Here is a 115,343-nt window from a genome sequence, read left to right on the forward strand (position 1 = left end):
GCCAGGGAGCGTGAACCGTGGAATTCGATGACGAAGCCACGCATTGCTGATTCGCCGTCTCGCTAAAAAGGAATGCGATCGATTGGCATAGTCAGCGTCAGCGAAAGCCATTACGGAGATGTTTCGCAGCCCTTAAGTAGCTGTTTCTAGCTGATGTGAAAGGGCGCTTACCTGAAACAAAAAAAGCCGCCGCACAAGTCGTGTGCGCCGGCTTTTCGAGAATTGTCGCAAGGTGGCTGCGCGGGCCGCGCCGAAGGCTCCCGCCCGGGCTCGTCGCGTGACGCTCGCAGCCGTCCGACCTGCGAGTCCCTCGCAGATCCTTCCTGTAGGAAGAATCTTGGAGGTGCGGCGCGTACGCTGTCAAGCCCGGCCTATAACTGGGCCACCACATCGAACTCCAGCCCTTGTGCCTCGGCCAGGTAGATGCGCTGGCGCATGTGCCGGCGCCGCATTCGCAGCAACCCGCGCGGGCCTTCGTAGGAGACCGTGTCGGCGTGGCCCACGATCGTCCGCACGTCCAGCGTTCCGGCCTGCTCGATGAGCGCCGCCAGCAGGAGTACTCCTTCGTAGCAGGACTCGCCGAGACTGCCCAGCGGCGGCGCGTCCACCCCGAACCTGCGCGCGTACCGCCCGTGAAAATCCAGGTTCTCCGAAGTCGTCAGGGAGGCGAAGAAGCCGGCGGTGCTGTACAGCCCGTTGGTCGCCGAGGGGCCGCTGGCCAGCAGCATGCTCTCGTCCATCAGCGTGCTCAGCCGCAGGCACCGCTGGTCCAGCCCGCTGCGGGCGAACGCCCGGTTGAAACGCACCGCGTCGCTGCCGACCAGCAGCATCAGCACCGCGTCGCCCTCGCTCCGCTCGATGTGCCGCAGGACCTCGCCGAAATCCTGGGTGCCCAGCGGCAGGTAGGACTCGCCGCAGATGACCGCCCCGCACTCCGCCGCGTACCGGCGGGCGGCCCGCGCGGTACCGCGCGGCCAGACGTAGTCGTTGCCCACCACGAACCAGCGCCGCAGCCCCCGTTCCCGTCCCAGCAGCCGCATGGCCGGGGACAACTGGTCGAGCGGGGTCTCGCTGGTCATGAACACGCCGTCGGTACGCTCGCCGCCTTCGTACAGCGCCGTGTAGACGTACGGCACCCGGTGGGCGACGCGCGGAGCGAGGGCCTGGCGTACCGAGGAGATGTGCCAGCCGGTGACCCCCTGCACCGCGCCCAGCGACACCAGCGCCTCCACCTCGGCCGCCACCCGGTCCGGCGGGGCGCCCCCGTCGACCGGCACCAGATGGAGCTCGCGCCCCAGTACGCCCCCGGCCCGGTTCACCTCGTCGGTGGCCAACTCCGCGCACAGTTCGCAGGCCGGCCCGAACATCCCGGAGGGGCCCCGCATCGGCACCACCAGCGCCACGTTCACCGTCTCGCCGCTCAGGTCGACGCCATCGGCGAGACCACGCGGCGACGGGTCCGGCGATCCAGGGAACTGCCTGTCAAACCGCGGCATGACGCCATGCTTCCTGGTCAAGGGCATGATTTCCACACCATTCCGGAAGCTGCAACCGGTCTGTAGCATGAGACACCTTCCCCGATCAAGGAGGGTCATGGCTGTTCCGGGTACGCATCAGCCGCCGGATCTGTTCCACCTGCTGACGCGAGCCGAACGGCTACTCGGCCGGCGCCTCGCCGTCATCCTCAACGCCGAGGGCTACTCGCTGGACGCCTGGCGGGTGATCACCCTGCTCGCCGACGGCACCGGCCACCACATGACCGAGGTCGCCGAGCACGCCTTCCTCCCGCCGGGCACCCTCACCAAGCTCATGGACCAGCTCGTCGACGACGGTCTGGTCTATCGCCGGGTCGACGACATCGACCGGCGTCGCATTCGCGCCTACCTCACCCCGCGTGGCCGCAGACTCCACCGGCAGCTCAGCAGGCAGGTGGAGGCCGGCGTGCCCCGGCTACTCGCTGCGAGCGCCGAACAGGACCTGCTCAGGGACCTGCTGGCGCGCCTTGTCGACTCCCTCGCCCATCCGCCGGCCGCCCGATCGGAATCCGCCGCGGTTGACGGCCGTATATGACCTCATTGGCCGGGCGTTAGCGCGTCGACGGAATTCATGACCTCCTCGAAGTCGAGCGATGTACTCTAATCCGGATTTGTGGCGGGCCGTTGCATGTGCGCAGCTCGGCGTTTTCGGTTCCTCTGGGGGATGTCATAGAGAATGGCGGGTTTCCTGCTGTCTTACGGAGTCTTCTCGCGGCGGTGGAGGACCGCCCAGACGACGTGCCTCTCCGCATTCATGTCGCGGACCTGCTCGTCGATCAGGGGGATTCGGCGGCCGCGCTCGCGCACTGCTCCGCCGCTCTGGAACGTGATCCCGGCAACGCCGAGGCGCTTGCCGTCCTTTCCCGGGCGGCGGATCGTCTGCGTCCGGATGACGGGGGCGAGCGTCCTGACGTGACCTTGTCGGATGTCGGCGGGCTGGAGGAAGTGAAACGGCGCCTGGAGGCGTCCTTCCTCGTCCCTATGCGTAATCCGGAAATGCGTCGTCTTTACGGCCGTAGCCTTCCTGGTGGCCTCCTGCTGTACGGACCTCCGGGATGCGGCAAGACCTTTCTCGCGCGCGCCATCGCCGGGGAACTGGGGGCCGGCTTCTACACGGTCTCGCTGTCCGACGTCCTGGACATGTGGGTCGGTTCGAGCGAACGCAACCTGCATGGAATGTCCTGAGCTACTTGCGAGTGTTCGAAGCCGCCGCCGAACGCTGGACGCCGGATCTCCGTGATCGTTCGGCCTGCCCGCAGCTTGGCGAACAGTTGAGCAGGCCCGGACATGGAGGCCTCCAGCAGGATCGCACCGACGTTCATGCGGCGCTCGGGCGACGGATCTCCGATCTGCCGAGGGGCGGCGTCGCACTTCGGCTCTACGATGGCGCAGACGACAGCCCCGATCATGGAGAGCCTGAAATGAACGAGCTGATCGCCTTTCTCCGCGCCAGGCTCCACGAGGACGAGCGGGGAGCGCGTGCCGCATCGCCGGTGTCGTGGCCGTCGAACGCCGAAGAGGACGAGGGCGCAGCTTCGAGCGGCGATCAGGCGCGCGCCACTGCCGCCTATCTGGCCCGCTACGCTCCGGCCCGCGTGCTGCAGGAGATCGAGGCCAAACGGCGGATCCTGGATGAGCTGGTGGGGTTCGTCGCCGAGGCCGAGTTCCTGCCCGTGGATGAGGGCAACACGACCAAGGCGATGGCGGTCGGGGTCGTTCGCCTCCTCGCCCTCCCGTACGCCGGCCACGCGGCATACCTGGAGAAGTGGCGGCCGTGAGCAGAGTTCCCGGCACCCCGCGTCAACATGTGCGCCCCACGGGGACCAAGCCTGGAGGAGACTGCGACGGACGAACCGATGTACTTCTGGAGCGAACATGACCTGGAAAGACCACGACTTACCCGTACTCACGGCGATCGTCCAGATGGCGGATGAGGGCGCGGCGCTGATCCAGCCGCACCAGATCGTCGAACGGCTCCGCATGGACCCGGAGCAGGTGCGGCGGGCGCTCGCCGCTCTCGCCGGTGAACGGCCGCCGTTCTTCCGGTTCACCGATGTCACGGGCGCCGATTCGGCCGGGCGGGAGATCGACGGCATCCACAGCCCGACCGGTGAGGCCCGGCGGGTCGTGGGAGGGGGGCCGGCCGAACTGCTCGCCAGGCAGATCATCGCCGGTCTCGAAGCCGCCGCCGAGGGGGAGCCTGACGAGGAGAAGCGCGGCAGGCTTCGGCAGACGGCGCAGTTCCTCGGAACCGCTGGATGGGGGGTCCTGCTCGGCGTGGTGGGGAACGCCGCTGCCGCGGCCGGCGAGGCTTGAGGTCGCCGGCAGTCCCCTGAACGCGGGCTCCGGGAGAGTCCCGATAATCAGGTGTGGCGCGTCGCGTTGATCAGTAACGTGGGAACCAGTTCATCGGGTCTGGTGCCGGCACGGGTCGAAGCCCGTCGGTTATCCACTTCCAATGGGGTTGTCGCGGGTTCGAATCCCGTCACAGGCTTCGGTCTGTGTAGCTCAGCTGGCCAGAGCACCGAACGCCGGTGGGCATCCCCACATCCGTGCCGGTTCCAGGCCTGACGAGCAAGGGGAGCGGGTGGTCATCACCACATCCGCTCCCCTTTCGCATATCCGCTCTCGGGCGGGTCGAACGGAAGGAGCGCACCATGGCACGTGATCCCCTCGCCGCGGTCTCCGCGATCGCCACTCCGCAGACGCAGCGGGTTCCCGGCCGCACCGACCAGGTGCAGAACGCCGCCGGCGGCTACGTCTTCGACAAGGACCTGTGGAACAAGCTGGAGGATTTCCTCATCCTCGGCACCACGGGCGGCACCTACTACGTGAGCGAGGACAAGCTGACGGCGGAGAACGCCGACGTGCTGTTCCAGGCGATCGCCGAGGACGGCCCGCGCGTCGTCGCCCTGCTCACCGCGATCTCGACGGCTCGGCCGCCGCGTGCTCCGAAGCAGCGGCCCGCCCTGTTCGCTCTGGCCGCCGCGTACGCGAAGGGCGACGCCGGCACCAGGCAGGCGGCGAAGGCGGCGCTGGCGAAGGTCGCGCGCACGACCGATCAGCTGGCCCAGTTCTTCGGCTACCACAAGAACCTGGGCGGCAAGGTGACCGGTCGCGGGACCTCGCCCGTGGTGGGCCGGTCGCTGCGGACCGCGCTCGGCTCCTGGTTCCTCACCGGGAGCGCGGACGACGTCGCGTTCAAGGCATGCAAGGCCGCTCAGCGCAGGACGCCGCAGGGCGAGGCGTTCAGCCTGCGGGACGTGCTGCGGGTCGCCCATCCGGTCGCCGACGACGAGCAGCGCAGGACACTGTTCGGCTGGATCGCCGGGAACGTCACGGACGAGCGGGCCCGCGAGGTGCTGCCGGCCGTGGACCGGTTCCTCACGGCGAAGGCGGTCACCGGCGTCGACGAGGCGATCCGGGTCGTGAACGAGTCGCGGGTGCCCTGGGAGTTCCTCCCGGACGCGATGCTGCGCGAGCCGAAGGTGTGGGACGCCCTGGTCGACACGGTCGGTATGACCGCGCTCATCCGCAACCTGGCCCGCATGACCCGGCTCGGCACACTGACGCCGCTCGGCGACGCCACCCGGCGCGCCGTGGCCCGGCTGACCGATCGGGGCGCGCTGCTGCGTGCCCGCGTCCATCCGATGGACGCCTGGCTCGCGATGCGCGTCTACGCCTCCGGCCGGGCCCAGCCGAACCCGCGCGCCGACGCTCACACGTGGGCGCCGGTCCCGGCGATCCTGGACGCGTTGGAGGAGACGTACGAGTTGTCCTTCGGCAATGTCGAGCCGACCGGGAAGCGGTTACTCGTCGCCGTGGATTCGTCCGGGTCGATGAGCGGCCAGTGGTCTGACGGTGTCAGGGTGGGTGGGTCGCCGGTCGGCAGTCCGTACGAGGTCGGCTGCGCCATGGCCGTCATGCTCGCCCGCATCGAGGAGAACGTGCACGTCATCGACGTGGACACCGCCGTGCACGCCTCCAAGGTGACGCCGCGTACCAACCTGCGGGAGATCGCCGAGTGGGAGCCTTCGGGCGGGGGCACGGACCTGTCGTTGCCGTTCACCTGGGCGGCCAAGGAGCGGATGACCGTGGACGGGATCGTCGTCCTGACCGACAACGAGACGTGGGCCGGCCGCTCCCACGCGAGCCAGGCGCTCGACGGTTACCGCCGACGGGTCAACCGGGACGCCCGCGTGGTGGTCGCGGCGATGACCGCCGCCGGCTACTCGATCGCGGACCCGAAAGACGCGGGTGTGCTCAACGTCGTCGGGTTGGACGCCTCTCTCCCGCTGATCGTCAACGGGTTCGTGCGCTGACCGGATCCCGACGATGAGATCAGAAGCGCCGCTCCGGCTCGCGGTCCGAGCGGTCCGAGTGGTCGGTGGGTTCGCTTCTGGGCGGTGGCGGCGGGCAGTGCGAGGCGGCGGGGTCCGCCGGCAGGCGGACGGTGAACACCGCTCCGGCGCCCGGCCGCCCGTCCGCCGTGATCGTCCCGCCGTGCCCGTCCACCACTTCCCGTACGAGGGCCAGCCCCAGCCCGAAGCCCTGGCCCACGAACCGGGCGAACAGCCGCTCGGAGTCGTCCGGATCCAGGCCCACGCCGTCGTCGCGCACCTTGAGCTCCACCACCTCCGAGCCGCCGGAGACCGTCACCCAGATATGACCCCCCATGCTCGTATGGCCGAGCGCGTTGTCGAGGAGCGCGGCGATCACCCGGCGCAGCGCCGACTGGGCCCCGCGCACGATGTGGTCGTCGAGCCCCTGGCGGCGTACCTCGATCGTCACGCCGTGCGCCGCGGCGCGCGCCGCCTCGGCCACGGCCTGCTCCTCGGCCAGCGCGGCCAGGTCGACCGGGACGAACGGCCGGCGCAGCTGCTTGAACTGGGCCGACACCAGCAGATCCTCGACCACCTCGCCCAGCTGCCGGGAGCCGGTGACCAGCTGGTCGACCTCGTCGATGACCAGGATCTGGTCGGTTCCGCGCCGCAGCTGGCGGGCGACGAGCTGGGCGCGGGTGTGCAGGCGGGTCAGCGGGGTGCGCAGCTCGTGGCTGACGTCGGCGGCGAACCTGCGCTGGCGGGCCAGGGCCTCGCCCAGCGGCGCGATCGCCCGGCGGGCGAGGACCTGGCCGATCAGCAGCGCGGCCAGCAGCGCGGCGAGTTCGGCGGCGCCGAGCGTGCGGAGCAGCCGATGCCGTTCGGCGGCCTGGTAGCGAAGGTCCATCACCGCCTGGGTCGCCACGTCACCGTGCCGCTCGGTGCGCACGAGATAGCTCTGCCCGGCCAGCTCGACCTGGTCGACCTGCGGCGCGCTACCTGCGGCCAGGTACAGGGCGCCGTCCAGGGGCAGCGCCTCCGGTGCCCCTGGAGAGCTCCGCAGGGTGCCGTCGCGCAGCTCGAACAGCCAGACGCAGGGGGGCGGGTGGGTGACGGAGCCGTGGCTCGTCGCGGCGGCCAGGTCACGCCGCGCGGAGTCGTGCTGGTCGTTCAGGGTGACGCCGAAGACCACCGCTCCGAAGAGGGCGAGCACCAACGAGATCGCGCCCGCCACCTGTACGGTGATCCGGCGGCGGGCCCCGGTCAGCAGCCGCCGCTCCGGATCGGCCGCCTCCCGCCCCCTCACAGCTCACCCAGGCGGTAGCCCACACCTCGTACGGTGCTGACGATGCCCGGTCCCAGCTTGCCGCGCAGATAGTAGACGTAGGTGTCCACGATCGCGTCGGTGCTGGCGCCGTCGAACACCCGCTCCCGCAGCGAGGCCCGCGTGTGCACCTGACGCGGCCGGGTCGCCAGCGCGTGCAGCAGCCGGCACTCCTGGCCGGACAGCGTGACCTCCTCGCCGGTCGGCAGTCGTACGGTGTGCGCCGCCGGATCCAGCCGGCCCGCGCCGACGGGCAGCAGCCCGGCCTGGTCCAGGTTCCTGCGGTGCAGCGCCCGCACTCTGGCCAGCAGCTCGTCGATCTCGAACGGCTTGACCAGGTAGTCCTCGGCGCCCGCGTCCAGCCCGGCGACCCGGTCGGCGACCGTGCCGAAGGCGGTCAGCAGGAGCACCGGCACGGTGACGGCCTGCCGGCGCAGCCGCCGCAGCAGGTCGATGCCGTCGACCACCGGCAGGCCCCGGTCGACGATCATGGCGTCGTAGGCGCGGCTCAGCCCCAGGTGCAGGCCGCGCTGCCCCTCCAGAGCCAGGTCGACCGTGTATCCCTCGTCGGTGAACAGGTCTACCAACATGCCCCCGAGCTCACGGTCGTCTTCGACGAGTAACAGCCGACGGGAGGGTGAGCCGGCTGTACCCGATGTCCCAGCCACGGACCCACCGTGGCATCACTGCCGCGGAATTACCAGGGTCCCGACAGGCATTGACATTTCGTGAAATGAAGATCAAGCCGAGGTTGCCTCCTCCAAGGGGCGGGGCTCTTCGGGTTCGGTTCTCCTGGCCTGTTCGAGGCGTTCCGGCAGCGCCAGCTTGTACAGCGGCAGAGCCCCCGCGGTCGTGATCACGGCCACGAGCACCAGCATGGCGAACAGCTCCTGCGTGATCATGCCCTGTGCCAGGCCGATGTTGATGAAGATGAGGATCATCAGCCCCCGCGCGTTCATGAGCGCGCCCACCGCGTACGACTCGCGCCAGCCGAATCCCATTCCCCTCATCGCCAGCGAGCAGCCGAAGTACTTCCCGCTGAAGCCGGCCGCCAGGATCAGCGCGAACGCCAGCAGCATGGCGCCACCGGCGATGCCGTTGAGATGGGTGTTCAGCCCCGAGAAGGTGAAGAACACCGGCAGCAGCAGCGTCGAGACGACGTCCATCATGCGGCCGTGCAGCACCTTGCGGAAGGCCGGATCGCGGGGCATGGTCAGCCCGGCGACGAAGCCGCCGAAGACGGCGTACACGCCGATCCAGTCGGTGAGCCAGCCGGCGGTGAGCGGCACGAGGATGACGACGTACATGGCGCCGGGGCCGAGCCGGCCGGTTCGCACGAAGCTCGTGCCCAGGGGCCGCAGCAGCGGGCGGACCACCGCCAGCATCACCACCGCGAACAGCGCGGCCAGGCCGATGGTGCGCAGCGCGCCGCCGGAGCCCGAGCCGAGGTGGATCGCCGACAGCAGAGCGAGGATGCACCAGGCCAGGGCGTCGTCGATGGCGGCCGCGATCAGCGTGAGCCGGCCGAGCGGGGAGTTCTCCAGCCTCCGCTCGTACAGGATCCTGGCCAGCATGGGGAAGGCGGTCAGCGACAGCGCGCCGCCGAGGAACAGGGCGAACTCCCACCGGCTGACGTCCGGGCGGGAGAGCAGGTCGTACAGGACCAGGCCGCTGCAGAAGCCCAGGGCCAGGGAGGGGATGATGCCCGAGCCGGCCAGGACCGAACCCCGGCGGACCTCGCCGGGTGATCGCGCGCTGTGGTCCAGCCCGGCGCCGACCAGGAACATGTACAGGGTCAGGCCGATGGTGCTCAGCACGTACAGGACCGGCCTGACCTCCTTGGGGAACAGGGCGGCCTGGGCCTCCGGGAACAGCCAGCCGAACAGCGTCGGGCCGAGCAGGACGCCGGCCACCATCTCGCCGAGCACCCGCGGCTGCATCACCATCAGCGCCAGCCGGCCGCAGAGGCCGGCGACCAGCAGGATGACGACCAGGGCGGGCAGCACCTTGAGGATCAGTTCGAGGTTCGGGTCACCGGCGGCGACCAGGGCCATCGTGGGCATACCATTTCTCCGCTCGTAATCCGGACGATCAGTGAGAGACCGGCTGGCCGTCATCCGCGAAATAGCGCTCGCACAGCCGCTGCCTGCGCGCGTCCCAGACCATGTAGCTGCCGAGGACGAGCTGGACGAGGCTGCGCCAGACGTCCTCCCACCGGTCGCGGAAGCGTACGAACAGCAGCAGCGGCCGGTGGGCGGCACTCCTGGGGGCGTACCGCGGGGTGAGCAGGCACGGGCCCCGGTTGGGCAGGGACCGGGTGTGGGCGGCGGTGGAGTCCAGGGCGTACAGGCGCAGGATTTCCTCCGCCGCGACCCGCATGGCGATCGGCGCCAGCCGCCAGGCCGGGCAGGGCCGGTTGGCGGCGATGCCGAACGGGATGTGGTTGAGCTCCCGGGCCGAGGCGTGGTCGGGATGGCTGCGTTCATGGTCGAATCGGCCCGGGTCGAAGCGGCCGGGGTCGGTGAAGCCCGCGCGGTGGAACTCGGGGTAGTTGAAGCACAGCACCGAGCCGGCCGGGATCGCCGTTTGCTCGTCGAGCGGGATCTCGCCGGTGGTGACGCGGTGGGCGACGCCGAAGAGCGGGTAGAGCCGGAGCGTCTCCGAGATCACCTGGTCGAGGTAGCGGGGGCCGCTCGCCAGCGCCCTGGCCTGTACGTCCGGGTGCTGGGCGAGGACCATCAGCAGGTGGGCCATGGCCTCCGACAACTGGACGACCGCCGTGTTGAAGAAGGCTCCCTGCAGGTACAGCGCCTGCTCCCTGGCCGACAAGCCCTCGGGAAGCGGGTGCCGCACCCGCGGCAACTGGTCCACCAGATAGCGGGTCAGCCGGTCGCGCCGGTCCATGTGCCGCAGCCCGCAGCCCTTGAGCGCGGTGACGACGTCGTTCGCGTTGCCGATGATCAGGTCGCGGGCCACCCGCGGGCACCGCCTGCCGAAGACGAGCTCGTAGGAGAACTCCGCCCAGAGCGGCATCATCAGGTCGCGCAGCCGGACCAGCCCGCGCGCGTCCCGCAGCGTCCGCGCGACGCAGCGGCGGGTCAGCTCCTCCGCTTCCGTACGCGGTACGGACATAAAGCCGCGCGTGGCCCGGGCGACGGCGTCATACCGTTCCCCCGCCTCCAGGTGCTCCTGGTGCATCTCGGGGCCGGGCGCCAGCCAGTACCAGAACAGGTCCGACAGGGCGGCGCCCTTGCTCCGGCCACCGGCCGCCGGGTGGGAGTAGACCTCCCTGAACCGCTCGACGCCGACCAGGTCGCCGGGCACGGGGATGCCCTCGTCCCCGTTGACCCGGTTGAACAGGCGTACCCGTAGCGCCACGACCCGGCCGGGCAGCCACCACGGCAGGCTCAGCACGGCGATGACGGCGAGCGCCCCAGCCACCACGGTCAGCATGCGCGTCGCACCATCCCCGGTTCGAGCTCGTCGATCGACGCGCAGCCGCACAGGGTGAGTGCCCGCTCCACCTCCGAGCGCAGCAGGCTGAGCACGCGGCCCGCGCCCCGCTCGCCGTCCGCCGCCAGGCCCCAGATCACCGGACGGCCGACCGCGACCGCCGCGGCGCCCAGCGCCAGCGCTTTCAGCACGTCGGTGCCCCGCCGGACACCGCCGTCCAGCAGCACGGGGATGGCTCCGCCGACGGCGCTCACGATGTCCGGCAGCAGGTCGATGGCCGCCGGGACCGTGTCGAGCTGCCGGCCGCCGTGGTTGGAGACCAGCAGCGCGGAGACGCCGTGGTCGAGCGCCAGGTGCGCGTCGGCGGGATGCGCGACGCCCTTGAGCGCGATCGGCAGCCCCGTCATCTCCCTGAGCTGGTCGATGTGCGCCCAGGAGAGCTCCGGTGACATGACGATCGGCCGCACCCGCGCGCCGTCGCGCAGGTTCTCGCAGCACATGCCCTCGGGCAGGTCGTGGAAGCCGTTGCGCCGGTCCCGGGCCCGCGCCCCCAGGGTGGGGGAGTCCACCGTGACGACCAGCGCCTTGCAGCCGGCCGCCTCGGCCCGCCGGACGAGCGTCTCGGTGAAGGCCGCGTCCGGCTGGAGGTAGAGCTGGAACCAGAGCTCGGCCCCGGGCGCCGCCGCGGCCACGTCCTCGACGGCGACCGTGGACGCCATGCTGACGATCATGATCGTCTCGGCGGTCCTGGCCGCCCGCGCCGTGGCCCGCTCGCCCTCGGGGTCGGCGAGCCGGTGGAAGGCGGTCGGCGCCACCAGCACGGGCATGGCCGCGTGGCTGCCCAGCAGGGTGACGTCGAGCTGGAGCTTCCCGGCGCCGCGCAGCACCCGCGGCAGCAGCGCGAGCCGGTCGAAGGCCGCCTCGTTGGCCCGCAGCGTGACCTCGTCACCGGCCCCGCCGGCGAAGTAGTCGTAGTACGCGGGATCGAGGCGAGAGCGGGCCGCGGCCTCGAACTCGTCCAAGGTCTCCATCACGCCGGTACCGAGGCGACCTGGCGGGCGAAGAAGGCCCGGAGCGGCTCCAGGTGCACCTCGGGGGAGGTCCACTCGTTCTCCAGGTTCTCGGTGATGTGGTGGACGGCGGGCGGCGTGCCGGGCCGGTGATGCCGCACCACCGGGTGCAGGTAGTGGCCCTCGTGGGCGCGGGCGGAGTCGCTCTGCCGGATCCGGCCGACCGCGATGTCGAAGGGGTCCACCTTGTCGTGTTCCGGGCCGTACTCCAGCGTGATCGCGTAGTGGCCGCCGTCGCCGATCGGCGGGCCCTCCAGATCGACCGGCAGCTCCTCCAGGTAGCGCGCCCCGCCCCGGCCGTCGGGGACGATGACGTCGGCCATCAGGCCGAACTGCTGCCACAGCGCCGAGGAGCGGTTGACCCGTTCGAGCACCGCCGCCGCCATGGCCTCCGGGGTGGCCGCGAGCTCGCGGGCCGGCCACGGGACGCCGTGGTACCTGTTCTCCAGGATGCGGTGCAGCGAGCGCGTGCCGTAGCGGAAGCCGTGGATGAAGCCGCTGGTGCCGCGCTTGAAGTCGCGGGACTGCGTCAGCGTCCCGGCGAAGTGGAGGCCGGGTACGCTGACCGACTCGTAGGCGGGGGTGAGCGCCGGGAACCTGTCCTGGATCATCAGCTCCGGGCGGCACCCGTCATCGAAGATCGAGGCGTCGAACCGGAAGCCGGTGCAGACGATCACCCGGTCGTACGGGATGTCCTTGGTGACCTCGTCGGCGCGGGCGAAGCTCACCGTCACCAGGTACGAGCCGTCGGCCTGCTGCTCGATCCGCCTGACCGAGCCGTCCAGCACCGCGTTCTGGGACTTGAGCTGGTAGGTGTCGAGGAAGTTGTTGTTGACCGCGCGCAGGTGCCCGACGAAGTGGGTGCGCCACGCCATCCGTACGGAGTTCGGCCCCGCGACGTGGATCACCGCGGCGGTCTCCACCAGGTTGTCGGCCGTCTCGAAGGCCGAGTTGCCCTTGCCGATGACGAGCACCCGCTGGTTGACGTAGCCGGACGGGTCGGTGGCGGCGATGCCGTAGGGCTCGGCCGTCTCGATGCCCGGTATCTCCGGGATGTTGGGCCGGGTGACCCCCGCCGCGACGATCAGGCGCTTCGCCTCGTACGTCCGGCCGCGCTCGTCGCTCACCTGGAAGGGCCCCTCGCCGGGCGCGCGGGTGATGTGGGCGGCGCGGGCGTCGTAGACGATCCGCAGGCCCCAGGCGGCGGCGAAGTCGGCGAGGTAGCGGACCATGTCGTCGGCGGCGGGGAAGTACCGGTCGCTGTAGCGGGTGAAGAGCAGGTCCTGGTCATCCGACAGCAGGGAGTTCCAGTCCATCCGGAGGTTGAGCTCCGGGTCGGAGGATCCGGTGTGCTTCTTGTTGATCGAGATGAGCGTGCGATGGCGGGGGAAGGTCCGGAAGAACATGCCCGGCGTGGGACCGGCTTCGAGGATCAGGTACGACCGCCCCGCCTTCTCCAGGAAATATCCCAGCTGCAGTCCCGCCGGGCCGGCGCCGATCACCAGATAGTCGAGGGCGTTGTCCGGCACGGATGCCTCCGTCACAGCGATGTGGTTGAACGGACAACAGCAGTGTTGGCTGGCAATTCTCAGAAAATGCTCAGAACATCCGCCCGCCGTGCCGGTCCAGCAGGGCACGCTTGTCCGGTTTGCCGCTCGCGGCGACCGGGACGGCGGACACCACCGTGATCGTCCGGGGGACGCTGTCCGCGCCGAGCTCGGCGCGTACCAGGGCGGTCAGCGCGTCGTGGTCCGGGTCCCGCCCGGCGGCCGGCACCACGAACGCGTGGACGGCCTCCCCCGTCAGTTCGTCCGGCGCCCCGGCCACGTACGCCTCGTCCACGTCGGGATGACCGGTCAGCACCTGCTCGATCGGCCCCGCGTACACCACCATCGCGTTGACCATGATCACATCGCGGGTCCGGCCGACCAGGTACAGGTAGCCCTCCTCGTCCACGTGGCCGAGGTCGCGGGTGCGCAGCCAGCCGTCCCGCAGCGTGTCGCGGGTCTCCTCCGGCTGCCCCCAGTAGCCGGACATCAGGTACGGGCTGCGTACGAAGATCTCGCCGGTCCCGCCCGCGGCCACCTCCCGGTCCGCCTCGTCCCGGACGCTGATCTCGACCCCCGGATGCGGCCGGCCGACCGAGGCCAGCAGGCGGGCCGGGCCGTGGGCGATGTCGTCGGGTGTGAGCATCGCGATGTTGCCCGCCTCGGTCTGGCCGTACCCCTGGTAGATCACGGGACCGAGCCGCTTCGCCGCGGCCGCCAGCCGGGACGGGCTGATCGGCGACCCGGAGACCATCAGTGCGCGCAGGCTGCCGACGTCCACCGCCTCATCGCGCAGCAGGCCGAGCATCTGGTACAGCCGGGGCACGGTGATGATGGAGCCGGTGATCCGGTAGCGCTCGATCGCGTACGGGAAGACGGGCCGCCCGTCGTCCTCGGGGATCACCGCAGTGCCGCCGCCCAGCAGGCACGGCGCCAGGAACTCCAGGACGACCATGCTGGCCAGCGTGCCGAACAGCAGGTAGCGCTCGAAGGCGGCGGCGAGTTCGGCCGCGACCGGGCCCCAGACGCGGGGCTGCCACGCCCAGTGCCCGCTCAGTGCGCGGTAGGTGATCGCACAGCCCTTGGGCCGCCCGGTGCTGCCGCTGGTGAAGGTCAGGGCGGCCACGTCGTCCGGGCGGGCCGTGACGGTGAGGGGCCGGCCGTCGTCGGGGCGGGCCAGCAACTCCGCCAACGGCAGCACGGGCAGCGGCCCGGCGGCCGTGAGCAGTCCGGGCGTCGCGGTCGACCCGTCGACCAGGAGGGCGTCGATCTCCATGCCGAGCACGTGGGCGAGCTGCCCGGCCGGGTATCCGGGCCGGACCCCCACGACACGGCAGCCGAGCGCGTGCGCGGCCAGGTGCGCGGCGAACGCCTCCGGCGAGACGCCGGTCCGGACGGCGACGCCCCGGCCGGGCCCCAGCCCGGCCGCGGCCAGCGCGCCCGCCAGCCGCCGGATCAGCGCCAGCAGCTCACCGCGCGACACGGTCCGGGAACCGTGCTCGAAGGCCGGGCTCCCGGGCGAGTCCCGCAGCGCGTCGAGCAGAGGATGCGGGAACAACATGATCGGCTCCTCACCCTTGCAGTGATCGTTTATTGGTCATATAACCGGCTTGTCGTCCCACCGAGACGTTAGGCAGCGCACATCAGAGACCGATCAGAGACGGGAGCGCGATGTGAAGGTGATCGGTGCGGGTTTCGGCAGGACGGGCACGGCGTCGCTGAAGGCGGCGCTGGACATGCTGGGCTACGGCCCCTGTTACCACATGTCCGTGGTCATCGCGGAGCCGTTCCGGGTCCGCCAGTGGCTCGACGTTGGCGAGGGCCGTGCCCATGACTGGGACGAGATGTTCGCCGGCTTCCAGTCGGCGGTGGACTGGCCCGCCGCCTCCTACTGGCGGGAGCTGGCCGAGCACTATCCCGAGGCGAAGGTCATCCTCACCGTCCGCGACCCGAAGCGGTGGTACGACAGCGTCAGCGACACCATCTTCGCCAGCGCCCTGGCCGAACGCCGCCCGCTGCCGGTGCGCCGCCGGATCATCCGGTGGCTGGTGGCGCGCCGGGTGCCGGATTTCGCCCTCTACCCGCGCATGGCCAGGGCGACCGTCATGGACCGGATCTTCGACGGCCGCATCGACGATCCGGCGTACATCGTGGAGGTCTTCGAACGGCACGTCGCGGAGGTGCGGGCGGCGATCCCGGCCGGGCGGCTGCTGGTCTTCGACGTCCGGGAGGGCTGGGGGCCGCTGTGCGCCTTCCTCGGGGTCCCCGTGCCGGACGAGCCCTTTCCCCAGGTCAACGAGCGGGTGGCGTTCCGCCGCAAGTGGCCGCGCCGGCAGTTCCAGCTGATATTCCGCGGGCGCTGAAGGTCCTCGGGAGCAGGCAGAATGAGAGGCGTGCCCCGACGTGACGCGAAACCCGCCTCCGCCCCGTGCCCGTGCGGCCTGCCGGCGACCTACCAGGAGTGCTGCGGGCGGCTGCACCGCGGCCTGGCCGCCGCGCCCACGGCCGAGGCGCTCATGCGGTCGCGCTTCAGCGCCTTCAGCGTCGGCGATGCCGGATATCTCCTGCGCACCTGGCATCCGGCGGCCCGCCCGCCGCGCCTCGACCTGGACCGGGCGACGCGCTGGACCCGCCTGGAGATACTCGAGACCACCGGGGGCACCGTCTTCCACACCGAGGGCACCGTCCGCTTCCGTGCCCACTACACCGACGCCGGCGAGCCGGGAAGCATGGAAGAGCACAGCCGCTTCGTCCGGCACGAGGGTGGCTGGACCTACACCGGGGCCGAGCGTTGACCGATCTGTTGTCCTGGCTCCGCGCCACGATCGAGGCCGACAGCACGACCGCCGGGGCGGCGACTCCCGGCCCGTGGTCCTACGACCCCGTCAGGGAGTGGTACGACGGCGAGGACTTCGTCACCATGACCAACGGGCAGGAGTTCGTCGGCTTCGGTGACCCGTCGGCCTTCCGCGGCGCGGTCTGCATCACCGGCGACGCCGGTGACGGCCCGTCCATGAGGGACGCCGTGCACATCGCCCGCCACGATCCCCGTGACGTGCTGGCCCGCTGTGAGGCCGAGCTGCGGCTGCTCGCCGAGCACGGCCATGGCGAGAGCTGTGACAGGGGGCCGGCCTGCGACGTTCTCCAGCTCCTCGCGTACGGCTACCGCCACCGGCCCGGCTGGCTGCCCGAATGGGCGCCGCGCTGAGTTCGGCGGGCGCGCCTGCGGGTACTGGCCGCGCACAACCAGGAGGGGTGCATGGGATTACTGGCGAGGCTCAACAGCAGGTTCGGGCGGCGGGGACGGCGGCTGCGGGCGACGGCCCGGCAGACGTTCGACTGGCAGGACCTGCGGCCGGGCCAGCAGGAGGCGATGGAACACCTGCTCGACGGACGTGACGTGCTGCTGGTCATGCCGACCGGCGCCGGCAAGTCGGCGGTCTACCAGGTGCCCGCGCAACTGCGCGACGGCCCGACCGTGGTCGTCTCGCCGCTCATCGCGCTGCAGCGGGACCAGGTGATGGGCCTGCAGAAGGCCGACGCGGGCGGCGCCGTGGCGGTCAACTCCACCTCCTCGGTCAAGGCGGGGCTGGAGAAGGTCACGGCGGGGGAGGCGGAGTTCGTGTTCCTGTCGCCCGAGCAACTCGCCAAGCCCGATGTCGTCGCCCAGCTCGCCAAGGCGAAGCCGTCGCTCATCGCGGTCGACGAGGCGCACTGCGTCTCCTCGTGGGGGCATGACTTCCGCCCCGACTACCTGCGGCTGGGCAAGGTCATCGAGCGCCTGGGGCACCCGCCGGTGGTGGCGATGACCGCCACGGCGGCGCCGAACGTCCGGGAGGAGATCGTCCGCTCCCTCGGCCTGAAGGACCCGGTGCAGATCGTGCGGGGGTTCGACCGGCCCAACATCCGGCTGGAGGTGCGCCGGTTCGTCACCGACGACGACAAGAGCCAGGCCCTGGCCGAGCACGCCGCGTCCCTCGACGGGCTCGGCCTGGTCTACGTCGCCACCCGGCGCGAGGCCGAGGAGTACGCCGCGCTGCTGACCGGGCTGGGCCGCCACGCCGAGCCGTACCACGCCGGGATGCGGACGGCCGAGCGGACCCGCGTCCACGGGCTCTTCACGGCGGGCGCGGTGGACACCGTGGTGGCCACGTCGGCGTTCGGAATGGGCATCGACCGGCCCGATGTCCGCTACGTGCTGCACGCGTCGCCGCCCGAGTCGCCCGACGCCTACTACCAGGAGATCGGCCGGGCGGGCCGGGACGGCAAGCCCGCTTCGGCCGTGCTGTTCTACCGCTCGGAGGATCTCGGCCTGCGCCGCTTCTTCGCCAGCGGCCGGGCCGACGCGGAGGCGTTGTCCCGGGTGGCGACCCTGGTGAAGGAGCACGGCGGCACCGTACCCGCCACCGAGCTGCGCGCCCTGCTGGGAGTGAGCGCCTCGCAACTGACGAGCCTGGTCAACCTGCTGGAACAGGCCGAGGCGGTGACGGTCACCGACTCCGGCGACCTGCGTTACGCGCGCGGCGGCCCGCCGCCGCAGCGGGCCGCCGCGCGGGCGGTGGAGCTCGACGACATCCGCCATCGCGTCGACGACTCGCGGATCGACATGATGCGCGGCTACGCGGAGACGACCGGGTGCCGCCGCCGCTTCCTGCTGGAGTACTTCGGCGAACCGTACGACGCGGCCTGCGGCACCTGCGACACCTGCCAGGACGGCGCGGAGCCCCTCGCGACCGGGGACGGGCCGTTCCCGCTGCACGCGAAGGTCGAGCACAACGCGTGGGGGCGCGGGACGGTCATGCGCCGCGAGCCGGACCGGATCACGGTCCTGTTCGACTCGGTGGGCTACAAGACGCTCTCCCTGGCCGCGGTGGAGGGCGTCCTGCGCCTGGCCTAGCCGCGTCAGGCTCCCTCGCTGTCAGGCTCCCTCGCCGAGCTTGGCGAGCAGGGTCTGGGCCTGGGCGGCGAAGCCTTCGTCGCCCGATTCGACCGCTCGCCGCAGATGCTTCCTGGCCAGGTCCAGGTCGCCGTCGCCGTGCTTGATCTCGCCCAGCCGGTAGGCGGCCTCGCCCACCAGGTCGGGCTGCCGCGTGTCGGTGGCCAGGGTGAGCTCGTAGTAGCGCACCGCCGAGCCGCGGTCGCCCAGCCAGTACGCCAGCTCGCCCAGGTGCGCGGCCGCCAGCGGCGCCTGGTTCTCGTCGCCCGAGTCGATCACCTGCTGGTACCAGCGCAGCGCCTCGGGCCAGTCACGCTCCCGCTTGGCCAGCGACCCCAGGTACATCTTGGCGACCACCGTCGCCAACCCGCCGGCCTCACCCGCCATCTCCACGACGCGCTGGTACAGCTCGCGGGCCCGGCCCGCGTCCTCGTCGTGATAGGTCTGGCCGAGCAGGACCAGGGCGCGGCGGCCGAGCCTGCTGTCCGCTTCGGAGACGCGGCCCAGCACCTCTCGGGCCTCCGCCACCTCACCCGCGTCCACCAGCGCCTGCCCCAGCGTGACCAGGGCGGCTGGTTCGCCGCTCGCCGCGGCCTGGCGCAACGTGCGCAGCGCGCCCTCACTGTCGCCGTGCTCGTTCTGCATCAGGCCCAGCACGCTCGCCAGCAGGGCCTGCGCGCCCGGGTCCAGGTCGGTTTCGGCGGCGTCGTCCGTCAGGCGCTGGGTGACGTCCGCCAAGCCGGCGGCGTCTCCCGCCACGCGCAGCAACGGGACCAGCCGGCCACTGGCGACCAGCCGTACATGGGCGTCGGGGTGGTCGGCCAGCCGCTCGTACCTGGCCCGCGCCTCGGCGATCTCGCCGGCGGCGGCGTACAGATCGGCCAGCTGGATCTCCAGGTCGGGGTCGGGATCGGGCAGGAAGCCCACGGCGCTCTCGATGTACAGCACCGCGCTCGCGCGGTCGCCCGCCTCGGCCAGCTCGGTGGCGCGCTTCCCGGCCACCTTGAGCGCCTCCTGCGCCTCGCCCGCCCGGGCGGCCAGCGCCAGCGCGCGGACCGCCACCTGGTGGTCGCCCTCGGTGAAGGCCCGGTTGGCGACCACGATCACATTGTCGGCGGCCATCTCGACCAGCTCCGACAGCAGGTCGGGGTCGTCCGGGCCCACCTCGATGGCGGCCACCCGGCCGAACGCCTCCGCCGAGGCCGCCAGGTCGCCGTCCTCGAACGCCCACTTGCCGAGCAGGTTGCCCGCCTGCGCGCGTACATCCGTGTCGCCGCTGTCAGCCGCGCCGCCGAGCTCGGCGCGGGCCGCCTCACCCTCGCCACGGTCGCGCAGCGTACGGGCCAGGTCGACGCGGATACGCGGGGTGAGCTCCGCGGACCCCAGGTTGACGGCCTGCCGGTACAGCCGTACGGCGGCGTCGGTGTCGCCGCGGTGCCGGCGGGCGTCGCCCCACATCCAGTAACCGGCGGCCATCGTCTCCATGTCGCCGCTGGTCACCGCGCGCTGGGCGGTCGCCGCGACGCCGTCGAAGTCCTTCACCTGCAACTGCGCCAGCATCAGGCTGCGCAGCGGGGTCAGCGCGGCCGGATGATCGACCTCGGAGCCCTTCCGGTAGGCGGCGACGGCGGCTTCCATGTCGTCGTCGTGATACCAGGCGATGTCGCCGAGGTCGTCGTAGGCGGTGGCCACCTCTTCCGGATCGCCGTACTCGACGACCAGCTCCAGCATCGCGCGCGCCTCGGCGGAGTCGTCCGCGACGCTCTCGCGGGCGGCCCGGATGACCTGCCGTCCCGCGGCGCCCGCGGTGGGGGTGCCGGACTGGTTGCGCATCAGCCAGCTCAGGGAGTCGAGCGTGCCCGGGCCTTCCTCGTCGCCGTACGTCTCAAGGATGGAGAACAGCTCGGCCCGCCGGCGCTCGTCCCCTTCGTCATCCTCGTCCTCTTCCGTGCTGCCCGGCAGTCCGGCGGGGACGACGATGTCCTGTTCGTCCAGTGGGGGCTGGGGGGTTGGGTGGCCGGCGGCGCGGGCGGCGAGTTCCAGGGCCAGGTACTCCTCGCCCATCTCCTTGAGCAGGGGCAGCAGTTGCGTGGTCGCCGCCAGCCGTACGCGCGGGTCGTCCGCGGTGGTGAGGGGCTCCAGCAGCGCGCGGGCCTCGGCCGGGGAGCCGTGCTCGGTGAGGAGTTCGGCGAGCTTGATCAGCAGGCGCGGGTCGCCGTCCGGGGGGAAGGCGGCGGCGCCTTTGTAGTACGTGCGGACGGCGTCCAGGTCGCCTCGCTCGGTGGCGGCCGACGCGTGCTCCTTGGCCAACTCCACGGCGTCGCCGTGCGCCCCGCCCGCGGCCCCCAGGTGCAGTGCGCGGACGGCCACGGTGTGGTCGCCCGCCTCGGCGGCCTCGTAGGCGACGGCGGCCAGGTTGTTCAGGGCCATCCCGTGGTACTCGCGGTCGTGTTCTCCCGGGGCTGGATGGCGGAGACCGGCGGCCGCGGCGGCGCCGAACGCCTCGGCAGCGCCGGCCAGCCGCCCGTCCTCGGCCAGCCAGGCGCCCAGGTGGATGCCCGCGAGCAGTACTTGGCCGGGGTTGTCGCAGGTCAGCACCGCTTCCATCTCGCGGTGGGCGGCCGTCGTGTCGCCGAGCTGGTGGAGTGTCTGGCCGAGTTCGACCCGGATGTAGGGGACGGTGTCCGGGTCGGCGCCCTCGATCGCCTCGCGATAGCCCGCCGCCGCCCCCGCGAGGTCGCCGCGGGCCTTGGCCACGTCGCCCAGCGTCCAGACGCCCAGCGTGACCGTCTCGGCGTCGCCGCTGCCGACCGCGCGCCGCGCGGCCGCCTCCAGGACGTCGACGTCCCCGCGCAGCGCCAGGACGCCGAGCAGGCGGCGCAGGCAGGTCAGCGCGGCCGGATGATCGACGGCCGCGCCCAGCGTGAGCGTCTCGGCGGCGGCGTCGGTGTCTCCGGCCAGGTCGTAGGCGAGGCCGAAGTTGTCGCAGGCGATGGCCACCTGCTCGGGCGTACCGAACTCCAGCACCAGCTCGTACAGCTCGCGTGCGCCGTCCGCGTCGGCGCGCAGCCGCTTCAGCGCGGCGCCGAGGACGAGGTCGGCCGCCTCTGCCCGCTCAGCGGTCGTCGCGCGCTCCAGCAGGGGCCGGACCTCCGCGAGGTCGCCTTCGTACAGGGTGATGTGCAGCTCGGCGATCGCCGGTGAGCCGTACGCCTGGGTGAAGAGCTCCAGCGCTCCCGCCCGGTCGTTCTCGTGCAGCCGGAGCATGGCCAGTTCGTCCGGGCTCGCGGTGCCGAGGCGCTCCTTGGCGGGCAGCCGGATGGAGGGGTCGCCCGCGGTGGCGGCCCGCTCGTACGCCGTACGCGCGCCCTCCGCGTCTCCGGCTTCGGTCAGGTAGCCGCCGAGTTCGTACGCGATGAGCGGGATGTTCTCCCCGGAGGACGCGTCACCCGCCGCGGCGAGCCGTTCGAAGGAGGCGATGGCACGTGCGGCGGCCTCGGCGGCCCGCCCCGCCTCGCCCCGGCGGCCGAGCAGCCTGGCCAGCATGACCCCCGCCGTGGCGGCGACCTCGATGTCCGGCTCAGAGCCGGGCTCGCCGTCGATCGCCTGCCGGTACTGTGCGGCGGCCGCGTCGAGCTCGCCGGCCTCTTCGAGCGCGGCGCCGATGACCAGATGCACGTGCGGCCCGTCGCCGGTCGCGGACACCTGGAGGTCCCGGGCCTCGGCCACCTGGCCCGCGGCCACGAGTACCCCGGTCAGGACGTCCAGGAGCCGGACGTAGTCGTCGTCGTCCGGGTCCAGGGCGTCCAGGGCCCGCCGGTAGGCCGTGGCGGCGCCGACCAGGTCGCCGAGTGAGGCCAGCGCCTCACCGAGGCTCTTCGCGCCCACCATCGCCTGGTGCTCGTTGTCCCCGTCGGCGGCGACGGTCCACGCCGCGGCGGCGCCGGCGAGGTCGCCCCCGTCGTTGCGCAGCGCGCCGAGATACAGCGCGGCCTCCTGGACGCGCTCCGGATGGCCGCAGGCGATCGCCAGGGACAGCGCGGCGTCGGCGGCCGCCACGTCCCCGGCGCGCTGCCAGGCGTGGGCGGCCTCCAGCGCGAGCCAGGTGTTCATGAACGAGCGGTGGTCGTCACCGCGCTCCCCGATGGCGGCCAGCACGGCCGAGGCGCCCGCGAAGTCGTGGCCGAGCAGCCCGCGCGCGAACACGCCGTCCTCGCCGAGCTCCGGATGGTCCGCGCCGACCTGGTCGAACGCGTGGCGCGCGGCCTCGAAGTCGTCCATGCGGACCCGCGTGAACCCGAGCAGCCAGGCGCTGCGCGGTGCCCGGAGCCGGTCGCCGCGGGCCATGATCCGCTCGTGTACGGCCGCAACGCCGGGCAGGTCGCGACGGGTCTCCAGGATGTGCAGCAGCTTCGCCTCGGCCTCGGCACCCAGGCCCGGATGCTCGCGGACGGACGCGTAGGCGGCCAGGGCTCCGTCGGCGTCGTCCTGACCTTCGAGCGCCGCGCCCAGCGCGTGGGCCACCCACGGCGCCAGCGCCGGATGGCCGTGCGCGTGGGCGCGGCGCAGCAGCTCGACGAGCTCTTCGTCCTCGTCGCCGTCGCGGATGATCGAGGAGATGACGGCGGCGTGCGAGAGCGCCAGCGGATCGCCGGCCGCGGCGGCCTCGCCGAGCAGCTCGATCCCCTGCGAACGCGGCACCCCGAGTGACACGTACACCTGCGCGAGCATGCTCTTGGCCAGCGCGGACACGGCCGGGTCCGGATGCCCGGCGCACTCCTGATAGGCCGCGATCCCCGCCTCACGGCCGAGCCGCTGGTAACCGACCAGGGCGGCGAGCATCGGATGCGGCGCCCCGCCGCCGGTGGCGGACGTCGGGCGTGGCGCGCCGCTCTCGGTGGTGAGCGCCGAGTCTGGCGCGCCGCTCTCGGTGGTGAGCGACGGATGCGCCCCGCCGATCTCGGCGATGAGGTGACGGTTCACGGCGGCGGCGAAGCCGTTGACGTAGTCGTCGCCGTCCGCGACGTACTCGAGCAGCTCGTACGCCTGCTCCACGTCGCCCTCGCCGTACTCCAGGGTGGCCAGCATGGCGCAGGCACGCGCGGACTGGAGCGGGACATCCGCGTCGATCACCCGGCGCAGCAGCACGCGGGCCTGGGCGAGGTCGTCCGCGCGGATCAGTTCCAGTGCGGCGTCGCAGTCGTCGACGGCCTGCTCCAGCGCCTCGTCCGGGCCGCGTACGGCGCCCTCGGCGTACGCGAGCGTCATCCGCGCCTGGAAGGCCACGTCGGCGTCGTCGAGCTCGGCCGCCTGCCCGAGCAGCGCGACGACCTCCGCCCGCCGCGGGTCGTCCCCGGCCAGCCCGTGCAGCAGCAGGCCCAGGCAAGCCACGGCGCCCTGGTGGAAGTCCGAGTCGCCGCCGAGCACCACCCGCCAGCAGGCGAGCGCCTCGTCCACCTCCCCGGCCTCGGAGTACACCTGGCCCAGGCAGGCCCGCGCCTCCAGCGCGAACCGCGGGTGCCCCGACTCGACCACCCGCCACAGGACGGCCCGGGCGCCTTCCTCGTCGCCGAGCTCGCGGGTGAACTTCGACTCCTGGATGAGCGCGTCGAGCCGGATCTCCGGCCGGTGATCCTCGGCCGCGCGCCGGTAGGCGTCCCGGGCCTCGACGAGCTCGCCCAGGTCGAACAGGACCGCGCCGAGCAGCTTCTCGGCCAGGCCGCGCTCGGCCGGATCGCCGACCGCGATCGCGTGCTCCATGACGCGGCGGCAGTCCTCGAACTCCGCCCGGTCGGCGTAGATCGAGTACAGCCGGAACGCCGCCTGGGAGCAGAGCTCGGGCATCCCGTGGGCGAGCATGCGGTTCAGGCCGGTCAGGATGATCTCGTCGTTCGAGCCGTCGTCCTCGTCGAGCAGCCCGGTGATGGCCTCGAACGCGTCCCAGGCCTCGCGCTCACGCTCGCCGCCGTCGTCCGGCCACCGCGTGTCCTCCAGGCCCTCCGTGAGCTCGGCGACCCCGGGGTGGTCGCCGCGTCTGGCCCGCGCCAGCGCCTCCGCGGCGCCGTCCAGGTCGCCGAGCCGCTGTAGCACGCGTACGAGGGCGACGTCGGCCATCACCGAGAGGTCGGCGTCGGCACCCGAGGCGGCGAGCCGCAACGGGCGGCAGGCCAGCGCCCACTGCTCGGCGTCGACCAGCATGAGGCCGAGGGAGATCGCGGAGCGCTGCGCGAACACCGGATGCCCCGAGGCGATCACCGAACGGTGCGCCGCCCCCGCGCCTTCCAGATCACCTCTGTCCTGCAGGAGGCGGCCGAGCAGATGTGAGGCCTCAAGGGCGACTGTCGCGTCGCCGGAGACCACGACCTCCCGCACCACCGCCGCCGCGCCGTCCAGGTCACCCTGCCGCCACATGCCGATCGCCGTTTCGAGCCGCTCGGGCCACGAAGACATGCTTTAACCCCTACTGCCGGAATGTGATCACTGCCGTGCAAACGATGGAACGTACACGATCAGACTCCGGAGTTTCTGTGGTTTCGTATCATTCGCCGTTTTTTGGCCAGTTCTCCAGGCCACTCGCGGACAGGGGCAGCGCGGCGGAGAGCACCTCGATGCCGTCCGCCGTCACGAGCAGGTCGTCCTCGATGCGCACGCCGATCCCGCGCAGCTCGGGCGGCACGGTCTGATCGTGGGCGTGGAAGTACAGGCCGGGCTCGACGGTGAACACCATGCCCGGCTCGATGAGCGCCCCGTGGTACGCCTCGGGTGCGGCCTTGGCGCAGTCGTGTACGTCCAGCCCGAGATGATGGCCGATGCCGCAGATGAGGTAGCGGCGGTGGTGCTGGCTGTGCTCAGACAGCGCCTCGTCCACCGAGACGGGCAGCATGCCCCAGTCGTCCAGCCCGTGGGCGATGACCTCCATGGCGGCGTGGTGGAAGTCGGTGAACCGGTGGCCGGGGCCGGCCTGCGCGAGTCCCGCCCGGTGTGCCCGTTCGACCAGGTCGTGCACCTGGCGCTGGGCGGGGGAGAAGGTGCCGGAGGCGGGGAAGGTGCGGGTGACGTCCGCGGTGTAGTGGCTGCGTACCTCCACGCCCATGTCCAGCAGCAGCAGCTCCTCCGGCAGCACCGGGCCGTCGCAGCGCACCCAGTGCAGGGTCGGGGCGTGCGGGCCGCTGCCCACGATCGTCGCGTAGCCGGGGCCGTTGCCGTACGCCCTGGCGTACCGGTCGAACGTGCCCTGCAGCCAGCGCTCGCCCGCCCCGGCGATCGCGGCCGGGATCTCGGCGAGCACGGCGGCGAAGCCCTCGACCGTCCTGTCCACGGCCTCCCGGAGCTGGCCGATCTCCCAGTCGTCCTTGATCATGCGCAGCTCGGCCAGCGTCCTGGCGACGTCCTCATCGGTGGAGACCGTGCCGTCGAAGTCCGCCAGCGGCCTGACCTGGACGCCCAGCGCCGCCGACCACTCGCCCAGACCGGGGGCCGCGCCCACCCACAGCTCGCCGCGGGCGGCGTCGGCGAAGAACCCCGTCTCGCCGGGATAGGCGGGGACGGGCAGGTACACGACCGTGTCGCCGTCCCTGACCACCGCCACAGCCTCCTCGGCCACGCAGCCGGTGAGCCAGTAGAAGTCGCTGCCGGGGCGGAAGTCGTAGGAGGTGTCGTTGCTGCGTACCGGGGCCCGGCCCGCGGCCACCACGACGGTCCGGCCGGGGAGCGCGGCGGCGAGCCGTAACCGGTGGGCGGCGGCGGCCTCGGCGGCGCCGGGGACGACGGTCGGGGTGCGGTCGGGGATGTCCCAGCCCTTGCCGATGTAGTCGGTGAACGCCGGGATATCGATAAGTTTCGGCGGCTTATGGTCGTCAGTCACCTGTGATGCCTCCTCCGAGGTCCCGCACCAGTCCGGTCAGCCGGGCGAAGACGCGGTCCTCGCCCAGGCCGTCGTGTTCGTACTCGTTGGTGACCCACGCCTGGGCGTTGCCGATCCGGGCGGCGGTGTCCAGTTGCAGGCCGGAATCCACGTACATGTCGTCGTAGTAGACGGCGGCGGACAGCGGCACCTCGTTGGCGGCCAGTCGTACCGGGTCATAGAGCGGCGGCCAGTCCGTCCGCGAGGCCAGCAGCTCCACGGCCGCGCGGAACGGGCGCAGCGCGCGGATCTCCTCGAACATCCAGGGGTGCATCATCTCCCCGGTGAACAGCAGTGGTCTAGCCGACTCCGCGAAGGCTGGGTGGCGGGCGCGCTCGCGCTCGGCGGCCCAGCCGGTGGCGCCCCGGGCCGAGCCGTAGATGCTCTCCTGGAGCGCGGCGAACAGCGGGTTGTCGCTGTAGGAAGAGCGGGCCAGCACCTGGTGCAGGAAGGTCTCCGTCGGGTGCTCGCCGTCGAGCGCCTCGTCGAGCAGCCAGTGCATGCGCTCGTACCCCGGCTTCATGCCGAAGTCGATGCCGAGCGACTGCAGCCGCCGCACCGTGAGCACGTCGCCGTCCGGCAGCAGGACGTCCTCGGCCGACAGCCGGTCGGCGAGGCGGGCCACGGTCTCGCGGTGGTGCGGGTAGCGGCGGTAGAACTCGGCGTTCTTGGCCGCGACGCGGGGATAGGTGCGCCGGTAGACCTCGGCGGCGTCCGGCTCCAGGGCGGGCAGGCCGCCGGTGACGTAGCAGGCGCTCAGCCCCTGCGGCGCCCGCGACAGGTAGGTCAGCGTGATGAACCCGCCGTAGCTCTGGCCCAGCGTCTCCCAGCGACGGCCGCCGAAGAGGGCCGTCCGCAGGTGCTCGGCGTCGGCGACGATCGAGTCGGCCCGGAAATGGGCGAGATACAGGGCGGCCTCCCACGCGCTCTCGAACGCGCTGATGACCCGCCCGTCGATCCTGGAGCTGCGGCCGGTGCCGCGCTGGTCGAGCAGGATCACCCGGTGCGTCTTGAGGGCCTGGCCGAGCCAGCCGTTCGTGCCGATCGGGCGCGGGCCCTTACCGCCGGGACCGCCCTGCAGGTACAGCAGGCACGGCAGGTCCTCGGCGGCCCGCACCGGATCGGCCAGCTCCCGGGCGAAGACCGTGATCGTGTCCCCATCGGGGTCCGACCAGTCGAGGGGCACCGGCACCACGTGGTCGCGCACGCGCATCCCGGGGATCGTGTACGTGGTCAACGGAGGCTCCCTTCACGGCGCCTGCGGTCCCATTCGGGATTGATGCGGGGGATGGCGGCCAGCAGCGTGCGGGTGTACGGGTCCTGAGGGTCGCCGAACACCTGGGCGGACGGGCCCTGCTCGACGATCCTGCCCTCGCTCATGACCGCCACCCGGTGCGCGATCTGCCGGACGACCGCCAGGTCGTGGGCGATGAAGACATAGCTGAAGCCGCTCTCCGCCTGCAGCCGCCGCAGCAGCTCGATGACCTGGGCCTGCACGGAGACGTCCAGGGCGGACACCGCCTCGTCGCAGATCACCAGCTTGGGGTTCACGGCCAGCGCGCGGGCGATGCCGATCCGCTGGGCCTGACCGCCGGAGAACTGCGCGGGGTAGCGCTGCGAGTGGTCCGGGTCGAGCCCGACCCGCTCCATCAGCTCACGGGCGTGCGCCCGCTTCCCGCCGGTCGGCGGGATCCCCTGGTAGACCAGCGGCGCCATCAGAATGCGCTCGACCGTGTGGCGGGGGTTCAGCGAGGAGTAAGGGTCCTGGAAGACGACCTGCACGTTGGCGCGGTAGCGGGCCAGCGCGGGCCCCTTGGCGGCGGTGACGTCCTCGCCCTCGAACGTAAGGGTGCCCGCGCTCGGCTCCATCAGCCGGGCCACCATGCGGGCGGTCGTCGACTTGCCGCTGCCCGACTCGCCCACCACGGCCAGCGTCTCGCCGAGCCGGACGTCGAAGCTGACCCGGTCGACCGCGGTGAAGGCGGTCCTGCGGCCCAGCGGCCCGCGGGTGACGAACCGCTTGGTCAGCTCGCTCGCCCTCAGCAAGGGCTCACTCATGACATCACCTCGTCGTTGGGGGAGTCGTTGGGGGAGTCGTCGATGCGGGGGACGCTCTCCAGCAGCATGCGCGTGTACGTGTGCCGCGGCTCTGCGAAGACCTGCTCGGCGGTGCCGTACTCGACCTGCTCGCCCCGGCGCATCACCAGGACGCGGGTGGCGATCGAGCTGATCACCGCGAGGTCGTGCGTGATGAACACCATCCCCGTGCCGCTCCGCCGCCGCAGGTCGGCGAGCAGGCGCAGGATCTGCGCCTGCACGGTCACGTCGAGCGCGGTGGTCGGCTCGTCGGCGATGAGCAGGGCGGGGGAGCAGACCAGCGCCATCGCGATCATGACGCGCTGCCGCTGCCCGCCGGAGAACTGGTGCGGGTAGTAGTCCACCCGCCGCTCCGGATCGGGCAGGCCCACCTGCTCCAGCGCCTCGATCGCGACCTTGCGCGCCGCCTTGCGCGAGCGCCCCCGGTGGGCCCGGTAGACCTCCTCGATCTGGAGGCCCACGGTGTAGTACGGGTTCAGCGACGACAGGGGGTCCTGGAAGACCATCGAGACCCGGTCACCCCTGATCCGGCGCATGTCCCTGTCGGCCCGGCCGAGCAGCTCGGTGCCGTCCAGCCGGATGCTGCCCCGGGTCACGGCGCCCCGGGGCAGCAGCCCCATGATCGCGAGGCTGGTCATCGACTTGCCGGAACCGGACTCGCCGACGATGCCGACGGTCTCGTCGCCGGCGACGGTGAAGGAGACGTCCTTGACCACGTCCACCGGTCCCCGCGTGGTGGGGAAGGTGACGGTGAGGTCCTCCACGACAAGCAGGTCGCTCATTTCGCGGTGATCCTCACTCTCGGGTCCAGCCTGGTGTAAACGAGATCCACCACCACGTTGCCCACCACCACGAAGAACGCGGCGAGCAGCGTCACCGCCATGATCACCGGCTGGTCGTTCTTGGCGATCGAGTCGGCGGCCATCTTGCCGACCCCGTTGAGGCCGAAGACCGTCTCGGTGATGAGGGCGCCGCCCAGCAGAGCGGCGAAGTCCATGCCGAAGATGGTGGCGATCGGGGTGAGCGCGGGCCGCAGCGCGTGCCGCCGCAGGGTGAGCGCGGGGGACAGCCCCTTGGCCCGCGCCGTGCGCATGAAGTTCTCGGCCAGCGTGTCGATCACGTTGGCCCTGGTCAGCCGGGCGTACAGACAGGCGTAGCCGGTGGCCAGCACGACCCACGGCATCAGATACGACTGGAACCAGAGCAGCGGGCCGTCGGAGAAGGCGACCGCCGACGGGAAGGGCAGGATCTGCAGCCACACCACCAGCACGTACTGCAGCGCCAGCGCCAGCACGTAGTTGGGGATGCTCGACCCGCCGAGCGCCAGCCCCATCGCGGCGCGATCCCACCAGGTGCCCTCCTTGACCGCGCTGACCAGCCCGGCCACGATGCCGACCAGCAGCCAGAGCACCGCGGCGCCGATCGCGACGGTGGCGCTGACCGGCAGCCGGTCCACGACCATCTCCCAGACCGACTGATTGGTCTGGAAGCTGTAGCCCAGGCAGGGGGCCGCGCAGTGGACGAGGTTGGCTCCCGAGCCGTAGTCCCGCCCGGCGAAGATGCCTATCAGGAACGTCCAGAACTGGGCGAAGAACGGCCGGTCGAGCCCGAGCACCTCGTGGATCTGGTCGATCCGCTCGGGCGTGCACGTCTTCCCGCAGATCATCACCGCCGGATCCGGCTGCAGCGTGAAGAAGATGACGAAGGTGAACAGGCAGACCAGGAACAGGATCAGCACGATCCCGGCGACCCGCCCGGCCAGATAACGGGCCATCAGGAGGCCTCCCCGGCGTCGAAGGCGGCACGCAGGCGGTCCCCGAGCACGGTCAGGGACAGCACGGTGCAGAACAGGAAGGCGCCGGGCACCGCGAAGTACATCGGGTCCACGGCGTACCAGCCCACCGAGCTGGAGATCATCTGCCCCCATGACGGGGTCGGCGGGGTGACGCCGACGCCCAGGAACGACAGCCCCGCCTCGGTGCCGACGTAGCCGGGCACGGACAGCGTCGTCATCACGATCAGTGAGCTGCGCAGGTTCGGCAGGATCTCCTTGAACACCAGGGCCCCCGTGGAGGCGCCCGAGGCCCTGGCGGCCTCGACGAACTCCCTGTTCACCAGCGTCAGCGTCTGTCCGCGCACCACCCGGGCCAGGTAGGGCCAGCCGAAGACGCTGATCACCACGACCAGCAGCACCGGCCGGTTCCCCGACGGCAGCGAGGACAGGATCGCGATCATGAAGATCAGCGCGGGGAAGGCCATCAGGAAGTCCATGATCCGGCAGATCACCTGGTCGACCCAGCCCTGGTAGAAGCCGGCCAGCATGCCCAGCACCACCCCGAGCAGGGTGGTGAGCACGGTGGCCGCGGCCGCGATCAGCAGCGAGACGCGCGCGCCGTAGGCGATGCGGGCCAGGATGTCGCGGCCGTTCTGCGGCTCGACGCCGAGCGGGTGGCCGGCGCTGATCCCGCCCAGCGAGCCGCGCGGCAGCCCGCCGAGGTCGGTATCGATGGCGGCGCTGTCGAAGTCGTTCGGCCCGTGACCGGTGATCGCGGAGATCAGCGGCGCGCAGATCGCCATCAGCAGGATCAGCACGAGGAAGGCGCTGGAGAGCACGGCGGCCCAGTCGTGCAGCAGCGCGCCCGCGACCCGCCGGCCCGAGGTGGCGGGCGCCACGGGGGCGCCCGCCGGGGGGAGAGTGGTGGTGGTCATGGTCGGCTACTTGCTCGGCTTGGCCAGTCCGACGGAGACCAGATCGATGCCGCCGGAGAACGCCGCGGACTGGTACGCGCCGGCGATGTTGGCGCCCGCGACGATGACGTACTTCTCGTAGGCAAGGGGCACGATCGGCGCCAGCTTCATGATCTGCTTGTCCAGCTCGCCGTAGGCGGCGTTCGCGGCCGTGACGTCGGGCATCGCGGCGATCTCGTCGATGCGCGCGTTGACCGCCTTGTCGTTGATCTGGGCGAGGTTCGCGTTGCCCTTGGCAGTGATGTTCCGGCCGTCGAACAGCGGCGGCAGGAACGTCGCGCCGGACGCCCAGTCGGGGCACCAGCCGGTGACGGCGGCGTCGTGCTGCTGCGCGGGTGTGCCGATCACCTCGTAGTAGGTGGAGGTGTCGATGTTGTTGATCTTGACGTCGATCTTCACCGCCTTGAGCGCCTCCTGGATGGCCACGGCGACCGCCGACATCTTCGGGTCCGGACGGGTGTCGAGGGTGAGGGTGAAGCCGTTCGCCTGGCCCGCCTCGGCGAGCAGCTTGCGGGCGGCTTCGACGTCGGTGGGATAGGGGTCGTACTCCACCCGGCCGGCGACCGTCGGCGGCTGGATGGAGGTGCCCTTGGCCGCCAGGTTCGTACCGCCCATCCCGGCCACCACGGTGTCCTTGTTGATGGCGTAGTTGATCGCCTGGCGCACCCGTACGTCGTCCAGCGGCTTCTTGGTGGTGTTCAGGCCCATGTAGGTGGTGCAGCCGTTGAGCCCGCTCAGCGTGCGCGACTTGAGCTGCGGAGTCTGCACCCGCGCCACGGTCGCCGCCTGGATCGTGCCCGCGACGGCGTCGGCGTCGGCGCCCTGCCCGGCCAGCATGCGCTCGTCGATGGTGGCCGGGTCCAGCCCGAACGTCCACTCCCAGGCGTCCGGCTTGGCCGCCCTGACATTGTCGGTGGCGGCCTTCCACTGCGGGTTGCGCACCAGCTTGAGCGAGGAGCCGCGCTGGTAGCTCGCCAGCTTGTACGGCCCCGACGCGATCGGCTTGGTGTCGAACGCGGCCGCCGCGCCGGTCCCCTTGGGGAAGGGGGTGAAGTTGGCCATGGCCAGCGCGCTGGGGAAGTCGGCGAAGGGCTTCTTGAGGTGGAAGACGATCGTCTTGGCGTCCGGGGTCTCGATCGTGTCGAGGTCGCCGGACAGGTACGGCCCCTTGTAGTCCTTGGGCGCGTCCAGGAGCAGCTTGGCGTACGGGGAGCCGATCCCGGCCTCGGGGTCGAAGCCGCGCGATGCGCCGAACTTCACCGCCTCGCTGTTGATCGGCGTGCCGTCCTCGAAGAACAGGTCGTCCTTGAGGGTGAAGGTCCAGGTCTTGGCGCCGTCGGACGGCTTGCCCGTGTCGGTGGCGAGATCGGGCACGATCTTCGTGCTCTCCGCGCCGGGGCCCGCGCCGAACGTGGTCAGACCCCGGTAGATGAGCCGGAAGAAGTTGTTGACGCCGCCGTCCCAGCCGCGCGCGGGGTCCAGGTGGGAGAAGTCCGCCTTGACCAGGAAGTGCACGGTGCCGCCCGTGGCGGCCGCCTTCGCCGACGACCCGGACCCCGGGGTGGTCGTGGCGCCGCCGCCTCCGCCACAGGCCGCGAGCGCCAGCACGGCGGTCACCGCGACGCTCGAAAGCGCAGCCGATCTCCTCATATCGCCTTCTTTCTGAAGATCCCTCGACGCCCAGCCACCATGGATTCGTCAGTAATGTGTGGCATTGCACTGAACCATAGGTGTCTGCTGGGTTGACTGCCAAGGGTTACGGCGAGGAAATCATTGACCGTAACAAGACCGTAAACCGGGAAACGGTCAACCCAAGAGGTGGCCCGCGATCCGTACCAGGTCCGCGGGATGCGGCGCGGCGACCGTGCGGCCCGCGAACGTGGCGCGCGCCACCACCGCCGATTCCAGCCACCCGTTAACGCCCTTCACCAGCAGGTCGCCGAGCTCGCCGTCGGCCAGGCGGAGCACCGCAGCCCCGCCCCGCGCGGCCACGACCTCGACGTCCCCGAGCGGGGTCCGTACGCCGACCGGGCCGTCGTTGTCATCCTGGACGAGCACGGTGAGGTAGTGGACGTCCCGGTCCGGGTGGCTGCGCAGGAACGCGTCCGCCCGGCCGTTCAGGATGGACAGTGGGCCGGGTGTGGCGGGCAGCGGCTCGGAGGGGCGGAAGAGCGAGCAGGGCTCCATGTTCTCGTCGAGGGTGGGCACCGGGCCGTCCACCAGCACCCGGCCGCCGCGGGCGAGGTGGCCGGCCAGCAGTCGCTGCACGTGACGGTGCATGAAGGGCCCGCCGGGCACGGTCACCGTCGCGAAGGCGGCCAGCCGGTCCGGCGTGACCGTCTCCAGGTCGAGCAGCGCGTAGTCGCGGCACCGCGCCCGCATCCGGTCGTGGAAGGCGCGCAGCGTCCGGCCGCACTGCGGGCCGTCGGCGCCCGACAGGGCGGCGATCCCGGCATAGGGCAGGTACAGCCCGAAAGCCTCCGACGTCACCGGGACGCACTCCAGGAACTCGGCCCCGTGGCGGGCGAAGAAGCCCGCCAGCGCGTGGACCACGGGCGCCTTCTCCGAGGGCGAGCCGTCCGCCGCGATCGGCGCGCAGTCGGGATAGCTGCCGGTGTGGGCGGAGTCCAGGTCGGGCAGCCAGCCGGAGGTGGACACACCGGTGTAGAGGTTGACGCCGGTGGCCCCGGCGGCCAGGGCGAGCAGACTCTGGTGGAAGCTGGTCGCCGCGTCGACGTAGGCGGGGTCGTAGAGCTGGGAGAAGCCCCAGTTCTCCTCCATGTTGGGGCCGGGGGCGCGCTTGGCCGCGATCACGTAACGGGCCTGCGCGTCGGGGTCGGCCGAGACGACGCCCATCCAGTTGGTGAAGCCGTAGGAGATGCCGCCCCACAGCTCGGGGCGGACGCGGGCCAGCCAGTCGTCCAGCTCCGCCACGGTCGGCGGGTTGAGGTTGACCACCACGGGCAGCTCCGAGCCGACGGCCCGCACCGAGACCTGGTAGACCGCCGCCAGGTATTCGGCGTGGCAGCGGCCCCAGTCGGCCTTCGCCCGCGCACCGGACCCTTCCCGGCGCGGTGGCTCGATCTCCGTCCACCCGCCGAACGACGTCTGATGGGCGCGGTTGTAGGCATCGAGCGTGCCGTACCAGGCACGCAGCCGGTCACGGAAGAAGGCCAGCCCGGACGGGCTGTAGTCGTAGGCGGTCAGCGGCAGCGCGCCGTTGGTGTAGATGCCTTCGTTCGCGATCTGCAGCGCGACGATCGGGCCGCCGTCCAAGATCACCTCCTTGCCGACCGCCGACAGCCACTCGCCGGCCCTGGCCAGGAAGGCGGCGCCCAGCGGCGCGGGCAGCGGGCGCCCGGGGCGGTGCGCGGGGGAGTCCGACCAGCGGGAGGGGGCGCCCGACGCGTCGAGCAGCGCCTCGATCGCCGGGTCCGCGTCGGGGCAGACCCAGTCGGGCAGCCCGCCGTAGGTGACCTCGGCGTGGATGAACGGGCCCGGCTTGGCCACCACCTTCAGCCCGAGGTCCCGGCAGAGCGCCAGGAAGCCGATGACGTCCCTGGACGGATGGGTCGCGCCGGTGAAGTCGGGCGCCGTGCCCGGCTCGGGCTGGTGGTGGCGCCAGGGCAGGTAACAGGTGATCACCTCGATGCCCAGTTCGTCGCGTACGGCCCGCAGCCGGTCCGCCCAGACGGCGGGGTCGTCGCGGTAGTAGGGGTAGTCGGCGGTGAGGAGCACCCGCGGCTCGCCGTCGACCACGGCGACCCCGTCACGGAACTCGATGGACACGTTCACACTCCTCATGCCTTGAGCCCGGTGAAGGCGATGCCCTGCAGAATGCGGCGCTGGAAGACCAGCAGCACCCCGATCACCGGGATGACGGCGAGCGTGGCGCCCGCCATGATGTAGTACGCCCGGCCGCCGTCGGGGCTGGCCACGAGCTGCTGCAACGCCAGCGGCAGCGTGTAGAGGTCCGGGTCGTTGAGCACGACGAGCGGCCAGACCAGGTCGTTCCAGTGGAACAGGAAGCTGGTGATCGTCACGACGGCCAGCACCGGCTTCGACAGCGGCAGCACGATCCGCCAGAAGATCTGCATCCGGCTCGCGCCGTCGATCAGCGCCGCCTCCTCCAGCTCGGACGGGAGCGACAGGAAGAACTGCCGCAGCAGGAAGATGTCGAGCACCGAGGCGATGTTGGGCACGATGAGCCCCCACCCGGAGTCGAACATGCCGAGCGCCTGGGTGACGTGGAGCCGTGGCACCAGCAGCGTGATCGTCGGCACCATCATGCCGCCGAGCAGCACCACGAACAGCTTGTCGCGGCCCGGGAACGGGATCCTGGCGAAGGAGTAGGCGGCCAGCGCGTCGATGAGCAGCTTGGCGGGCACCAGGACCAGGCAGACCCACACGCTGTTGACGAAGGCCCGGCCGAGGCCGCCGACGTTCAGGACGTAGTCGTAGTTCTCCAGCGTCGCCGCCCACTCGCCGGTCTTGCGGTCCACGGGCAGCAGGTTCGGCACCTTGGTGTAGATGTCGTGACCGTGCTTGAAGGAGGTGGCCAGCATCCACAGGAACGGCACCACCGACACGGCCGCCAGCAGCACGAGGGCGACATAGATCGACGCCTTGCGGGCCCTGGTCATGACGCCTCCTGCTTGACGAACCTGAACTGCAGAGCGGTGATGATCATGATGAAGGCGAGCAGGATGAACGACATCGCGCAGGCGGCGCCCATGGCGTCGTACCGGAAGGCGAAGAGGTACAGATGGAGCACGTAGCTGAGCCCTGACTGCTCGGGCCCGCCGGTGACGCTCCGCCCCGACCCGGAGAAGATCACGTACACCAGCCCGAACACCTGCAGCGCCGCGATCACGCCCGTCACCAGCAGGTAGAACGTGGTCGGGCGGAGCATGGGCACGATCACCCGCCAGAACCGCTGCCACGGCCCCGCCCCGTCGATGATCGCCGCCTCGCGGATGGTCCCCGGAATGCCCTTCAGTCCCGCCAGATAGATGATCATCGAAATGCCGCACTGCCAGGCGGAGATGAAGGCCAGGGCGGGGATGACCAGCTCGGGGGTGTTCAGCCAGTTCTGGCCGGGGATGCCGACCAGGCCGAGCACCGAGTTGATCAGGCCGTACTGCGGGTCGTACAGCCAGCGCCAGATCGCGCCCACCGCGGCCTCGGCCGTCACCACCGGCAGGAACAGCAGCAGCCGGAACAGGTTCGCCCCGCGCCGGATCGCGTTCACCAGCAGCGCCTGCACCAGTGCCGCCACCATCGTCAGCGGCACGGCGATCAGCGTGTACTGCAGGGTGACCTGCACGGACTTCCAGAAGTGCGGGTACTTGACGTCGTCGAACATCAGGTCCGCGTAGTTGGCGAGCCCCACCCAGGAGGCCGCCGAGCGCAGGTTCCAGTCCGTGAAGCTGTAGTACAGCGCCGACAGGGCCGGATACAGCAGGAAGACCACGAAGTAGCCGACCGCGGGGGTGACCAGGAGCCACCCCACCAGACGGTCGTTGGAGCGGCCGCGCGGACGCCTCCTGGGATGGGCCGCCACCTCCTTCCGGCCCTCCAGTACGGGTGCCGTCACCTCAGCCGGTCCAGCCCAGGAGGGACCGGGTCTTGCCCGCCGCGTCCGTCAGCGCCTGCTGGGCGGTGGCCTTGCCGGTCAGCGCCGACTCCAGGGCCGGGGCGATGATCTCGTCGTTGACCTGGATCCACTGCGGCACGGCCGGTCTGGCGTGCGCCACCTTGAGCTGCTCCAGAAACGCCGCCTGCTCGGGCCCGGCGGCGACGACCTGCGCCTTGAGGTTGACCGGGAAGCCGCCGAACGCGTCGGCGATGACGCCGTTGTTCTGGGCGTCGGTCAGGAACGCCAGCCACTTCCAGGCCAGGTCGGCGTTCTTGCTGGTGGAGAAGACCACGGAGTCCTCGCCGCCGATGTTGCCCGCCGGCTCGCTCTTGTACGGCAGGGGCGCAACGCCGAAGTCCAGGTCGGGGAACTGCTCGTGAATCGTCGGCACGTCCCACGGCCCGGAGATCGTCATGGCGGCCAGGCCGTTCTCGAAGGGTTTGTCCGAGTCGGTGATCTTGCGCGGCGACGACTTCAGCAGATCCACCCAGAGCTGCAGCGCCTCGACCGCCGGCGGCTGGTCGAACAGCACCTTCTTGCCCGCGTCGTCGACCATCTGGCCGCCCGCGCCGTGCACGACGCCGGGGAACATCCAGGCGCCGTAGCCGTCGCCCTTGGGCACGTTCATCCCGGCGACGTTCGCGTCGGCCTGGTGCACCCGGGCGGCCGTCGCCTTCATCTCGTCCCAGGTCTTGGGCGGCGTCGGGACCAGCTTCTTGTTGTAGAACAGCGCCACGCAGGTCTGGTCGGCGGGCAGGCCGTAGAGCTTGCCGCCGGCCCGGTTGGTGTCGAGCGCGCCCTTGTAGAAGGCGCTCTCGTCGATCAGCCCGGCGGGCACCTCCTTGATCGTGCCGTCCAGCGCGTACTTGGAGACCAGGGGCTGGTCGAGTATCCCGGCGTCGGGCGCGCTCTTGCCGGCCACGGCGCCGCCCAGCTTGGTGTTGTAGTCGTCCTTGGGGATCTTGACGAGTTTGACCGTGACGCCGGGATTGGCCTTCTCGAAGTCCTTGCGGACCTTCTCGATGACCTGACCGGCCTGCGGTGTGCGGTCCTGGTACATCCAGAAGGTGAGTGTCTTCTCATTGCCCGACCCCTGGCCGCCGCCACAGGCGGCGAGCCCGGCCACGAGTACCGCCACCGCGGCTCCTCGGACGACTGCTCGGCTCATTGTCTACTCCTCATCGGGGGGATGGGCAGACCATAATCTAAGTCTTGAATAAAGTCAGGAGCACCGAAGAAACACTTCGGTAACACCAGGCTTCGCGCTTTGAACTAACATGACGGGGCACTCGGGAGAGGACGGGACGATGGGCACGCCACAGCGCAGGACGGTGCGGGACCTCCGCAGGGGAAACCGCGCGATGCTGCTGCGGGCGCTGTACTTCGGCGGCCCGGCCAGCCGCAACGACCTGTGCGGGGTGACCGGGCTGAGCGCGGCGACGGTCAGCACCATGACGGGCGACCTGCTCGCCGACAACGTCGTGGTCGAGGCGGGTCAGGTCGACTCCGACGGTGGCCGCCCCCGCGTGCTGCTCCGCGTCAACCCCGTCTACGGCTACGCGATCGGCGTGGACGTGGGGGAGACGCAGGTCCGGGTCGAGCTGTTCGACCTGGAGATGAAGGAACGCGCCAGGGCGCACTACGCGGTGCGCTCGGCCAGGCACGACCCCGAGCTGGTCGCCCGCCACATCCTCACCGGCGTCGACGCGGTGATCGCCGAGGGCGGGATCCCCGCCGGCCAGGTGCTGGGCGTCGGCGTCGGGGTGCCGGGCATCGTCGAGCCGGGCCCCGACGCGCTGGTGCGCGCCAAGACGTTCGGCTGGGAGGCCGTGCCGCTCGGCGCGCTGCTGCGGGCGGGCACCTCGCTGCCGCTGTATGTGGACAACGGCGCCAAGACGATGGGCCAGGCCGAGCTCTGGTTCGGCTCGGGACGCGGCACCCGTGACGCGATCATGATGCTGATGGGCTCCGGCGTGGGCGGCATGATCGTCGCGGACGGGAGCATCTACCGGGGCGCGGGCAAGGCCGCCGGCGAGGTCGGCCACCTCAAGGTCGTCGCGGGCGGCCGGCCCTGCCGCTGCGGCGCGCGCGGCTGCCTGGAGGCGTACGTGGGGGCCGAGGCCATCCTGGAGCGGGCGGGCGTCGTCGCCGACTCGGCCGACGAGGAGTCGGCGCTGGCCGGGGTGCTGGAGTCGGGGTCGCCGGTGGTCAGCGAGACCGTCGAGATGCTCGGGGCCGGCCTGTCGAGCCTGGTCCACCTGTTCAACCCGGAACGCATCGTGATCGGCGGCTGGGCGGGCCTGATGCTCGGCGGGCGGCTGCTCGAGGAGATCCGCGCCGCGACCGCCGCCAACACGCTGGCCCAGCCGTTCAGCGGCGACTCGATCGTGCTCGGCCGCCTCGGCGCGGACGCCGTGGCGCTGGGCGCCGCCACACTCGTCATCGAGGCGTTCTTCCGGGAGGCCGCCTTCCGGCAATCCGTCACGACTATTGCCTAAGTATTAAATAAAGTCGTTCTACCGCAGGCGTACGCAGTCGGGGTCGAGCCCCCCACCCCGCCCACACCCAGCAGTTGCAGCGTGCGGACCAGCTCGGCGCGGAGCAGGGCCAGCACCCGGTCCACGCCCGCCTCACCGCCCGCCATCAGCCCGTACAGGTAGGCCCGGCCGACGAAACAGGCCCGCGCGCCCAGCGCCACCGCGATCGCGATGTCCGCGCCGCTGCGCACCCCGCCGTCCAGGAACACCTCCGTGCGGTCGCCGACCGCGGCCACCACCTCGGGCAGCAGTTCCAGCGGGGTCGGAGCGCGGTCCAGCTGGCGCCCGCCGTGGTTGGAGACGACCAGCCCGTCCACCCCCACCGCCGCCAGGTCCTTGGCGTCGTCCACCCGCTGCACCCCCTTGACCAGCAGCGGGCCCGGCCAGACCGACCGGATCCACTCCAGGTCGCGCAGCGTCACCGTCGGATCGAACATCAGGTTCGTGATCCCCGCCAGGTCGTCCGGCGCGCCGTCTACGGTGGCGAAGCGGAGCGGCTCGCTGGTGAGGAAGTCGAACCACCAGGCCGGACGGCCCAGCGCCTGCAGGACGCCGCGCCAACGCAGGGCGGGCGGCATCGTCATGCCGTGCCGCACGTCACGCAGCCGCGCCCCCGCCACCGGCACGTCCACGGTGACGACCAGCACCTCCATGCCCGCCTCGCGGGCCCGGTCGAGCGTCTCGCGGCTGCGCCCGCGATCGCGCACGACATAGAGCTGGAACCAGTTCCAGCCGTCCGGCGCCGCCGCCACCACGTCCTCGGGCGTCGTGGTCCCCATCGTGGACAGCGTGTACGGCACGGCCGCCCGGGCCGCCGCCCTGGCCACGGCCCGCTCGCCGTCGCGGTGCATCATCCGGGTGAACCCGGTGGGCGCGAGCACGACCGGCATCGCGATCCGTTTGCCGAGCACCTCCACCGCCGTGGGCGCCTCGGACACGTCCCGCAGCACCCGCGGCCGCAGCTCGGCCCGCGCGAACGCCGCCACCGACCTGTCCAGCGACCGCTCCGCCTCGGCCGCACCGTCGACGTAGTCGAACACCACCCGCGGAGCCCGCCGCCACGCCAGCCGCCGCACGTCCGCCAGATCAGCCGCCGCGGCGAGCCGCCGCTCCATCGACGGGAACGGCCGCGGCCTGGGCGGCAGCACGGCACGCAACTCCCGCCAGCGCGGCATGCGCCGGGGATCCCTCGCGCTCGGCCCCATGCCCAGAACGCTATCAAGGCGGTAGATCTCGGTACACAGCCCTCACTCACGCCCGCCGACTTCACGCCCGTCGTCCGGATACGCCCGCCGTCCGGATACGCCCGCCGTCCGGACACGCTCGCGCCCGCCGCGCCCGCTCACCGCGCCCCGTGTCCACTGCCCGTGTCCGCTTCGCCCGTCCACGCGCTTGGGACGTGCGCTGCACTGCGGGGTGTGTCGCGCCTGTTGGTCGCACCGTCCAGGGGTTCGCCCACTGCCTGGGTCTCCCGCGCCGCTGGTGCCTCGCCGCCCGCGCTGCGCGTGCCGCCCGTGCTGGTGAGTCGGTGGGTGGGGTGATCTACCGTGGGTCTCATGCGCGACGACTGGCTCACCCTGGTGGCGGACTCGCCGGCGGCCAGGGCCACCGGTGCCGAGCTGGTCGCCCGGTGGGCCGAGCCGCACCGCCGCTATCACACGCTCGACCACCTCGCCGCCGTGCTCGGCGCGATCGACCGGCTGGCGGACGCCGCCGACGACCCCGTCGCGGTGCGGCTGGCCGCCTGGTTCCACGACGCCGTCTACGACGGGCGGCCGGGCTGGGACGAGGAGCGCAGCGCCCAGCTGGCCCAGGCGCGGCTGCCCCGCTGCGGCGTGCCCGCCGAAAGGGTCGCCGAGGTGGCCAGGCTGGTACGGCTCACAGCCGCGCACGACACGCTGGCCGAGGACGACCGAGACGGCGCCGTCCTGTGCGACGCCGACCTGGCGGTCCTGGGCGGTCCCGGCTACGAGAGCTACACGGGCCAGATCCGCCAGGAGTACGCGCACGTGCCCGACGAGCTGTTCCGCCAGGGCCGGGCCGGGGTGCTGCGCAGGCTCCTGGCCGTACCCAGGCTCTATCGGACCGACGAAGCGCACCAGCTGTGGGAGGAGCGCGCGCGGGCCAACATGAGCCAAGAGCTAGCGGCGCTTGCGGCGGCGCAGCCCGCCGGCGATGAGGCGGCGCAGTAGCTCACGCGAGCTGACCGCCTCCGCGCCCAGCTCCACGGCCCTGGCGTGCACGGTCTCCGGCACGTCGTAGTGGTCGCGGTCGAACGCCCGCTCGGGCACGCCGAGCCGTACCGCGAAGGCGTGCAGTTCTTCCAGGGAGCTGTCGCTGACCAGATGCGACCACATGAGGCCGCGCGGCCCCGGCCAGGCGGGGGGATCGATGAGCACCGTCACGAGGTCAAGGGTAGGACCCTGCCCCGCACGGCCAGCTCCACGAGGTCCTTCACCACCACGTCGGCGCCCTGGGCGCTCAGCTCGGCGGTCTCGCCGTGCCGGTCGACCGCGATGACGAGCCCGAAGCCGCCCTTGCGGCCCGCCTCGATCCCCGGCAGCGCCGCCTCGATCAGGCCCGCCTTGGCCGCGGGCAGGTCCAGGCGGCGGACCGCCTCCAGGAACAGCGCGGGGTCCGGCTTGCCCGGCAGGTTCATCAGGGCCGCGTCGTTGCCGTCGACCAGCAGGTCGAACAGGTGCAGCACGCCCGCCGAGCCGACCAGCTTGCGGCCGTGCAGGCTGGCGGAGACGGCCGCGGTGCGCGCCCCCCTGCGGCGCAGCTCGTGCAGCAGCGCCACGGTCGAGGGGAAGGCGGCCACCCCGTACTTGTCCACCTGCGCCATGAACAGCCGGTCCTTGGCCAGGCCGAGCCCGTGCACGGTGGGCGCCCCCGCCTCGTCGTCGGGGGCGCCCTCCGGCAGCGTGATGCCGCGGGAGGCCAGGAACGTACGGACGCCGTCGAGCCGCGGACGGCCGTCGACGTGCCGCAGGTAGTCGTCACGGATGTCGAAGGGCGCCGAGCGTCCGCGCAGGAACGCGTCGAAGACATGCTTCCAGGCGGCCGCGTGCCCCCGAGCGGTGTCGGTGACCACGCCGTCGGTGTCGAAGACGACGGCGCTGATCGCGGTCAGGTCGATGACAGGCTCGTTCACACCTGTGAACGTAACCGCTCTACCACGCTACGGGTAGCTTCTCCACGCCATAGACGATGGCAAGCTTTCTGAACGGCACCTCACCCGCCACGTGGAGCCCCGGGAAGCGGCGCAGCAGCGCGGGGAAGGCGATGCGCATCTCCATCTGGGCCAGGGGCGCCCCGATGCAGCGGTGGATGCCGTGGCCGAAGGCCAGGTGCGAGCCCGCCGTCGCCCGCTCCGGCCGGACCTGCTCGATCCCCTCGCCGAGGTGGGGGTCGCGGTTGGCCGCCGTGAGCGAGCAGAGCACCATCTCGCCCTTCTTGACCGGGTGGCCGAGCAGGTCCAGGTCCTCGCGGGCGAAGCGGGGGAAGGCCACCTGCACCACGGTCATGTACCGCAGCAGCTCCTCGACCACCTGCTCGATGTAGTCGTCGTCCTCGCGTACCCGGGCGGCCTGCTCGGGGTTCTCCAGCAGCCAGAGCGTGCCGAGCGCGAGCATGCTCGTGCTGGTGTCGTGGCCGCCGGTGAGCAGGCCGTCGGCCATGCTGGCCAGCGTCCGGTCGTCGAGGTCGTCACCGTGGTCGCGCAGCAGTTGCCCGAGCAGGCCGTCGCCGGGGTTCTGCCGCTCGCGGGCGACCAGGTCCGTCAGGTACGCCATCGCGTCGTTGACCGCCTGAAGCGACGCCTCGGGCCCGGCGGTGAGGTCGAAGCGGTTCGTGCTGATCTTCAGGAAATCGGACCGTTCCTCGTACGGCACACCCAGCAGCTCGCACACGACCAGAGAGGGGATCGGCAGCGCGAACGACTCCACCAGATCGGCGGACGAGCCCTTGGCCGCCATCCGGTCCAGGTACTCCTCGACCATGGCCTCGATGCGCGGCACCAGCCTGCGCAGGCGGCGCATGGTGAACTCCGGCGTCAGGTACTTGCGCAGCCTGGTGTGCTCGGGCGGATCCCGGAAGCCCAGGCCGCCCGGGTCCTCCTGGCTGGTGCCCAGGCCGATCACGTTGCCGAAGTCGTTGCTGAACCGTTCGTGGTCGGCCAGCACGCTTCGCACGTCCTCGTACCGGGTGACCAGATACACCGTCTGGTCACCCGGGATCCGCATCGGGAACACCGGCTGCTCCGTACGGATGCGGGCGAGCTCGGCGACGGGATCGAAGCCCTCGCGCATGAACTGGACGAGGGGGAAGTCGTCTGTGTCTGACATCGAAATCCGTCCTGCTGGGGATACATCACACGATGTTGGGATAAATCCCTACATAGATGGTCCCATCTGGCAGGACGCGATCTGGCCAGGGTCAGTCGAGCGCCAGCACCCTGGTGACCTCGTCCGGCGGTGGGACCGACCGGTCGTGCGCCCACAACGGCGGCTCGGGCAGCGGGGCCTCCGCCACCAGGGACGGCGGCGCCGGTTTGGGCCGGCGCGGCTCGCGGACCCCGCCCCGCCCTCCGCCCGGTTCGTCGAAGGGAAAGTCGTCGTCGTCCGGGCCGTGCGGCTCGCCCGGCCCGAAGCCGGGCAGCCAGCTCGGAGCCCCACTGGGGAGAACACGGCGTCTGCGGGATCGCTTGCTCACGAAGCCCTCCTCGGCCTCCTTCGCCAACCCGCTCCATTGTGCGTCACCACCTTCAGGAACGCGAGATCTCCTGCGATGGGGGATGTTTGTGGTAAACGTGGGCAAAGCGGGGCAGCAGAGGCCGTTTGGCGTACAGGTACGCCGTGTTCTGCGATGATCTCGCTATAAGCGGAGTTTGAGCCTCACGGATAGTGACTGATGCCCACATTCGAGGAAATTGCTGCCTTCGTCGCCGAAAAGCCGTTCGCCACCGCGGTCATCGCGCTGCTGGGCCTGGCCGGGCTGGTGCTCGCCTACCTGATACTCAGGGTCACCTGGCGGGCCCTGTCCTGGCTGGTCTCGCGCTATATCGCCCCCCGTCCCATCGAGGACGTCCTGACCGTCGTGGCCGCGTCCATCGCGACCGGTGTCTCCGCCCAGGGCATGTGGCGCTTCTCCGGTGACGTGCTCGGCCTCGACGGGCCGCTGCGGCTGCTGCTGTTCGCGTTCATCGAGGTCGCGATCATCACTTCGGCCGTGCGGGCCCGCCGCAACATGCGCGAGAACTTCTCCGCCGGGATCGACGGCATCGCGGTGTGGGCACTGACCTGCCTGACCGCCGTACTGTCCAGCATGGACGCGCGCAGCCTGCCCGAGGCCGTCTTCCGGCTCGCCGCGCCGCTGGTCGCCGCCTGGCTGTGGGAGCGCGGCATGGCCATCGAGCGCCACCGCATCAGGGGCACGGGCCGCATCAACTGGCGGCTCACCCCCGAACGGCTGCTGGTCAGGGTGGGCCTGGCCGAGGTGAGCGACCGCACCGCGAGCGAGGTCGACGCGCACCGCAGGCTCACCCGCGTCGCGCTGGCCGCCAAGCGGGCCAAGGCGCTGCGCGAGAGCGGCGGCTCCGAACGCAAGATGCGCGCCGCGCTGGCCAAGCTCGACAAGGCCATGGACCAGGCCGTCGAGCACACCGGGCTGGCCGTCGACCAGGGTCGCCAGGAGGCGCTGCTCGCCCAGATCGCCGCCCTGTACAACACCTCCGCCCTCATCGACGCCGACCCGCGGGTGCCCTGGGAGCCCGAGGCCGACCACCACCCCGTCCCCGCCCGCCCCGCCCTGCCGCCCGCGCTGGTCGAGCTCGTACAGGACGACGACGAGGACATCCAGGTCTTCGACACCACGCCGCAGGTCGTCGACACCGCCCAGCGGGCCGCGCTGATGCGCTCCGCCCGCGACTACTGGGACCGGCAGATCGCCAAGGGCATCGTGCCGCGTACGGTCGACATCGCGCAGGAGATCGGCCTCTCACTGCCCGCCGCCCGCCAGTATCGTGCCCTGTGGAAGCTGGAGCCCGAGGCGCACGCGCTCATCGAGGCTCTGTACCAGCAGCATGGCATCGTGGACACCGGCGCCTTCCCGGCCATCGCCGACGACGGGCGGATGCTGACCACGAAGTTCTAGAGCACGTTCGGGGGAGCGGGTTGAGGGAGCGCACGCTCGAACGGGTCAGGAAGCTCCTGGCCAAGGCCGAACGCACCGACAACGAGCACGAGCGGGCCACGTTCATGGCGGCGGCGGCCTCGCTCATGGCCAAGTACGGCATCGACTCCCTCGACCCCGCCGACGCCCGCCAGACGCCGGGCGACCGGATCGTCACCCTGCCCAACCCCTGGGCCAGGGAGAAGGCGCGGCTGGTCAGCCTGGTCGCGCAGGCCCTGCGCTGCCGCCCCCTGCTCATCGGGCGCGGCGACGGCGGGCAGCGGGTGCACGTCTTCGGCTTCGCCGCCGACCTGGAGCGGGCCGACGTGCTGGCCACCTCGCTGCTGCTGCAGATGGCCACGGGCCTGGCCAGGGTACGGCCGCCCGACACCGCGATGCGCGCCTACCGGCGGTCGTGGCTGCTCGGGTTCACCGACGAGGTGTACCGGCTGCTGCGCGAGGCCGAGACGCGGGCCGAGGAGCGGGCGCCCGCCGCGAGCACCGCGCTCGTCCTGGCGGACCGGCGGGCGGAGGTGGAGCGGGTGGTGGCGGCGCACTACCCGCGCATCCGGCTCACCGTGCCGCGCACCAGCGGCACCGGCTACCGCGCCGGCGTCGAAGCGGGCCGCCGCGCCGACCTGGGCCGCACCCGCGTGGACGCCCAGTCCGGCCGCGAACTGACCTGACCCCGGCCGCCATCTGGCCTCAGCCCAGGGTGGCGGAGACCAGGGAGCGGGCCGCCTCCTGGACCTCAGCCAGGTGGTCAGGCCCCTTGAACGACTCGGCGTAGATCTTGTAGACGTCCTCGGTCCCCGACGGCCGGGCGGCGAACCAGGCGCTCTCCGTCGACACCTTCACCCCGCCCAGCGGCGCCCCGTTGCCCGGCGCCGCCGTCAGCACCGAGGTGATCGGCTCGCCGGCCAGCGACGTCGCCGTGACCTGGTCGGCCGACAGCTTGCCCAGCACCGCCTTCTCCTCCCGTGTCGCCGGCGCGTCCACCCGGGCGTACGCCGGCTCGCCGTAGCGGGCGGTGAGGTCCCGGTAGTGCTCGCTCGGCGAGCGCCCCGTGACCGCGAGGATCTCCGACGCCAGCAGCGCCATGATCACGCCGTCCTTGTCCGTCGTCCACACCGAGCCGTCGCGGCGCAGGAACGACGCCCCCGCGCTCTCCTCGCCGCCGAACCCGAGTGAGCCGTCCAGCAGCCCCGGCACGAACCACTTGAAGCCCACGGGCACCTCGTACAGCCGCCGCCCGAGCGAGTCCGCCACGCGGTCGATGACCCCGCTGCTGACCATCGTCTTGCCCACCCCGGCACTCGCGGGCCAGCCGTCGCGGTGCGCGTAGAGGTAGGAGATCGCCACGGCCAGGTAGTGGTTGGGGTTCATCAGCCCGCCGTCGGGCGTGACGACGCCGTGCCGGTCGGCGTCGGCGTCGTTCCCGGTGGAGATCTGGTACGTGTCGCGACTGGCGATCAGCGAGGCCATGGCGTACGGCGACGAGCAGTCCATCCGGATCTTCCCGTCCCAGTCGAGCGTCATGAACCGCCATGTCGGGTCCACCAGCGGGTTGACCACGGTCAGGTCGAGCCGGTGCCGCTCGGCGATCTCCCCCCAGTAGGCCACGCTGGCCCCGCCGAGCGGGTCCGCGCCGATCCGTACCCCCGCCGACCTGATCGCGTCGAGGTCGAGGACCGAGGGCAGGTCGGCCACGTACGCGCCGACGAAGTCGTAACGCCCGGTCGTGTCCGCCCGCAGAGCCTTCGTGTACGGGATGCGGAGGATGTTCTTCATACCGCCGGCCAGCAGGCGGTTGGCCCGGTCCTGGATCCAGGTCGTGGCGTCGGTGTCGGCCGGACCGCCGTGCGGCGGGTTGTACTTGAAGCCGCCGTCGGCCGGCGGGTTGTGCGACGGCGTGATCACCACCCCGTCCGCCAGCCCGGTGGACCGGCCCCGGTTGTGGGTGAGGATCGCGTGGGAGACGGCGGGCGTCGGCGTGTAGCCGTCACGGCTGTCGATGAGCACCCGCACCTCGTTGGCCGCGAACACCTCCAGCGCCGACACCCTCGCCGGCTCCGACAGCGCGTGGGAGTCGATGCCGAGGAACAACGGCCCGTCGGTGCCCTGGGCGTGGCGGTACTCGCAGATCGCCTGGCTGGTGGCGAGGATGTGATCCTCGTTGAACGCCGTGTTCAGCGACGAGCCACGATGCCCGGAGGTGCCGAACGCCACCCGTTGCGCCACCTCATCGGGATCGGGGTGGAGGGCGTAGTAGGCGGTGACCAGCTTGGCGACGTCGACCAGGTCGGCGGGCTGGGCGGGTTGTCCGGCGCGTTCGTGGCTCATGGGGCCACTTTACGAGTGGCAGTAGGGAGACCGTCGGCTAGACTCGCGTCAGTCACTAGAATGGAGTTCTGTTGCCATGCGTATCGGGCTGCTCCTGAATGAATCCAAGGACCCGGACCCGCTGGGCGGGCTCCGCGACAGCCTCGCCCAGGCGGCCGACGACGGCTTCGCCTCCGCCTGGCTGTCGCACATCTTCGGCCTCGACGCCCTCACCGCGCTGGCCGTGGCGGGCAGCCAGGTGCCCGGCATCGAGCTCGGCACCGCCGTGGTGCCGACCTACCCGCGCCACCCTCTCGCGCTCGCCCAGCAGGCCATGACGGTCAACGCGGCGGTCCGCGGGCGGCTGTCGCTGGGCATCGGCCTGTCGCACCAGATCGTCATCGAGAACATGTTCGGCTACAGCTTCGAACGGCCCGCCAGCCACATGAAGGAGTACCTGAACATCCTGATGCCGGCCACCCGCGGCGAGCAGGTCGACTACGACGGCGAGACCCTCAGGGGTCACGCCCGGCTCACCACGCCCGGAGCAGGGGTGCGGGTGCTGATCGCGGCCCTGGGCCCGCGCATGCTCAAGCTGGCCGGCACCGTCGCCGACGGCACCGTGCTCTGGATGACCGGCCCCAGGACCGTCGCCGAGCACGTCACGCCCGTCATCACCGCCGCCGCGAGCGAGGCCGGGCGGCCCGCGCCGCGCGTGGTCTGCTCGCTGCCGATCTGCGTGACCGACGACGCCGACGCCGCCAGGGCTCGCGCCAACGAGGTCTTCTCCATCTACGGCCAACTGCCCTCCTACCGGGCCATGCTCGACCGGGAAGGCGCGGCCGGACCGGGCGACGTGGCGATCGTCGGCGACGAGGACAGCGTGGGCGCCCAGATCGACGCGCTGGCCAAGGCCGGGGTGACGGAGTTCGTGGCCTCCGAGTTCGCCAAGCGGGAACGTACCAGGGCATTCCTCAAGACGCTTCTCTGATCGGCGCGTCGGCCCAGGGACCGGGAGGCATCCGAATAAACTCCCGCAAGGTGAAGCGCGAGCTGCATGGCATAGACGTGTCCAACTGGCAGGGCTCCGTCGACTGGACCGACCACGCGGGAGCGGGGGTCAGCTTCGCCTTCGCCAAGGCCACCGAGGGCGGCGACTACACCGACCAGTACTTCGCCCGCAACTGGCAGGGCATGCGGGAGAGCTGGATCGTCTGCGGCGCCTACCACTTCGCGCGTCCGAAGGGCGACGCGGCCGAGCACGCGCGCCACTTCCTGCGCGCGATCACGGCGGCGGGCGGGCTGCGCCGTGGCGACCTGGTCGCGCTCGACCTGGAGAACAACGACGGGCTCCGGCCCGAGCAGGTCGCCCACCACGCCCGCCGCTGGTGCCACTACGTCGAGCGGCACGGCGGCGTGCGCCCGTTCGTCTACACCTTCCAGTCGTTCGCCCGCGCGGGCAACTGCGCGGGCCTCGGCGACTATCCGCTGTGGATCGCCAGCCCGGAGAAACCCCGCGGCGAGCCGCTGGTGCCCAGCCCCTGGCGGGACTGGACGATTCATCAGTATGCGAACAGTCCGCTCGACCGCAACGTCTTCCACGGAAGCCGGGAAGACCTGACAAGGCTGGGGTTTCACCCGCGATAGCATCGGTGTTCACCACGACAGTGCTATCCAAGGGAGTCACCGTGTCAGCCGAGCTACGCATCACCCTCGCCGGAGCCGAGCGTGTGGTCGCGGCCGGCACGACGGCCGGTGACGCGCTGGAGGCCGACGGCCGCACCGTCATCGCCGCCAGGGTCAACGGAGAGGCCCGCGACCTGGCCCACCAGGTCGCCGAGGGCGACGTCGTCGAGCCGATCGAGGTCGCGAGCGACGAGGGCCGGGCCATCGTCCGCCACTCCACCGCCCACGTCATGGCACAGGCGGTGCAGGAGCTGTTCCCCGGGGCCAGGCTCGGCATCGGGCCGCCCGTCGAGAACGGCTTCTATTACGACTTCGACGTCGAGCAGGCCTTCCACCCCGACGATCTCAAGCGCGTCGAGAAGCGCATGCGCGAGATCGTCAAGCAGGGCCAGCTGTTCTCCCGCCGGGCCGTCTCCGACGACGAGGCCCGCGAGGAGCTGGCCGCCGAGCCGTACAAACTCGAGCTCATCGGGCTCAAGGGCGGCGCCGACTCCGACGAGCACGCCGGCGTCGAGGTCGGCGCCGGGCAGCTGACCATCTACGACAACCTCGACCCGAAGACCGGCGAGCTGTGCTGGAAGGACCTGTGCCGCGGCCCGCACGTGCCCACCACCAGGTCCATCCCGGCGTTCAAGCTGATGCGCTCCGGCGGCGCCTACTGGCGCGGCAGCGAGAAGAACCCGCAGCTGCAGCGCATCTACGGCACCGCGTGGGAGTCGCGGGACAAGCAGGACGCATACCTCAAGCTCCTTGAAGAGGCCGAAAAGCGCGACCATCGCAAGCTGGGCGTGGAGCTCGACCTGTTCAGTTTCCCGCCGGAGCTGGGCAGCGGCCTGCCGATCTTCCATCCCAAGGGCGGGATCATCCGCAAGGAGATGGAAGACTACATGCGCAGGCGGCAGGCCGAGGCGGGCTACGAGTTCGTCAACACCCCGCACATCACCAAGTCGTCGCTGTTCGAGACCTCGGGCCACCTGCCCTGGTATGCCGACGACATGTTCCCGGCCTTCGAGCTGGAGGGCATCGAATACCGCGTCAAGCCGATGAACTGCCCGATGCACAACCTGATCTTCAGGGCGCGCGGGCGGTCCTACCGGGAGCTGCCGCTGCGGCTGTGCGAGTTCGGCTCGGTCTACCGCTACGAGAAGTCGGGCGTGGTCCACGGGCTGACCCGGGTGCGCGGCATGACGCAGGACGACGCGCACATCTACACCACCAGAGAGCAGATGGCCGACGAGATCAAGTCGCTGCTGAGGTTCGTGCTCAGCGTGCTGCGTGATTTCGGCCTGGTCGACTTCTACCTGGAGCTGTCCACCCGCGACGACTCCGACAAGTTCATCGGTGACCCCGCCGAGTGGGAGGAGGCGACGCAGGCGCTGCGCCAGGTCGCCACCGAGTCCGGGCTGGAGCTGGTGGACGACCCGGGCGGCGCGGCCTTCTACGGGCCGAAGATCTCCGTTCAGGCCAAGGACGCCATCGGCCGCACCTGGCAGTTGTCCACGATCCAGCTCGACCTCAACCAGCCCAAGCGCTTCGGTCTCGAATACCAGGCGGCCGACGGCAGCCGGCAGACCCCCGTAATGATCCACCGCGCGCTGTTCGGCTCCGTCGAGCGCTTCCTCGGCGTGCTGACCGAGCACTACGCGGGCGCTTTCCCCGCCTGGCTGGCTCCGGTGCAGGTGGTCGGCATCCCGATCGCCGATGCCCATGTGGCCTATCTGCAGGATGTCGCCAAGAAGCTGCGTGAGCGCGGGATCCGGGTCGAGGTCGACGCGGCCGACGACCGCATGCAGAAGAAGATCCGCAACGCGCAGAAGTCGAAGGTCCCCTACATGCTGCTCGCGGGCGACGACGACCTCGCCAACGGCGCGGTGTCCTTCCGCTACCGCAGCGGCGAGCAGAAGAACGGCATCCCGGTGGACGAGGCGATCGCTGAGATCATCAACGCCGTGGAGCGCCGCGTCCAGGTCTGACGTTCGGTTGTCGAAGGGGTACGGCGGGCGTCCGCCGTACCCCTTCGTGCGTCGTTACTTGGCCAGGGGCTGGCCCTGCTTGTCGGTGAACTTCCCGATGAGGATCATGATGAAGTCGATCAGCACCCAGACACCCAGACCGCCGAGGGTGATGAGCTGGAGGATGCCGGTGCCGATCTTGCCGACGTAGAAGCGGTGGACGCCGAGCGCGCCCAGGAAGAAGCAGAGCAGGACAGCGACGATCCATGACTTGGCCATGAAAGAGTCCCTTTCGATTGGGGAGTTGGGCCGGGCGCTGAGGGCATGGTGAGCCCGGTCGGTGTTCATCCGCGGGAGTGATCACCGCGGTGCACGAACGCTAGCAACAGGAGCCCCGGGCCACCAGTGCTTCGGCGCTTTGTCAGCCGACGCGCTCCATATGCGGAAATATCCTCTCATCTCGGTAAATATCCGCTATGGCGGGATGAAAAGGTTGGTGGGCTCGGGCATGCGGTACGCTGACCGTACTCCGAAGATCACGCTTCCCAGAGAGATGCCGCAGAGCGGAAGCAGGCCCGCACATCGCGTGTGAGGACCCGGAGGGGCGGTGCGACTGTTCGCATGCCCTTTCGAAGGAGTGTTCTCCCGATGAACGTAGGTCTCGGCCTTCCCATCAACGACCCCGCGCAGCTGCTGACCTGGGCCCGCCGCGCCGACGCCGGCCCCTTCAGCGCGCTCGGCCTGCTCGACCGGCTCGTCTACGACAACCCCGAGCCGCTGGTCACCCTCGCCGTCCTGGCCGGCGCCACCTCGCGCGTCCGCCTCCAGACCGAGGTACTGATCGCGCCCCTCCACAACACCGCTGTCCTGGCCAAGCAGGCCGCCACGCTCGACCGCCTGTCCGGTGGCCGGTTCACGCTCGGCATCGGCACGGCCGGGCGCGAGGACGACTACCTGGCGGCCGGCGCCGACGTCCACCGGCGGGGGCGCCGCCTGGACGAGCAGCTCGCCCTCCTGCGCCGCGCCTGGTCCGGCGAGCCGTACGGCGCCAGCGCCAGCGCCAGCAACGGCGATGGCGACGGCGCCAGCGCCAGCGCCAGCGCCAGCGATGGCGACGGCGGCGGCCGCGGCGGAGCCGGAGCTGGAGTCGGAGTCGGTCCGATCGGTCCCGCGCCCGCCCGTCCAGGCGGCCCCGAGGTGCTGTTCGGCGGCTTCGTCCCGGCCGTCTTCGAGCGTGTCGCCCGATGGGGTGACGGCTTCCTCGGCGCGGGCCTGGGGCCCGGGTGGATGGACACGGCCTTCCGCGACGTGGAACAGCGCTGGGCGCTCGCCGGCCGCGAGGGCCGTCCCCGGCTGGTCGCCCAGGTCAACGTCGCCCTCGGCCCGGACGCGGTGGTCGCGGAGGCCCGGAAGGAGATGGGCGGCTATTACGCGTTCACCGGCCGTGCCGAGCACATGCTGGACGGCCTGCTCACCACACCCGCCCGGATCCGGGACGCCGTCACGGCGTTCACCGGCATCGGCGCCGACGAGCTGATGCTCTACTGCTGGGCTTCCGACCCGGACCAGATCCACCGCCTGGCCGACACCCTGTCCTGACACATCCCAGCGACACCCTGCCGCCACGCTCGGGACCAGACCTCTGACGGCGAAGGCGGTCGGCCCGTTGGGCCACCACCCCGACCCCGCCCTGCCCGTTGGCCCGCCGCCCCGGCCCGACCGGTGTTCGGACCCCTGGCTTCGGGTCGGTGCTCTGGCGTCGCGTCCGGGGCCCGGGGGCTTGCGTGGGTTTCCTCTCCGTTCAGAAGGGGTCTGGTTCCGGGGGGTCTGCGGTGGGTTGGGGTTCGCCCGGGAGGCGGACGTCGTCGACCGTGACGTTCACCTCGGTTACCCGCAGGCCGAGCATGCGGCTGACACTGCGGGCCACGTTGGTCTTGACGGCGGTGGCGACCTCCATCACCACGTGGCCGTACTCGACCACGATCGTCAGGCTCACCGCCACCTGGCGGTCCTGGATCTGGGCGTTGATGCCCTGGGTGCCGCGCCGGGAGCCGATGCCGATGCGGTCGCGGACCGACTCGAAGGCTCGGGCGAGGTCGCCGCCCAGGTCCGCCACGCCCGGCACCTCCATCACCGCGAGGAAGGTCACCTTCTCCACCACCTCGTCCGCGACCTTGATCCGGCCCTTCACCACGGCTGCGGCAGCAGACGGCTGCTCTCCAGCGAACGCCGGCGCGGCCGCCTCTCCGTACGGAGCGGTACCGGAGTAGGGGGCGGCACCGGTGTACGGCGAGGCGCCGGATCCGACGGCGGTGGACGCGGCGGTGCCGGGCGCAGCGGCGCCGCCAAGCCCAGCGGGCCCGAGTCCAGTAGGCCCGGAGCCAGCGGCCTCAGAGCCAAGAGCCCCAGAGCCAGCGGCCGCAGATGCATTGGGCCCAGGGTCAGAGAGGCCAGATCCAGTGGGTCCAGAGCTGGCGGCTGCAGATGCATTAGGTCCAGGGTCGGAAAGGCCGAGTCCAGTGGGCCCAGGGTCGGAAAGGCCGAGTCCAGTGGGCCCAGGCCCGGTGAGGTCAGGTCCGAAGGCGGGGCCGGATCTGGCGGCCTCAGATCCGGCGGAGCCAGATACAGCAGCTACATGGCCAGCGAGACCAGATTCGGTGGTGCCAGATCCGGAGAGGTCAGTTCTAGCGGCGCCAGTTGCAGAGAGGCCAGGTCCGCTGGGGCTGGGCTCTGCGGTGCCGGCGCCGATGTCGGGGACTCCGGCGCCGATTCCGCGGACGCTGGCGCCGCTGGAGTCGGCGCTGACACCGCGAACCCCGCGGCCGGAGCGACCGAAGCCGCCCGAGCCGGCGGCGCGGACCGGGCCGACGCCGTACGTGTCGGGGCCTCGTTCTGCGGTGTCGGTCCCGGTGTCGCTGTATCCCGTGGCGCTGGATCCGGTGTCGCCGTATCCCGTGGAGTTGGCTTCTGTGGCGCCGTATCCCGTGCTGCTGGATTCTGTGGTGCCCGGTTTGGGGGTGTCGTCGGCTAACGCGTCGGTCATCGCGGCCTCCTCTGAGCGGTGTTCAGCGCGATCTGTCGTGGAACAGCGGGCGTTCACGCTCGGGAGGAAACGATAGCGCGGGAGGCCCGTCAAGGGCCGAGCGGTGCGGTGACGGCGACTTACGGGGGTGGCGGCGGGTAGTGCACCAGCAGGTGCACGTGATCAGGCTCGCCGTCGAACTCGCCCAGCGGTTGTGCCGGCGATGGATGCCTCGAGTTTCCTCCGGGACGCTGTTCAGGGACGGGCCAGGCGGCGGCCAACGGACAGAACGAACGACTCTGGGAGGCGCTGAGAGAAGACCCGGGCGAGCAGCGCGTTGCGGCCGCCGTCCACGACGGACGACTTGCGGGTGGCCAGCGTTCGGAACGCGGTGGCGACGACCTGCTCGGGAGCGCGCTTCTTGCCGGCGCCGGCAATATTCGGCCCCGCGGTCATGGGCGTGTCGGTCAGGCCGGGGCAGAGGGCCAGGATGCGTACGCCGGTGCCCGCGTTCTCGGCGCTGACCGCCTGCGTGAAGGAGCGGACGAACGCCTTGCTGGCGGCGTAGGCGGCCAAATAGGGGATGGGCATGAAGGCCGAGGTGCTGGCCACGTTGACGATCACGCCGCGGCCCCGGGCCCGCATCCCCGGCAGGAAGCGCAGTGTGGTGCCCATGACGGCCTGGACGTTGAGGTCCACCAGCGCCGCGAGCCGCCCGGGGTCGGCCTCGGCGGCGTCGCCCCGGTGCGAGACCCCCGCGTTGTTCACCAGGAAGTCGATGTCCTGGCCGCCGGTTTGTTCGTAGAGCCGGGCGGAGGCGTGCGGATCGGACAGGTCGAGCGGCACGGCCGTGACCCGCACGCCGTACGAGGCCGTCAGGGACTCGGCCATGACCTTCAACGTGGCGTCTGAGCGCGCCACGAGGACAAGGTCGGCGCCGCGTCGCGCCAGCTCCCGGGCGAACGCCGCGCCGATGCCGGTGGAGGCGCCGGTGACCAGGGCCGTCCGGCCGGTGAGGTGGGACAGGTCATGCATGATCAGTTTTCCTTCCATGAGAAACTCATTGAGATATTCAAGCATACGCTTGAGGTGCTCAACGACTTTCTCAAGGAACACCGCCTACCATGGAGCCATGGAACCGGCCCTTCCCGAACTACTCACTCAACTCTTCGACGTCGCCGACACGGCCAGGGCGGAGGCGACCGCGACGCTGGCGGAGTTCGAGCTGAGCGGCTCCCAGGCCGGCATGCTGTGGGCGCTGAACCCGGCCCTGCCACCCGTGCCCATGCGCGAACTCGCCCGCCGCCTCCTGTGCGACCCGTCGAACGTCACGCTCATGAGTGCCAAGCTGGAGAAGGCGGGCCTGGTCGAACGACGCCCACACCCCTCCGACGGCCGGGTCCGGGTGCTGGCCCTCACCGAACGCGGCGTCGAGGTCTGGCACAAGCTCATGGACCGGATCACGGCCACCTCGCCGGTGCTCCGCCTCAGCTCCGCCGAGCGTCGGCGGCTGGCCGAACTGCTCACCAAGATCCAGAACTCGGCAGACAGCCCGAGGCCCTGAACGCGTTCCCTCAGGGAAAAACGTGACGCCAAGGGGGTTCGGCGGGCAACCTAGCGGGATGACCACGAACGTTGGCCGGGTTTGGTCGCGCGGCTTTGTGGCGGGGTCGACCCCAACGATGCTGGACGGCCTCCCGCCCACCGAGGGTCCAAGCAGGTCAGCCCGATCTCGTTGAAGGCATGGATCACATCCCGCACGGTGTCTTCATGCGCCGCGACCAGCCGTGCGATCGTCGGAGTGGGCGTCCCGGACGCCGACGCCATGATGATCATCGCCCGGCGTACCCGGATCGATGTGACCGATCAACTCGACACCGCGCATCCCAGGATCGCCACCTCACTCGACCCGGTGAACGTTCGTGGTCATCCCACTAGGTGGTCTGGACGGAAGAGGCCACACCACAGCCAGTGGTGCCCTACCTCCAAGCCCGGTCCTTCAGGGCCGGGTCAAGTTGACGATTGTGCCGGAAGCCTGGGCCGTTTGTCCCCGGACCTGGGGCCCTATGCTGCTAGATATGCACGATCAGGCAGGGGCCGGGGCACCCGATAACTTCCAGCGTCTGTGGACTCCGCATCGCATGGCCTACATCAAGGGTGAGGGCAAGCCGACCGGGACGGGCGCCGAGGACGGGTGTCCGTTTGACGCCATTCCCAAGATGAGCGACGAGGATGGGCTGGTCGTGGCCAGGGGCGAGGTCGTGTACGCGGTGCTCAACCTCTACCCCTACAACTCCGGCCACCTCATGATCGTGCCCTATCGGCACGTACCAGACTACGACTGTCTCGATGGCGCGGAGTTGCTGGAGCTGGCGGAGTTCACGCAGCGGGCGGTGCGCGCGCTGCGCAAGGCGAGCGGCGCCCAGGGGTTCAACGTGGGCATGAACCTCGGCCAGGTCGCGGGCGCGGGCATCGCCGCGCACCTGCACCAGCACGTGGTGCCGAGGTGGGGCGGCGACACCAACTTCATGCCGGTCGTCGCGCAGACCAAGGTGTTGCCGCAGCTACTTCGTGACACCCGCGAGTTGCTCGCCGACGCGTGGGACTGACGGCCCCGGCAGCGCGGCGATGCCCGCCGACAGCAGCAGCGGGATCGCCAGGGCCAGGGCCATCGAGAGCACGGCCGCGCCCGAGTCGTTGACCAGCATGCCGATCACGCCGCTGACGAGGGTGCCGATCAGGCCGGCCCGCAGCGCGGGGGAGTGGGTGAAGGCGGCGGGCACCACTCCGGCGGAGGCCTGTTCGGGGCGCAGGATCGCGTAGACGAGGAACGCGACGGCGGCGATCACGATCGGCATCAGGTTGGGGCTGAGCAGTGTGTGGAGCATGGCGTTGAGCTTGCGCAGGATGACGTCGAACGCCTCGCCGGTGAGCACCTGGCCGACGAACCGGCCCAGGTGGGTCTGCTTGTCGGGCGGCTGCAGGTAGTTGACGACCGCGAACGTCATCACGATCACCGCCCCCGCCACGCAGAACGCCCCCAGCTTGACGATCGACACCCGCTTGCCCGCCAGGATCAGCGCGGTCACCGCGATGCCCGGCACGAACGCGATGACGCCGCCGAAGTCGCTGCCCATGCCCGAGCCGCCGAGCACCATCGCGAACGCCCCCAGCACCGCCACCGCCGCCACGCCCACCTTGCCCGGGAAACGGTGGGCGATGGTCGTGGTGGCCAGCAGCGTGCCGGTGGCCAGCAGCGCGAACGGGATGTTGCCCAGGCCGTAGTAGCGGGCGCCCACCTCGGCGCTGTAGCCCATGATGCTGTTGAGCTGCAGGGTCGTGCCGGTCAGCAGGTCGCCGGCGAGGGTGAGCGCGGTGATGCCCGCCACGACCGCGAGCGGGCCGAGCGGTGCGCGCCGCCACGGCCCCGCGCAGGCCAGGAGGGTGATGGCCGCCACCCAGCCGAGTACGCCGCCGAGCAGGCCGAGCAGGGTGGACCAGGGCAGTAGGTTGACCAGGTAGCTGGAGACGGGCAGTGATGCCAGGGCGACCGCCGCCAGGCGTACCCACGGCAGGCCCTTGCGGCGGCGCAGCAGCAGGAACGCGATCAGGTAGAACAGGACCTGCAGCACGGCAATGACGGTGAAGTAGATGCCCTTGACCGAGCGGATCGTCTGGGCGGTGGCGTCGGCGCGGCGCAGCCGGTCGATCGTCGCGCCCTGCGCGCCCACCTGGAGCGGCACGCCCACGACCGTGTCGGGCACCGGAACGCCCGCCGTGGTCAGCGCGGTGGCGGTCAGGTCGGGCAGGATCGAGATGTCGTCGCGGTGCGTGGAGGCGGCCCCCAGCAGGTGGCCCTGGGCGCCCGGCTGGCGCAGCATCGCGACCCGCAGGTGCGGCACGGAGCCGTGGTCCGACAGGCCGGCCAGGATGACGGTCGCGTCGGCGGGCAGGGCCGCCAGCAGCGCGCCCGTCTTCGCGTCGGCCTGGCGCAGCGCGTCGCGGCGCTCGCGCGCACCGAGCTGGTCGGGCACGCGCGGCAGCGTGCCGGTGGCCAGGTAGGGGCGGATCAGGTCGTCGACCTCCACCGCCACCATCGGGCACCGCGCCAGGTCGGCGGCCGGGACCTGATCGGGAGAGGCGAGGTAGCGGGACACGGCGCCGTTGCGGTCGGCCAGCGCCAGCGCGGCGCCGGGGCCGACCGCGACCGAGCACTTGCCCGCGGCCTTCAGGGCCTCGCCGAGGGTGCCCGCGTTGCGCTGGCCCGCCACGTCGATGAGGTAGCGGTAGTCGGGGATGACGGCGCCGTCGCCGCGCGCCTCCGGCGTCGGGGGCGCGCCGCAGCTGTAGCCGGCGGCCGACCTGGTGCCCGCCGACACGGTGAGCCACCCGTCATAGGGGCAGGTCAGGCCGCCGACCGTGCGTACGGACAGTGATCCGATCGCGCTGGCACCGGCGAGCCGCCACAGGTTGGGCGTGTCGTTCGGAGTGATGTCGTTCCAGTGGAGCCCCGGCACGCCGATGAGCGCCACGCGCCCGCCGCCGTCCTCGGCCTGCCCCGCTTGGGCGAACCCCCCTACCAGCAGGAGAGTCGCCAACACGACCAGCACGCGCCTCACGGGAATGTCCCCCTACGATCTACGGCTACCGTCCGCAGCATCGTCTCACCTCGCCGTGGGTGTCGAGACCGTTCGGCACCAGCCTCTCAGACCGGGGCGACCGTCACCTTGGCGGGCTCGCTCTCGTTCTGGAGGCGGTCGAGGGAAGTCACCAGATAGGTGCCTGGGGTCTTCGTGGTGAAAGTGGGTGATGTGACGACGGCCACGAGATTGCGGGCGTCGGTGGCCTGGCAGTCCTGGCCCGACTTCGGGACCTGGTAGACCGCGTACGAGCGGGCGCCCTGACTCGCCTTCCACGAGATGACGGCGCCGGCCGCCTTGGCCCCGGCGGGCTTGGCCGGGGCGACGCCGCCGCGGTCCTTGATGAGCGGCAGCAGCGCCGGGCGGCCGTAGTGGTCGTCGGCCAGGCGGTCGATGGCGCTCAGCGGGTTGCTGAGCAGTTGGGCGGCGCTGAAGAAGACATCGCCGTCGACCTGCTTGTAGTCGCGGTTGTACGTCAGATGGGCGGCCAGCTCGCCCGGCTTGGTCCAGGCCTTGTCGTCCGTGGTGCCCACCCGGTAGAGGGCCTGGCCGATGTAGAGGTCGACGCCGGTGCCCTTGACCTCGTTGTTCCACCAGGGCACCAGGGCCCGGTAGTCGGCCAGCCGGAAGCCGCGCGACCAGTAGAGCTGCGGCATGATGTAGTCGACCGTGCCCGACTTGATCCAATGCCGCGCATCCGCATAAATCGAGTCATAGGCCGACATGCCAGAGGTGCTGGAGCCCGTCGGATCGTCCGACTTGTTGCGCCAGATGCCGAACGGGCTCACCCCGAACTTGACGTACTTCTTGGTCGCGTGCACGGCCGCGTCGACCTGGGCGATCAGCTTGTCGACGTTGCCGCGCCGCCAGTCGGCCAGCTTCGCGCCGTCGCCGTACTTTGTAAAGGCAGCCGCGTCGTGGAAAACGCCGCCCTCGCCCGGATACGGATAGAAGTAGTCGTCGAAGTGCACCCCGTCGATGTCGTAACGCCGCACCACGTCGGTGACGACCTTGGTGACGTGCTCGCGGACCTGCGGCAGGCCGGGGTTGTAGTAGAGACGGCCGTCGTACTTGACGGTCCAGCCGGGGTGCTGGCGGGCCGGGTGGCCGGCGGGCAGTTTGGCCGTGTCGGCGTCATAGGCGGCGCGATAGGGGTTGAACCAGGCGTGGAACTCCAGGCCGCGCTTGTGGGCCTCGTCGATGAGGAACGGCAGCGGGTCCCAGCCCGGGTCCTTGCCGGGTGTGCCGGTCAGATACTGCGTCCACGGCTCGATCGAGGACCTGTAGAGCGCGTCGGAGGCCGGCCGCACCTGTACGAAGACCGCGTTGAAGCGGCGCTTGACGGCGGCGTCGAGCAACTTGACGTACTCGGCCTGCTGCTTGGCCACGGGAAGGCCGGTGCGCGAGGGCCAGTCGATGTTCTTGACCGTGGCGATCCAGACGCCGCGCAACTGGCGCTTGGGGTAGCGGGCGTCGGCGGTGCAGGCGGTCTTCGCCCGCGCGGAGCTCGCCGTCTCCGTGCCGGACGAGCCGGTCGAGGCCGAGGCGGTCGCCGCGGGCGTCTCCTTGGGTCCCGGGCCGAAGAGGTAGGCGGCGCCGGCTGTGACGGTGGCGAGGGCGGCAGCGGCTATAAGAGGGCGTCCGGTTCGCATGATGCTTCAGTTTGGCATTGCCTCTGACGTGCTTAGGTCAAAAAAAAGAAATCGATTCGTGATGTTCGTGTGCTGAAAGTGACGGCTGGGCCGGGAGGGGCGGCGCTCCTCCCGGCCCGGACCGGCCGTCAGTCGCCGGTGGCGACCTTGTCGGCCACGTGCGTCGGCAGCGGCTCGTAGCGCAGGAACGAGCGCTGGAAGGTGCCGGTGCCGTGCGACATGGACCGCAGGTCGATCGCGTAGCGGGTGATCTCCAGCTCGGGCACCTCCGCCTTGACCAGGGTACGTCCCGTGCCCACCGGCTCGGTGCCGAGCACCCGGCCGCGCCGCGACGACAGATCAGACATCACCGAGCCCACGTAGTCGTCGGCCACCAGCACCGACAGCTCGTCGACCGGCTCCAGCAGCAGCGTCGACACTTTCGACGCGGCCTCCTTGAGCGCCAGCTGCCCGGCGATCTGGAAGGCCATGTCGGAGGAGTCGACCGAGTGCGCCTTGCCGTCGTACAGCGTGACGCGCACGTCCACCATCGGGTAGCCGGCGACCACGCCCCGCTCCATCTGGGCCCGCACGCCCTTCTCGACCGACGGGATGAACTGCCTGGGCACCACGCCGCCGACGATCTTGTCCACGAACTCGAAACCCCCGCCGGAGGGCAGGGGCTCCACTTCCAGATGGCAGATCGCGAACTGGCCGTGACCGCCCGTCTGCTTGACGTTGCGGCCCATCGCCTGGCACCTGCCGCCGAACGTCTCGCGCAGCGGCACCCGCAGGTCGACGCGCTCGACCTCGACGCCGTGCCGCTTGGACAGCCGGTCGAGCAGCACGTCGGTGTGGGCCTCGCCCATGCACCAGAGAACGAGCTGCCGGGTCTCGGCGTTGTTCTCCAGCCGGAGCGTCGGATCCTCGGCCACCAGGCGGCCCAGCGCCTGCGACAGCTTGTCCTCGTCGGCCTTGGACTTGGCCTGGATGGCGACGGGGAGCAGCGGCTCGGGCGTCTCCCATGCCGTCATGAGCAGGGGTCTGTCCACCTCCGACAGCGTGTCGCCCGTCTCGGCCCGGGAGAGCTTGGCCACCGCGATGATGTCGCCCGCCACGCCCTTGGCGGCGCCGCGCTGCTGCTTGCCCAGCGGGCAGGTGAGCGTCCCGATGCGCTCGTCCACGTCGTGGTCCTCGTGCCCGCGCTCGGCCAGGCCGTGCCCGGACACGTGCACGGTCATGTCGGGACGCAGGGAGCCGGAGAAGATGCGCACCAGGCTGATGCGGCCCACGTACGGGTCGCTGGTGGTCTTGACGACCTCGGCGACCAGCGGGCCGTCGGGGTCGCAGGTGATGCCCTTGACGGGTTTGCCGTCCAGGGAGGTGATCTCCGGCATCGGGTGTTCGAGCGGGGAGGGGAAGCCCTGCGTCATGAGTTCGAGCACCTCTTGGGCGCCCACGCCGATGCCGCTGCAGAGCACGGGGAAGAAGCTGCCCCGCGCGACGGCCTTCTCGAGGTCCTCGATGAGGACCTTGGTGTCGATCGGCTCGCCCTCCAGGTAGCGCTCCATGAGCGACTCGTCTTCGCTCTCCTGGATGATGCCCTCGATCAGGACACCGCGGTGCTCCTCGATCTGCGACTGGTACTCGGTACCCGGTTCCTTCTCGGTGCGCGTGCCCGTGGCGTAGTTGTAGAACTTCTGCGACAGCAGCCCGATCAGGCCGTTCACGTGCCCGTTGGTGATCACCGGCAGGTAGAGGGGGGCCACGCCGTCGCCGAAGATGTCCTGGCAGGTGGCGAGGACCTCGTCGAAGTCGGCCCGCTGGTGGTCGATCTTGGTGATCACGACGGCCCTGGGCATGCCGACCTGGCTGCACTCCTCCCACAGCATCTGGGTGAGCCCGTCGATGCCCTCCGAGGCCGACACGACGAAGAGGGCGGCGTCGGCCGCGCGCAGCCCGGCGCGCAGGTCGCCCACGAAGTCGGCGTAACCGGGGGTGTCCAGAAGATTGATTTTGATGCTGTTGTGCACCAGCGGCGCGAGCGACAGGTTCACCGAGCGCTGCTGCCGCACCTCCACCTCGTCGAAGTCGCTGACCGTGTTGCCGTCCTCCACACGGCCGGCCCGCTGGATCGTGCCGGTCGCGGCCAGCAGCTGCTCGACGAGGGTTGTCTTACCCGCTCCTGAGTGGCCGACCAGCACGACATTGCGTATCGCATCCGCCCTGTCGGCCGCTGGTGCCCTGCCCGCGGCTCCCATGGCTTGGCCAGGGTTCTTCTCTGCCACATTCGCCTCCCGCGTCGTCGGTTGAGGTTGCCAACGCCGCGCCCGAGCGAGGGGACAGAAACCGCATGGACGCGGTGTGTTCACCAAATACCCCTGTGGCGAATATCACAAGGGGGATGGGGCAAAGAAAGTCGTCGGCTCGTTAATGGCCTACGATCAGACGGCGATGCTGAAACTCCTGCGCCCGGCCATGACCCGGATACTCACCCCGCTGGGCAGGGCACTGGCCGCCCGCGGGATCGGCCCGAACGTCGTCACGGCGATCGGCACGATCGGCACCGTCGTCTGCGCCCTGCTCTTCCTGCCTCTGGGCCAGTTGTCGTGGGGTGCCCTGCTGATCACGGTGTTCGTGCTGTTCGACCTGCTCGACGGCCTGGTGGCCCGGCTCGGCGGCAAGGGGGGCAGCACCTGGGGCGCGTTCCTCGACTCGACACTCGACCGGGTGGCCGACGCCGCCATCTTCTGCGGGCTGATTCTTTACTTCATCTCGAAGCACGACACGCTGATGGCCGCGGTGACGCTGGCCGGCCTGGTCGCCGGGGCCCTGGTGTCCTACGCCAAGGCCAGGGCGGAGGGGCTCGGGCTCACCTGCGACGTGGGGCTGGCCGAGCGGCCGGAGCGCCTGGTCGTCGCGCTGGTGGCCACCTTCTTCGCCGGGCTCGGCGTGCCGTACATTCTCCCCGCCGGGATGTGGCTGCTGGCGATCGCCGGCGCGATCACGGTGGTGCAGCGAGTGGTCCACGTTCATGGGCAGACGAGGCAGGCTGGGGAGCGATGAGCCAGAAGACGTCCGTCACCGATCGCGTCGTCGCCGCGGGGTTCGCGGCCGGCTGGAAACTGGTCCCGCTGCTGCCCCAGCGCGCGACCGCGGGGGCCTTCAACCTCCTGGCCGACCGGGTGTGGCGCAGGCGCGGCCGGTCCGTACGCCGCCTGGAGTCCAACCTGGCCAGGGTGACCGGGCTCGATCCCGGCAGCCGCGAGATACGCGAGCTGAGCAGGGCGGGTATGCGCTCCTACTTCCGCTACTTCCACGAGGTGTTCCGGCTGCCGTCGATGCGCCGCGAGGACATCGTCCGCCGCACGCACGTGACCGGCGCCGAGCACATCCACGACACGGTGGCCGCCGGGCGCGGGGTGGTGCTGGCGCTGCCGCACATGGGCAACTGGGACCAGGCCGGCGCGTGGCTGGTGGGCGTGGGCCATCCGTTCGCCACCGTCGCGGAGCGGCTCAAGCCCGAGTCGCTGTTCCGCCGCTACGTCGCCTTCCGCGAGGGGCTGGGCATGGAGGTGCTGCCGCTCACGGGCGGTGACGGCCACAACTTCGGCACCCTCGCCACGCGCGTACGGCGGGGCGGCGTCGTCTGCCTGCCGGCCGAGCGCGACCTGACCAAGAGCGGCATCGAGGTGCGCTTCTTCGGCTCGGCCACCAAGGTGCCCGCGGGGCCGCCGCTGCTGGCCGTGCAGACCGGGGCGGCGCTGCTGCCCGCCACCGTCTACTTCCACGGTGACGACTGGGGGATCGACATCCACGAGGAGATCCCCGTGCCCGAGGAGGGCACCAGGCAGGAGAAGGTCGCCATCGTGGCGCAGCGCCTGACGGACGTCTTCGAGAAGGGCATCTCCGAGCACCCGGAGGACTGGCACATGCTGCAGCGGCTCTGGCTGGAGGACCTGGCCAGATGAAGGTCGGCATCGTCTGCCCCTATTCCTGGGACATGCCCGGCGGGGTCAAACAGCACATCGACGACCTGGCCCAGGCACTGATCGCGCAGGAGCACGACGTCTCGGTCATCGCGCCGGCCGCCGACGACGAGGAGCTCCCGCCGTATGTGACGGGTGCGGGCCGGGCCATCCCGGTGCCGTACAACGGGTCGGTGGCCAGGATGTCGTTCGGCTTCATCTCGGCGGCCCGGGTGCGGCGCTGGGTGCGTGACGGCGGCTTCGACGTGCTGCACATCCACGAGCCGCTGGTGCCGAGCCTGGGCGTGCTGGCCTGCTGGGCGGCCAAGGGGCCGATCGTGGCCACCTTCCACGCCTCCTGGACGCGCTCGCGGGCCATCGCGGTGGCCGAGCCGCTGCTGCGCAGCGCGCTGGAGAAGCTCAGCGGCCGCATCGCGGTCTCCGACGCGGCCCGCAAGAGCCTGGTCGAGCAGTTCGGCGGCGACACCGTGCTGATCCCCAACGGCGTCACCGTCAGCCGCTACGCGCGCGCGGAGCCGCTCGACGGGTGGGGGCCCGACGGCGCCACGCTCGGCTTCCTCGGCCGGATGGACGAGGAGCGCAAGGGCCTGCCGATCCTGCTGGACGCCTTCAAGCCGCTGGCGGCCGAACGTCCGGGGCTCAAGCTGCTCATCGCCGGGCCGGGCGACGCCAAGGACGTCTACGACCGGGTGCCCAAGGCGCTGCACGACCGGGTCACCGTGCTCGGCCAGGTGAGCGAGGCCGACAAGATCCGCGCCTACCACTCGGTCGACGTGTTCTGCGCGCCCAACACCCGGGGTGAGAGCTTCGGCATCGTGCTGGCCGAGGCGATGGCCTCCGGGGCGACCGTGCTGGCCAGCGACATCCCCGCCTTCCGCAGGGTGCTGGGCGAGGGCCAGGCGGGCGCGCTGTTCACCAACGGCGACCCCGCCTCGCTGGCCCGCGAGGCGGCCGCGCTGCTCGACGCCCCGGAGCGCCGCGCCAAGCTGGCCGAGGAGGCGCTGGTCGCGGTCGGCAAGTACGACTGGTCGACGGTCGCCCGTGACGTGGTCCGGGTCTACGAGACGGTGACGTCCAGCGGTGCGGGCGGCGTGGAGGAAGACCTGTGACCCCGACCATGATCGTGCTGATCGCGGGCCTCGTCGTGGTGCTCACGGCCGTCTACATCTCGTGGCGGGCGGGCCGGCTCGACCGGATGCACATCCGGCTGGAGCTGGCCCGCGAGGCGCTCGACGCCGCGCTCATGCGGCGCAGGGCCGTCGTGCTGGAGCTGGCCGGCTCCCGGCTGCTCGATCCGGCGACCTCGCTGGTGCTGGCCGCGGCGGCGCACGAGGCCAGGATGGCCGGGCCCGAAGATCGCGAGCACGCCGAGAGCGACCTGTCGGGCGCGCTGCGCGCCGTCGTCGACCAGGAGCGCTTCACCGAGAAGCTGTCGGAGTCGCCCGGCGGCCAGGCCCTGCTCGAAGAGCTCGGCGCGGCCGTGGCCAAGGTCGTCTACTCGCGCCGCTTCTACAACAGCGCCGTGGGAGTCACGCGTACGGCCCAGCGCCGCTGGCTCGCCAGAGTCCTTCGCCTGGCCGGGCACACCGAATACCCGCAATTCTTCGAGATTGATGACAATCCGCCCGCGACTATGGCAACTGAATGACCTGATTTGGAGAGCGCCGGTAGGCTTCTTCCGTTTCTGGGCCCATGCGGAGGAGTACACAGGTGCGGCTACCTCGGATGATTACCGTGACGCTGGCCGGGGCGGCTGTCCTGCTGCCGGTCGCGGCCTGCTCGTCGGACGAGCCCGCCGCGGGCAAGGCGCCGCAGGCGGCCACGGCTTCCCCGACCGAGGAGCCTACGGAGGAGGCGGGCAAGACCCATCCCTTCACCGGACTGCCGATGGAGGGTGGCGCCAAGCCGGTGCTCGCCGTGAAGATCGAGAACACCGCGGCCGGCAAGCCCCAGCTCGGGCTCAAGAGCGCGGACATCGTCTACGTCGAGCAGGTCGAGGCCGGTCTGACCCGACTGATGGCCGTCTTCTCCTCGAAGCTGCCGGCCAAGGTGGGGCCCGTGCGCAGCGCCCGCATCTCCGACCTGCACATCGTGCCGCAGTTCGGCAAGCCCGCGTTCGCCTACTCGGGCGTGCAGTCGCTGATGCTGCCGTTCATGGCCAAGGCCTCGCTGTACGACGTCGGCGACACCCGCAACCCGGGCGCCTTCTTCCGCCAGCCGGGCCGCTTCGCCCCGTACAACCTGTTCGCCACCACCAAGAAGCTGCTGTCGCGGGCGCCGGGCGCCGACAAGGCCAAGGACATCGGCTTCACCTTCGGCGACGCCCCGGCCGACGGCGGCGTGGACAAGAAGTCGTACACCGTCAAGTGGCCCGCCGCGCGCTTCACCTTCGGCTGGTCCGAGGCGGACAAGAAGTGGCTGATCTGGCAGGACGGCAAGAAGGACATGGCGGCGGAGGGCGGCCAGCTCGGCGCGCCCACGATCGTCGTCCAGTACACCAAGACCGAGCGCTCCCAGTTCCACGACAAGAACCAGAGCTACACGCCCCTGGTGCACAGCGTCGGCAAGGGCACGGCGGTGGTGCTGCGCGACGGCAAGGCGTACAAGGCGAAGTGGGAGCGGAAATCCGAGGAGAGCGGTACGACGTTCACCACGGAGAGTGGCGAGCCGATGAACTTCGCGCCCGGCCAGGTCTGGGTCGCGCTCGCCAGCCGCAAGCCCGTTATCCCATGAAAAGCCCACCTAGATGTACAAGAGCCTTGATAAATCCTGACATCGTGGTGTGTCAGGAGAGAGGTCTTCAGGACCTACCATGGGCTTGATAACTTACCGTTCGCCTTTGTGAGGAAGACCGTCGTGTCCAGCACGCCCGAAAACACCCCCGTCACCGGAACTGCGCGCGTCAAGCGCGGCATGGCCGAGATGCTCAAGGGCGGCGTCATCATGGACGTCGTCACCCCCGAGCAGGCGAAGATCGCCGAAGACGCCGGCGCCGTCGCCGTGATGGCCCTGGAGCGCGTGCCCGCCGACATCCGCGCGCAGGGCGGCGTTTCCCGGATGAGCGACCCCGACATGATCGACGGCATCATCGCCGCGGTGTCGATCCCGGTCATGGCCAAGGCCCGCATCGGCCACTTCACCGAGGCCCGCGTGCTGCAGGCCCTGGGCGTCGACTACGTCGACGAGTCCGAGGTCCTGACCCCGGCCGACTACGCCAACCACATCGACAAGTGGCAGTTCACCGTGCCCTTCGTGTGCGGTGCGACGAACCTGGGCGAGGCCCTGCGCCGCATCACCGAGGGCGCGGCCATGATCCGCTCCAAGGGCGAGGCCGGCACCGGCGACGTGTCCAACGCGGTCACCCACATGCGGACGATCCGCGGCGAGCTCAAGCGGCTCACCTCGCTGCCCGAGGACGAGCTGTACGTCGCCGCCAAGGAGCTGCAGGCGCCGTACGAGCTGGTCGCCGAGGTGGCCCGCAGCGGCAAGCTGCCCGTCGTGCTGTTCACCGCGGGCGGCATCGCCACCCCGGCCGACGCGGCGATGATGATGCAGCTCGGCGCCGAGGGCGTGTTCGTCGGCTCCGGCATCTTCAAGTCGGGCGACCCGGCCAAGCGCGCGGCGGCCATCGTCAAGGCCACGACGTTCTACGACGACCCCGACGTCATCGCCAAGGTCTCGCGCGGGCTGGGCGAGGCGATGGTCGGCATCAACGTCGACGACATCCCGCAGCCGCACCGCCTCGCCGAGCGCGGCTGGTAACAGGGCCTCCTGGCTCTTGGCTTGAGCGACGGCGCGCCCCTCTGACGGGGGGCGCGTCTGACGGCGCGCTGCTCTGACGGCAGGCCCCCTGAAGGGGGTGCACGTCTGGCGCGACCTTCGGGTCTCGTGCCGCAGGCGGGCACCCGCGCCTGCGGCGCCGTGCGATGCGTCCCGGTGCTCTTGCGTGCCGTAGGTGTACGGCCTCCGCCCATCTCAGGCGCGCAGATGGCGCCGCTTGCGCGCAGGCGCGCCCATGCTCTGCGTGTCGCGCGGCGCCTTTGCCTGCCGTCGCGCGATGTGTCCCTGCACCTTTTGCGTACCGCAGGTGGGCGGCGTCCGCCTGTCTGTTGCGCGCAGACGGACAGGCGCGCCCATGCCGTGCGTGTCGCGCACGGCCTTTGCCGCGGTCGCGGGCGACGCGCTCTGTGGGGTTCATGCGTCGCAAGGGGCGATATCCGTGCCTCGCGTGGAGCCATCGCGTGCGATGCGTCCCCGTGCCTTTGCGTGCCGCAGGCGGGCGGCGTCCGCCGGTGGCGCGCAGGTCCGTGGCGCGCCCGTTTCTCTTGCGCGTCGCCTGCCCTGTCTTTGGGCGGCCCGGCGCGGTCACGCCGGGCGCGTCCTCTGCGGCGACGCGCGCCTGCTCCGGCGCGTCGTCGCAGGCCGTAGGGGTGTGGGGTGAGATGATCTAGGAAGCCGGGCGCGTCGCCGGGGCGGCGGAAATTTCCGTATGGGGCGATATCCGTGAAGGATGTCGTCTTTTTCGTGTTAGGTGGTGTTCACCGGGGCGTCATGATCCTCCGTCAGGTTACGAGACGTCCCCTCGCCGACCTCCCCGGGAGCCCCCCTTGTCCAAGCTCAACCGCCGCCACTTCCTCGTCGCCGGGTTAACCGCGGGCGCCGCCGCGGCCATCCCGGCCACCACCGCGAACGCCGATCCCGTCAAGGACCCCGCCGCCGAGACCGCTCAGAGCCTGGCCTCGCGCGGCCTGACGACCGACCCGTTCACGCTCGGCGTCGCCAGCGGCGACCCGGACCACGAGGGCTTCGTGCTCTGGACCCGCCTGGCCCAGCAGCCGCTGGCCGAGGACGGTTTCGGCGGTATGCCGCAGCGGCCGTTCCCCGTGCTGTGGCAGATCTACTCCGACGAGAGGTGCCGCCGGGTGGTCCGTAGCGGCGTCGCCGTGGCCGCTCCCGAATGGGGTCACACCATCCACGTCGAGGCCGACCATCTCGGCTCCGACCGTGAGTACTGGTACCGCTTCCGCGTCGGCCCGTACATCTCGCCCGTCGGCCGGGCCAAGACCGCCCCGCACCCCCTGTCGTACGGCGGCGCCCTGTCGATGGCGTTCGTCTCCTGCGCCCAGTACGAGCACGGCTACTTCACCTCGTACCGCAGGCTGGCCGAGGAGCACCCGGACCTGATCCTTCACCTGGGCGACTACCAGTACGAATACACCAAGAACACCTACAACATCCCCGGCGGCAACGTACGTAACCACGAGGGTCCCGAGACCGTCACGCTGGCCAACTACCGCCAGCGTCACGCCCAGTACAAGGCCGACGCCGACCTGCAGGCCGCCCACGCCGCCGCCCCCTGGCTGGTCGTCTTCGACGACCACGAGGTGGACAACAACTGGGCGGACGAGATCCCGGAGCACGCCGAGGACCAGCCGACCTTCCTGCAGCGCCGCGAGGCGGCCTTCCGGGCCTACTACGAGAACATGCCGCTGCGCCGCACCTCCATCCCGCGCGGCATCGACATGCAGCTCTATCGGCGGGTGCGCTGGGGCCGGATGGCCAGCTTCCACATGCTCGACACCCGGCAGTACCGCGACGACCAGGGCTGCGGCGACGGCTACAAGGACTGCCCGGCCGCCGTCGACCCCAGCAGGTCGATCACCGGGGCCGCCCAGGAGGAATGGCTGGTCGACGGCTTCCACAAGTCGCGCGCCCAGTGGGACATCATCGGCCAGCAGGTGTTCTTCGCCCAGCGTGACAACAACGCCGGCCCGGCGAAGGTCACCAGCATGGACGCCTGGGACGGCTACGTCGCCTCGCGCCAGCGGATTACGCAGGGCTGGGTCGACGCCAAGGTGCGCAACCCGGTCGTGCTGACCGGCGACGTGCACGCGCACTGGGCCAGCGACCTCAAGCTGAACTACGACGACCCGACCGGCCCGACGGTGGGCTCCGAGCTGGTGGCCAGCTCGATCTCCACCGGCGGCGACGGCGCCGACTCCGACCCGGCCACGCACCCGTTCCTGGCCATCAACCCGCACCTGAAGTTCTACAACAACCAGCGCGGCTACGTGCTGACGAAGATCGAGCGTGACGCGATCACCGCGGACTTCAAGGTGGTGCCGCACCTGCGCGAGCCCGGCGCGGAGGCGTACACCAGGGCGACGTTCGTGGTCGAGGACGGCGTGCCCGGCGTGCAGCAGACGTACCTGCGCCCGCTCGACCCGTCCGTGCTCGCACGGCGCGTCACGGTGGACGAGACCGTCCGCCTGGAGACCGAACGCCCGTAACCCCCGCAAAGATAACGCCCGCAAAGGCGGCGTCCGTAGGGGCGCCGCCTTTTTCGCATTCGGAATATTAGCCAGACTAAGTTAGTTAGGCTAAGTATCATGAGCGACGATCCCGCCGAGCTGGCCGAACAGGTCTCCGCGGTGCTCCGCCACCTGGTCCTGCTGCTCAGGCGCACGGTGGCGGGCCAGCCGGTCACCAGCCAGCAGTACGCCGTCCTCGGCTCCCTGGAGCCCGGCCCGCGCCGGATGACGGAGCTGGCCGAGGAGCACGCCGTGCAACTGCCCACCATGACCGTGCAGATCAACCGTCTGGAGGACGCCGGGCTGGTGGCCAGGGGCTCCGACCGCGCCGACGCCCGCGTCAGGACGGTCGAGCTCACGGACGAGGGCCGCGTCCGGCTGCTGGCCGTGCGCCAGGCCAGGATCGCCCACCTCAGCCGCGAACTGGCGGCGCTCACCGATGAGGAGCGAGCCGCCCTGGCGGTCGCTTTGCCGGCACTGGCGAAGCTGGGCCGCACGTGAAAGGAGCACTATGTCGTCCGGTGGCGGAATCCTTCGTCAGCCGATGTCCGTCTGGGCCACCGCCTTCGCCGCGGTGGTCGCGTTCATGGGCATCGGCCTCGTCGACCCCATCCTGCCGTCCATCGCCCAAGGTCTGAAGGCCACGCCCAGCCAGGTGTCGCTGCTGTTCACCAGCTACTTCCTGGTGACCGCCGTCGCCATGCTGCTGACCGGCTGGGTCTCCAGCCGCATCGGCGGCAAGCGCACGCTGCTGGCCGGGCTCACCCTGGTGATCGTGTTCGCCGCGCTCTCGGGCACCTCCACCAGCGTCGCCGAGCTCGTCGGCTTCCGCGCGGGCTGGGGCCTGGGCAACGCGCTGTTCGTGGCCACCGCGCTCGCCGTCATCGTCGGCGCGGCCAGCGGCGGCGGTGCCGCGGCCATCATCCTGTACGAGGCCGCGCTCGGCCTGGGCATCTCCGCCGGACCGCTGGCCGGAGCGCTGCTCGGCGACTGGAACTGGCGAGCCCCCTTCTTCGGCACCGCCACCCTGATGGCCATCGGCTTCGTGCTGATCGCCACGCTGCTGAAGACGACGCCCAAGCCCGCCGTCAGGACCAAGCTCAGCGCGCCCATCCGGGCCCTGGCCCACGGCGGCCTGTCCACCACGGCCTTCACCGCGCTGTTCTACAACTTCGCCTTCTTCACGATCCTCGCCTTCACCCCGTTCATCCTGCACATGACCGCCTACGGCATCGGCGCGGTGTTCTTCGGCTGGGGCGTGTGCGTGGCGCTCGCCTCGGTGTTCGCCGCGCCGCCGCTGCAGCGCCGGATCGGCTCGGTGAACGTCCTGCACCTCGCGCTGGGCCTGCTGGCCGTCCTCCAGGTCGGCATCGCCGTGTCGGGACACGCCGGGATCATCGTCTGCACGATCCTGTCCGGCATCCCGATCGGTCTGAACAACACCGTCTTCACCGAGTCGGCCATGGAGGTCTCCGACGCGCCCAGGCCCGTCGCCTCCGCCGGATACAACTTCGTCCGCTGGATGGGCGGCGCGCTGGCCCCGTTCATCGCCACCAAGCTGGGCGAGGAGCTCGGCGCCCCGGTGCCGTACGCGGTCGGCGCCCTCTGCTGCCTGGTCGGCATGGGCATCCTGTACGCCCGGCGCCACCACCTCAGCGCCCTGGCCCGCGTGGACGGCATCGCCGTCCAGGAGGCCGCCGCGGTCGGCTGATCGCGCCCCGTAGGAAGATCCGAGGCCGTCCTGGTGTTGAATTGTCCGAAACCCGCATCCGGACGGAAGGATTCACCGTGCCCACGATCGGTGTACTCGCTCTCCAGGGAAGTGTGCGCGAGCATGTGCGCATGCTCCAGGAGGCCGGCGCGTCGGCCATCGCCGTGCGCCGGCCCGCCGAGCTGGACGCGGTCGACGGCCTGGTCATCCCCGGTGGTGAGTCGACCACGATGTGGAAGCTGGCCGACACCTTCGACCTGCTCGACCCGCTGCGGATGCGGATCAAGGAGGGCATGCCCGCGTACGGCTCCTGCGCCGGCATGATCATGCTGGCCGACCGGATCGAGGACGGCGTCGACGGTCAGCAGACCATCGGCGGCATCGACATGGTCGTCAGGCGCAACGCGTTCGGCCGCCAGGTCGACTCCTTCGAGGCCGATCTCGACTTCGCCGGCGAGCCGGTGCACGCCATCTTCATCCGCGCCCCATGGGTCGAATCGGTCGGCACGGACGTCGAAGTGCTGGGCATCGCCGAGCCTGGGGATAGGATCGTCGCGGTCCGCCAAGGGCCGCTGCTCGCAACCTCGTTTCACCCTGAGCTGACGGGTGACACGCGCGTGCACCGTTACTTCGTAGACATGCTGAGGGAGCTCTAGGTAATGTCCGGCCACTCCAAATGGGCGACGACGAAGCACAAGAAGGCCGCGCTCGACGCCAAGCGCGGCAAGCTGTTCGCGAAGCTCATCAAGAACATCGAGGTGGCGGCCAGGACCGGCGGCCCCGATCCGGACGCCAACCCGACGCTCTTCGACGCCATCTTCAAGGCCAAGAAGAACTCCGTGCCCAACGACAACATCGAACGGGCCCGCAAGCGCGGAGGCGGCCTGGAGGCGGGCGGCGCCGACTGGCAGACCATCATGTACGAGGGCTACGCGCCCGGCGGCGTCGCGGTGCTCATCGAGTGCCTCACCGACAACCGTAACCGCGCGGCCTCCGAGGTGCGCGTCGCGCTCACCCGTAACGGCGGCTCGCTGGCCGACCCCAACTCGGTGTCCTACATGTTCAACCGCAAGGGCGTCGTGCTCGTGCCCAAGGACGGGGTCGACGAGGACGACGTGCTGGCGGCGGTGCTGGAGGCGGGCGCCGAGGAGGTCAACGACCTGGGCGACTCCTTCGAGGTCGTGTCCGAGGCCGGCGACCTGGTGCCGGTGCGCAAGGCGCTCCAGGAGGCGGGCATCGACTACGACTCCGCCGAGTCGAGCTTCCTGCCCACGCTGAGCGTGCCGCTCGACGAGGACGGCGCCAAGAAGGTCTTCCGCCTCATCGACGCGCTCGAGGACAGCGACGACGTGCAGAACGTCTTCGCCAACTTCGACGTCTCCGACGAGATCATGGAGAAGCTGGAGGCGTGAGCGTGCACGCCTGAACGGAGTCCGCTGTAAGGTCGGGCGTCGTGACCTCCCCCCGTACCCCTACCGAGACCTCTGCCGACTTCGCGTCTCCGGCCCTGGGCTGGCTGCTTCTTCTGCCGGCGCTGCTGGGCACGCTGATCTCCTTGGTCCTGCCCACCGTCCAGACGATCCTGCTCAGCCTCCAGTCGGTCGGGATCACCGGCCCGACCAGCTACGTGGGGTTCGCCAACTTCGGCCAGGTGCTGGGCGAGGGGGCGTTCTGGAAGGCACTGGTCTTCACGCTCTCCTTGGCGGTCATGCCGCTGCTGGTGGCCGTGGTGGTGGGGCCGCTGCTCGCGCTGGCGCTCGACCGGTCGGGCGGTCTGGCCAGGCGGGCCGGGCGGATCGTGCTGTCCCTCGCCCTGGTGACGTTCTCCCCGGTGGCCGTGGCGATCTCCTGGATGAGCGGGCTGAGGTCCGACGCGTCCGGCCTGGCCGCGCTGGCCGAAGGGCTGCGCGACCCCGCCACGGCACCGTTGACGCTCCAGCTCATCACCGCCGCCGCCACCTTCGGCGTGGTCTGCGCGCTGGCGACGATGGCGTTCCTGCCCGCGCTGCGCGGCGGCACCGTCTCCGCGGCCATGCTCGCCGTGGGGGCACTCGTCGCGCTGGCGATGGTCGCCGCCGGGCTGCAGGCGTTCTCGATCGGGCTGACGATGACGCACGGCGGGCCCAACGGGTCCACGCAGACGCTGAGCCTCGTCCAGTACACCTACACGTTCATGGCGGTCAAGGTCGGGCAGGGCGCCACGGTGGCGACCGTGATCGGGGTGATCCTGGGCATCTTGGGGATCGCCGCGGTCTGCGTGGCGGCGGCGAGCGGCATGCGCATCACGGTCGTGCCCCGCGAGGATGCGCGGAATCCCGATGCGGCCCGGCCCGGCGCCGGTGCGAAGGTGATCGTCGGCGTGGTGGCGCTGGTCGTCTTCGCGGCCGTCGGGCTCGTCCTGACCTGGCCGTGGTTGTCGGCGCTGTTCGCCCCCGTCCAGGCGGGATCCGCGGCCCCGTCCGGGCTGCGTACCGTCGTCAACACCTGGGCGCCCGCCCTCATCGGCGCGCTGGTGTCGGTGGGCGTCGCCTACCTGGCCGCGCTCGGCATCGGCGGCCTGCGACCCCTGGGCCGTCGGAGCGAGTGGCTGCTGCTCGCCTTCGCCCCCTGGCTGTTCGTCGGGATCGGCCCGCTGAGCGTCGCCGACTGGCGCACCATCCGCAGCATGGGACTGATCGACTCCTTCGTCGCCCTCATCCAGCCGATCCTGGTCAGCGTGCCCGCCCTGCTGATCCTGACGCTGCTGTGCAAGGGGCTGGCCGCGCGCACCGACAAGGACTTCCTGAGCGGCGTGGTCCTGCCCTCACTGCCGATGGCCGGCATCCTCGCCCTGGCCGTCACGCTGGTGAACGGCCATGACCTCACCTGGCCCCTGCTGGTCGCCCAGGAGCCCGGCTTGGCCACCGCGCCGGTCACGCTGCTCACCCAGACGACCGGCTACACCTCGGCGGGGCCCGACGTCGGCCTGGCCACGCCGCTGGCCGTGGTCGCCGTCGCCCTGGTCGGCGTCGTGGCCGCGCAGCTGCTCTACCTCGACCGGCTCGCCATCACCGTGGGCGGTTCGCGGGAGGACGCGCTGCCTGCGTAAATTGTGGGTTCGTGGATATCCGTGATGTGACCTCCGACGACCTCGACACCGTTCTCGACCTGCGTATACGCGCCTTCGGTCCGATCCCGGCCGCCGAACGGGAGCGCTGGCGCAGGGCGGCGCTGCCCGCGCTGACCGAGGGCCGCTACGTGGGCGTCTTCGACGGCCTCAGGCTCGTCGCGGCCGCGCGGCTGCGCCCGTTCACCCAGTGGTGGCACGGCAAGCCGCAGCCCATGGCCGGAGTCGCGGCCGTCACCGTCAATCCGGAGGACCGCGGCAAGGGCGTCGGCGGCCGGCTCATGCGGGCCACCGTGGAACGGGCCGTCGCCCTCGGCGACGCCGTGTCCGCGCTCTACCCGGCGACCACGCCCCTGTACCGCTCGGCCGGCTACGAGCACGCGGGAGCGCGGCACCGCGTCAAGCTCCGGGCCGAGTCCCTGCGTACGATCCCGTCGTCCGGCGAGGTCAAGCTGCGCAGGATGGGCCCCGGCGACGCGGCGGAGCTGGTCTCCGTGCTGCGGCGGGTACACGGCGCCGCGCGCGCCTCCGGGCCCGTCTCGTGGGACGAGCGCACGTGGGTCCGCCTGCTCGAGGCGGAGGACGACTTCCTCTACCTGGCGCCGGACGGCTACGTCGTCTACCGCTGGGACGGTCAGGACATCGAGGTCGACAACCTCGTCGCCGGATCCGAGGAGACCTCCAGGGCCTTGTGGTCGCTGGTGGGTTCCGCCTCGTCGATGGCCGAGCACGTCACCGCCAGTGTCGCGCCCGACGACCCGGTGCTGTGGCTGCTGCGCGAGCGGTCGACGGAGCAGGCCGAGCTGGTGCGGTGGATGTCCCGCGTGCTCGACGTGGGGGCGGCTGTGGAGCGCAGGGGATATCCGGCCGTCGTCGCCGGCGACGCGGTCGTCGAGGTGGCCGACCGGCTGCGGCCGGGCAACATGGGGCGCTGGCGGCTGGAGTTCTCCGGCGGCGCCGGGGCCGCCACCCCGCTCGGGGACTCGGCGGAGTCCGGGCCGGTGCTGTCGATCAACGGCTTCTCCGCGCTGTACGCCGGGATCCCGGCGGCCACGCTGCGCCGCAGTGGCCTCATGTCCGGGCACGAGCGGTACGACGAGCTGCTCGACACCGCCTTCGCCGCCAAGCCGTACATGCTGGACTACTTCTGACAGACCCGCCCCCGTCCGTCGGCGCGCCCACGTTCGCCGGCCCGCTTCGTCCGCCGGCCCGCCCTCGTTCGCCGGTCCGGCAGGGCGTTTCCCGATGCGCGGGCACGTCAGCCGGGGTAGAGTCTCGTGCCGAACAGATGTTCGGCGGCGCGGGGAGGCAGGTCGGTGCGGGTGATGGGCGTCGATCCGGGGCTGACCCGGTGCGGCCTGGGCGCGGTCGAGGGGCGGCCGGGCGCGCCGCTGTCCCTGGTGGCCGTCGGAGTGGTGCGCACCGGCGCCGACGAGGAGCTGGGCGCCCGGCTGGTCGGCATCGAGGCCGGCATCGAGCAGTGGCTCGACGACGTGCGCCCCGACGCGGTGGCGGTCGAGCGGGTGTTCAGCCAGCACAACGTCCGCACGGTCATGGGCACCGCCCAGGCGGCGGGCATCGCGGTCCTGTGCGCGGCCAGGCGCGGCCTGCCCGTCGCGCTGCACACCCCGTCCGAGGTCAAGGCCGCCATCACCGGCAGCGGCACCGCCGACAAGAAGCAGATCGGCGCCATGGTGACCCGCCTGCTGCGGCTCAGCGAGATGCCCAAGCCCGCCGACGCCGCCGACGCGCTCGCCCTGGCCATCTGCCACGTGTGGCGCGGCGGGGCCCAGCACCGCCTGGCCGAGGCCATGGCCAAGGCCAAGGCTCAGGGCCGCGCCGCACAGGCCCGTACGACAAGGAAGGACGTGGCGCTGTGATCGCGTCGGTGGCCGGGCAGGTGACGGCGATCGCCCCCTACGGTGCGGTGATCGAGGTCGGCGGGGTCGGCATCCTCACCCACTGCACACCCGCCACTCTGGCCACGCTCAGGGTGGGCGAGGAGGCGCGGCTGGCCACGTCGCTGGTGGTGCGCGAGGAGTCGCTCACCCTCTTCGGCTTCGCCACCGCCGACGAGCGCACGGTCTTCGAGCTGCTCCAGACGGCCAGCGGCGTCGGCCCCAAGCTGGCGCTGGCCATGCTCGCCGTCCACTCGCCCAACGCGCTGCGCGTGGCCGTCGCCTCCGCCGACCTCAAGGCGCTCACCCAGGTGCCGGGCATCGGCCAGAAGGGCGCCCAGCGCATCGTCCTGGAGCTCAAGGACCGGCTCGGCACCCCCGACGAGGCGGTCGACGCGGCACTCAACGGCGGCCGGCGAGTGGCGGCCTGGCGCGACCAGGTCCACTCGGGGCTGGTGGGGCTGGGCTACTCCAGCAAGGACGCCGACGAGGCCATCGCCATCATCGAGCCGGAGGCCGGTGACGACCCGCAGATCGCCGTCCTGCTCAAGTCCGCCCTGCGATCGCTGAGCAGCGCGCGATGAGCGGGCCGGCCCGGTCCCCGCGGTGGGAGGTGGAGGCGTGAGCCTCGAGCGTGATCTCGTGTCACCCGACGCCGAGGGCGACGAGGTGCAGATCGAGGCGGCGCTGCGGCCCAAGCGGCTGAGCGAGTTCATCGGCCAGGCGCGGGTGCGGGAGCAGCTGTCGCTGGTGCTGGAGAGCGCCATGCGGCGCAATCGGCCGCCGGATCACGTGCTGATGAACGGTTCGCCGGGTCTGGGCAAGACGACACTGGCTATGATCATCGCAGCCGAGTTGAGCGCTCCGCTCCGCATCACGTCAGGGCCGGCCCTGGAGCGGGCCGGCGACCTCGCGGCCATCCTGTCGACGCTGGCCGAGGGCGAGGTGCTGTTCATCGACGAGATCCACCGGATGGCCCGCCCCGCCGAGGAGATGCTCTATCTCGCGATGGAGGACTTCCGCGTCGACATCATCGTCGGCAAGGGCCCGGGAGCCACCGCGATCCCGCTCGAGATCGCGCCGTTCACCCTGGTCGGCGCCACTACCAGGGCCGGGCTGCTGCCCGCGCCGCTGCGCGACCGGTTCGGCTTCACCGCGCACATGGACTTCTACGAGGTCGAGGAGCTGGAGCGGGTCCTCTACCGCTCGGCCAGGCTGCTCAACGTGCGGCTGCCGGTCGAAGGCGCGCACGAGATCGCCCGGCGCTCGCGCGGCACGCCCCGCATCGCCAACCGCCTGCTCCGCCGGGTCCGCGACTTCGCCGACGTCCGCGCGGACGGCGTCATCGACCGTGACATCGCCTCCGCGGCCCTCAATCTGTACGAAGTCGATGCCGAAGGGCTCGACCGGCTCGACCGCGCGGTGCTCGGGGTGCTGCTGCGCAAGTTCGGCGGCGGCCCCGTCGGCCTGTCCACGCTCGCCGTGGCCGTCGGCGAGGAGCCGGAGACCGTCGAAGTGGTGGCCGAACCCTTCCTCGTACGCCAAGGACTGCTGGCCAGGACCCCGCGCGGCCGGGTCGCCACCGCCGCCGCCTGGCACCACCTCGGGATGACACCGCCGCCCGACGCCTTCGGAGCGACGCTTTTCGACTGATCACAGAACGGTTGCAACCGTTTCAATATGGGAACTTCCCCGCGCGCCGAAACGCTGCCTCGTTGCCGCGTTTCGCAACAACGGCCTACACTCCGTGGCTTGGCTGGCTGTGTAGGCTGACGGGCTGAGCGGCGCGGCCCCGACGTTACGCACGGAATTTCCGGCGCGAGGCCGGTGTCAACTTCTTGTACGACAATGGAAGGTCGCTCCTTATGGACATGGGACAACTCGGAAGCATCCTGCCGCTGATCCTTCTGGTGGTGGTGTTCTACTTCTTGCTGATCCGCCCCCAGCGCAAGCGCCAGCAAGAGGCGACCGCCATGCAGAACTCACTGGCGCCGGGTGCTCGGGTCATGACGACGACTGGCCTGTTCGCCACCGTGGTCGCAGTAGAGAATGAGGATGTGGTTCTTGAGGTCGCTCCCGGGATCGAGACCCGATGGGTGAAGGCCGCCATCGGGCGCGTCGTCACTCCCGGCGACGCCCCGGCTGACGAGCCCCTCGATGACGAGCCCGTGGTGGACGCCGCCGCTGACGACACCGCCGCCCACGAGGCCAAGGTCGACGACAAGGACGACACCCCCCGCGAAGAGACCGAGCCGACCGTGGAGCGCGACGGCGGCAAGGACTCCAGCTCCAAGCAGTCCTGACCAGGCTCTGCCTCAAACCCCTATCTGAAAGACTGACGACCAGTGGCCCGACCGACCAGCCGCCACAGCCGACCGGGGCGAACGCTCCTGGTGCTGCTGGCGCTCATCATCGCCCTGGGCGGGACGATGTTCCTGCAGAAGGCGTTCACGCCGAAGCTGGGGCTCGACCTCGCCGGCGGCACGACGGTGACCCTCACACCGGTGACCCAGAACGGTGCCGCCCCGCCCGAGGAGATCCTTGACCGCGCGGTGAACATCATCCGCGACCGGGTCAACGGCACCGGCATCTCCGACGCGGAGGTCGCCAAGTCCGGCGACAACATCATCATCTCCGTTCCGGGCGCGGGTCAGGAGGAGGTCATCAAGCTGGTCGGCACCACAGCGGAGCTCCGCTTCCGCCAGGTGCTCGCCATAGCGGCCACGCAGACCCCGCAGGAGCTCGCCACCGAGGCGCCCAAGCCGGGCACTTCGCCGTCCTCCACGGCTTCCACAGCCCCGTCCTCCGCACCCACGCAGTCGGCCAAGCCGTCCACGTCCCAGTCGGCGGGGGCCCCGAAGCCCAGCACGTCGCCTACGGGCAAGGCTCTGTCGTCCGCGCTGGTCGCACCGTCGGCCACCCCGTCGGCGGCTGCCACGCCGAAGGCCAAGGAGACGCCGAAGGCGGAGAAGACCAAGGACGGCAAGGCCACTCCGGCGCCCACCCCGACGCCGAGCGGCCAGCCCACTCAGGACGGCGCGCCGGCGATCAACACCCAGGGCATCGACAAGGACGTGCTCGCGCAGTTCAACAAGCTCGACTGCAGCGACCCGAAGAACCGCGGCCAGGGCGTCCAGGACGACCCGGCCAAGCAGTTCGCCGCCTGTGAGTCCGACGGCAGCCTCAAGTACGTCCTCGACGTGGCCAAGGTCGTCGGCACCGACATCAACACGGCCAGCGCCGGCGTCCAGCAGGGCACCACCCAGTGGCTCGTCCAGCTCGACTTCAAGAGCCAGGGCGCGACCGCGTGGAGCAAGCTGACCTCCACCGCCTACAACTCGCAGGCGCCGCGCAACCAGGTCGCCGTCGTCCTCGACGGCGTCGTGATCACCGCGCCCAACATCATCGGCCCGATCCCGGGCGGCCGCGCCGAGATCACCGGTGGCTTCACCCAGCAGAGCGCCACCGAGCTGGCCGACCAGCTCAAGTACGGCGCGTTGCCGCTGAAGTTCACTCGCAGCTCGATCGACACCGTGTCCTCGACGCTCGGCCAAGACCAGCTCATGGGCGGCCTGATCTCCGGCGCCTTCGGTCTGGCCCTCGTGCTCTTCTACTGCTTGCTGTACTACCGCGGCCTCGGCATCGTCGCCGTCCTCAGCCTCGTGGTCGCCACGATCCTCACCTACACGACCGTGGTCGTGCTCGGCCACAACGCCGGGTTCCGGCTGTCGCTGCCGCACATCATCGGCCTGGTGGTCTCGATCGGCATCACCGCCGACTCCTTCATCGTGTACTTCGAACGCATACGTGATGAGATGAAGGAAGGGCGGCGGACGCTACGCGCGGCCGTCGAGGTGGCCTGGGTGCGTGCGCGCCGCACCATCCTGATCGCCGATGCCGTCATGTTCATCGCCGCGGTCGTGCTGTACGTGCTCGCCGTGGGCGGTGTGGCCGGGTTCGCCTTCGCGATGGGCCTGACCACGCTGATCGACGTCGTGGTGGTGTTCCTGTTCACGAAGCCGTTCATCGCGGTGCTGGCCAAGCTCAAGTTCTTCGCCAAGGGTCACCCGCTGTCCGGCCTCGACGCCGAGCGCATGAGGGAAGACCCTGGCCACACCACCGGCCGTACGACCACCCCGCAGGAGGCCTGACATGGGACTGGGGCGTCGCCTCTACCGCGGCGAGATCGACGTTGACTTCGTCGGCCGCTGGAAGCTCTGGTACAGCCTTTCCGGCTTCCTGCTGATCGTGTCCCTCGCCGGGCTGCTCTTCAACGGGCTCAACCTGGGCGTGGAGTTCAAGGGCGGGTCGGTCTTCTCCTTCAAAGCGCCGCAGAACAGCTCTGTGGTGCAGGTCCGCGACACCTTCCTCGAGGAGGGCGTGCACCAGCCGATCGTGCAGACGGCCGGCGACCGCTGGCGGGTCACCACCGAGACCCTCGACGAGGGTGAGGTGACCAAGGTCCAGAACGCCATTTCGAAGGACTACGGCGTCCCGGTCAAGGACGTCGACATCCAGTCGATCGGCGCGTCCTGGGGCGGCGAGGTGTCGCAGAAGGCGTGGATGGGCCTGGGCGTCTTCATGCTGGCGATCATCCTGTACCTGTCGATGGCGTTCGAGCCGAAGATGGCGCTGGCCGCGATCGTCGCGCTCATCCACGACCTCGTCATCACGGCGGGCGTCTACGCCTGGTCGGGCTTCGAGGTCACGCCCGCGACGCTGCTCGGCTTCCTGACCATCCTCGGTTACTCGCTCTACGACGCGGTCGTGGTGTTCGACATGATCAAGGAAGTCACGGCCAAGCTGGGCAGCGCGTCGAAGCAGACCTACTCGATGGCGGCCAACAACGCCCTCAACCACACACTGATCCGATCCCTGAACACCTCGCTGGTCGCGATCCTGCCGGTGGCGGCGATCCTGTTCATCGGCACCACGCTGCTCGGCGCGGGCACGCTGAAGGACCTGTCGCTGGCGCTGTTCGTCGGCATGATCGTCGGCACCTACTCCTCGCTGTGCGTGGCCACGCCGCTGCTGGTGACGCTGAAGGAGCGGGAGCCGAAATACCAGGCCATCGCCCGGCGGCTCGCCTCCACCGGCCCCAAGGCCGCCAAGGGCGGCAAGAAGGCTGCGACGGCCAAGGGCTAGCCCACACGGCCCGTACACGCACGAACGACGCCCCCGCCCACCCAGGGAGGGGGCGTCGCTCTGTGGAGGCCCTGAGGGCCCTCACAGAGACGGACATAACCGGGTGAATGCCACCCAATACCCACCCGGCGCCGGTGGTGCCCAGGATGGGCCATCATGGAGGCCGTCAGTCGTGGGAAGCAGCGACCGCCCGGCGGTCAACCGAAGGAGTGCCGTCATGAGCGACCTGAGCTCGTTGATCTGCGACCGCATCAGGGATGTGCCCGACTATCCCCAGCCGGGAGTCATGTTCAAGGACATCACCCCGCTGCTGGCCGACTCGGCGGTGTTCACGGCTGTGGTCGACGAGCTGGCCGGGGCGTACGATGTGGACAAGATCGTCGGAATCGAGGCCCGGGGCTTCATTCTGGCCGCTCCGGTGGCCTACCGGGCGGGGGCCGGATTCGTGCCCATCAGAAAGAAGGGCAAACTGCCCTCCGAAACTCTTGAAGAGTCCTACGATCTGGAGTACGGCTCCGCGACCATCGAGGTGCACCGCGACGCCTTCACCGAAGGTGACAGGGTGCTCATCGTCGACGACGTGCTCGCCACCGGCGGCACGGCGGAGGCGACCGTGGAGCTGGTGCGCAGGGCCGGAGCCGAGGTCGTCGGCGTCGCCGTGCTGATGGAGCTGGCCTTTCTCAAAGGACGCGAGCGTCTTGCGGGAGTGGATTTGCGCTCCCTTGTGATCGTCTGAGCCCGCCCCAAGACAGGCCAGGTTTCTCACCTGGATACACTGGGGGGCCTGGACTCGAAGGTAAGGAGTCTGTGTGCCCCGCGATGTGGTCGTGCCCGACGCAACTGACGCAGGGAATGCCGAGACGGCGCCCGGTGCTCCGGCTGCGCGTCGACGGAGGTTTGGGGGTGGGGCCATGAATCCGGTGCTGGAGCCGCTGTTCAGGACGGTCCGTGCCACCCATCCCAAGGCGGACCTGCGCCTGATCGAGCACGCCTACGACGTGGCCGCCTACCACCACCGCGACCAGAAGCGGAAGAGCGGCGACCCGTACATCACCCACCCGCTGGCCGTCGCGACGATCCTGGCCGAGCTCGGCACCGATGACGAGACGCTGTGCGCGGCCCTGCTGCACGACACCGTCGAGGACACCGCCTACAGCCTCGACGAGCTGCGCGGCGATTTCGGCGACACGATCGCGTCCCTGGTCGACGGCGTCACCAAGCTCGACAAGGTCAAGTTCGGCGACGCCGCGCAGGCCGAGACCGTGCGCAAGATGGTCGTGGCGATGTCGCGCGACATCCGGGTGCTGATCATCAAGCTGGCCGACCGGCTGCACAACATGCGCACGATGCGCTACCTGCCCGAGCACAAGCGTCACCAGAAGTCCCGCGAGACCCTGGAGATCTTCGCCCCGCTGGCCCACCGCCTGGGCATGAACACCATCAAGTGGGAGCTCGAGGACCTGGCCTTCGCCATGCTCTACCCCAAGCGCTACGACGAGATCGCGCGCATGGTGTCGGAGCGGGCCCCGCGCAGGGACCTGTTCCTGCAGGAGGTCATCGAGAAGGTCTCCGGCGACCTGCGCGAGGCGAAGATCCGCGCGGTGGTCAAGGGCCGGCCCAAGCACTACTACTCGGTCTACCAGAAGATGATCGCCAGGGACGTGGCCTTCGACGACATCTACGACCTGGTGGGCATCAGAGTCCTCGTCGACAGCGTGCGCGACTGCTACGCGGCCCTCGGAACGATCCACGCGCGCTGGAACCCGGTCCCCGGCCGGTTCAAGGACTACATCGCGATGCCCAAGTTCAACATGTACCAGTCGCTGCACACCACGGTGATCGGCCCCGAGGGCAAGCCCGTCGAGCTGCAGATCCGCACGCAAGGCATGCACCACCGGGCCGAATACGGCGTGGCCGCCCACTGGAAGTACAAAGAGGAGGTCGGCGCCCCCGGCCCGGCCGGCAAGGTCAAGCCGGGCAGCGACATGGCCTGGCTGCGCCAGCTCCTCGACTGGCAGAAGGAGACCTCCGACCCGGGCGAGTTCCTGGAGTCGCTCCGCTTCGACCTGTCGGTCTCCGAGGTCTACGTCTTCACCCCGCGCGGCCAGGTGGTGGCGCTGCCGGAGGGGGCCACCCCGGTCGACTTCGCCTACGCGGTCCACACCGAGGTCGGCCACCGCTGCATCGGCGCCCGCGTCAACGGCCGCCTGGTGCCGCTGGAGTCGCGGCTGGGCAACGGCGACACGGTCGAGATCTTCACCTCGAAGTCACCCGACGCCGGCCCGTCGCGCGACTGGCTCAAGTTCGTCAAGTCCGGCCGCGCCCGCAACAAGATCCGCCAGTGGTTCTCCAAGGAGCGCCGCGAGACCGCGATCGAGGCGGGCAAGGAGGCCATCGGCCGGGCCATGCGCAAGCAGGGGCTGCCGCTGCAACGCCTGATGTCCGGCGAGTCGCTGCTGGCGCTGGCCCGTGACCTACGTTATCCCGACGTCTCGGCCCTCTACGCGGCCGTGGGGGAGGGGCACGTCGCCGCCCAGACGGTCGTGCAGAAGCTTGTGGCCTCCATCGGCGGCGTCGACAGCGCCGAGGAGGACATCGCCGAGACCTCGCTCCCGACGCGTCTGCGCGGCCGTCCCAGGGGCGGTGGCGGCGCGGGCGTGGTCGTCGCGGGCGACAGCGACGTCTGGGTACGCCTGTCGAAGTGCTGCACCCCGGTGCCCGGCGACGAGATCGTCGGCTTCGTCACCCGGGGGCACGGGGTGTCCGTGCACCGCGCCGACTGCACCAACATCATGCAGCTCAAGACGCAGCCCGACCGCCTGGTGGAGGTGAGCTGGTCGCCGGGCGACGACTCGGTCTTCCTGGTGGCCATCCAGGTCGAGGCCCTCGACCGGCCCCGCCTGCTGTCCGACGTCACCAGGACCCTGTCCGACCAGCACGTCAACATCCTCAGCGCCTCGGTGACCACCTCACGAGACCGGGTGGCGATCAGCAAGTTCACCTTCGAGATGGGCGATCCCAAGCATCTCGGTCATGTGCTCAAAGCCGTCCGCAGCATTCAGGGCGTCTTCGACGTCTACCGGGTCAGCGGCGCCAGTACGTAGCCAGGTCGGGCAGGTTGACCACGATCGCGTCCTGGGTGCTGCGGGCGATGACCACCACGGCCTCCTGATCGGGGTCGGGGTTCTCCTCGCGGTGCGGCACATAGGGCGGGACGAAGATGTAGTCACCCGGCTTGGTGTCCAGCCGGGTCTCGCCCGCGCTGCCGGGGTCCAGGAACACGAACGACGGCGTGCCGCTGACCACGTAGATGGCCGTCTCCGACGCCCCGTGATGGTGATCCGCCGAGCGCGTGGAGGGGGCGACGTGGGTCTGGCCCATCCACAGCTTGCCGGACCCGGCCGTACGCCCGCTGACGGCCGCCAGGCGGTGCATGCCGGAGCTCTGGGCGGTCTCGGACGTCAGATCGCCTGAGGTGAGGTGACGCAGCCGTTGGTGGAACGGGGTCCCCGTCCGCCCGGTAGCCCTCCCACAGGCGCCCTCCGGCCCGCTCCAGCACGCTCGTGGCCGTGGCGGCCAGGCGTACCGGATCGTCGTGGGCGGAGAGCAGCTCGTCGGCGAGCGCCGCGTCGTAGGAGCGCAGCTCGCGCAGCAGCCACTTGCCCGAGCCGTGCCAGCGGCCCGCGGCCGTCAGCGCCAGCCGGGCCGACTCCTGGACGATCTGCCAGCGGACGAACGCCTGCTCGCCCGGGTCCGTCGCGCCCGCCAGGTCGTCGAGCAGGTCCGACAGGACGTAGCGGGCCCGGTCCAGCATCCCCGGCGCGGCGGGGCCGGGACCGGCGGAGAGGCGTTCGCGCATGGCCGCCTGGACCTCGGCGGCCCGTCCCGCCCGGTCGGTGAGCACCACCCCCTCCCCGCACACGCGCGGCAGGGTGGGCCGGCGGCCGGCCAGATCGCGGTCGGCGTAGGCGATCAGGCTCAGCTCGTTGTGCGCCATCAGGTCGACCGGCCACTCACGCCACCGCAGCGACTCGCGGTAGGGCACGGCCAGGCCGTCCAGCACCACGACCACGTCGAGATCGGACCGGCTCGTACGGCGGCCGGTCAGCGCGCTGCCGCCCAGAAAGGCGTAGAGAGCGTCCGGGAACCGCTCGGCGACCAGGGCGCGCGCGGCGGGCACGGGATCCATGCCTGCCACCCTAAAGCTCCCGCGCCCTCATGGGCCCGGCACCCTGGAAGCCGGGCACGCAGGCGACCCCCTTCGCCCGCGGACTGGCGCGAACCTCAGCTGAACTCGGCCAGCGTCCGCTCCGCCTCCTCCAGCCACGAACGGCGCGCCGTGATGGCCTCCTCGGCCTCCTTCACGTCCTTGGCGCGTCCGGCGGCCTGGGCCTTGGTCAGGCGCTTCTCCAGCTGCTCGATCGAGGTGCGCAGCTGGTCGACCGTGCTCTGGGCGCGGGCCCTGGCCTCGGGGTTGGACCGCTTCCACTCGGCGTCCTCGGCCTTGCGCACGGCGTCGTCCACCTTGCGCAGGCCGCCTTCGAGCCGGTCGCGCTGCTCGCGCGGCACCGGTCCGGCCGCCTCCCAGCGCTCCAGGATGTGGCGCAGCGCCGCTCTGGCCGTGCGTACGTCGGTGACCGGAAGGATCTTCTCGGCCTCCGTCAGCAGCACTTCCTTGATCTCGGCGTTGGCCGCCAGGGACGCGTCACGCTCGGCGAACACCGCCGAGCGGGCCTGGAAGAACAGGTCCTGGGCGCCCTTGAACCGCGCCCACAGCTCGTCCTCGGCCTCCCGCGACGCCCGGCCCGCGCTCTTCCAGCGCTGCATCAGGTCGCGGTAGACGGCCGCCGTCGTGGCCCAGTCGGTCGAGTCGGCGATCGCCTCGGCCTCGGCGACGATGCGCTCCTTCTCGGCGCGTACGCCCTCGCGCTGCTCGTCGAGCCCCGCGAAGTACTGCTTGCGCCGTTTGGCGAAGGCGGTGCGGGCGGCCGACAGCCGCTTCCACAGCGCCGCCTCGGTGACCCGGTCGATGCGGTCGGCCGCCTTCCACTCCTCGACCAGCTGGCGCAGCCGCTCGCCACCCGACTTCCAGTGGGTGGTCTCGTCGGCGATGCGCTCGGCCTCGGCGACGATGCGCTCCTTGACCGTCTTGGCCTCGGCGCGCGCGTGCTCGCGCGCGGCCTTGACCTCCTCGCGCCGCTGCCCGACCACCTCCGTCAGGCCGTCGAGACGGGCCGTCAGCGCGGCGAGGTCGCCGATGGCGTGGGCCTCGGCGACCGCCTCGCGGAGTTTGACGATGCTGGCCTCGGCCTGCGCCGGAGCCAGGTCGGTGCCCTTGACCCGCTGCTCGAGCAGCGTGATCTGGCCGGCCAGCTCGTCGTACTTGCGATGGAAGTAGGCCAGTGCCTCGTCCGGTTCACCGGCCTGCCAGGAACCGACGGCTCGCTCTCCCTCAGCCGTACGCACGTAGACGGTGCCGTCGTCGTCTACCCGGCCCCACGGGTCGGTGCTCACCGTGTCCTCCCGCACTATCCATCAGACCCTTCGGGACTACTGTCCCTAGTTTGTATTACGTCAGCTCTTGCCAGAGATTGTCACGTCTTTGATTACGACGGTTTCCTTAGGTGCCCCGGTGCCATCCTGTCCGCCCGCGATGACGCCCGCTTTGTTCACCTTGTCGAGGATGTCGAGACCCTTGGTGATCGTACCCACTGGCGTGTAATCCGGGGTGAGTTGCAGGTCGCCGAAGACCAGGAAGAACTGGCTTCCGGTGGTGCCCGGCGCCTGTGTCTTGGCCATCGCCATCACGCCGCGCTTGTAGGTGGCGCCCGTGAGATTCTCCTCGCCCATGACGTAGCCGGGGCCGCCCGCGCCGTCCGACTCGCCCTTGCCGTCGGCCTTGGCCTGCGGGTCTCCGCACTGCAGCATCGGGAACTGCGCGCTGCCCAGCCGGTGGCACTTGCTGCCGTCGTAGAACTTCTTCTCCGCCAGGTAGGCCAGAGAGTTGACCGTGCAGGGCGCCTTGGCGTTGTCGAGCTGCACCACGATGTCGCCCAGGTTCGTGTTGAGCGTCATCGTCTTGGTCGCCGGCTTGAGCTTCACCTTCTTCGGCGGTAGCCCGACGTCCTTGACCACACCGCCGCTCTTGTCGGCGACGTAGTCGCACGTGCCGGTCGCGGCGTTGTACGGCTTGGGGCCCGCGGCGGGCGTCGCCGAGGCCGAGGCCGAGGGCACCGCCGTGTCCGAGGGCTGCGCCGTCGCGGCGGCGTCGGTCTTGGAGTCGCCGCCGCCCAGCAACGCGACCGCGGCCACGATGCCCCCCACCACGACGATCACGCCCACCGTGGAGCCGATGATCGCCATGCGCTTGGCCCGCTGCTCGCGTTCGAGCCGGCGCGCCATCTGCCGCTCGTGGTGCTCGCGTGCCAGCTGTTTCTGCCGGTCCTTCCCCGTGGCCACCGCTTTGCCTCCCATAGTCAATCAACTGAGGTGGGCGAATCGTATCGGCCAACGGGTAATGATTCGCAGCCCGGCGACCCGCACCGGTACCCTTCGGTTACATTCCCATTGGCTTTTTTGACGAGATCAGCTGAGGCAGATGCTCATCGCAGGCTTCCCCGCAGGGGCCTTCCAGACCAATTGTTACGTCGTCGCGCCCGCAGCGGGCGAGGAGTGCGTGATCGTCGATCCAGGTCAGGACGCGGTCGACGGGGTCGACGAGCTGCTGAGAGAGCATCGGCTCAAGCCGGTGGCGGTGCTGCTCACCCACGGTCACCTCGACCACGTCTGGTCGGTGGCCCCGGTCTGCGGCGCGCGCGACGTGCCCGCCTGGATCCACCCCGACGACCGGCACCTGCTGAGCGACCCGGCCGCGGGCTGGTCGCCGACGAGCTCCTCGATGTTCGGCGGCATCACGCTGAGCGAGCCCGACGACGTACGCGAGCTGTCCGACGGGGCCGTGCTGCCGCTGGCCGGGCTGGAGATCGTGGTCGACCACACACCCGGCCATACCAGGGGGTCGGTGAGCTTCCGGTTGCCCGACGACGAGGTGATGCTCTCGGGCGACCTGCTGTTCGCCGGCTCCATCGGCCGCTCCGACCTGCCGGGCGGCGACTACCCGACGATCCTGCGCAGCCTGGCCGACAAGTGCCTGCCGCTGCCTGACGATACGGTCGTCCTGCCGGGCCACGGACCACAGACCACGATCGGCCGCGAGCGCGCCACCAATCCATATCTGAAGGAAGCCGCGCCGCACGCCGGTCCCACACGAGGCATCTAACAGGGATCTCATGAGTTTCCAAGCGCCAAAGGGCACCTTCGACTGGCTGCCGCCCCGCTCCGAGCAGGTCCTCGCCGTACGCGAAGCCCTCGTCGGCCCGGCCCGCCTGGCCGGCTACGGCTACATCGAGACGCCGGTGTTCGAGGACACGCAGCTGTTCGCCAGGGGCGTCGGCGAGTCGACTGACATCGTGTCCAAAGAGATGTACACCTTCCCCGACAAAGCGGGCCGCTCTCTGACGCTGCGGCCCGAGGGCACCGCGTCGGTCGTGCGCGCGGTCCTGCAGCACGGCCTGCACAATGGCCAACTTCCGGTCAAATTGTGGTACTCCGGCAGCCAGTTCCGCTACGAACGCTCCCAGAAGGGCCGATACCGTCACTTCTGGCAGGTCGGCGCCGAGGCGCTCGGCTCCGAGGATCCCGCGCTCGACGCCGAGCTCGTCGTGCTGGGCGCCCAGGGCTTCGCCTCGCTCGGCCTGACGGGCGTCCGGCTGCTGATCAACTCGCTGGGCGACAAGACCTGCCGGCCCACCTACCGGGCGAAGCTGCAGGAGTTCCTGCGCGGGCTCGACCTCGACGCCGACACCAGGGCCCGGATCGAGATCAACCCGCTGCGGGTGCTCGACGACAAGCGGCCCGAGGTGCAGTCGCAGCTGACCGGCGCGCCCCTGGTCATCGACCACCTGTGCGCCGCGTGCGAGTCCTACCACGAGGAGGTCCGGGCGCTGCTGAGCGCCGCGGGCGTCGCCTACGAGGACGATCCGCGGCTGGTGCGCGGGCTCGACTACTACACGCGCACCACGTTCGAGTTCGTCCACGACGGGCTCGGCTCGCAGTCCGCGGTCGGCGGCGGCGGGCGCTACGACGGGCTCAGCGAGATGCTCGGCGGGCCGCCCCTGCCCAGCGTCGGCTGGGCGCTCGGCGTCGACCGCACGGTCCTCGCCATGGAGGCCGAGGGACTGATCGGCGACACCGCACCGGGACGCGTCCAGGTGTACGGTGTCCCGCTGGGTGACGAAGCCCGCCGCCGGATGTTCCTGCTCGTGACCGAGCTGCGCCAGGCGGGCGTCAGCGCCGACCTGGCCTACGGCGGCAAGGGGCTCAAGGGCGCGATGAAGGGCGCCGACCGCTCGGGTGCCCGGTTCGCGCTGATCCTGGGCGAGCGTGACCTGGCCGCGCAGGCCGTACAACTGAAAGACCTGACCACCGCTGAGCAGACCGAGGTGCCGTTGGCCCAGGTCGTCGATGTCTTGAAGGGGAAAGTGCAGTGATGCGCACGCATACCGCCGGGTCGCTCCGCGAGGAGCACGCCGGGCAGCAGGTGACGCTCGCAGGATGGGTGGCCCGGCGCCGTGATCACGGCGGTGTGGTCTTCATCGACCTGCGCGACGCGTCCGGCTCGGCGCAGGTGGTCTTCCGCGAGGAGGACCACGCGCACGACCTGCGCGCCGAATACTGCGTGCTGGTCGTGGGCCAGGTCCGGGTCAGGCCGGAGGGCAACGAGAACCCCGAGCTGCCCACCGGCGCGATCGAGGTGGTCGCCGAGCGGGTCGAGGTGCTCAGCGAGTCCGCGCCGCTGCCCTTCCCGATCGAGGGCGGCACGGCCGTCTCGGAGGAGGCCCGCCTCAAGTACCGCTATCTCGACATCCGCCGCCCGCAGGTGGCCAACGCCCTGCGGGTCCGCTCGAAGGCCACCTACCTGGCCAACGAGGTCATGCACGAGCTCGGCTTCGTCTACGTCGAGACGCCGACGCTGACCAGGTCCACCCCCGAGGGCGCGCGCGACTTCCTGGTGCCGGTCCGGCTCCAGCCGGGCAACTGGTACGCCCTGCCGCAGTCGCCGCAGCTGTTCAAGCAGCTGCTCCAGGTGGGCGGGCTGGAGCGCTACTACCAGCTCGCCAAGTGCTACCGCGACGAGGACCTGCGGGCCGACCGGCAGCCGGAGTTCACCCAGATCGACGTCGAGATGTCGTTCGTCGACCAGGAAGACGTCATCGAGGTCGGCGAGAAGCTCATCAGCCGCGTGTGGCGCGAGACGCTCGGCTACGAGCTCCCGACGCCGCTGCCCCGCATGACCTACGCCGACGCGATGTCCCGCTACGGCTCCGACAAGCCCGACCTGCGCTTCGGCCAGGAGCTCGTCGAGATGACCGGCTACTTCGCCGGCACCTCCTTCCGCGTGTTCCAGGCCGACTACGTGGGCGCGGTCGTCATGCCGGGCGGCGCCTCGCAGACCCGCAAGGAGCTCGACGGCTGGCAGGAGTGGGCGCGCTCGCGTGGCGCCAAGGGCCTGGCGTACGTGCTCGTCCAGGAGGACGGCACGCTCGGCGGCCCGGTGGCAAAGAACCTCTCAGAAGAGGAAATTTCCGGACTTGCGGCGAAGGTCGGCGCTCAGCCGGGCGACGCGGTCTTCTTCGCGGCCGGCGCGCGCAACGCGGCACGCGACCTGCTCGGCGCGGCCCGGCTGGAGATCGGCCGCCGCTGCGGCCTCATCGACGAGTCGCTCTGGTCGTTCCTGTGGGTCGTCGACGCGCCCATGTTCGAGGAGGACGGCGAAGGCGGCTGGACGGCCGTGCACCACCCGTTCACCGGCCCCAAGCCCGAATGGGCCGACAACTTCCAGGACCACCCGGGCGAGGCCCTGGCCTACGCCTACGACATGGTCTGCAACGGCATGGAGATCGGCGGCGGCTCCATCCGTATCCACCGGGCGGAGATGCAGCAGCGCGTCTTCGACGTGCTCGGCATCTCCAAGGAGGAGGCCGAGAACAAGTTCGGCTTCCTGCTGGAGGCGTTCAAGTACGGCCCGCCCCCGCACGGAGGCATCGCCTACGGCTGGGACCGCATCTGCATGCTGCTGGCCGACGGCGAGTCGATCCGCGACGTGATCGCCTTCCCGAAGACCGCCTCCGGGTTCGACCCGCTCACCGGCGCGCCGACGCCGATCACGGGCGAGCAGCGCAAGGAGGCGGGCGTCGACGCCAAGCCCAAGACCGAGGGCTGACACAGAGCAGAGCGCCCCGCCTCTCCTGGAGAGACGGGGCGCCCTGTCGTTTACGGCTAGTCGACCGTGACCTTCTCGATGATGATCGGGTTCTTCGGGGCGGTCGAGCCGCCGTCGCCGGTGATGTCGTCCTTGCTGACGAGGACGCCGTCCTTGGCGACCTTCTCGATGATCTCCAGGCCCGAGCGGACCATGCCGAGCACCGAGTACTGGGCCTCGATCTGCGTGTTCTCATCCGACAGCGAGATGGCGAACTGGCTGCTGTTCTGGCCGGCCGCGTCCTGCGGCTGGGTGAGGAACACCACGCCGCGGGTGTACGGAATCGAGCCCACGGCCTCGTCCCCGTAGACGTAGCCCGCCGTGCCCTGGCCGTCGGTCGGGTTCTTGCCGTCGGCCTTGGCCTTGGGGTCGCCGCACTGCAGCAGGAACAGCCCCGCCGTCTCCGGCGTCACCAGGCGGTGGCACTTGGTGTTGTTGTAGAAGTTCTTTTTGGCGAGGAAGGCCATCGAGTTGACCGAACACGGCGTCGCGGCCGGGTCGACGTCGATGACGATCTTGCCGTGGTTGGTGAAGACGGTCATCGTCTTCAGCTTCATGTCCGGCTTGCTGCCGGGCATGCCCACGTACTTCATCGGCACGTCAGAGGTATCCCGCTTGTACGTGCAGGTCACCTTGCCGGCCTTCTTCGGCAGCGAGGACAGCGACGGGGTCGGCGAGGGAGCGGCGCTGGTCGAGGCCGACGGACTGCTCTCGGCCGAGACCTTCTGGGCCGGATCGTCCTTGCCGACCAGCGTGGTCGCGGCGTAGATGCCGCCCGCCACCACGACGACCGCGAGGCCCGCCCCGATGAAGATGTTGCGCCTCGCCTTGGCGGCGTCCGCGGCCGCGCGCTGTTCCTGGCGCTCCTTGTGCTCCCGAGCCAGCTGGCTCTGGCGGTCTTCGCCGCTCACCGGTATGCCCTCCACTTTTGCCTGTACATGACCAAACAACTCCGCGAATGCTACCGGCCCTTCGATGTGCCGGACGTAAGAGGAGGAAACCACTCAGAGTGACGGGATAGACGGCGAACCATATCGTGTCGCTATTCGTAGTTGAAATGAGAACTAGGAGCGCTGACATGTTCAACGAGATCTTCGGCCTGCCGGCCCATCCGCTGATCATCCACTTCGCGGTGGTGCTGACCCCCCTCCTGTCCTGCGCCTCCGTGGCGTACGCGGTGCTGAGCCGCTGGCGGCCGATGCTGGCGTGGGCGGTGGTCCTGCTCTCCGTGGGGGCGCCCGCGGCCGTCTTCGCGGCCAAGGAGAGCGGTGAGAGCCTCAAGGAGGCCCGCTTCGCCAGTGTCGACGGCACCCTGAGCCAGCGGATCTCTGCCCATGAGAGCTTCGCCAACCCGTTGCTGCTGTCGGCCGCCGGACTCGGGGTCGCCGCGCTGCTGCTCGTCTATGCCACCAGCCCGAGTCGTGGCTCGCTCGGCGACCGGTTCGGCCGTCCGGTCACGCTCGTGCTGTCCGGCGTGACGGTGCTGCTCGCCGTGGTGGTCGGTTACTTCGTCTTCCGCGCCGGTGACTCGGGCGCCAGAGCCGTCTGGGGCGCGTAGGGGGACCGCCGTACCCGGTCCACCCTGTAATCTCACGTTGTGGAGAGTCTGTTCGATTCGGCGGCTGCGGACGCCACGCCGCAACCCCTCGCGGTCCGGATGCGGCCGCGCACGCTCGACGAGGTGATCGGCCAGCGCCACCTGCTGGGCCCGGGCACCCCGCTGCGCAGGCTGGTCGAGAGCGAGGCGCCGATGTCGCTCTTCCTGTGGGGACCGCCGGGCACCGGCAAGACCACACTGGCCTACGTCGTCTCCAACGTCACCAAGCGGCGCTTCGTCGAGGTCTCCGCCGTCTCGGCCGGGGTCAAGGACGTACGCGCCGCCATCGACACCGCCAAGCGCGAGCTGGGCATGACCGGCCGGCAGACCGTGCTCTTCGTCGACGAGGTCCACCGCTTCAACAAGGCCCAGCAGGACGCCCTGCTGCCCGCCGTCGAGAACCGCTGGGTCACCTTCATCGGCGCGACCACCGAGAACCCGTTCTTCTCCGTCATCTCACCCCTGCTGTCGCGCTCGCTGCTGCTCACGCTCGAGTCCCTGAGCGACGACGACGTCCGCGTGGTCCTGGAACGCGCGGTGTCCGACGAGCGCGGTCTCGGCGGCCGCGCCACCCTCGACCCCGAGGCCCTGGAGCATCTCGTACGGCTGGCGGGCGGCGACGCCCGCCGCTCCCTGACCTACCTCGAAGCCGCCGCGCTGCTGGCCGACGACATCACGGTCGAGGTCGTGGAGAAGGCCGTCGACAAGGCGGCCGTCCGCTACGACCGGCAGGGCGACCAGCACTACGACGTCATCAGCGCGTTCATCAAGTCGATGCGCGGCTCCGACGCCGACGCCGCGCTCCACTACCTGGCCCGGATGATCGAGGCCGGCGAGGACCCGCGCTTCATCGCCCGCCGCATCGTCATCTTCGCCTCGGAGGACGTCGGCATGGCCGACCCGACCTGCCTGCAGACCGCGGTCGCCGCGGCCCAGGCGGTGCAGCTGATCGGCCTGCCGGAGGGCCAGATCAACCTGGCCCACGCGGTCATCCACTGCGCGCTGGCGCCCAAGTCCAACGCCGTCGTGAAGGCCATCGGGGCGGCGATCGGCGACGTGCGCCGCGGCTTGATCGGGCAGGTGCCCGGCCACCTGCGCGACGCCCACTACCCGGGCGCCGCCAAGCTGGGCCACGGCGACGGCTACAAGTACCCGCACGACTTCGAGCACGGGCTGGTCCGCCAGGATTACGCGCCGGAGCAGGTCCGCGGCAAGCGCTACTACGAGCCCACCAAGCACGGCGGCGAGGGGGTCCTGGCCGAGCGGTGGGCGCGGATACGTGACTTTCTGCGTGGGTCTTGAAGATCAACTACTTTTCTTTGTTACGGCACGGCCTGGTCGGTGCCAGACGCCGACCGGGGCTGAGGGCCTCCAGGGGGACGGCCTCTGACCCCGCACGGGGTTGGCCGCCGATACGACGGCTTCTTGGCCGGTGGCGTGGTTTGTCATGATCCCGTTGGCCTACGGGCGGTTGTGGTGGCAGCTCGGCTTCGCCGCCGCGCGGCGGCCACGGGCATGCCGGAGCGGCTGGTCGTGCCCGAGCCCGGCGGTGCTCGCGGGCCCGTGCGGTCGAGCGGGGAAACGGTCGCCACCGACGTGGCGGCCTGATCGAGCTCGGTGTCCCCAGTAGCCTGGGCCCTCGAACGCGATAGGGTTCTTGCCGTTCCGGCCCAGCGTACGAGGGAGATGAGCGGATGCTTACCGCTGGAGAGGTCGCCGGGCTGATCGCCGCCACCGGCTGGATCGTCCTGGTCTGCGTGCTCGTCACGGTGCTGGTCAAGCTCACCAGGCTGATCACCGAGACCGGCAGGGCGGTGGCCGACCTGAGCGCCCGCATGGCGCCGCTGCTCGACGACATGAGCCTGACGGTCAACGAGACCAACAGGCAGCTGGTGGCCGTCGAGGCCATCACCAAGGACGTCAAGCAGGTGAGCTCCCACGCCGCCAAGCTCAGCGCCGTCACCCAGACCGTGTTCACCGGACCGCTGATCAAGGTCTCGGCCATCGGCTACGGTGTGCGCAGGGCCATCGAGGTACGCAGGCCGCGCAAGGCGGGGCGGCGGCGATGATCAGACGGTTGTTCTACCTGTCGCTCGGCGCGCTGCTGACCCTCTGGGTGATGCGCAGGCTGCAGGCGCTCCACCCCAACCACGTGGCCCGCCGGACGGTCGGCGGCGCCGCGAGCATGCTCGGACGGGTGAGAGACTTTACATCTGACGCGTTCGGCGAGGCCGCGGAGCGTGAAATGGAGTTGCGGGCCCGGTTCGGGCTCGACAACCCTGACAAAAACGACTAACGCAAAGGATGGCCCCCATGGAGTCGGCAGAGATCGCCCGCCGCTTCCTGCGCTTCTTCGAGGAGCGTGGGCACAAGGTAGTGCCCTCGGCCAGCCTGATCGCTGAGGACCCGACGCTTCTCCTGGTCAACGCGGGTATGGCGCCGTTCAAGCCGTACTTCCTGGGGCAGCGCAAGCCTCCGGCGGTCCGGCTGGCCACCGCGCAGAAATGCGTGCGCACGCCCGACATCGACGAGGTCGGCAAGACCACCCGGCACGCGACGTTCTTCCAGATGCTCGGCAACTTCTCCATCGGCGACTACTTCAAGGCCGACGTGATCCCGTTCGCCTGGGAGCTGCTGACCAAGCCGGAGTCCGAGGGCGGCTTCGGCTTCCCGGCCGACCGCCTCTGGGCGACCGTCTACCTCGACGACGACGAGGCGCTCGACATCTGGCACAACAAGGTCGGCCTGCCCCTCGACCGCATCCAGCGCCGCGGCCTCGAAGACAACTACTGGCACATGGGCGTGCCCGGCCCCGGCGGCCCGTGCTCGGAGATCTACTACGACCGCGGCCCCGAATACGGTCGCGAGGGCGGCCCCATCGCCGACGAGAACCGCTACCTCGAAGTCTGGAACCTCGTCTTCATGCAGGACCAGCTGGGCGAGGTCCGCAGCAAGGTCGACTTCGACATCATCGGCGGCCTGCCCGCCAAGAACATCGACACCGGCATGGGCCTGGAGCGCATGGCGGCGATCCTGCAGGGCGTCGACAACATCTACGAGATCGACACCACCTACAAGATCCTCGACAAGGCGGCCGAGCTCACCAAGACCCGCTACGGCCGCGACCACCGCTCCGACGTCAGCCTCCGGGTGATCGCCGACCACGTGCGCACCGGCACCATGCTCGTCGCCGACGGCGTCATGCCCGGCAACGAGGGCCGCGGCTACGTGCTGCGCCGCATCCTGCGCCGCTCGGTCCGCAACCTGCGCCTGCTCGGCTCCGGCGACGAGCGCTACATGCACGAGCTGACCGCCGTCGCGATCGACGTGATGAGCGAGCAATATCCGCAGCTCAAGGCCGACGCGCCGCAGATCCACGGGGTCATCGACGCCGAGGAGGCGTCCTTCCTCGGCACGCTGCGCACCGGCACCGCCATCTTCGACGTCGCGGTGGAGGAGACCAAGCGCAAGTCCGGCACCACGCTCTCCGGCGATCAGGCGTTCCAGCTGCACGACACCTACGGCTTCCCGATCGACCTCACCCTCGAAATGGCGTCCGAGCACGGACTCCAGGTCGACGAGGAGGGCTTCCGCCGCCTGATGAAGGAGCAGCGCGACCGCGCCAAGGCCGACGCGGCGGCGAAGAAGACCGGCAACGCCGACATCTCCGTCTTCGGGCAGCTGCTGGAGAAGGCGGGCCGGGTCGAGTTCCTCGGCTACGACCAGACCGAGGCGGACACCAGCATCGTCGGCATCCTGGTCGACGGGGTCCCGGTCCCCGCGGCGGGCGCGGGCACCGACGTGGAGGTCGTGCTCGGCCGCACGCCCTTCTACGCCGAGGGCGGCGGCCAGCTGGCCGACCAGGGCGTGATCCGCACCGGCGGCGCCGAGGTCGAGATCCACGACGTGCAGACGCCGCTCGCGGGCCTCGTCATCCACCGCGGCAAGATCCGCAAGGGTGAGCTCAAGGTCGGCGACGACGCCCAGGCGGAGATCGACCTCGAGCGGCGCCGCGCGATCTCGCGCAGCCACAGCGCCACCCACCTCGTCCACCGCGGCTTCAAGAACGCGCTGGGCGAGACGGCGGCGCAGGCCGGCTCCGAAAACTCGCCCGGCCGCTTCCGCTTCGACTTCACCGCGGCGGGCGCGGTGCCGCCGAGCGTGCTGCGTGATGTCGAGGACGAGGTCAACGCGGTGCTCATCAACGACCTCAAGGTCAACGCCTTCTACACCTCCCAGTCGGAGGCCCGGGCGATGGGCGCGCTGGCGATGTTCGGCGAGAAGTACGGCGACGAGGTCCGCGTCGTGGAGATCGGCGACTACTCGCGCGAGCTCTGCGGCGGCACCCACGTTCACAGTTCCGGCCAGCTCGGCCTGGTCAAGGTGCTCGGCGAGCAGTCGGTCGGCGCCGGTGTGCGCCGTGTCGAGGCGCTCGTCGGCATCGACGCGTTCCGCTTCCTGGCCCGCGAGAGCGTCCTGGTCGCGCAGCTCACCGAGCAGCTCAAGGCACGCCGCGAGGAGCTGCCCGAGCGCGTCGAGGGCATCGTCACCCGCCTGCGCACCGCCGAGAAGGAGCTGGAGCGGCTCCGGTCCGCACAGGTGCTCCAGGTGGCGGGCGAGCTGGCGGCCCAAGCCGGCGACCTGCACGGAGTCTCCGTGGTGACGCACCGCGCGCCTGACGGCACTGGCGCGGACGATCTGCGTAAGCTCGCACTTGATGTGCGTGGCAGGTTCCCAGCTGACCGACCGGCGGTCATCGTGATCGCGGGTGTCCCCTCCGACCGGCCCGTGGTGGTTGCCGCGGTCAACGAGGCGGGACGCGAGCGCGGGCTCAAGGCCGGACGACTGGTCGGCGTCGCCGCCAAGGCACTTGGGGGTGGCGGTGGCGGCAAGGACGATGTCGCGCAAGGCGGCGGCACACGACCGGAGGCGATCGGCGACGCGCTGCGACTGGTCGAGCAGGCCATCGCGGAGCAGCTCGGCTGATATGCGGTTCGGTTCACGGATCGGCGTGGACGTCGGGTCCGTACGCATCGGCGTGGCCCGCAGCGACCCTTCGGGCCTGCTGGCCACCCCGGTGGAGACCGTCCGGCGCGGCCAGGGCGACCTCGATCGCATCGCCGCGATCGCCGACGAACACTCGGCGATCGAGGTCGTGGTCGGGCTGCCCACCTCGCTGTCGGGCCGCGAAGGGCCGGCCGCCGCGCTGGCCCGGGAGTTCGCCATTTCGCTGGCCGTTCGCCTGGCGCCCACCCCCGTCCGCCTCTTCGACGAGCGGCTGACCACGGTCGCGGCGCAGCAGGGGCTCCGGGCCAGCGGCGTGCGGGCCAAGAAGCAGCGCGCGGTCGTCGACCAGGCGGCGGCGGTCGTGCTGCTGCAGGACGCGCTCGACGTCGAGAGAGCCACGGACAGACCACCCGGCAGGCCCGTCGATCCGCCCTCCACGGCGGCCGACGGACCCGCCTCATGACCGGGCTGCCCATCGGGGACGGCGGGGATCGGCCGGGGGTGGCCGCATGAGCAACCCACCGGACGACGACGACCTGATCCCGTTCGACCGGGACCCGGACGCCGCTGTGGTGCCGGCCGTGGCGCCGGACGGCGTCGCGGTGCCGGACGACGTGGGATCTCCGGAGCACTTGACGGCTGACCCGGCAACGGACGGCCGGGAGTGCCACGCGGACGACCTCGGCCCGACCGACGGGGGCATGCTTTCTGACGGCGGTGATGGCGCGCTTGCTGACGGCGGCACGTCGGGCGGGGGCATGCGTCCTGACGGCGGTACATCCGACGGCGACGCGCTTCCTCGTGGTGTTCCGTCCGACGGCGGTGCGCCCGATGGTGGCGCGCTTGCTGACGGCGGCACGTCCGGCGGGGGCATGCGTCCTGACAGCGGCACATCCGGTGGTGGCGCGTCTGATGGCGGCGTCTCCGGTACGGATCCGGGCGACTCACTCGGCGGCGGTGACCTCACATCTGCTGCGGCAGGCGGTTACGCGTCCGCAACGGACGGTAGCGCGGCCGGGGCCGGTGACGGTGACGTGGCCAAGGGCGGGAGCGCGGCCGAGGTCGGGACTGACGGCGAGGCGAAGGGCGAGAGTTCGGCCGAGGACGCGTTCGGCGCAGATCCGGCCCAGCTCGGCCGGCAACGCCTTGCCGTACCCGCGGACGAGGCCAGGGACGCGCCCAGCGTCGGGGCCAAGGGCGGTGGTGCGTCCAGGAGTGAGGCCACAGGCGGGAGCGGGCGTGGGGCCGGGCGGCGAGGGAGGCGGGCTGCCCTGCGTAAGGCCGCGCTGCTGGGCCTCGTGGTGACGGCGTCGATCGCCGCGATCGGTGCCGGGGCGTACGGGGTGCTCAAGCCGTACCTGGCCCCCGACGACTTCAAGGGCACGGGCAGCGGGAGCGTGACCGTAAGGATCCCGCCGGGCGCCAACGCGGGGGACATCGGCGCCGTGCTGGCCGACGCGGGGGTGGTGGCCAGCGCGCGATCGTTCGTGAACGTGACCAAGGAGCGCGCCGTGGCAGGACGCCTGCATCCGGGGCACTACCGGCTGCGCAAGGGCATGGCCGCCGGCGCCGCGCTCGATCTGCTGCTCGCGCCCGCCTCAAAGGTGATCAGGCGCGTCACCGTGCCCGAGGGCATGCGGGCGGGCGAGACCCTCGTACGGGTGGCCGCCCAGTCCGGGCTGGCACTCAAGGAGCTGCAGGCGGTCGACACGGCTCTCGTCGGGCTGCCCAAGTACGCCCGGGGCCTCGAAGGGTTCCTGTTTCCCGCCACGTACGAGGTCGAGCCCGGCGACAAGGCCGTCGACCTGCTGGCCGCGATGGTGGAGCGGTTCCGCGCGGCGGCGCGGAAGGTGAAGCTGGTGGAGAAGGCGGCGCGGGTGCATCTGACCCCGCTGGAGGCCGTCACGGTGGCCAGCATGGTGCAGGCCGAGGGCGGCAGGGACGAGGACTATCCCAAGATCTCCAGAGTGATCTACAACCGGCTCCAGCGCGGCACGCCGCTCCAGATCGACAGCACCGTCCTGTACGCCCAGGGCAAGCGGACCGCGAAAGTCACCGAGAGCGACACCAAGGTCCGATCACCGTACAACACCTACGCCCACACCGGACTGCCGCCGGGCCCCATCGCCAATCCCGGGGAGAAGGCGCTGATAGCGACCCTCCATCCGGCGAAGGGTGATTGGCACTGGTTTGTGACCACGGATCCGGCGCATAGAATCACCAAATTCACCAACAAAGAGAGCGAGTTCGTGAGATACCGGGAAGAGCTGAACCGTAACCTCAGGACGAAATGATGCTTGCCGGGACCCGCCTCGTCCCGCCGGGGATCTTCGAAATCCCCGTGCGGAACCCCCGAGCAGGGGGCCGCGCGCTCTTCCCGTCCTCTAGCATGGCTACCCAGAGTGATATCCGCCGGTCGTGGGTGCACGCCCGGCGGTCCCCCCGCTCGGTGACCCCCAACGGTTCGGCAGCTCCGCTTGACGCCGGGCCGGACGTACCGGGAGATTGGCCTGCGCACCTATGAACGATCTCGACATGGATTTCCTGCTCGGCGCCGAGGACGACGAAGGCTCCTCCCGGCGCCGCGCCCGAGGTAACGGCAAGAGCGGCAGCCGCAGGCGCCGCAGGCGCCGAAACCGGGGCGGTTTCATCGCGCCGCTGCTCGCCTTCATCGTCCTGGCCGGCATCCTCGGCGGCGGCGGCTATTTCGGTTATCAGTGGATCAGTGGCGCTCTGGTGCCCGACGACTTCACCGGTGCGGGCAAGGGTGAAGTGACCGTCGAGATCAAGGACGGCCAGAGCGCCTCCGACGTGGCGGTGGAGCTGGAGCGGCAGGGGGTCGTCGCCAGCGCCAGGGCGTTCACCAACGCGATCGCCAACGCCAACAAGAGCGGCGCGCTCCAGCCGGGCCAGTACACCCTGCGCAAGGGCATGTCAGCCGCCAACGCGGTGACGATGCTCGACTCGGCCAACAAGCTGATCGTCAAGATCACGTTGGAGGAGGGGCTGCGCCTCATCGACGTCCTCGGCCGGCTCGCCCAGAAGACCGGCAAGCCGCTGAAGGAGTTCGTCGCCGCCGCCAAGGACACCGGCGACATGGAGCTGCCCCCGTATGCCAAGGGCAAGCTCGAGGGCTACGCCTTCCCCGCCACGTACGAGTTCCAGCCGAAGACCACGCCGGCCGAGATGCTGTCGCAGATGGTCGACCGCTTCAACCAGACGGCGGACAAGGCCGACCTCGTGGGTGGCGCCAAGGCCCTGCGGCGCACCCCCGCCGAGATCATCACGATCGCCAGCATCGTCCAGGCCGAGGCCGGCCGCTACGAGGACATGCCGAAGATCGCCCGCGTCATCTACAACCGGCTCGCCCACGAGCCGGAGATGCCGCTGAAGATGGACAGCACGGTGTTCTACGGGCTGGGCAAGCGCGGCACGGCCGCGACGCACGCGCAGCTGGAGAGTACCTCCAAGTACAACACCTACAAATACCTGGGCCTCCCGCCCGGCCCCATCTCCAACCCGGGCGACCACGCGATCGAGGCGGCTCTCAACCCGACGAAGGGCGACTGGCTCTACTTCGTCGCCACCGACCCGAAGAGCAAGATCACCAAGTTCGCCGTCACGGACGCGCAGTTCCAGGAATTGCTCAACGAATACCGTCAGAACGGCGGCTGACGCCTCGGGCTGAGCGGCGGAAGCCGGCCACGCCACCGGTCTCACCGTCTCGTAACGATGCCCAGCCCTGTGCGGGCTCAGCGGCCGTCTCCCTGGAGGCCCTGAGCCCTGTACGGCGACTGGGGCCTGCCGGGCATGCCGTACAAAAGAAGGCAGTAGGGCTTTGAGTAGTAAGGAGAAGCACGTGCGGGCAGGGGTGCTGGGGGCGCCGATCGGGCATTCGCTGTCGCCCTTCCTGCATCGGGCGGCCTATCGGGCGATGGGGCTCGACAGGTGGAGTTACGAGGCCCTGGAGTGCGACGAGGCCCGGCTGCCCGGCCTGCTGCCGACGCTCAGGCCGCGCCGCGGTGAGGTGCCGGGGGACGAGGGGGCCTGGGCGGGATTGTCGCTGACCATGCCGCTCAAACGGGCCGTGCTGCCGCTGCTCGACAGCGTCTCCGACCTGGCCGTGGAGGTGGGCGGCGCCAATACCGTGGTGTTCCGCGACGGCGCGAGCCATGGGGACAACACCGACGTCTACGGGATCGAACGGGCGCTGGCCGAGGCCGGGGTGCCGGCGCCGAGGTCGGCGACCGTGCTGGGCGGCGGCGCCACCGCTGCTTCGGCGCTGGCGGCGCTGCGCGGCCTGGGGCTGTACTCCGCGACCCTGCTGGTCCGTGACCCCGCCAGGGCGGGGGAGACGGCAGGGGTGGCCGAGCGGCTCGGGATGGCGCTGGCGGTGGAGACGTTCGACAAGCTCGACGTCTCGACGCGGGTGGATCTGGTGGTGTCCACACTGCCGGGCGGCGCGGCCGACGCCTTCGCGGCGCGGCTGGCGCGGGTTCCCGCGCTCTTCGACGTGGTCTACTCGCCCTGGCCGACCAGCGCGGCGGCGGCCGTCCAGGCCGCTGGCGGCACCGTGGTCGGGGGGTTCGCGATGCTGCTGCACCAGGCGGTGCGGCAGGTGGAACTGATGACGGGCCGGACGGATGTGCCGGTGGAGGCCATGCGCGCGGCCGGTGAGGCGGAGATCCTCAGACGGGCGGCCAGTCGAACGGGTTGATCAACTGGACGTCGAGGCCCACGAAGTCCTGCACATTGCGGGTGACGAGGGTCCAGTCATGCGCGCGGGCGGTGGCGGCGACGAGGCCATCGACGATCGGGAGCGGCCGCACGGCGCGCATCCGCCCCCATTCCTCGGCCACGGCGGCGGTGACGGGCAGCACCCGAGTCCTGAACTGGTGCTGGAGACGATCCAGCCAGGGCTCGTAGCCACCTGCCTGGAGTGGGTCGCGGCGGCGCAGCAACTCGACACCTTCGCGGATCTCGCCGAACACCATGACACTCACATAGAGGCTGGGCCCGCTGACGGTGTCGAGCCACCTCTGCACGCTGTCGTCTCTGACCCGCTTGGTCATTTCCGAGACGACGTTGGTGTCGAGAACGTAGCTCACTCGATGCCCTCGAAGTCGATGTCCCGCATCGCGCTGCTCTTGTCGCGGGTGAGATCGAGCGCGCTCAGGTCGGGACCTGAGAGCAGGAATTCCTTGAAGTCGGGCTGCTCGCCCTTGAGCCGGCGGTATTCCTCCATGCCCAGGATCACCGCCACATCCTGCCCGTGCCTGGTGACGATCTGCGGTCCCTCGTCATGGGCCCGGCGGACGACCTCGCTGAAGCGCTGTTTGGCCTCCTGCAGCTGCCATCTGGTCTCTTCGAGCTGCTCTACGGCCATATGCCCTCGTTCTGGCTAGTTTTCTGGACAGAATTTTAGTGCAGAGGTTCTGGTCGGTGGGGATGATTCGAGGAACTCTCGTGGTTGTGGTAACGTAGCTCTCTGATCGGTCCGGCATGCCTTGCTGGACGCGCAAGCGGAGGTCTCCCTCCCACCTGTGTCACCGAGAGGTGGCCGGGTCCAGGATCACGCCGGACTTACTCCGGGGAGCTTACGGCCACGATGCCAATGAGCTCAGTGGCCCCGCATGCGCGACGTGCGGGGCTTTTCGCGTTTGCGCGGAGTTCCTCGGCACCGAGCACGTACGGGATCGCAAACCTAGGAGGCCCCATCAGCACTGAGCCCCGCATCAACGAGCGTATCCGAGTTCCCGAGGTGCGCCTCGTGGGCCCGAACGGCGAGCAGGTAGGCATCGTCTCCATTCACGATGCCCTCAAGCTCGCTCAGGAGGCCGACCTCGACCTGGTCGAGGTCGCGGCCACGGCTCGACCGCCCGTGTGCAAGCTCATGGACTACGGCAAATTCAAGTACGAGTCCGCGATGAAGGCGCGCGAGGCGCGCAAGAATCAGGCGCACACGATCATCAAGGAGATCAAGCTCCGGCCGAAGATCGACCCGCACGACTACGAGACCAAGAAGGGTCACGTGGTGCGGTTCCTCAAGGCAGGGGACAAGGTCAAAGTCACGATTATGTTCCGTGGTCGCGAGCAGTCCCGGCCGGAACTCGGTTTCCGGCTGCTGCAGCGGCTCGCGGACGACGTCCAGGAGCTGGGATTCGTCGAGTCCCACGCCAAGCAGGACGGCCGTAACATGATCATGGTGATCGGTCCGCACAAGAAGAAGGCCGAGGCGAAGGCGGAGAAGGCCGCAGCCAAGGCCCAGCGTGGTGGCGAGGAGCCTTCCGCGGAGGAGTCTTCCGAGCAGGAAGCCTCCGTACAGGAAGCGTGACCCGCGGTTCGGGTTAGCCTTAACAGCACACCCCGAACAGCCACCCCACCAGACGAAGACGCCGCGACCGGGTCGGCCAGCACCGGCCCGGCCACCGGCACGGACGAATTGAGGAGAGACGGCGAATGCCGAAGATGAAGACGCACAGCGGTGCGAAGAAGCGGTTCCGGCTGACCGGCAGCGGCAAGCTCGTGCGTCGCCGTGCCAATCGCGCGCACTACAACGAGTGGAAGTCGTCTACTCTGACGCGCCGTCTCAAGAACGAAGTCGTCCTGTCCGACGCTGATTCCAAGAAGATCAAGAAGCTGCTCGCCAAGTAGCGCGACCCCCGGGGAGAGAGAACTATGGCACGCGTGAAGCGGGCGCTCAACGCCAAGAAGAAGCGCAAGGTCGTCCTCGAACGGGCTTCCGGTTACCGTGGCCAGCGGTCACGTCTGTACCGCAAGGCCAAGGAGCAGATGCTCCACTCGATGACGTACGCCTATCGGGACCGGAAGGACCGTAAGGGTGCCTTCCGCCGTCTGTGGATCCAGCGGATCAACGCCGCCGCCCGTCAGAACGGCATGACGTACAACCGCCTGATCCAGGGTCTGCGACTGGCCAACATCGAGGTCGACCGCAAGATCCTCGCCGATCTCGCGGTGAACGACAGCCAGACCTTCGCCACGCTCGTCGAGGCCGCCAAGAAGGCGCTGCCGGCGAACGTGAACGCCCCGGCCGTGAGCTGAGGCGATTGAGGACCGAGCCCGGCGAGGCTCCAGTCGAGGGCCCACCTGACGGTGGGCCCTTTGCTTTGTGTCCAGCCGGTACGCCCGGCCGTACAGACCATCAGGGGAGAGCATGGCCGGATCCGAGCTGACCAACGTGAAGTCGCCGCGCGTGAAGGCCGCCAGGAGGCTCGCCAAGCGCGCCTACCGGGAGCAGGACCGCAAGTTCCTGGCCGAGGGGCCGCAGGCCGTGCGTGAGGCGCTCAAGCTCGACGGGGTGACGCTGGAGCTGTTCGCCACCGCCGAGGCCGAGCTCCGCCACCCCGAGCTGATCACCGACGCGACGCTCAAGGGCATACCGATCCACCGGGCCAGCGGCGAGGTCATGTCGGAGCTCTCCCAGACCGTGACCCCGCAGGGCCTGCTGGCCGTGTGCCGGCTGGTGCACGTGCCGCTCGACGACGCCCTGTCCGGCCAGCCGCGCCTGGTCGCGGTCCTCGCGCACGTGCGCGACCCCGGCAACGCGGGCACCGTCATGCGCGCCGCCGACGCCGCGGGCGCCGACTCCGTGATCTTCACAGACGCCTCGGTCGACCCGTACAACGGCAAGTGTGTACGCGCCAGCGCGGGCAGCCTGTTCCACCTGCCCGTCACCATCGGTACACCGGTGGCCGCCGCCGTGCGTCAACTCAGAGAGCGCGGACTGCGCGTGCTGGCGGCCGACGGCGCGGGCAAGCACACGCTCGACGACGTCGACCTGTCGGGCCCCACCGCGTGGATCTTCGGAAACGAGGCGTGGGGTCTGCCCGAGGAGGTTCTCGCCGAAGCCGACGATGTGGTCAGGGTGCCCATCTACGGACAGGCCGAAAGCCTCAACCTGGCCACCGCGGCCGCGGTATGCCTTTACTCCTCCGCCAGGGCTCAGCGAGTGTCCTAGGCGGCTGGAAACCCGCTATTGTCGGCCTTGTAGGCGGAGGAGGCGAGTTCGTGCACGGCGCAGACACCGATGGTCGAGTGGTCGCCTCCGCGTGCACGATAGCCATCGACGATCTTCCAGACGGCCTCATCGTGTCCGACAGATTCGGCCGCGTGCTGGCCGTCAACCGGGCCGCCGCGCGGCTCACCGGCGTCACCGCAGAACGCGCGGTCGGCAAGGACATGAACGAGGTGTTCCCCTTCCGCGACCACGACGGCCGCGAGTGGTGGAAGGCCCTCGACCCCGAGGGCGGCCTGCGCACCCGCAGCAGGGTGCCGGAGCGGCCGCTGCACCTGCCCGGCGGGCAGGAGCTCTACGTCGCGGCCCGGCTGTCCCGCGAGCCCGAGCGGTGCGGCGACGTCGAGCGGGTGACGATCACCCTGCGTGACGGCGGCGCCCGCGCCCGGCTGGAGCGCAGCCGCGCCGACCTGGTGTCCACGGTCGCCCACGAGCTGCGCTCGCCGCTGACCAGCGTCAAGGGGTTCACCGCGACCCTGCTGGCCAAGTGGACGCGCTTCACCGACGAGCAGAAGCGGGTCATGCTCGAGACCGTCAACAACGACGCCGACCGGGTGACCAGGCTGATCACGGAGCTGCTCGACGTCTCCCGCATCGAGTCGGGCCGGCTGGAGCTGCACCGCCAGGTCGTCGACGTGCCCGCCAGAGCGCGGCGCATCATCGCCGGCCGCGCCGCGGCGGGCGAGGCCGAGGACCGCTTCCGCCTCGTCGCCGATGACGATCTCCCCGAGATGTGGCTCGACCAGGACAAGATCGACCAGATCCTCGGTAACCTGATGGAAAACGCGGTGCGCCACGGACGCGGCACCGTCACCATAGAGATCGAGTCCGTCGGATGGGGAATTGCCGTGTCGGTGCGCGACGAGGGTGAGGGCATCACGCCCGAGCTGGCTCCGCGCGTCTTCCGGCAGTTCTGGCGCGGCAACAGCCGCCGGCGCGGCGGCACCGGGCTCGGCCTGTTCATCGTGAAGGGCCTGGTCGAGGCGCACGGCGGCACGATCATCGTGCAGCGCGCGCCCGAGGGTGGGGCGGAGTTCCGATTTACCGTGCCCACCGGCACCCCTGACTTCGCCACTGTGTAGCCCCTGCGGGGGGCGGGCGTGAGTCGGCCCGGTGGGCGGATCCCACTAGACTCTGTCAAGCTCAAGCCCTGGATACGGAGCTCACTCTTGTCTGACTACGACCCCGTCGAGGTGACACCGTTGCATGCCGACGAGGTGTCCCGCATGGAGGCCGACGCCCTGGCGGCGATCAAGACGGCCGGCGACCTCGACGCACTCAAGCAGGCGCGGCTGGCCCACGCCGGTGACCGCTCGCCCATCGCGCTGGCCAACCGCGAGATCGGCGCCCTGCCCCCCAAGGCCCGCGCCGAGGCCGGCAAGCGCGTCGGCGGCGCCCGTAAGGCGATCAACGAGGCGCTCGCCGCCCGGCAGGCCGAGCTGGAGGCCGAGCGCGACGCCCGGGTCCTCGTCGAGGAGGCCGTCGACGTCACCCTGCCGTGGGACCGGCGGCCGCTCGGCGCCCGACACCCGCTGACCACCATGCAGGAGCGCATCGCCGACACGTTCGTCGCGATGGGCTACGAGGTGGCCGAGGGCCCCGAGCTCGAAGGCGAGTGGTTCAACTTCGACGCGCTCAACATCGCCAAGGACCACCCGGCCCGCTCCGACCACGACACGTTCTTCGTCGAGTCCACCGAGTCGGGCATGGTGCTGCGCACCCAGACCTCGCCGGTGCAGATCCGCGCGCTGCTGCAGCGGGGCGCGCCGTGCTACGTCATCTCGCCGGGCAAGGTGTTCCGCACCGACGAGCTCGACGCCACTCACACCCCCGTCTTCCACCAGGTCGAGGGCCTGGCGATCGACGAGGGGCTGACGATGGCCCACCTCAAGGGCACGCTCGACCGGTTCGCCGAGGTCATGTTCGGCGAGGGCATCTCCACCAGGTTCCGGCCCAACTACTTCCCGTTCACCGAGCCGTCGGCCGAGATGGACCTCAAGTGCTTCGTCTGCCGCGGCGCCTCGGCGATCCCCGGCAACCCGCCGTGCCGCACCTGCAAGTCCGAGGGCTGGATCGAGTGGGGCGGCTGCGGCATGGTCAACCCGCGCGTGCTGATCGCCTGCGGCGTCGACCCGTCCACATACTCGGGCTTCGCCTTCGGCATGGGCATCGAACGTACGCTGATGTTCCGCCACAACGCTGAGGACATGCGCGACATGGTCGAGGGAGACGTGCGCTTCACGCTTCCGTTCGGAATGGAGATCTGATGAAGGTCCCGCTCTCCTGGCTGCGGGAGTACGCCGATCTCCCGGCGGTCACCGCGCAAGAGGTGGCCGACAAGCTCACCGCGGCAGGGCTCAAGCTCGAGTCGATCAGCTCGCACGGTCACGACGTGAAGAACGTCGTGGTCGGCGAGGTGCTCGAGATCGAGGAGCTGACCGGTTTCAAGAAGCCGATCAGGCACTGCAAGGTCGAGGTGGGGGAGGCGATGCCGCGCGAGATCGTCTGCGGCGCCACCAACTTCGCCGCCGGTGACCGCGTGCCGGTCGTCCTGCCGGGCGGCGTGCTGCCGGGCGGCTTCGAGGTCGGCTCGCGCAAGACGTACGGGCGGCTGTCCGAGGGCATGATCTGCTCCGAGCGCGAGCTCGGTCTCGGCGACGACCACGGCGGCATCATGGTCCTGCCCGCCGGCACGCCGATCGGCGCCGACGTGGTCGAGCTGCTCGGGCTCCGCGACGACGTGATCGAGCTGGAGATCACCCCCGACATCGGCTACGCGCTGTCGATCAGGGGCGTGGCGCGCGAGGCCGCGACCGCGTTCGAGGTCGCCTTCCGCGACCCCGCCGACGTCGAGCTGCCCGCCGCCGACGAGCAGGCGTGGCCCGCCTCGATCGGCGACCCGGACGCCTGCGACCGGTTCGTGCTGCGCGAGGTCACCGGCTTCGACCCCGCCGCCCAGAGCCCGCTCTGGATGCGCGTACGGCTCACCCGGGCCGGGATGCGGCCGGTGTCGCTGGCCGTCGACATCACCAACTACCTGATGCTGGAGCTCGGCCAGCCGCTGCATGCCTTCGACCGGGCCAAGCTCACCGGCGAGATCGTCGTACGCAGGGCCGTCCAAGGCGAGACGCTCGAGACGCTCGACCACGTCACCCGCAAGCTCGACCCCGACGACATCCTGATCACCGACCAGTCGGGCCCGATCTCGATGGCGGGCACGATGGGCGGGCTGGAGACCGAGATCTCCGGCGAGTCGACGGACATCGTCATCGAGGCCGCGCACTTCTCGGCGACCGGCATCTCCCGCGAGTCCCGCAGGCACAACCTCGTCTCCGAGGCGTCCAAGCGGTTCGAGCGCGGCGTCGACCGCGAGCTGCCGCTGGTCGCCTCCTGGCGGGCCGTACGGCTGCTGGCCGAGCTGGGCGGCGCCACCGTACGACCGGGCGTCACGCACGCCGAGGTCGACGTCGCGCCGGCCCGCATCGCGATCCCGGCGAGCCATCCGGGCGACGTGGCCGGCGTGCCCTACTCCAAGGAGACCGTCGTACGGCGGCTGGAGCAGGTCGGCTGTGTCGTGACCGACGGCGACGACCCGGCCGTGCGCACGGGCGGCGTCGACCCGACCGGGGTCGTGACCGGCGGCGAGCTGGCGGCCAAGCTGGCCGTCACCGGCGACGACATGATCACGGTCACCCCGCCGTCCTGGCGGCCCGACCTCACCGACCCCAACGACCTGGCCGAAGAGGTCATCCGCCTCGAAGGCTACGAGCGCCTGCCCTCCATCCTGCCCAAGGCCCCGGCCGGAGCCGGGCTGACCGAGGGACAGCGGCTGCGCAGGCGGGTCGGCAGGACGCTGGCCGCCGCCGGTTACGTCGAGGTGCTCGCCTACCCGTTCATCAGTGAGGGCGACTTCGACGCCCTGCAGCTGCCCGCCGACGACCCGCGCCGCCGCGCCCTGCGGCTGGCCAACCCGCTGGCCGAAGACGAGCCGCTGATGCGCACGACGCTGCTGCCCGGGCTGCTGAAGACCCTGGTACGCAACACCGGGCGCGGCTTCTCCGACGTGGCGCTGTTCGAGTCGGGACTGGTCTTCCGGCCCCGCGAGGGAGCGCCGGCCACCGCGCCGGTGCTGCGTGTCGAGGACCGGCCGAGCGGCGACGAGCTGGCCTCGATCGCCGCGGCCCTGCCCGACCAGCCGCACCGGGTCGCGGTCGTGCTGGCCGGCGAGTTCGAGCGGTCCGGCTGGTGGGGTCGCGGGCGCCAGGAGTGCTGGGCCGACGCCGTGCAGGCGGCCCGGCTGGTGGCGGCCGAGGCGGGCGTCGAGCTGTCGGTCATCGCCGACCAGCACGAACCCTGGCACCCCGGCAGGTGCGCCGCGCTCTACGTCGGTGACACGCTCGTCGGCCACGCCGGTGAGCTGCACCCGCGCGTCGCCGAGGCCTACGGGCTGCCGCCGCGCACCTCGGCGATGGAGCTGGAGCTGTCCAGGCTGGAGTCGGCCATGCCGGGCCCGGCCGAGGCGCCGGCCGTCTCGTCCTACCCGGTCGCGACCCAGGACGTGGCGCTGATCGTGCCCGACTTCACGCCGGTCGCCGACGTGGAGGCGGCGCTGCGTGACGGGGCCGGGGAGCTGCTGGAGTCGATCCGGCTGTTCGACGTCTACGCCGGGGAGCAGGTGGGGGAGGGCCACAAGTCGCTCGCGTACACGCTGCGCTTCCGCGCGGCCGACCGCACGCTGACGGTGGAGGAGACGACGGCGGCTCGCGACGCCGCCGTGGCCATGGCCGCCGACCGCGTCGGCGCCCAGCTCCGCAGCGCCTGACCTGCCTGCTGGCACGGGCGGACGTGCCGCGGCTGACCGGTTGGTCCGGCCGCGTCCGATCGCCGATCGCTGTTCCGAGGTCCGGTACGGTCCGCCGTGCCGGGCCTCACGCTTGAAGGGCCGGAGATGAGGCATCTGCTGGTGTTCGCCGAGCGCGACGACGCCGAGGAGGTCGCGGAGGCGCTGGGCGAGCGGTTCCCCGCGCTGGGGATACCCCAGGTCGTGCGGGAGACGCTCGCGGGCGAGGACGACGCCGAGGACGCCCAGTGGCTGGTCGTCCTGGAAGGACTGGACGAGGGCGGCCTGTCGGAGGTCGACGCGCTCGTGGAACAACACGACGGCTGGCGCGAGCCGGGCTGACCCGCGTCCAGGGCTCGCTCGCCCGGCACGCGCGGCGGCGCTGAACGCGTCCGGGCCGCCATCGACGGCCCTCCCGCGCTCGCGCGGCGGCGCGGCCTCTGGCCATGGCCACCGCCGAGGGCGTCAGGCGGGGAGTTGGTCGGCTCGGCGGGCCTTCTCGGCCAGGGCGTGCTCGTCGGTGCGCGAGTCGTACCGGCGGAACTTCGGCAGCATCGCCGCCAGTCCCGCCACCGCCGCGACGCACAGCACGCCGCCCGCCCCCAGGGAGAACCGGGCGCCGCCCAGCTGCGCCATCAGCCCGGCGCGCGCGTTGCCGAGCATCGGACCGCTGGCGTAGGACAGCAGCTCGATGCCGGCCAGCCTGCCCCGCAGCTCGTTGGGGATCGTCTGGTTCCACATCGTCATGCGGAAGATACCGCTGATCATGTCGGCCGCCCCGGCCAGCGCCAGGCAGAAGAAGATCGCCCAGACGTTCGGGATCGCCGCCGCCAGTGCCATCGCGGCACCCCACAGCGTCGCCGCGATGATCACGCCCATGCCCTGCCGGTGGACGCGCGCCGTCCAGCCGCCGGTGAGCGAGGCCACCAGGGAGCCCACCGCACCCGCCGAATAGAGCAGCCCGAGTGCCTGCGGTGCGCCCAGCTCGTCGGCCAGGAACGGGAACAGCGCCGTCGACATCGCGAACAGCATCGCGGCGATGTCGACCAGGTAGGTGCCGACCAGATCACCGCGCCCGGCCGCGTAGCGCACGCCCTCGACCAGCGAGCTCAGCGACGCGGGCGCGGCGTCCTCGGCGGGTGGCACGGCCCTGATCCGCCAGAGCAGCACCAGGGACAGGACGAAGCTCACCGTGTCGACGCCATAGGCGACGGCCGTGCCGAACGCCGTCACCAGTAGCCCGCCGAGAGCCGGGGCGACGATCGCGCCGAGGTTCCAGCGCAGGCTCGCCAGCACCGCGGCCGCGCTGAGCTGGTCGTGTCTGACCACCTGCGGGATCAGCGCCTCCAGGCTGGGCCGCTGCAGGCACGCGATGCCCATCGCCAGCGCGCCGACCACGTAGAGGACCCAGATCTGCGGGTGGGGGAGCAGCGAGTTGACCATGAGCAGCCCCGAGGTCACCATCAGCCCCAGCTCGCTGAGCAGGATGACCGTGCGCCGGTCGAGCGCGTCGGCGATGGCGCCGCCCCACAGCCCGCACACCACCATCGGCACGAACTCGGCCAGGCTCACCAGGCCGACCGCCACGTAGGAGCCGGTGAGCTCCTTCATCTGGTACGGCACGGCCACCACGGTGATGAACGTGCCGAACATGGTGATGACACCCGAGGCCATGAGCAGCCGATAGTCTCGCGAGTCGCGCAACGGGCCCAGATCGGGCACCAGCCCGCGGAGCAGGCGCTTCAGTCGATCGGCCACAAGGTGTGATTCTGCGCTGCGGCCCTCGGCGCGGGCAATCGGTTTTCTTCCGGCACACGCTTGGGGCCCCCGGAGAGAACTCCGGGGGCCCCAAGGAGACATGTTCAGGCGGGCACCTTGTCCAGGAAGCCCAGGACCCGGGCGATCCTGCCGTCCGCGGCCAGCTGCACCACGTCGAACCCGACCACCACCGGCTCCTCGCCCGCCGGGCCCAGGTGCCAGCTGAACCGGGCGATGTCGTGGTGGGCGTCGTACACCTCGCCGGGGCTGAACACGAAGCCGGGGAACATGCCCTGCGCGCCCTCGATCAGCGCGGCGAGCCCGGCGTGACCGGCCACCTCGGCCAGCGGGTCGGTGTAGGTGGCGTCCTCGGTCCACAGCGCGGCCACGGCCTTGGCGCGGGCGTCGGCGTCGGTCTCGTTCCAGGCGGCGATGTAGCGGTCGACCAGCTCGTTGCTCATGATTTTCTACCTTTCAGATGATTTTTCGACTTAAAACAGGGGGCTAGCGGAGCCGGCGGAGGCCCATGATCTGCAGCTCGGCGAAGACGCCGACCACGAGGGCCTGGGCGATCGCCCACACCGCGCCGATCGTGGTGAACTCCGCCACCCCGGTGACCACGGCGAGCACGCTGCCCAGGGTCCAGACGGCGTTGAGCGCGATCACGGCCTTGGTCGCCACCGGGCTGATCGCGCGGCGGCTCGCCAGCAGGCCGACCGCCGCGCCGTACACGAGAAGGAAGACGCCGATCTCCCTGAGCAGCCCCGCGTCCGGGCCGAGCAGGTCGCTCGCGGGACCGGCGGCGGCGAGGTAGGCGAGCCCGTTGACACCGGTGACGACGGCGTCGAGAACCAGCGTCAGGCGCAGGAACCTGGCGCGGTCGGTCATGGTGAGGACGGTCATTTCGGCCCTTCCTTCCGGGAGTTCGTTCAGACATGAGAAACATGTCAGCCGGGGTGGGGGCGCCGCGATTACGCCGGAGGTAAAGCGGGCGCTTATCTCCCGCTCCACCTGGGATCCGGACCCCGAAAAAGGAAATGCAAGATCTTTGGGGATCGACGCCTCACGTCGCCCACGGGCCCGGCATAGTG

Annotated in this window: 102 protein-coding genes and 2 pseudogenes; 61 read left to right on the forward strand and 43 right to left on the reverse strand. The window is 70.7% G+C overall.

All coding sequences use genetic code 11. From position 1 onward, the window contains the following. Positions 1 to 371 precede the first annotated feature (371 nt). Positions 372 to 1,496, reverse strand: a complete 1,125-nt coding sequence (locus tag AB0B91_RS28310; protein ID WP_358325664.1) for a substrate-binding domain-containing protein — start codon at positions 1,494 to 1,496, stop codon at positions 372 to 374. A 97-nt stretch (positions 1,497 to 1,593) separates the two neighbouring features. On the opposite strand from AB0B91_RS28310, the gene AB0B91_RS28315 reads away from it, so the two are divergent. The 5 genes from AB0B91_RS28315 (at position 1,594) to AB0B91_RS28335 (ending at position 5,857) form a co-directional block, all read left to right on the forward strand. Then, positions 1,594 to 2,070, forward strand: coding sequence for a MarR family transcriptional regulator (locus AB0B91_RS28315; RefSeq protein WP_358325667.1), 477 nt, complete (start codon positions 1,594 to 1,596; stop codon positions 2,068 to 2,070). A gap of 182 nt (positions 2,071 to 2,252) precedes the next feature. Beyond that, entirely contained in the window at positions 2,253 to 2,720 is a 468-nt protein-coding gene (locus AB0B91_RS28320; RefSeq protein ID WP_358325670.1) for an ATP-binding protein, read from the forward strand. Between the two features lie 236 nt (positions 2,721 to 2,956). Then, a complete protein-coding gene (locus AB0B91_RS28325; protein ID WP_358325677.1) occupies positions 2,957 to 3,313 on the forward strand; it encodes a DUF6221 family protein in 357 nt (118 codons plus the stop codon). A 97-nt stretch (positions 3,314 to 3,410) separates the two neighbouring features. Then, on the forward strand, positions 3,411 to 3,851 hold the full coding sequence (locus AB0B91_RS28330; RefSeq protein WP_358325680.1) for a hypothetical protein: 441 nt from the start codon (positions 3,411 to 3,413) through the stop codon (positions 3,849 to 3,851). A gap of 341 nt (positions 3,852 to 4,192) precedes the next feature. Further along, positions 4,193 to 5,857, forward strand: a complete 1,665-nt coding sequence (locus tag AB0B91_RS28335; RefSeq protein WP_358325683.1) for a TROVE domain-containing protein — start codon at positions 4,193 to 4,195, stop codon at positions 5,855 to 5,857. Between the two features lie 19 nt (positions 5,858 to 5,876). Here the strand turns inward: AB0B91_RS28335 and AB0B91_RS28340 are convergent, their stop codons facing one another. The 7 genes from AB0B91_RS28340 to AB0B91_RS28370 all read right to left on the reverse strand — a co-directional run bounded on the left by AB0B91_RS28340 (position 5,877) and on the right by AB0B91_RS28370 (position 14,812). Beyond that, positions 5,877 to 7,163: a HAMP domain-containing sensor histidine kinase gene (locus tag AB0B91_RS28340; protein WP_358325686.1), complete on the reverse strand. Its 1,287-nt coding sequence runs from the start codon at positions 7,161 to 7,163 to the stop codon at positions 5,877 to 5,879. Then, on the reverse strand, positions 7,160 to 7,849 hold the full coding sequence (locus AB0B91_RS28345) for a response regulator transcription factor (protein WP_358325689.1): 690 nt from the start codon (positions 7,847 to 7,849) through the stop codon (positions 7,160 to 7,162). The genes AB0B91_RS28340 and AB0B91_RS28345 overlap by 4 nt, the downstream gene beginning before the upstream one ends. Positions 7,850 to 7,921: 72 nt before the next feature. After that, positions 7,922 to 9,244: a cation:proton antiporter gene (locus AB0B91_RS28350; RefSeq protein WP_358325691.1), complete on the reverse strand. Its 1,323-nt coding sequence runs from the start codon at positions 9,242 to 9,244 to the stop codon at positions 7,922 to 7,924. Between the two features lie 28 nt (positions 9,245 to 9,272). Continuing rightward, complete coding sequence (locus AB0B91_RS28355; RefSeq protein ID WP_358325694.1) at positions 9,273 to 10,634, reverse strand: cytochrome P450; 1,362 nt, start codon at positions 10,632 to 10,634, stop codon at positions 9,273 to 9,275. Beyond that, positions 10,628 to 11,665: an alpha-hydroxy acid oxidase gene (locus AB0B91_RS28360; RefSeq protein WP_358326034.1), complete on the reverse strand. Its 1,038-nt coding sequence runs from the start codon at positions 11,663 to 11,665 to the stop codon at positions 10,628 to 10,630. Before AB0B91_RS28360 ends, AB0B91_RS28355 begins: the two co-directional genes overlap by 7 nt. After that, a complete protein-coding gene (locus AB0B91_RS28365) occupies positions 11,665 to 13,233 on the reverse strand; it encodes an NAD(P)-binding domain-containing protein (RefSeq protein ID WP_358325697.1) in 1,569 nt (522 codons plus the stop codon). The genes AB0B91_RS28360 and AB0B91_RS28365 overlap by 1 nt, the downstream gene beginning before the upstream one ends. Before the next feature lie 70 nt (positions 13,234 to 13,303). Then, positions 13,304 to 14,812, reverse strand: a complete 1,509-nt coding sequence (locus tag AB0B91_RS28370) for an AMP-binding protein (protein WP_358325699.1) — start codon at positions 14,810 to 14,812, stop codon at positions 13,304 to 13,306. Positions 14,813 to 14,924: 112 nt separating this feature from the next. On the opposite strand from AB0B91_RS28370, the gene AB0B91_RS28375 reads away from it, so the two are divergent. Genes AB0B91_RS28375 through AB0B91_RS28390 form a run of 4 tightly spaced genes read left to right on the forward strand, consistent with a single transcriptional unit; the run spans position 14,925 to position 18,148 of the window. After that, the gene (locus tag AB0B91_RS28375) at positions 14,925 to 15,614 is read left to right on the forward strand and encodes a sulfotransferase family protein (protein ID WP_358325702.1); all 690 of its coding nucleotides are present in this window, start codon (positions 14,925 to 14,927) and stop codon (positions 15,612 to 15,614) included. A 30-nt stretch (positions 15,615 to 15,644) separates the two neighbouring features. Further along, positions 15,645 to 16,046: a YchJ family metal-binding protein gene (locus tag AB0B91_RS28380; protein ID WP_358325704.1), complete on the forward strand. Its 402-nt coding sequence runs from the start codon at positions 15,645 to 15,647 to the stop codon at positions 16,044 to 16,046. After that, complete coding sequence (locus tag AB0B91_RS28385) at positions 16,043 to 16,459, forward strand: DUF6221 family protein (protein WP_358325707.1); 417 nt, start codon at positions 16,043 to 16,045, stop codon at positions 16,457 to 16,459. The genes AB0B91_RS28380 and AB0B91_RS28385 overlap by 4 nt, the downstream gene beginning before the upstream one ends. 51 nt (positions 16,460 to 16,510) lie before the next feature. After that, a complete protein-coding gene (locus AB0B91_RS28390) occupies positions 16,511 to 18,148 on the forward strand; it encodes a RecQ family ATP-dependent DNA helicase (protein ID WP_358325710.1) in 1,638 nt (545 codons plus the stop codon). Positions 18,149 to 18,169: 21 nt separating this feature from the next. Here AB0B91_RS28390 and AB0B91_RS28395 read toward each other — a convergent pair whose 3' ends face one another. From AB0B91_RS28395 to AB0B91_RS28450, 12 genes are all read right to left on the reverse strand, one after another. Then, positions 18,170 to 24,637, reverse strand: a complete 6,468-nt coding sequence (locus tag AB0B91_RS28395) for a hypothetical protein (protein ID WP_358325713.1) — start codon at positions 24,635 to 24,637, stop codon at positions 18,170 to 18,172. A gap of 88 nt (positions 24,638 to 24,725) precedes the next feature. Continuing rightward, positions 24,726 to 26,051, reverse strand: coding sequence for an aminopeptidase P family protein (locus AB0B91_RS28400; RefSeq protein ID WP_358325716.1), 1,326 nt, complete (start codon positions 26,049 to 26,051; stop codon positions 24,726 to 24,728). Further along, entirely contained in the window at positions 26,044 to 27,327 is a 1,284-nt protein-coding gene (locus AB0B91_RS28405) for an alpha/beta fold hydrolase (protein ID WP_358325719.1), read from the reverse strand. The genes AB0B91_RS28400 and AB0B91_RS28405 overlap by 8 nt, the downstream gene beginning before the upstream one ends. Beyond that, on the reverse strand, positions 27,324 to 28,148 hold the full coding sequence (locus AB0B91_RS28410) for an ATP-binding cassette domain-containing protein (RefSeq protein WP_358325722.1): 825 nt from the start codon (positions 28,146 to 28,148) through the stop codon (positions 27,324 to 27,326). Before AB0B91_RS28410 ends, AB0B91_RS28405 begins: the two co-directional genes overlap by 4 nt. Further along, on the reverse strand, positions 28,145 to 28,969 hold the full coding sequence (locus AB0B91_RS28415) for an ABC transporter ATP-binding protein (protein WP_358325725.1): 825 nt from the start codon (positions 28,967 to 28,969) through the stop codon (positions 28,145 to 28,147). Before AB0B91_RS28415 ends, AB0B91_RS28410 begins: the two co-directional genes overlap by 4 nt. After that, on the reverse strand, positions 28,966 to 29,961 hold the full coding sequence (locus AB0B91_RS28420; RefSeq protein WP_358325727.1) for an ABC transporter permease: 996 nt from the start codon (positions 29,959 to 29,961) through the stop codon (positions 28,966 to 28,968). The genes AB0B91_RS28415 and AB0B91_RS28420 overlap by 4 nt, the downstream gene beginning before the upstream one ends. Then, positions 29,961 to 30,896 (reverse strand): ABC transporter permease, encoded by a 936-nt coding sequence (locus tag AB0B91_RS28425; RefSeq protein WP_358325730.1) that lies wholly within the window; start codon positions 30,894 to 30,896, stop codon positions 29,961 to 29,963. Before AB0B91_RS28425 ends, AB0B91_RS28420 begins: the two co-directional genes overlap by 1 nt. 6 nt (positions 30,897 to 30,902) lie before the next feature. Next, positions 30,903 to 32,585 carry an ABC transporter substrate-binding protein gene (locus AB0B91_RS28430; RefSeq protein WP_358325733.1) on the reverse strand — a complete coding sequence of 561 codons (1,683 nt, stop codon included), beginning with the start codon at positions 32,583 to 32,585 and terminating at the stop codon, positions 30,903 to 30,905. Positions 32,586 to 32,741: 156 nt separating this feature from the next. Beyond that, positions 32,742 to 34,724: a beta-galactosidase gene (locus tag AB0B91_RS28435; protein ID WP_358325736.1), complete on the reverse strand. Its 1,983-nt coding sequence runs from the start codon at positions 34,722 to 34,724 to the stop codon at positions 32,742 to 32,744. Between the two features lie 11 nt (positions 34,725 to 34,735). Continuing rightward, entirely contained in the window at positions 34,736 to 35,578 is an 843-nt protein-coding gene (locus AB0B91_RS28440; RefSeq protein ID WP_358325739.1) for a carbohydrate ABC transporter permease, read from the reverse strand. Beyond that, complete coding sequence (locus AB0B91_RS28445) at positions 35,575 to 36,531, reverse strand: sugar ABC transporter permease (protein WP_358325741.1); 957 nt, start codon at positions 36,529 to 36,531, stop codon at positions 35,575 to 35,577. The genes AB0B91_RS28440 and AB0B91_RS28445 overlap by 4 nt, the downstream gene beginning before the upstream one ends. Position 36,532: 1 nt before the next feature. Further along, complete coding sequence (locus AB0B91_RS28450; RefSeq protein ID WP_358325744.1) at positions 36,533 to 37,741, reverse strand: ABC transporter substrate-binding protein; 1,209 nt, start codon at positions 37,739 to 37,741, stop codon at positions 36,533 to 36,535. 139 nt (positions 37,742 to 37,880) lie between these two features. Between AB0B91_RS28450 and AB0B91_RS28455 the strand changes: the two genes are divergently transcribed. Beyond that, positions 37,881 to 39,071 carry an ROK family protein gene (locus AB0B91_RS28455; RefSeq protein ID WP_358325747.1) on the forward strand — a complete coding sequence of 397 codons (1,191 nt, stop codon included), beginning with the start codon at positions 37,881 to 37,883 and terminating at the stop codon, positions 39,069 to 39,071. Here the strand turns inward: AB0B91_RS28455 and AB0B91_RS28460 are convergent. Further along, a complete protein-coding gene (locus tag AB0B91_RS28460) occupies positions 39,068 to 40,315 on the reverse strand; it encodes an alpha-hydroxy acid oxidase (RefSeq protein WP_358325750.1) in 1,248 nt (415 codons plus the stop codon). The genes AB0B91_RS28455 and AB0B91_RS28460 overlap by 4 nt on opposite strands. A gap of 351 nt (positions 40,316 to 40,666) precedes the next feature. On the opposite strand from AB0B91_RS28460, the gene AB0B91_RS28465 reads away from it, so the two are divergent. Beyond that, a complete protein-coding gene (locus tag AB0B91_RS28465) occupies positions 40,667 to 41,302 on the forward strand; it encodes a metal-dependent phosphohydrolase (RefSeq protein ID WP_358325753.1) in 636 nt (211 codons plus the stop codon). Here the strand turns inward: AB0B91_RS28465 and AB0B91_RS28470 are convergent. The 4 genes from AB0B91_RS28470 to AB0B91_RS28485 form a co-directional block, all read right to left on the reverse strand. Further along, entirely contained in the window at positions 41,252 to 41,515 is a 264-nt protein-coding gene (locus tag AB0B91_RS28470; protein ID WP_358325756.1) for a DUF4031 domain-containing protein, read from the reverse strand. The two genes, AB0B91_RS28465 and AB0B91_RS28470, sit on opposite strands and share 51 nt — an antisense overlap. After that, entirely contained in the window at positions 41,512 to 42,264 is a 753-nt protein-coding gene (locus AB0B91_RS28475) for an HAD family hydrolase (RefSeq protein WP_358325759.1), read from the reverse strand. The genes AB0B91_RS28470 and AB0B91_RS28475 overlap by 4 nt, the downstream gene beginning before the upstream one ends. A 19-nt stretch (positions 42,265 to 42,283) precedes the next feature. After that, positions 42,284 to 43,456: a cytochrome P450 gene (locus tag AB0B91_RS28480; RefSeq protein ID WP_358325761.1), complete on the reverse strand. Its 1,173-nt coding sequence runs from the start codon at positions 43,454 to 43,456 to the stop codon at positions 42,284 to 42,286. Positions 43,457 to 43,547: 91 nt separating this feature from the next. Beyond that, positions 43,548 to 43,823, reverse strand: a complete 276-nt coding sequence (locus AB0B91_RS28485) for a hypothetical protein (protein WP_358325764.1) — start codon at positions 43,821 to 43,823, stop codon at positions 43,548 to 43,550. Positions 43,824 to 44,021: 198 nt separating this feature from the next. On the opposite strand from AB0B91_RS28485, the gene AB0B91_RS28490 reads away from it, so the two are divergent. Continuing rightward, positions 44,022 to 45,263 carry a hypothetical protein gene (locus AB0B91_RS28490; protein ID WP_358325767.1) on the forward strand — a complete coding sequence of 414 codons (1,242 nt, stop codon included), beginning with the start codon at positions 44,022 to 44,024 and terminating at the stop codon, positions 45,261 to 45,263. Positions 45,264 to 45,283: 20 nt separating this feature from the next. Then, positions 45,284 to 45,967, forward strand: coding sequence for a DUF2786 domain-containing protein (locus tag AB0B91_RS28495; protein WP_358325770.1), 684 nt, complete (start codon positions 45,284 to 45,286; stop codon positions 45,965 to 45,967). Between the two features lie 19 nt (positions 45,968 to 45,986). Here the strand turns inward: AB0B91_RS28495 and pgm are convergent, their stop codons facing one another. Continuing rightward, the gene (gene pgm / locus AB0B91_RS28500) at positions 45,987 to 47,624 is read right to left on the reverse strand and encodes a phosphoglucomutase (alpha-D-glucose-1,6-bisphosphate-dependent) (RefSeq protein WP_358325772.1); all 1,638 of its coding nucleotides are present in this window, start codon (positions 47,622 to 47,624) and stop codon (positions 45,987 to 45,989) included. Between the two features lie 76 nt (positions 47,625 to 47,700). Here pgm and AB0B91_RS28505 point away from each other — a divergent pair, with 76 nt between their 5' ends. The 3 genes from AB0B91_RS28505 to thrS are packed head-to-tail and all read left to right on the forward strand — an operon-like array spanning position 47,701 to position 51,262. Further along, on the forward strand, positions 47,701 to 48,594 hold the full coding sequence (locus AB0B91_RS28505) for an LLM class F420-dependent oxidoreductase (RefSeq protein WP_358325774.1): 894 nt from the start codon (positions 47,701 to 47,703) through the stop codon (positions 48,592 to 48,594). A gap of 50 nt (positions 48,595 to 48,644) precedes the next feature. Continuing rightward, entirely contained in the window at positions 48,645 to 49,250 is a 606-nt protein-coding gene (locus AB0B91_RS28510) for a glycoside hydrolase family 25 protein (RefSeq protein ID WP_358325776.1), read from the forward strand. Between the two features lie 20 nt (positions 49,251 to 49,270). Then, positions 49,271 to 51,262 carry a threonine--tRNA ligase gene (gene thrS / locus AB0B91_RS28515; RefSeq protein WP_358326037.1) on the forward strand — a complete coding sequence of 664 codons (1,992 nt, stop codon included), beginning with the start codon at positions 49,271 to 49,273 and terminating at the stop codon, positions 51,260 to 51,262. 54 nt (positions 51,263 to 51,316) lie between these two features. Here the strand turns inward: thrS and AB0B91_RS28520 are convergent, their stop codons facing one another. After that, positions 51,317 to 51,520 (reverse strand): TM2 domain-containing protein, encoded by a 204-nt coding sequence (locus tag AB0B91_RS28520; RefSeq protein ID WP_138664761.1) that lies wholly within the window; start codon positions 51,518 to 51,520, stop codon positions 51,317 to 51,319. Positions 51,521 to 51,889: 369 nt separating this feature from the next. Between AB0B91_RS28520 and AB0B91_RS28525 the strand changes: the two genes are divergently transcribed. Next, complete coding sequence (locus AB0B91_RS28525; RefSeq protein WP_358325780.1) at positions 51,890 to 52,840, forward strand: LLM class flavin-dependent oxidoreductase; 951 nt, start codon at positions 51,890 to 51,892, stop codon at positions 52,838 to 52,840. A 202-nt stretch (positions 52,841 to 53,042) separates the two neighbouring features. Here the strand turns inward: AB0B91_RS28525 and AB0B91_RS28530 are convergent, their stop codons facing one another. Together AB0B91_RS28530 and AB0B91_RS28535 are read right to left on the reverse strand one after the other, a co-directional pair. Further along, on the reverse strand, positions 53,043 to 53,432 hold the full coding sequence (locus AB0B91_RS28530; protein ID WP_358325783.1) for an Asp23/Gls24 family envelope stress response protein: 390 nt from the start codon (positions 53,430 to 53,432) through the stop codon (positions 53,043 to 53,045). 1,086 nt (positions 53,433 to 54,518) lie between these two features. Further along, on the reverse strand, positions 54,519 to 55,316 hold the full coding sequence (locus AB0B91_RS28535) for an SDR family oxidoreductase (protein ID WP_358325786.1): 798 nt from the start codon (positions 55,314 to 55,316) through the stop codon (positions 54,519 to 54,521). A 79-nt stretch (positions 55,317 to 55,395) separates the two neighbouring features. Between AB0B91_RS28535 and AB0B91_RS28540 the strand changes: the two genes are divergently transcribed. After that, positions 55,396 to 55,827: a MarR family transcriptional regulator gene (locus AB0B91_RS28540; RefSeq protein WP_358325789.1), complete on the forward strand. Its 432-nt coding sequence runs from the start codon at positions 55,396 to 55,398 to the stop codon at positions 55,825 to 55,827. Positions 55,828 to 55,949: 122 nt separating this feature from the next. Here AB0B91_RS28540 and AB0B91_RS28545 read toward each other — a convergent pair. After that, positions 55,950 to 56,120, reverse strand: a pseudogene (locus tag AB0B91_RS28545) (helix-turn-helix domain-containing protein); the annotation flags it as partial. Positions 56,121 to 56,341: 221 nt separating this feature from the next. Between AB0B91_RS28545 and AB0B91_RS28550 the strand changes: the two are divergent. Beyond that, a complete protein-coding gene (locus AB0B91_RS28550) occupies positions 56,342 to 56,872 on the forward strand; it encodes an HIT domain-containing protein (RefSeq protein WP_358325792.1) in 531 nt (176 codons plus the stop codon). Here the strand turns inward: AB0B91_RS28550 and AB0B91_RS28555 are convergent. The 3 genes from AB0B91_RS28555 to AB0B91_RS28565 form a co-directional block, all read right to left on the reverse strand. Next, complete coding sequence (locus AB0B91_RS28555) at positions 56,828 to 58,873, reverse strand: hypothetical protein (protein ID WP_358325795.1); 2,046 nt, start codon at positions 58,871 to 58,873, stop codon at positions 56,828 to 56,830. The genes AB0B91_RS28550 and AB0B91_RS28555 overlap by 45 nt on opposite strands. 95 nt (positions 58,874 to 58,968) lie before the next feature. Next, positions 58,969 to 60,555, reverse strand: a complete 1,587-nt coding sequence (locus tag AB0B91_RS28560; RefSeq protein WP_358325798.1) for a family 10 glycosylhydrolase — start codon at positions 60,553 to 60,555, stop codon at positions 58,969 to 58,971. 128 nt (positions 60,556 to 60,683) lie between these two features. Further along, positions 60,684 to 62,822: an elongation factor G-like protein EF-G2 gene (locus AB0B91_RS28565; protein ID WP_358325801.1), complete on the reverse strand. Its 2,139-nt coding sequence runs from the start codon at positions 62,820 to 62,822 to the stop codon at positions 60,684 to 60,686. 145 nt (positions 62,823 to 62,967) lie between these two features. Here AB0B91_RS28565 and pgsA point away from each other — a divergent pair, with 145 nt between their 5' ends. The 21 genes from pgsA to AB0B91_RS28670 all read left to right on the forward strand — a co-directional run bounded on the left by pgsA (position 62,968) and on the right by AB0B91_RS28670 (position 85,798). Then, positions 62,968 to 63,600: a phosphatidylinositol phosphate synthase gene (pgsA, locus tag AB0B91_RS28570; RefSeq protein ID WP_358325804.1), complete on the forward strand. Its 633-nt coding sequence runs from the start codon at positions 62,968 to 62,970 to the stop codon at positions 63,598 to 63,600. Then, positions 63,597 to 64,505, forward strand: coding sequence for a phosphatidylinositol mannoside acyltransferase (locus AB0B91_RS28575; protein WP_358325807.1), 909 nt, complete (start codon positions 63,597 to 63,599; stop codon positions 64,503 to 64,505). Before pgsA ends, AB0B91_RS28575 begins: the two co-directional genes overlap by 4 nt. Then, positions 64,502 to 65,632: a glycosyltransferase family 4 protein gene (locus tag AB0B91_RS28580; protein ID WP_358325810.1), complete on the forward strand. Its 1,131-nt coding sequence runs from the start codon at positions 64,502 to 64,504 to the stop codon at positions 65,630 to 65,632. The genes AB0B91_RS28575 and AB0B91_RS28580 overlap by 4 nt, the downstream gene beginning before the upstream one ends. Continuing rightward, positions 65,629 to 66,171, forward strand: a complete 543-nt coding sequence (locus tag AB0B91_RS28585; RefSeq protein WP_358325813.1) for a hypothetical protein — start codon at positions 65,629 to 65,631, stop codon at positions 66,169 to 66,171. Before AB0B91_RS28580 ends, AB0B91_RS28585 begins: the two co-directional genes overlap by 4 nt. A 77-nt stretch (positions 66,172 to 66,248) precedes the next feature. Next, positions 66,249 to 67,256: a DUF3048 domain-containing protein gene (locus tag AB0B91_RS28590; RefSeq protein ID WP_358325816.1), complete on the forward strand. Its 1,008-nt coding sequence runs from the start codon at positions 66,249 to 66,251 to the stop codon at positions 67,254 to 67,256. A gap of 108 nt (positions 67,257 to 67,364) precedes the next feature. Next, on the forward strand, positions 67,365 to 68,285 hold the full coding sequence (gene pdxS / locus AB0B91_RS28595) for a pyridoxal 5'-phosphate synthase lyase subunit PdxS (RefSeq protein ID WP_358325819.1): 921 nt from the start codon (positions 67,365 to 67,367) through the stop codon (positions 68,283 to 68,285). Between the two features lie 845 nt (positions 68,286 to 69,130). After that, on the forward strand, positions 69,131 to 70,813 hold the full coding sequence (locus AB0B91_RS28600; protein ID WP_358325822.1) for an alkaline phosphatase D family protein: 1,683 nt from the start codon (positions 69,131 to 69,133) through the stop codon (positions 70,811 to 70,813). A 99-nt stretch (positions 70,814 to 70,912) separates the two neighbouring features. Next, positions 70,913 to 71,335 carry a MarR family transcriptional regulator gene (locus AB0B91_RS28605; RefSeq protein ID WP_358325825.1) on the forward strand — a complete coding sequence of 141 codons (423 nt, stop codon included), beginning with the start codon at positions 70,913 to 70,915 and terminating at the stop codon, positions 71,333 to 71,335. Positions 71,336 to 71,378: 43 nt separating this feature from the next. Beyond that, positions 71,379 to 72,545, forward strand: coding sequence for an MFS transporter (locus tag AB0B91_RS28610; protein WP_358325828.1), 1,167 nt, complete (start codon positions 71,379 to 71,381; stop codon positions 72,543 to 72,545). A 77-nt stretch (positions 72,546 to 72,622) separates the two neighbouring features. Next, positions 72,623 to 73,201: a pyridoxal 5'-phosphate synthase glutaminase subunit PdxT gene (gene pdxT, locus AB0B91_RS28615; RefSeq protein ID WP_358325831.1), complete on the forward strand. Its 579-nt coding sequence runs from the start codon at positions 72,623 to 72,625 to the stop codon at positions 73,199 to 73,201. 3 nt (positions 73,202 to 73,204) lie between these two features. Continuing rightward, complete coding sequence (locus tag AB0B91_RS28620; protein ID WP_358325834.1) at positions 73,205 to 73,957, forward strand: YebC/PmpR family DNA-binding transcriptional regulator; 753 nt, start codon at positions 73,205 to 73,207, stop codon at positions 73,955 to 73,957. A 41-nt stretch (positions 73,958 to 73,998) separates the two neighbouring features. Then, positions 73,999 to 75,633, forward strand: a complete 1,635-nt coding sequence (locus tag AB0B91_RS28625; RefSeq protein WP_358325836.1) for a hypothetical protein — start codon at positions 73,999 to 74,001, stop codon at positions 75,631 to 75,633. Between the two features lie 11 nt (positions 75,634 to 75,644). Beyond that, positions 75,645 to 76,802 (forward strand): GNAT family N-acetyltransferase, encoded by a 1,158-nt coding sequence (locus AB0B91_RS28630; protein WP_358325839.1) that lies wholly within the window; start codon positions 75,645 to 75,647, stop codon positions 76,800 to 76,802. Between the two features lie 165 nt (positions 76,803 to 76,967). Further along, positions 76,968 to 77,531, forward strand: a complete 564-nt coding sequence (gene ruvC, locus AB0B91_RS28635; RefSeq protein WP_358325842.1) for a crossover junction endodeoxyribonuclease RuvC — start codon at positions 76,968 to 76,970, stop codon at positions 77,529 to 77,531. After that, positions 77,528 to 78,133 carry a Holliday junction branch migration protein RuvA gene (ruvA, locus tag AB0B91_RS28640; RefSeq protein ID WP_214638633.1) on the forward strand — a complete coding sequence of 202 codons (606 nt, stop codon included), beginning with the start codon at positions 77,528 to 77,530 and terminating at the stop codon, positions 78,131 to 78,133. Before ruvC ends, ruvA begins: the two co-directional genes overlap by 4 nt. 37 nt (positions 78,134 to 78,170) lie before the next feature. After that, the gene (gene ruvB, locus AB0B91_RS28645) at positions 78,171 to 79,202 is read left to right on the forward strand and encodes a Holliday junction branch migration DNA helicase RuvB (RefSeq protein ID WP_358325846.1); all 1,032 of its coding nucleotides are present in this window, start codon (positions 78,171 to 78,173) and stop codon (positions 79,200 to 79,202) included. 218 nt (positions 79,203 to 79,420) lie between these two features. Further along, positions 79,421 to 79,852: a preprotein translocase subunit YajC gene (gene yajC / locus AB0B91_RS28650; RefSeq protein WP_358325849.1), complete on the forward strand. Its 432-nt coding sequence runs from the start codon at positions 79,421 to 79,423 to the stop codon at positions 79,850 to 79,852. A 42-nt stretch (positions 79,853 to 79,894) separates the two neighbouring features. After that, a complete protein-coding gene (gene secD / locus AB0B91_RS28655) occupies positions 79,895 to 81,700 on the forward strand; it encodes a protein translocase subunit SecD (protein WP_358325851.1) in 1,806 nt (601 codons plus the stop codon). Between the two features lies 1 nt (position 81,701). Further along, positions 81,702 to 82,694: a protein translocase subunit SecF gene (secF, locus tag AB0B91_RS28660; protein ID WP_358325854.1), complete on the forward strand. Its 993-nt coding sequence runs from the start codon at positions 81,702 to 81,704 to the stop codon at positions 82,692 to 82,694. A 217-nt stretch (positions 82,695 to 82,911) separates the two neighbouring features. Continuing rightward, positions 82,912 to 83,430, forward strand: a complete 519-nt coding sequence (locus tag AB0B91_RS28665) for an adenine phosphoribosyltransferase (RefSeq protein ID WP_358325857.1) — start codon at positions 82,912 to 82,914, stop codon at positions 83,428 to 83,430. A gap of 175 nt (positions 83,431 to 83,605) precedes the next feature. Then, positions 83,606 to 85,798 (forward strand): bifunctional (p)ppGpp synthetase/guanosine-3',5'-bis(diphosphate) 3'-pyrophosphohydrolase, encoded by a 2,193-nt coding sequence (locus AB0B91_RS28670; protein WP_358325860.1) that lies wholly within the window; start codon positions 83,606 to 83,608, stop codon positions 85,796 to 85,798. Here AB0B91_RS28670 and AB0B91_RS28675 read toward each other — a convergent pair. The 4 genes from AB0B91_RS28675 to AB0B91_RS28690 form a co-directional block, all read right to left on the reverse strand. Continuing rightward, the gene (locus AB0B91_RS28675; RefSeq protein ID WP_358326041.1) at positions 85,779 to 86,006 is read right to left on the reverse strand and encodes a cupin domain-containing protein; all 228 of its coding nucleotides are present in this window, start codon (positions 86,004 to 86,006) and stop codon (positions 85,779 to 85,781) included. The genes AB0B91_RS28670 and AB0B91_RS28675 overlap by 20 nt on opposite strands. Then, on the reverse strand, positions 85,921 to 86,883 hold the full coding sequence (locus AB0B91_RS28680; protein WP_358325863.1) for a nucleotidyltransferase domain-containing protein: 963 nt from the start codon (positions 86,881 to 86,883) through the stop codon (positions 85,921 to 85,923). Before AB0B91_RS28680 ends, AB0B91_RS28675 begins: the two co-directional genes overlap by 86 nt. A gap of 95 nt (positions 86,884 to 86,978) precedes the next feature. Further along, a complete protein-coding gene (locus AB0B91_RS28685) occupies positions 86,979 to 88,208 on the reverse strand; it encodes a DUF349 domain-containing protein (protein ID WP_358325866.1) in 1,230 nt (409 codons plus the stop codon). A 60-nt stretch (positions 88,209 to 88,268) separates the two neighbouring features. Continuing rightward, on the reverse strand, positions 88,269 to 89,153 hold the full coding sequence (locus tag AB0B91_RS28690) for a peptidylprolyl isomerase (protein WP_358325869.1): 885 nt from the start codon (positions 89,151 to 89,153) through the stop codon (positions 88,269 to 88,271). Positions 89,154 to 89,292: 139 nt separating this feature from the next. Between AB0B91_RS28690 and AB0B91_RS28695 the strand changes: the two genes are divergently transcribed. The 3 genes from AB0B91_RS28695 to aspS are packed head-to-tail and all read left to right on the forward strand — an operon-like array spanning position 89,293 to position 92,976. Beyond that, positions 89,293 to 89,973, forward strand: coding sequence for an MBL fold metallo-hydrolase (locus tag AB0B91_RS28695; RefSeq protein WP_219538477.1), 681 nt, complete (start codon positions 89,293 to 89,295; stop codon positions 89,971 to 89,973). 10 nt (positions 89,974 to 89,983) lie between these two features. Next, positions 89,984 to 91,243 (forward strand): histidine--tRNA ligase, encoded by a 1,260-nt coding sequence (hisS, locus tag AB0B91_RS28700; protein ID WP_358325872.1) that lies wholly within the window; start codon positions 89,984 to 89,986, stop codon positions 91,241 to 91,243. After that, entirely contained in the window at positions 91,240 to 92,976 is a 1,737-nt protein-coding gene (aspS, locus tag AB0B91_RS28705; RefSeq protein ID WP_358325875.1) for an aspartate--tRNA ligase, read from the forward strand. Before hisS ends, aspS begins: the two co-directional genes overlap by 4 nt. A 56-nt stretch (positions 92,977 to 93,032) precedes the next feature. Here the strand turns inward: aspS and AB0B91_RS28710 are convergent, their stop codons facing one another. After that, a complete protein-coding gene (locus AB0B91_RS28710; protein ID WP_358325878.1) occupies positions 93,033 to 93,926 on the reverse strand; it encodes a peptidylprolyl isomerase in 894 nt (297 codons plus the stop codon). A 167-nt stretch (positions 93,927 to 94,093) separates the two neighbouring features. Between AB0B91_RS28710 and AB0B91_RS28715 the strand changes: the two genes are divergently transcribed. From AB0B91_RS28715 to AB0B91_RS28760, 10 genes are all read left to right on the forward strand, one after another. After that, complete coding sequence (locus AB0B91_RS28715; protein ID WP_358325881.1) at positions 94,094 to 94,573, forward strand: DUF2231 domain-containing protein; 480 nt, start codon at positions 94,094 to 94,096, stop codon at positions 94,571 to 94,573. 39 nt (positions 94,574 to 94,612) lie between these two features. Continuing rightward, positions 94,613 to 95,914: a replication-associated recombination protein A gene (locus tag AB0B91_RS28720; RefSeq protein ID WP_358325884.1), complete on the forward strand. Its 1,302-nt coding sequence runs from the start codon at positions 94,613 to 94,615 to the stop codon at positions 95,912 to 95,914. 174 nt (positions 95,915 to 96,088) lie between these two features. Beyond that, positions 96,089 to 96,220 (forward strand): hypothetical protein, encoded by a 132-nt coding sequence (locus tag AB0B91_RS28725; protein WP_358325886.1) that lies wholly within the window; start codon positions 96,089 to 96,091, stop codon positions 96,218 to 96,220. A gap of 86 nt (positions 96,221 to 96,306) precedes the next feature. Further along, on the forward strand, positions 96,307 to 96,681 hold the full coding sequence (locus tag AB0B91_RS28730) for a DUF948 domain-containing protein (protein WP_358325889.1): 375 nt from the start codon (positions 96,307 to 96,309) through the stop codon (positions 96,679 to 96,681). After that, positions 96,678 to 96,908 (forward strand): hypothetical protein, encoded by a 231-nt coding sequence (locus AB0B91_RS28735; protein WP_358325892.1) that lies wholly within the window; start codon positions 96,678 to 96,680, stop codon positions 96,906 to 96,908. The genes AB0B91_RS28730 and AB0B91_RS28735 overlap by 4 nt, the downstream gene beginning before the upstream one ends. Before the next feature lie 17 nt (positions 96,909 to 96,925). Further along, complete coding sequence (alaS, locus tag AB0B91_RS28740; RefSeq protein ID WP_358325895.1) at positions 96,926 to 99,598, forward strand: alanine--tRNA ligase; 2,673 nt, start codon at positions 96,926 to 96,928, stop codon at positions 99,596 to 99,598. A gap of 1 nt (position 99,599) precedes the next feature. Continuing rightward, the gene (gene ruvX, locus AB0B91_RS28745; protein WP_358325898.1) at positions 99,600 to 100,082 is read left to right on the forward strand and encodes a Holliday junction resolvase RuvX; all 483 of its coding nucleotides are present in this window, start codon (positions 99,600 to 99,602) and stop codon (positions 100,080 to 100,082) included. A 46-nt stretch (positions 100,083 to 100,128) separates the two neighbouring features. After that, entirely contained in the window at positions 100,129 to 101,913 is a 1,785-nt protein-coding gene (gene mltG, locus AB0B91_RS28750; RefSeq protein ID WP_358325900.1) for an endolytic transglycosylase MltG, read from the forward strand. 226 nt (positions 101,914 to 102,139) lie between these two features. Next, a complete protein-coding gene (gene mltG / locus AB0B91_RS28755; protein ID WP_358325903.1) occupies positions 102,140 to 103,294 on the forward strand; it encodes an endolytic transglycosylase MltG in 1,155 nt (384 codons plus the stop codon). Positions 103,295 to 103,478: 184 nt separating this feature from the next. After that, entirely contained in the window at positions 103,479 to 104,336 is an 858-nt protein-coding gene (locus AB0B91_RS28760; RefSeq protein ID WP_358325905.1) for a shikimate dehydrogenase, read from the forward strand. Here AB0B91_RS28760 and AB0B91_RS28765 read toward each other — a convergent pair. Then, positions 104,308 to 104,727, reverse strand: a complete 420-nt coding sequence (locus AB0B91_RS28765; protein ID WP_358325907.1) for a type II toxin-antitoxin system VapC family toxin — start codon at positions 104,725 to 104,727, stop codon at positions 104,308 to 104,310. The two genes, AB0B91_RS28760 and AB0B91_RS28765, sit on opposite strands and share 29 nt — an antisense overlap. Next, positions 104,724 to 105,005 (reverse strand): type II toxin-antitoxin system Phd/YefM family antitoxin, encoded by a 282-nt coding sequence (locus AB0B91_RS28770; protein WP_358325910.1) that lies wholly within the window; start codon positions 105,003 to 105,005, stop codon positions 104,724 to 104,726. The genes AB0B91_RS28765 and AB0B91_RS28770 overlap by 4 nt, the downstream gene beginning before the upstream one ends. A 330-nt stretch (positions 105,006 to 105,335) precedes the next feature. Here AB0B91_RS28770 and infC point away from each other — a divergent pair. The 8 genes and pseudogenes from infC to AB0B91_RS28810 form a co-directional block, all read left to right on the forward strand. Continuing rightward, positions 105,336 to 105,848: pseudogene (infC, locus tag AB0B91_RS28775) on the forward strand (translation initiation factor IF-3); the annotation flags it as partial. Between the two features lie 230 nt (positions 105,849 to 106,078). Continuing rightward, entirely contained in the window at positions 106,079 to 106,273 is a 195-nt protein-coding gene (gene rpmI / locus AB0B91_RS28780) for a 50S ribosomal protein L35 (RefSeq protein WP_219538505.1), read from the forward strand. A 24-nt stretch (positions 106,274 to 106,297) separates the two neighbouring features. Further along, positions 106,298 to 106,681 carry a 50S ribosomal protein L20 gene (gene rplT / locus AB0B91_RS28785; RefSeq protein WP_358325913.1) on the forward strand — a complete coding sequence of 128 codons (384 nt, stop codon included), beginning with the start codon at positions 106,298 to 106,300 and terminating at the stop codon, positions 106,679 to 106,681. Between the two features lie 112 nt (positions 106,682 to 106,793). Continuing rightward, positions 106,794 to 107,597: an RNA methyltransferase gene (locus tag AB0B91_RS28790; RefSeq protein ID WP_358325916.1), complete on the forward strand. Its 804-nt coding sequence runs from the start codon at positions 106,794 to 106,796 to the stop codon at positions 107,595 to 107,597. Between the two features lie 50 nt (positions 107,598 to 107,647). Beyond that, entirely contained in the window at positions 107,648 to 108,736 is a 1,089-nt protein-coding gene (locus tag AB0B91_RS28795) for a PAS domain-containing sensor histidine kinase (RefSeq protein WP_358325920.1), read from the forward strand. A gap of 144 nt (positions 108,737 to 108,880) precedes the next feature. Continuing rightward, positions 108,881 to 109,921, forward strand: coding sequence for a phenylalanine--tRNA ligase subunit alpha (gene pheS / locus AB0B91_RS28800; protein ID WP_358326044.1), 1,041 nt, complete (start codon positions 108,881 to 108,883; stop codon positions 109,919 to 109,921). Beyond that, on the forward strand, positions 109,921 to 112,476 hold the full coding sequence (locus AB0B91_RS28805) for a phenylalanine--tRNA ligase subunit beta (protein WP_358325923.1): 2,556 nt from the start codon (positions 109,921 to 109,923) through the stop codon (positions 112,474 to 112,476). Before pheS ends, AB0B91_RS28805 begins: the two co-directional genes overlap by 1 nt. A 126-nt stretch (positions 112,477 to 112,602) precedes the next feature. Beyond that, positions 112,603 to 112,836, forward strand: a complete 234-nt coding sequence (locus tag AB0B91_RS28810) for a hypothetical protein (protein WP_358325926.1) — start codon at positions 112,603 to 112,605, stop codon at positions 112,834 to 112,836. Between the two features lie 123 nt (positions 112,837 to 112,959). Here AB0B91_RS28810 and AB0B91_RS28815 read toward each other — a convergent pair whose 3' ends face one another. The 3 genes from AB0B91_RS28815 to AB0B91_RS28825 form a co-directional block, all read right to left on the reverse strand. Further along, a complete protein-coding gene (locus AB0B91_RS28815; protein WP_358325928.1) occupies positions 112,960 to 114,252 on the reverse strand; it encodes an MFS transporter in 1,293 nt (430 codons plus the stop codon). Between the two features lie 104 nt (positions 114,253 to 114,356). Further along, positions 114,357 to 114,713, reverse strand: coding sequence for a nuclear transport factor 2 family protein (locus tag AB0B91_RS28820; RefSeq protein WP_358325931.1), 357 nt, complete (start codon positions 114,711 to 114,713; stop codon positions 114,357 to 114,359). Between the two features lie 43 nt (positions 114,714 to 114,756). After that, the gene (locus tag AB0B91_RS28825) at positions 114,757 to 115,155 is read right to left on the reverse strand and encodes a hypothetical protein (protein WP_358325934.1); all 399 of its coding nucleotides are present in this window, start codon (positions 115,153 to 115,155) and stop codon (positions 114,757 to 114,759) included. Positions 115,156 to 115,343 lie beyond the last annotated feature (188 nt).

Origin of the sequence: Nonomuraea sp. NPDC049141 (assembly GCF_040648415.1) — a bacterium.
Taxonomy (GTDB): Bacteria; Actinomycetota; Actinomycetes; order Streptosporangiales; family Streptosporangiaceae; genus Nonomuraea.

Coding starts and splice junctions, on each gene's coding strand:
- AB0B91_RS28310 (WP_358325664.1), bottom strand. CDS start 1,496: ATGCCGCGGTTTGACAGGCAGTTCCCTGGATCGCCGGACCCGTCGCCG.
- AB0B91_RS28315 (WP_358325667.1), top strand. CDS start 1,594: ATGGCTGTTCCGGGTACGCATCAGCCGCCGGATCTGTTCCACCTGCTG.
- AB0B91_RS28325 (WP_358325677.1), top strand. CDS start 2,957: ATGAACGAGCTGATCGCCTTTCTCCGCGCCAGGCTCCACGAGGACGAG.
- AB0B91_RS28330 (WP_358325680.1), top strand. CDS start 3,411: ATGACCTGGAAAGACCACGACTTACCCGTACTCACGGCGATCGTCCAG.
- AB0B91_RS28335 (WP_358325683.1), top strand. CDS start 4,193: ATGGCACGTGATCCCCTCGCCGCGGTCTCCGCGATCGCCACTCCGCAG.
- AB0B91_RS28350 (WP_358325691.1), bottom strand. CDS start 9,244: ATGCCCACGATGGCCCTGGTCGCCGCCGGTGACCCGAACCTCGAACTG.
- AB0B91_RS28355 (WP_358325694.1), bottom strand. CDS start 10,634: ATGCTGACCGTGGTGGCTGGGGCGCTCGCCGTCATCGCCGTGCTGAGC.
- AB0B91_RS28360 (WP_358326034.1), bottom strand. CDS start 11,665: ATGGAGACCTTGGACGAGTTCGAGGCCGCGGCCCGCTCTCGCCTCGAT.
- AB0B91_RS28370 (WP_358325699.1), bottom strand. CDS start 14,812: ATGTTGTTCCCGCATCCTCTGCTCGACGCGCTGCGGGACTCGCCCGGG.
- AB0B91_RS28390 (WP_358325710.1), top strand. CDS start 16,511: ATGGGATTACTGGCGAGGCTCAACAGCAGGTTCGGGCGGCGGGGACGG.
- AB0B91_RS28395 (WP_358325713.1), bottom strand. CDS start 24,637: ATGTCTTCGTGGCCCGAGCGGCTCGAAACGGCGATCGGCATGTGGCGG.
- AB0B91_RS28410 (WP_358325722.1), bottom strand. CDS start 28,148: ATGAGTGAGCCCTTGCTGAGGGCGAGCGAGCTGACCAAGCGGTTCGTC.
- AB0B91_RS28415 (WP_358325725.1), bottom strand. CDS start 28,969: ATGAGCGACCTGCTTGTCGTGGAGGACCTCACCGTCACCTTCCCCACC.
- AB0B91_RS28420 (WP_358325727.1), bottom strand. CDS start 29,961: ATGGCCCGTTATCTGGCCGGGCGGGTCGCCGGGATCGTGCTGATCCTG.
- AB0B91_RS28425 (WP_358325730.1), bottom strand. CDS start 30,896: ATGACCACCACCACTCTCCCCCCGGCGGGCGCCCCCGTGGCGCCCGCC.
- AB0B91_RS28430 (WP_358325733.1), bottom strand. CDS start 32,585: ATGAGGAGATCGGCTGCGCTTTCGAGCGTCGCGGTGACCGCCGTGCTG.
- AB0B91_RS28440 (WP_358325739.1), bottom strand. CDS start 35,578: ATGACCAGGGCCCGCAAGGCGTCGATCTATGTCGCCCTCGTGCTGCTG.
- AB0B91_RS28450 (WP_358325744.1), bottom strand. CDS start 37,741: ATGAGCCGAGCAGTCGTCCGAGGAGCCGCGGTGGCGGTACTCGTGGCC.
- AB0B91_RS28455 (WP_358325747.1), top strand. CDS start 37,881: ATGGGCACGCCACAGCGCAGGACGGTGCGGGACCTCCGCAGGGGAAAC.
- AB0B91_RS28460 (WP_358325750.1), bottom strand. CDS start 40,315: ATGGGGCCGAGCGCGAGGGATCCCCGGCGCATGCCGCGCTGGCGGGAG.
- AB0B91_RS28465 (WP_358325753.1), top strand. CDS start 40,667: ATGCGCGACGACTGGCTCACCCTGGTGGCGGACTCGCCGGCGGCCAGG.
- AB0B91_RS28480 (WP_358325761.1), bottom strand. CDS start 43,456: ATGTCAGACACAGACGACTTCCCCCTCGTCCAGTTCATGCGCGAGGGC.
- AB0B91_RS28490 (WP_358325767.1), top strand. CDS start 44,022: ATGCCCACATTCGAGGAAATTGCTGCCTTCGTCGCCGAAAAGCCGTTC.
- pgm (WP_358325772.1), bottom strand. CDS start 47,624: ATGAGCCACGAACGCGCCGGACAACCCGCCCAGCCCGCCGACCTGGTC.
- AB0B91_RS28505 (WP_358325774.1), top strand. CDS start 47,701: ATGCGTATCGGGCTGCTCCTGAATGAATCCAAGGACCCGGACCCGCTG.
- AB0B91_RS28520 (WP_138664761.1), bottom strand. CDS start 51,520: ATGGCCAAGTCATGGATCGTCGCTGTCCTGCTCTGCTTCTTCCTGGGC.
- AB0B91_RS28525 (WP_358325780.1), top strand. CDS start 51,890: ATGAACGTAGGTCTCGGCCTTCCCATCAACGACCCCGCGCAGCTGCTG.
- AB0B91_RS28535 (WP_358325786.1), bottom strand. CDS start 55,316: ATGGAAGGAAAACTGATCATGCATGACCTGTCCCACCTCACCGGCCGG.
- AB0B91_RS28540 (WP_358325789.1), top strand. CDS start 55,396: ATGGAACCGGCCCTTCCCGAACTACTCACTCAACTCTTCGACGTCGCC.
- AB0B91_RS28550 (WP_358325792.1), top strand. CDS start 56,342: ATGCACGATCAGGCAGGGGCCGGGGCACCCGATAACTTCCAGCGTCTG.
- AB0B91_RS28560 (WP_358325798.1), bottom strand. CDS start 60,555: ATGCGAACCGGACGCCCTCTTATAGCCGCTGCCGCCCTCGCCACCGTC.
- pgsA (WP_358325804.1), top strand. CDS start 62,968: ATGGCCTACGATCAGACGGCGATGCTGAAACTCCTGCGCCCGGCCATG.
- AB0B91_RS28575 (WP_358325807.1), top strand. CDS start 63,597: ATGAGCCAGAAGACGTCCGTCACCGATCGCGTCGTCGCCGCGGGGTTC.
- AB0B91_RS28580 (WP_358325810.1), top strand. CDS start 64,502: ATGAAGGTCGGCATCGTCTGCCCCTATTCCTGGGACATGCCCGGCGGG.
- AB0B91_RS28590 (WP_358325816.1), top strand. CDS start 66,249: ATGATTACCGTGACGCTGGCCGGGGCGGCTGTCCTGCTGCCGGTCGCG.
- AB0B91_RS28605 (WP_358325825.1), top strand. CDS start 70,913: ATGAGCGACGATCCCGCCGAGCTGGCCGAACAGGTCTCCGCGGTGCTC.
- AB0B91_RS28610 (WP_358325828.1), top strand. CDS start 71,379: ATGTCCGTCTGGGCCACCGCCTTCGCCGCGGTGGTCGCGTTCATGGGC.
- AB0B91_RS28620 (WP_358325834.1), top strand. CDS start 73,205: ATGTCCGGCCACTCCAAATGGGCGACGACGAAGCACAAGAAGGCCGCG.
- yajC (WP_358325849.1), top strand. CDS start 79,421: ATGGGACAACTCGGAAGCATCCTGCCGCTGATCCTTCTGGTGGTGGTG.
- secF (WP_358325854.1), top strand. CDS start 81,702: ATGGGACTGGGGCGTCGCCTCTACCGCGGCGAGATCGACGTTGACTTC.
- AB0B91_RS28665 (WP_358325857.1), top strand. CDS start 82,912: ATGAGCGACCTGAGCTCGTTGATCTGCGACCGCATCAGGGATGTGCCC.
- AB0B91_RS28670 (WP_358325860.1), top strand. CDS start 83,606: ATGAATCCGGTGCTGGAGCCGCTGTTCAGGACGGTCCGTGCCACCCAT.
- AB0B91_RS28680 (WP_358325863.1), bottom strand. CDS start 86,883: ATGGATCCCGTGCCCGCCGCGCGCGCCCTGGTCGCCGAGCGGTTCCCG.
- AB0B91_RS28695 (WP_219538477.1), top strand. CDS start 89,293: ATGCTCATCGCAGGCTTCCCCGCAGGGGCCTTCCAGACCAATTGTTAC.
- hisS (WP_358325872.1), top strand. CDS start 89,984: ATGAGTTTCCAAGCGCCAAAGGGCACCTTCGACTGGCTGCCGCCCCGC.
- AB0B91_RS28715 (WP_358325881.1), top strand. CDS start 94,094: ATGTTCAACGAGATCTTCGGCCTGCCGGCCCATCCGCTGATCATCCAC.
- AB0B91_RS28730 (WP_358325889.1), top strand. CDS start 96,307: ATGCTTACCGCTGGAGAGGTCGCCGGGCTGATCGCCGCCACCGGCTGG.
- AB0B91_RS28735 (WP_358325892.1), top strand. CDS start 96,678: ATGATCAGACGGTTGTTCTACCTGTCGCTCGGCGCGCTGCTGACCCTC.
- alaS (WP_358325895.1), top strand. CDS start 96,926: ATGGAGTCGGCAGAGATCGCCCGCCGCTTCCTGCGCTTCTTCGAGGAG.
- ruvX (WP_358325898.1), top strand. CDS start 99,600: ATGCGGTTCGGTTCACGGATCGGCGTGGACGTCGGGTCCGTACGCATC.
- mltG (WP_358325900.1), top strand. CDS start 100,129: ATGAGCAACCCACCGGACGACGACGACCTGATCCCGTTCGACCGGGAC.
- mltG (WP_358325903.1), top strand. CDS start 102,140: ATGAACGATCTCGACATGGATTTCCTGCTCGGCGCCGAGGACGACGAA.
- AB0B91_RS28770 (WP_358325910.1), bottom strand. CDS start 105,005: ATGGCCGTAGAGCAGCTCGAAGAGACCAGATGGCAGCTGCAGGAGGCC.
- rpmI (WP_219538505.1), top strand. CDS start 106,079: ATGCCGAAGATGAAGACGCACAGCGGTGCGAAGAAGCGGTTCCGGCTG.
- rplT (WP_358325913.1), top strand. CDS start 106,298: ATGGCACGCGTGAAGCGGGCGCTCAACGCCAAGAAGAAGCGCAAGGTC.
- AB0B91_RS28790 (WP_358325916.1), top strand. CDS start 106,794: ATGGCCGGATCCGAGCTGACCAACGTGAAGTCGCCGCGCGTGAAGGCC.
- pheS (WP_358326044.1), top strand. CDS start 108,881: ATGGAGGCCGACGCCCTGGCGGCGATCAAGACGGCCGGCGACCTCGAC.
- AB0B91_RS28805 (WP_358325923.1), top strand. CDS start 109,921: ATGAAGGTCCCGCTCTCCTGGCTGCGGGAGTACGCCGATCTCCCGGCG.
- AB0B91_RS28810 (WP_358325926.1), top strand. CDS start 112,603: ATGAGGCATCTGCTGGTGTTCGCCGAGCGCGACGACGCCGAGGAGGTC.
- AB0B91_RS28820 (WP_358325931.1), bottom strand. CDS start 114,713: ATGAGCAACGAGCTGGTCGACCGCTACATCGCCGCCTGGAACGAGACC.
- AB0B91_RS28825 (WP_358325934.1), bottom strand. CDS start 115,155: ATGACCGTCCTCACCATGACCGACCGCGCCAGGTTCCTGCGCCTGACG.